Source organism: Arsenophonus nasoniae (genome assembly GCF_004768525.1).
In the GTDB taxonomy this organism is placed as follows: Bacteria; Pseudomonadota; Gammaproteobacteria; order Enterobacterales; family Enterobacteriaceae; genus Arsenophonus; species Arsenophonus nasoniae.
Genome location: NZ_CP038613.1, coordinates 922,743 through 1,038,085, shown reverse-complemented (window position 1 = coordinate 1,038,085; position 115,343 = coordinate 922,743). Strand labels below are relative to the sequence as shown.

Below are 115,343 nucleotides of genomic sequence, written 5' to 3'. Positions count from 1 at the left end.
TGCTAGGCAAAAATGTGCTGCAACCTATTGGCTGGGATGCTTTTGGTTTACCAGCAGAAGGGGCGGCGGTAAAAAATAATACTGCGCCAGCACCTTGGACTTATGCCAATATTGAGTACATGAAAAATCAATTAAAAATGCTCGGATTTGGTTATGACTGGAGCCGAGAAGTCACAACTTGTACCCCAGAGTATTATCGTTGGGAGCAATGGTTTTTTACTAAGCTTTATGAGAAAGGTTTAGTTTATAAGAAAACCTCCGCTGTTAACTGGTGCCCAAATGATTTAACCGTTTTAGCTAACGAGCAAGTTATTGATGGTTGCTGCTGGCGTTGCGATACCCCTGTCGAGCGCAAAGAAATTCCCCAATGGTTCATAAAAATTACCGCATATGCTGAAGAGCTTCTCAATGATTTAGATAAACTCGATGGTTGGCCAGAACAAGTTAAAACCATGCAGCGTAACTGGATAGGCCGCTCAGAAGGGGTTGAAATTACCTTTGCTCTGGCAGACAAGGATGAAAAACTAACTGTTTATACTACTCGGCCTGATACTTTTATGGGAGTGACTTATCTCGCTATTGCAGCTACTCATCCGCTAGCAAAAAGCGCGGCAGAAAAAAATGCTAAGCTTGGCACTTTTATTGATGAATGTCGCAATACCAAAGTTGCCGAAGCAGAAATGGCAACCATGGAGAAAAAAGGTATCGCCACCGATTTGTTCGCAATTCACCCACTAACTAATGAAAAAATTCCGATCTGGATAGCCAATTTTGTATTAATGGAATATGGTACAGGGGCAGTAATGGCGGTTCCAGGACATGATCAGCGTGACTGGGAATTTGCAAGCAAATATCATTTACCGATTAAAGCAGTTATTGCTGATCATGAAGGCCAGATCCCCGAGCTTAAAACGGGTCCGCTGACTGAAAAAAATGCACTAATCAATTCAGGTGAATTTAGTGGTATGGACAACCAAACAGGTGGCAATGCAATTGCCGATAAACTGGTTGCACAAGGTGCTGCTAAACGCAAAGTTAATTATCGTCTGCGTGACTGGGGCGTTTCTCGCCAACGTTACTGGGGAGCCCCAATCCCAATGGTATCCATGGAAGACGGTTCTGTTATGCCAGTACCAGAAGAACAGCTCCCCGTCATCTTACCTGAAGATGTCGTGATGAACGGGATCACGAGTCCTATTAAAGCCGATCCACAATGGTCCAAGACCAATATCAATGGTCATCCGGCATTACGTGAAACGGATACCTTTGATACCTTTATGGAGTCATCCTGGTATTATGCTCGTTATACCTGTCCTAATTATGACCAAGGAATGCTAGATCCGGCCGCGGCCAATTATTGGTTGCCCGTTGATCAATATATCGGTGGTATTGAACATGCCATTATGCATCTATTGTACTTTCGTTTTTTCCATAAATTAATGCGCGATGCTGGCTTAGTAAATTCAGATGAGCCGGCTAAACGCCTGTTATGTCAAGGAATGGTATTAGCCGATGCTTTTTATTACTTAGGTGAAAATGGACAACGAGTTTGGGTGTCACCCGTTGATGCAACGGTTGAACGCGATGAAAAAGGTAAGATTGTCAAAACAACCGACCAGCATGGCCATCAACTCTTCTATACCGGAATGAGTAAAATGTCCAAATCGAAAAATAACGGCATCGATCCACAATTAATGGTAGAAAAATATGGGGCTGATACGGTCCGCCTATTTATGATGTTTGCCGCTCCGCCAGAGTTGACTTTGGAATGGCAAGAATCCAGTGTAGAAGGAGCTAATCGTTTTGTTCGTCGTCTCTGGCGCACCGTTTTTGAACATACGCAAAAGGGTCAAACAGCGCCATTAAATAGCGCCAGCCTCACGCCAGAGCAGAAAAACCTACGGCGTGAGCTTCATAAAACCATCGCGAAAGTGACTGATGATATCGGCCGCCGTTATGCATTTAATACTGCGATTGCCGCTATTATGGAATTCATGAATAAACTGACGCGTGCCTCTCATGACAGTGAGCAGGATCGTGCGTTACTACAAGAATCTTTAGAGGCTATCGTGCGGATGCTGTCGCCTATTATTCCTCATGCCTGCTTTATTATGTGGAAAGCACTTGGCCACCAGGAAGATATCGATAATGCGCCTTGGCCGGTTGCTGACGAACAAGCAAAAATAGACGATACTAAATTAATCATTATTCAAGTTAATGGTAAAGTTCGTGGACGTATTACTGTCGATATCAATGCATCACAAGATTCTGTTTTAGCTTTGGCAATGCAAGAATATGGTGTAGCAAAATATCTTGAAGGTATGAACATCCGTAAGGTAATTTATGTGCCAGGCAAGCTGTTAAACCTTGTTGTTGGCTAATTTAATAAGGAGAAGATGTGCGTTATTTAATTACCTTATTTCTAAGCTTAGCCGTGTTGATCACGGCTGGTTGTGGATTTCGCTTACAAGGTACGACGCAAGTACCTGAAGAACTAAAAACATTAAGATTAAGTAGCGGCGATCCATACGGCCCGTTGGCACGCGCAATTAGACAGCAATTACGCCTAAATAATGTCAACTTAATTGATAAAAATTTGCAGAATGTGCCGATTTTAAAAATTGTTGGTTCATCTGAAAACACCAAAACTGTTTCAATCTACCAAGATGGTAAAAGTGCAGAAAAACAGTTAAATTTTTGGGTTAGCGCGCAAATTATCCTACCCAATGGCGCTGTTTACCCAATCAAAACCCGTGTCGAGCGCACTTTCTTTGATAATCCGTTAGAAACACTGGCAAAAGATGCCGAAAACGAACTTGTTAAACAAGAAATGCGTGAACAAGCTGCTCGTCAGTTAATTCGTAAATTACTGATCGTTCATAGCTCTATTCAAAATGAGCCTGCACAATCAGTTGCTGTTGAAAAAGCGCGAGCGGAAAACTCAGAATGATCCGTCTTTATCCGGAACAACTCACTTCGCAGCTTGCGGATAAGCTGCAAGCTTGTTACCTGATTTTTGGCAATGATCCTTTTTTAGCACAAGAAAGCGTGGACAAAATTTGTCAAGTTGCCAAGCAGCAAGGTTTTACTGAACGCTATAGCTATTCGTTAGATACAAGCACCGACTGGGATACTATTTATCGTCTGAGTCAATCGCTTAGCCTGTTTGCCAGCCGACAAATCCTTATCTTAATATTACCCGAAAGTGGTCCCACCGCCGTCATAGCAGAAAAACTGCTTAAGTTGGCTGAAATATTACATTCTGATTTATTACTCCTATTACGTGGCGGCAAATTAACTAAAGCACAAGAGAATAGTGCCTGGTGCAAAAAAATAGCCCAAGATGGAGTCTATATTAATTGTCTGACACCAGAACAATCCAGACTGACTCAATGGGTAACGCAACGAGCAAAAGCGATGTCTGTTACCTTAGATAAACAAGCTAATCAGCTTCTTTGCTACAGCTATGAAGGCAACTTACTGGCCCTTAATCAAGCGCTTGAACGTTTATCACTATTATATCCTGACGGTAATCTCACCTTACCTCGTGTCAAAGAAGCAGTAAATAATGCCGTCCATTTTACACCTTATCATTGGGTTGATGCGCTACTTGCCGGCAAAATTAAACGTAGTTGGCATATCTTGCAACAATTACAACGCGAAGATTACGAAGCAGTGATTCTATTACGTATAATTCAACGTGAGCTCATATTGCTTTTGACATTAAAACAACAGAGTAACGCTAAAGATTTAAGAAAATTATTTGATCAACATAGAATTTGGCAAGCCCGCCGCCCTCTCATTAACGCAGCGCTACAACGCTTACCACTTCGCGAACTACAGCATGCAATACAGTTAATTACCCAAGCTGAATTACATTTAAAACAAGATTATGGTCACTCAATTTGGCCAAAATTAGAAACTTTATCTATGCTATTGTGCGGTAAATCACTGCCCGAGAGTTTTATTAATGACTCAACAAACTAAACAAACAGCTAATTTTCCATCTATTCAAGCACTATTTGGTGGTACTTTTGATCCGATACACTATGGTCATTTACTTCCTGTTGAAGCACTAGCTAAACAAGTTGGTTTACAACAGGTTGTTTTACTTCCTAATCATGTGCCACCTCATCGCCCACAACCTGAAGCAACCGTGCGACAAAGACTGGCAATGATAAAATTAGCGATCAAAAATAATCCACTATTTAGTATTGATACCCGTGAGCTTAAACGTACAACTCCCTCCTATACCGTTGAAACACTACTCTCTTTCCGGCAAGAAATCGGTTGGCAAAAACCTTTAGCTTTTATTATCGGACAAGATTCACTACTGTCGATCAATACCTGGTTTGATTGGCAAAAAATTTTAGATCTTTGTCATTTATTAGTTTGCGCCCGTCCAGGCTATACCACTTATTTTCCAACTTCACCAATGCAACAATGGCTAATACACCATCAAGTGCCTGATCCGGAAATACTCAGTCATAAACCCTGTGGTGCCATATATCTGGCTGATACTCCCTTATTAAATATTTCCGCAACTCAAATTCGTGAACGAAAACGAGATAGAAAAAGTTGCAAAGATATATTGCCACCCGCAGTTTTGCGCTATATTGATAAACATCATCTTTATCAAAATTGCGTATAATTAATCAATAAATATAAAAAATTGACAAAAATTACCTTAAACTATTGTGAGTATATAAGGTGATTGGTACTATCTTGGCGCTTTTTACACTACTGTTGAAAATTAGGCATAATTTCCGATAATCTATTCTAAAACTAATTATAAATATTCAACTGGTTTTACCAAAAATTAGATTAAAATATAGATTATCTTATGCTTGTTTCTTTCAACAAAATTTTATAACTGAATAAAATAAAACATTGATATTTTTTATTTAACTTGAAATTAAAGGTGAACCTTTGCAAGGAACTGAACTCCAACAATTTATTATCGACCAACTAGTCGATACAAAAGCGCAAGATATTGTCACTATTGATGTAAGTGGAAAATCTAGCATTACTGATTGCATGATAATCTGTACTGGAACATCTAATCGCCATCTGGCATCAGTTTCGGACAAATTAATTGAAGCATGTCGTAAGACTGGAATAATTCCTCTTGGTGTTGAAGGACAAGGTGTTTCCGATTGGATCGTTGTAGACTTAGGCGATGCAATTGTTCATATCATGCAAGAAGATAGTCGCCGTATGTATGAACTTGAAAAACTCTGGAGTTGAATTTGAAATTACAACTGATTGCGGTTGGTAGCAAAATGGTTGATTGGATCCAAACAGGTTTTCAAGATTATCTTCATCGTTTTCCAAAAGATATGCCTTTTGAACTCATTGAGATCCCTGCGGGAAAACGCGGGAAAAATGCCGATATTAAACGTATCATCGAGAGAGAAGGAGAACAAATGCTGGCTGCTGTAAGCAAAGGTAACCGCATAATTACCCTCGATATACTGGGCACACGCTGGACAACTCAACAACTTGCCGCACAACTAAATCAATGGAAACAAGATGGACGTAATATTAGCTTTCTAATTGGTGGCCCAGAAGGTCTTGCTTCTGCCTGCAAAGCTGCAGCAGAACAAAGTTGGTCACTGTCAACCTTAACTATGCCTCATCCTTTAGTTCGAATATTTGTTGTTGAAAGCCTTTACCGGGCATGGAGCATTACAACAAATCATCCTTACCATCGGGAATAACATATTTATGTAGGTTATGAGTGTGAATGCGAAGAAAGAAACAAAAAAAAAGAAACGCACCCCTTTTCGCGATTACACCGCTGAGTCTACTCTATTCATTCGTCGAGCGTTAATAGCTTTTATTATCATTGTAATATTAGTCAGTATCTTAATTGCTAATCTTTATCATCTACAAGTAGTTCGCCATGAAGATTACCAAACTCGTTCAAATGATAATCGGATAAAACTGGTTCCAGTTCCACCAAGTAGAGGTATTATTTATGATAGAAATGGTATTCCTCTCGCGTTAAATAGAACATTTTATCAATTAGAGGTCATTCCCGAAAAAGTAACTAATTTAACAGAGATGTTAGCACAATTGCGTGATGTAGTTGATCTCACGGATGACGACATTGCAAACTTCAAAAAAGAGCGTAAACGCTCACGTCGCTTTACTTCTATACCATTGAAAACCTCACTAGATGAAGTACAAGTTGCACGTTTTGCTGTTAATCAATACCGGTTCCCTGGGATTGAAGTTAAAGGTTACCAACGCCGTTATTATCCTTATGGCTCTGCTCTGACGCATGTTATCGGTTATGTAGCCAAAATTAATGATAAGGATATAGAACGTCTAGAAAATGACGGTCTACTAAAAAATTACACCGCCACCCATGATATTGGTAAATTAGGTATAGAACGGTATTACGAAAATATTTTACATGGCAAAACCGGCTACGAAGAAGTTGAAGTAAATAGTCGGGGAAAAGTTATACGTCAACTTCATGAACAACCACCTCAAGCTGGCAAAGATATTTATCTCACTATCGATCTTAATTTACAAATTGAGATCGAAAAGTTGCTAACCACCAGCCGAGCTGCCGTAGTTGTTACTGATCCCCGTAACGGAGAAGTATTAGCTCTGGTATCCACTCCTAGCTATGACCCTAATCTATTTGTTAATGGTATTTCTAATAAGGATTACCAAGCTTTATTAAATAATCCCAATCGCCCACTTATTAATAGAACGACTCAGGGGTTATATCCACCAGCCTCTACTGTTAAACCGTTTATTGCCGTTGCCGCATTAAGTGAAAATGTTGTTACCCCTAATTCCACTATTTTTGCTCCAGGTTGGTGGCAGTTACCAAATTCCGAAAAACGTTATCGCGATTGGAAACGATGGGGACACGGTAGATTAAGTGTTGTTAGAGCCATTATTGAATCAGCTGACACCTTTTTCTACCAGGTTGCTTATGATATGGGTATCGATCGTATCTCCGATTGGATGCAGAAATTTGGCTATGGTCACTATACCGGCATTGATCTTGCGGAAGAACGTTCTGGCATTATGCCAACGCGTGAATGGAAACAAAAACGTTACAAAAAACCTTGGTATCAAGGAGACACGATTCCAGTAGGCATTGGCCAAGGTTATTGGACCACAACCCCAATCCAAATGGCAAAAGTATTAATGACACTAATTAATGACGGTGTAGTTAAAATTCCCCATCTGCTTTATGGCACTAAATTAGGTAACGCTATGCTACCCTATGAACAGAAAGATTATATCCAAATCGGCAATATTCATTCAGGTTTTTGGGAATTAGCTAAAGAAGGTATGTATGGTGTTGCTAATGCACCAAACGGTACAGCCCGTAGAAGTTTTGCCAACACACCCTATAAAGCTGCTGTCAAATCAGGTACCGCACAGGTATTCAGTTATGAAACCTACAATGCGAGTAAATTAGCTGAGCACTTGCGTGACCATAAATTAATGATCGGATTCGCCCCTTACCAAAATCCAACCGTTTCCGTTGCTATTATTCTGGAAAATGGTGGTGCCGGGCCGGCTGTTGGCGATCTTGTTCGTAATATTTTTGATTATGTATTGCTTGGTAAAAAAACGACATCACAAACACCCGATACGAATGTATCTCCAGAAAATGTATCTCCAGAAGAAGATCAGTAATATATGACCGATAATTCACATAAATTACCTATTTGGACCCGCTTACATATTGATATTCCAATGTTACTGATTATTCTTGCCTTAACAATATACAGTGTCATGATCATGTGGAGCGCAAGTGGGCAAGACATTGATATGATGCAGCGTAAACTAATACAAATCGCGATTGGATTTGTGGTCATGATTGTTATGGCGCAAATTTCACCCCGTATCTATGAAAATTGGGCGCCTTATCTCTATATTTTCTGCCTAATTTTATTAGTTTTTGTTGATGCATTTGGTCAAATTAGTAAAGGTGCACAAAGATGGTTAGATCTTGGCTTCGTTCGTTTTCAACCCTCTGAAATTGCTAAAATTGCGGTTCCATTAATGGTTGCGCGTTTTGTCAATCGGGATCTTTGTCCTCCTACATTAAAAAATACGCTACTGGCATTAATACTTATATTTCTGCCCACACTACTCGTTGCCGCTCAACCTGATTTGGGCACATCAATTCTCGTTGCGGCCTCCGGTCTGTTTATTCTTTTCTTAGCGGGTATGAATTGGAAATTGATTGCCATTGCAGCCACGGGTATCGCTTGTTTTATCCCTATTCTTTGGTTCTTTCTGATGCATGATTATCAACGAGATCGCGTTATGATGTTACTCGATCCAGAAACTGATCCACTAGGAGCAGGTTATCATATTATCCAATCTAAAATTGCCATTGGTTCAGGCGGATTATTTGGTAAAGGTTGGTTACATGGCACACAATCGCAATTAGAGTTTCTACCAGAACGCCATACTGATTTTATTTTTGCCGTATTAGCTGAAGAGCTCGGACTCATTGGTGTCGTTATTTTACTCGCATTATACCTATTGCTAATTATGCGTGGACTAATCATTGCAGCTAATGCACAAAATACCTTTGGTAGAGTGATGGTTGGTGGCCTAATGTTAATTTTGTTTGTCTACATATTCGTCAATATTGGCATGGTTAGCGGTATCTTACCAGTAGTGGGTGTTCCTTTACCATTGGTAAGTTATGGCGGCTCTGCATTAATTGTTTTAATGGCTGGATTCGGTATTATTATGTCAATCCATACCCACCGAAAATTTCTGTCAAAAAGTTTATAACTACGAGGTCAGTAATGCACTATCATGGGCTTATACTTAGCATTACAATAGCAATTTTAGCTGGCTGTGCTTCTCAAACTCAACAAAATACCGGTATGCCTATGATGCCGGTAAAAGATATATTAGGAGCAGAGCCCCGTTACGAACCTTATTATTCTGGCGCTAATGATGACTACCAACTTAATGGTCAAACTTATCAAATAGTAAAAGATCCTGCTCATTTTAGTGAAACAGGTTTTGCCAGCATTTTTGGCTCTGAAGTTATCGGTAAAATAACTGCGACAGGGGAAAAAGCAAGCCCTTATGCATTCACGGCTTCACATCCTACTTTACCTATTCCAAGTTATGCCCGCATTACTAATTTAATTAATGGCAGAATGATAATTGTACGTATTAATGATCGAGGCCCCTATATATCAGGTAAAAATATTGCTCTCTCACAAGCTGCTGGCGATAGGTTAAATTTAATGCTAACTGCGCGTATTAAAATTGATCCGATTTTAGTTTCCCCTGCCGGCAATTTAACTGGACCTGGTACAATTGGTGTCAATATTGCTAAGCAGAGTTATGCCTTGCCTAAACCACCGAAATTAGAGACCCATTCCGCAAACTTCTCTTCAAACAACAATCAATCAACGACAGAGGATCATGATAGCCCACCCGCTTTATCTCAATCAATCCAACCAATCACAAGCGGTAATACGGTAGCAGCGAATAATAGGGTTGTTGATAATAACTATCCTAATCCGTCGTCAATGAAATCGATCAGTAGTGCGACAAAACGTTACTTTGTACAAATAGGTGCATTAAGTGATCAAGCAAGAGCAGAAGCATGGCAACAATCGGTTTCGAAACAACTGAACACAGCTGGCCGTATTCAACCATTTAACAATATCTATCGCGTACAACTCGGCCCATTTCGAGATCCTGAAACAGCAGAACTGATAAAAAATAAAATATTAACAGAATTAAAACAATCGAGCATTATCATAAATACCGAATAATTTATTGATTAATCAATAAAATCTAATTAGAGTAAAATAAAAATCAACTAACCTGGCATCTCTATTTCAGAATAAAATACTACTTTTTTATGCTGAGAATACAATGCCCACTCTATTAACATATTGTCCTCGGATCCCGTATATTATTATGAAATATGCAATTTTCTCCCGTTCTATCGGTAGCCTAATACTTATTACTAGTCTTATATTTTCCAGCACTCTGTTTGCAAATAGCAATAATGCTATGCAAATCAATGTGATCCCCTCGGCACCAAATATTGACGCTGAAGCTTATATTCTTATTGATTATTATTCAGGCAAAGTTTTGGCTGAAAGAAATGCTGATCAACGTCGCGACCCAGCCAGTCTGACTAAAATGATGACGAGCTATATCATTGGTCAAACAATTAAAGCCGGTAAAATTAGCATGAATGATATTGTGACTATCGACGAAAATGCTTGGGCTACCGGTAACCCGGTTTTTAAAGGCTCTTCGCTGATGTTTTTAAAGCCCGGTGATCGCGTATCAGTATCTCAACTGATACGTGGTATCAATTTGCAGTCTGGTAATGATGCATGTGTTGCAATGGCCGAGTATGTCGCGGGTGACGAAGCAAGTTTTGTCAAATTAATGAACGACAATGTTCAACGCCTGGGATTAAAAAACACCCACTTTCTTACTGTACATGGCTTAGATGCCGATGGGCAGTATAGTTCCGCACGAGATATGGCGTTAATCGGTCAAGCTCTAATCCGCGATGTCCCTGAGGAATATGCTATTTATAAAGAAAAAGAGTTCACCTTTAATAAGATCCGTCAATTAAATAGGAATGGTTTGTTATGGGATAAGAGCCTGAATGTAGATGGTATTAAAACAGGACATACTAGCGCTGCCGGTTATAACCTTGTTGCCTCTGCTACCGAAGGTAATATGCGGCTGATATCTGTTATATTAGGTGGTCATAGCAGTAAAGGACGTGATGCAGAAAGTAAAAAATTACTCACTTGGGGCTTTCGCTTTTTTGAAACCGTTAAACCATTACAAGGTGGGATGGAGTTTGCTTCTCAACCCGTTTGGTTTGCTAATACTGATCAAGTAAAACTGGGTATTGAAAAGGATCTCTATCTGATCATTCCCCGTGGGCGTATGAAAGATTTAAAAGCCAGTTATACATTAAACAATACTGAATTACAGGCACCTTTAGCAAAAAACCAAATTGTTGGCACGATTAACCTACAATTAGATGGTAAGATCATTGAACAACGTCCGCTGGTAGTATTGAAAGAAGTCGATGAGGGTGGATTTTTTAGTAACCTATTAGATTATATTAAATTGTTTTTTCAGCGCTGGTTTGGCTAAATATTGAAAAATGACATTGCTACCTCCATTATGGTAAAGATGTTCAATTTATAACTTAATTTTTAATTAAGAAATATGAATAAGTATACAATTTAAATCATTTAATATTGAAATAAGGTTAGTGGCCGTATTTTAGGAGAATCTATGAAAACCAGACTACATGAGCTACTCGAGTTTCCCTGCTCATTTACCTACAAAGTGATGGGGGTCGCTAAACCTGAGTTAACTGATCAAATCATTGAAGTAGTTCAACGACATGTTCCTGGTGATTATGTGCCATCAGTTAAGCCTAGTAGTAAAGGTAACTTTCACTCAGTATCAATTACCATCACAGCAACTAATATTGAACAGATAGAAAAACTGTATGAAGAATTAGCCAAACTAGAATTAGTTCGTATGGTGTTGTAAACACAATTTATTGTTGTACTTGAAATTATAAAACCCGAAAATCCAATATTTTCGGGTTTTATAATTTCAAGTGCAGCGCTTACTATGCTAGCAAGATTAATTTGCGCAGGTTATACTGCATAATTAGTGCATATATCTATCAGTGGCAGAAAAAGATTGTTAAAAAAAACCATTATATTACGTCAACTTGGGCTTCATACTTACCAACCCATTTCCGATGCAATGCATCAGTTTACTAAAAAACGCACGATTGATACGCCAGATGAACTTTGGTTAGTGGAGCATTACCCTGTTTTTACCCAAGGCCAAGCGGGTAAAAAAGAGCATATACTCGCAGCCGGAAATATTCCTGTTATCCAATCTGATCGTGGCGGACAAATCACCTATCATGGCCCTGGTCAGCAAATAATGTACATTTTATTAGATTTAAAGCGTAATCAAATAAGTGTAAGAGAACTGGTTACTACACTGGAAAATACGGTAATTAATACTTTATCCGAATTTGGTATTAACGCTTATGCACAGCGCGAAGCCCCAGGTGTTTATGTTGAACAAAAAAAAATATGCTCTCTTGGATTACGTATTCATAAAGGTTGTTCGTTCCATGGCCTAGCATTAAATATTAATATGAATCTTGCCCCCTTTCAGCGTATTAATCCGTGTGGCTATGCCGGTATGCAAATGACTCAACTCAATGATTTCGTTCCTGGCTGCCAGGTTAAAGATGTCGAACCTTTACTAGTAGAACATTTCTGCAACCTATTAGGATTTAAACTTGCAGAATAAGTTGTTATAATTTTTTATAATTATTAAAAAAAAATTGAAAATGACATAAATAATGATCACATGTGATAGCATAAAATATATCTATTATTGATCCGCAGCAGGAACCTAATGGAACTGGCATAATTATGAGTAGACCAATTCAAATGGAGCGTGGCGTTAAATATCGTGACGCTGATAAAATGGCACTGATCCCTGTCAAAACAGTAAGAACGGATCATACAGAAATTTTACCTAAACCTAAATGGATGAAAATAAAACTTCCCGCTGATTCTAGCCGAATAAAAGAAATAAAAAACGCAATGCGTAAGAATGGCTTACATTCAGTCTGTGAAGAAGCCTCTTGTCCTAACCTCGCTGAATGTTTTAATCATGGTACCGCCACTTTTATGATTTTAGGCGCTATCTGCACTCGTCGCTGTCCATTTTGCGATGTTGCCCATGGACGACCTAATGCTCCTGATCCCAACGAACCAGCAAAATTAGCAGAAACGATAAAAGATATGGGATTAAAGTACGTTGTCATTACGTCAGTTGATCGTGATGATCTGCGTGATGGCGGAGCTCAACATTTTGCGGATTGCATTACTGCTATTCGAAAGAAAAATCCAAACATCAAAATAGAAACGCTAGTGCCGGATTTCCGGGGTCGTATGGATCGCGCCTTAACAATTTTGGCCACTGCGCCACCCGACGTTTTTAATCATAACCTTGAGAATGTTCCTCGTATCTATCGCCAAGTACGTCCTGGCGCTAATTACGATTGGTCATTGCAACTACTTGCAAAATTCAAGCAAATGCATCCTGAAATACCAACAAAATCAGGATTAATGGTTGGATTAGGTGAAACTAATGAAGAAATTATTGATGTTATGCGTGATTTACGCCGCCACGGCGTTACCATGTTAACCTTGGGCCAATATCTTCAACCCAGCCGCCATCATTTATCAGTAAAACGTTATGTAAGCCCGAAAGAATTTGAAGAAATGAAAAATGAGGCAATCGCAATGGGTTTCACACATGCAGCCTGTGGCCCATTAGTTCGCTCATCTTATCATGCAGATTTACAAGCGAAAGGCATAGAAATTAAATGAAAAATCATTTAATTTCATACCCACATAAGAACCCGTCTCATTAATTGAGACGGATTATTATAAATTCTTATAGTAAATCAAATGGCAACAACGTTGATAGCAGATGGCCCTTTCTCCCCCTCAGTTATATCAAACTCAACTTTCTGACCTTCGGCTAAAGTCTTAAAACCTTCGGATTTAATAGCGGTGAAGTGAACAAATACATCTTTACTGCCATCTTCTGGAGTGATAAAACCAAAACCTTTTGCTTCGTTGAACCACTTAACATTACCTTTAACTTTTGACATCAAAATTACCTTTACTTAATAAAAACACACAGTTTGTGCCGTATATAGTACAGCAAAAATTATGCTTGATTGTCTACTACCAAGATCACGAAATTAATCAAAAACCTAAATTATCATTGTAATATAGGATATCAACCTAAAAAAACAATAAAAAAAACTAATAATCGTGTTTATAAATATTTATTATAACATTTTTAGCCAATTTTTCGATTATTTACATTCTTTTCATAATCTAACAACCAGCTTTTTATATCTAACCCGCCGCTGTAACCTACCAATTTACCATCATGGCCAATAACACGATGGCAAGGTATAATCAGCGCAATAGGATTACGCGCATTCGCCATACCAACTGCCCTACAAAAACTAGCAGAACCTAGCGCAATTGCCAGTTTTTTATAACTCCAACATTCGCCATATGGAATTTCACTAAGTTGCTGCCAAACTCTTTTTTGAAAATGGCTACCGCTAGGATTCAATATGACAGAAAAATCGTTTCTTTCCCCATTAAAATACTCGTGTAATTCTTTTATAAATTGTTCGATATGAGCATTTTTACTTTCTCTTTCAATCACTTGTTTAACAAAATTAACACCAATTATCCCATGATTATCAGCGGCAACGTGAATGAAAGGTCTTGGAAAACCTTTGGGAGTAGAAAAATAATGGTGGTACATAACAACTTCCTTAAAATAGAGAACTATTTTAACAATTCATTTATCCCCCAAGCAAAATTACCTCTGTTTGCAAAAAATATTTCTGCCTATTTGGAATATTGTTAAAAAAATATAATAAAAATACAAATATTTTATTTCTTGTTGAAATAATAAGTTATATAAAATTCCTGCCACAAATCAGATAACACTATATATAGTATGGTTGAATAAAAATAAATCAAGATATAGTATTTATAATAATTGATCGATTGTAAACTTAGTCATTACGAATTAAGGAGCTAACAATGATTATTACCGTCTACAGTAAACCCGATTGTGTACAGTGCAATGCAACTTGTCTAGCACTAAAACGTAAAAACATACCTTATGATGTCGTGGATTTAACCCAGGATCATGAAGCACTACGTTTTATTACCAAATTGGGCTATCAGCAAGTACCCGTTGTTATTGCAGGTAAGCAACATTGGTCAGGCTTTCGTCCAGATATGATTAGTCAATTAGCCAGTAACTAAAATATTATGATCAAAACACACTCACTTATTTACTATTCCAGTAAATCGGAAAATTGTCATCGTTTTGTGCAAAGGTTGGGCATCCCGGCTACACGCATTCCCATTGATGCGAAAGAAATGCTAACAAATGCGACGCAACCTTATGTGTTACTGCTACCTACCTATGGTGGAGGTGGCACAACAGGAGCTGTACCTAAACCTGTTATTTACTTTTTAAATCAACGACAAAATCGAAAATTTTTACGGGGCGTCATTGCCTCAGGAAATAGTAATTTTGGTGAAACTTATGCTATAGCAGGCAATATTATTTCCGCTAAATGCCAAGTACCATTGCTCTATCGTTTTGAATTACTCGGTACTGAACGGGATCTTCAACAAGTACGCCAAGGATTACAACAATTTTGGCAACAACAAATGCAGTAAAGTAATACGGAGCTTCCTCTATGACAGTACAGCCTCAAGAACAACTCGATTATCATGCGCTTAATGCCATGCTAAATCTATATGATAACGATAATAAAATTCAACTCGATAAAGATAAGCAAGCGGCTTATCATTACTTCCGCCACCATGTCAATCAAAACACAGTTTTTTTTCATAATTTACAAGAGAAACTGGATTTTTTAGTAGCAGAAAATTATTACGAATCAGCAATACTGGCACAATATGAATTTACTTTTATAAAAAAACTTTTCCAGCAAGCCTATAACCACAAGTTTCGCTTTCAAACATTTCTTGGCGCTTTTAAATATTATACTAGCTATACCTTAAAAACTTTTGATGGTAGACGTTACTTAGAACGTTATGAAGATAGAGTATGCATGGTTGCTCTGACACTTGCACAAGGAAATCAAGAGTTAGCTAGCCAACTGGTAAATGAAATCATTAGTGGCCGCTTCCAACCAGCAACGCCCACTTTTTTAAATTGCGGTAAAAAACAGCGCGGTGAACTGGTATCTTGTTTCTTACTACGAATTGAAGATAACATGGAATCGATAGGCCGTTCGGTTAATTCGGCCTTACAATTGTCAAAACGTGGCGGCGGCGTGGCTTTTTTACTGACCAATTTACGTGAGGCTGGCGCACCGATAAAGCTAATTGAGAATCAATCTTCTGGTGTCATACCTGTAATGAAAATGCTAGAAGATGCATTTTCTTATGCCAATCAACTTGGTGCAAGACAAGGCGCTGGAGCCGTTTATCTCCACGCCCATCACCCTGATATTTTAAGCTTTTTAGATACTAAACGTGAAAACGCTGATGAAAAAATCCGCATTAAAACCTTGTCACTGGGAGTGGTGATCCCTGATATTACCTTTCATCTGGCTAAAAATAATCAAGATATGTATCTTTTCTCACCTTACGATATTGAGCGCTGTTATGGTGTCCCTATGTCTGAAATTGCCATCACTGAAAAATATTCAGAGATGGTAAATAATAAAAACATTCGCAAACAGAAGATCAACGCCCGTGAGTTTTTTCTCACTTTAGCAGAAATTCAATTTGAATCAGGTTATCCCTATATTTTATTTGAAGATAATGCCAATCGTCTAAATCCTATTTATGGCCGAATTAATATGAGCAATCTGTGCTCAGAAATCTTACAAGTTAATGATGCCAGTATTTACGACGAAAATTTAGATTATCGTCATGTCGGTAAAGATATTAGCTGTAATTTAGGCTCAATGAATATCGCTAAAACGATGGATTCCCCTAACTTTGCACATTCAATTGAAATTGCCATTCGAGCATTAACGGCTGTTTCCGATATGAGCCAGATCCAATCAGTGCCCTCGATTCAAGAAGGTAATAAAAAATCACATGCTATTGGTTTAGGCCAAATGAATTTACATGGCTACTTAGCACGTGAACATATTTATTATGGTTCAGAAGAAGGGATTGATTTCACCAATATCTATTTTTATACCGTAACTTACTACGCATTACAGGCGTCGAATAAGCTAGCTATTGAGCGTCAACACGCTTTTAGCGGTTTTGCACACTCTAAATACGCCTCTGGCGAATATTTTGAAAAATATATCAATCAGCAGTGGCAACCTAAAACTGAAAAAATAAAACAGTTATTTCAACGCTCAGCCATTCATATTCCCACTTGTGAGGATTGGCAACAACTCAAGCAATCTATTATGGAGCATGGGATCTACAATCAGAATTTACAAGCCATTCCGCCAACTGGCTCTATTTCTTATATTAATCATTCAACTTCAAGTATTCATCCTATTGTTGCACGTATTGAAATTCGTAAAGAAGGTAAAATTGGCCGCGTCTATTATCCTGCGCCCTACCTGACGAACGAAAATTTAGAATATTATCAAGATGCTTATCAAATAGGCGCTGAAAAAATCATTGATACTTATGCGGCGGCTACTCAACATGTCGATCAGGGACTATCATTAACCCTTTTCTTTACTGATGACGCAACCACTCGAGATATTAATCGTGCTCAGATTTATGCCTGGAAAAAAGGTATAAAAACCCTTTATTACATTCGTATCCGCCAATCAACTTTAGAAGGAACAGAAGTCAAAGGCTGCGTTTCATGTGCACTATAATTTATAGGTTTAACAAATGGCGATAACAAATTCGATAGTACGAGCAATCAACTGGAACCGTATTGAGGATGATAAGGATCTAGAAGTATGGAATAAATTAACCACCAATTTTTGGTTACCAGAAAAAATTCCGCTTTCAAATGATATTCCAACTTGGAATACATTAACAAAAGAGGAAAAAAAATTAACAATACGTGTTTTTACTGGCTTAACCCTCCTGGATACTATACAAAACAATGTAGGCGCGCCTGCATTAATGACAGATGCCTTAACACCTCATGAAGAAGCCGTCATGTCAAATATCAGCTTTATGGAAGCAGTCCATGCTCGTTCATATAGCTCTATCTTTTCAACCCTCTGTTTAACTACCGATGTTGATGATGCTTATCAATGGAGTGAAGAAAATAGCGCTTTACAAAAAAAAGCCCATTTAATATTGGAGCACTATTGTAATACTCACCCACTTAAGAAAAAAATTGCCAGTGTTTTTCTCGAATCCTTTCTCTTCTATTCCGGATTTTACCTGCCAATGTACTGGTCAAGCCGAGGCAAATTAACCAATACTGCCGATCTTATTCGGTTAATAATCCGCGACGAAGCGATCCATGGCTACTATATCGGCTATAAATTTCAAAAATCTTTAATCAAATATAGTGATAAAGAAAAAGACGAAATAAAAGATTTTGCTTACTTATTATTATTAAACTTATACGAGAATGAAATTAAATATAGTGAATCTTTATATGATGAAGTTGGTTGGACAGAAGATGTAAAAAAATTTCTTCACTATAATGCCAATAAAGCATTAATGAATTTGGGTTATGAGTCGCTTTTCCCTGAAACGATGACTGATGTGAGTCCGGCAATTTTGTCGGCACTATCACCCAATGCCAATGAAAATCATGATTTCTTTTCCGGTTCAGGTTCTTCTTACATTATTGGCAAAACCATTACGACCGAAGATGAGGACTGGAATTTCTAATTTATTAATATTTTACTAAATAATAATATAGCAGCTAAATAAATGCAGTTTAGTATATTAAATATGCATACTTTATTTAGCTGCTTTTTTATTATCAATAACCGCTGTCAAATCAATTTCTCTCTTATCTTGATAACAAGAAAATAAGCCTATTTTCGCAATAATGACACATATAATTTGACTATAAAAAATAAAATTAATTAAATTTATAAATTAATTTAATTGGTAAATAAAAATTTGGACTAAAGATCACGAAATAATATTAAAAATAACACCCTCAAGGAAAAATGAGTATATATACAACAATATCAGTAACTTATAAAGAAAATACTTATAATTTCAAAAATAATTTGCGACAAAATAAAGGATCAATCCACATTTTCAAAAAAACAACATCCTCCTTTTTGATTAATTTTATTAAATATAGGGTTGTCAGCATATTTCATTATGTTAGGTTATATAAAGCATAAATTTAAATAAGGATACGAAGAATTAATACACCATTAATTAACTAGTCAAAGGATATTATTATTGCATGTCATTCAAAATTGAAGTGAAAAATTTATACAAAATATTCGGAGATCATCCTAAGCAGGCTTTTAAACTTATCGATAAAGGCTTAAGTAAAGAACAAATCTTTAATAAAACCGGTTTAACGGTTGGTGTTAAAAATGCCAATCTGGCCATTGAAGAAGGCGAAATCTTTGTCATTATGGGTCTATCGGGATCAGGAAAATCTACCCTAGTGCGCCTCCTCAATCGCCTAATCGAACCGACCAAAGGACAAGTCTTAATTGACGGCGAAGATATTGCTAGCATTTCACAGGAAAAATTACGAAAAGTACGCCGTAAAAAAATTAGTATGGTATTTCAATCATTTGCGTTAATGCCCCATCTCAATGTATTAGATAATGTCGCATTTGGTATGGAATTAGCCGGGGTTGCCAAACCAGAACGAATAGAAAAAGCATTAGCCGCTTTACGACAAGTTAATCTTGAACAATGGGCTCAATCTTTTCCAAACGAATTATCAGGTGGGATGCGTCAACGTATCGGTCTTGCGCGGGCATTGGCTAATGATCCTGACATTCTACTGATGGATGAGGCTTTCTCTGCACTAGATCCGTTAATTAGAACAGAAATGCAAGATGAATTACTGTCATTGCAAGGTGATAAACAACACACAATTATCTTTATCTCTCATGATTTGGATGAAGCGATGCGGATCGGTGATCGAATCGCTATTATGCAAGATGGCATTATTATCCAAGTCGGTACTCCTGATGAGATCTTAAATAATCCCGTTAACAATTATGTTAAAACTTTTTTTCGTGGCGTCGATATTAGCCAAGTCTTCTCTGCCAAGGATATTGCCCGCCGTCGACCTGACGCCCTGTTACATGTTGCGCCTGGTTTTGGTCCACGTTCAGCACTAAAAATACTAAATGATGAAGATCGTGATTATGGCTATCTAATTGAAAGAGGACAGAAATTTGTCGGTATCGTTTCAATTAGCTCATTGGAGCAAGCATTACACGATAAAAAAAATATTGAGCAGGCAATTCTAACCTCACCTGGTGCTATTGATGCCAACACGCCACTGAATGAACTTATTTCAACCATTGCTCAATCTCCCTGTGCAGTTCCTGTCATTGGTGATAATCAACGTTATATTGGTGTTATTTCCAAAGGAATTTTACTGCAAGCATTAGATAAGGAGACAATAAATGGCTAATCAAGCTCACATAAATCAAGAAATAATTGATGACCCTTGGAACACAGTAACGACAGAAAGCGCTACAGATTGGTTAGATACCCCCGCAGATGTTGCAGCGCAACATTTTGATATCATGCATCCCTTCCAGCAGCCACTTATACCGCTGGACTCATGGGTTTCACACGCTATCGATTGGATAGTTTTACACTTCCACCCGTTATTTCAAGGGATCCGTCTGCCGATTGATTTTATGTTAAGTCGTTTTGAACAAATCCTAACCACATTACCTGCTACTTTAATCATTATTTCTTTCGCACTGTTAGCCTGGCAGTTAGCCAATAAAAAAGTGGCCGTCGCTACTTTCATCTCATTGGTTTTCATTGGAGCTATTGGCGCTTGGTCAGAAGCAATGATCACTTTATCTCTGGTATTAACTTCTTTATTTTTCTGTCTGTTAATTGGCTTACCTTTGGGAATATGGTTAGCAAATAGCAAACCAGCAAGCCAAATAATTCGGCCGCTATTAGATGCAATGCAAACTACACCCGCATTTGTTTATTTAGTCCCAATTGTCATGTTATTTGGTATTGGCAACGTCCCTGGTATTGTCGTCACAATTATTTTTGCTCTACCACCAATCATTCGATTAACTATTTTAGGAATAAGGCAAGTCCCCGATGATCTTATTGAAGCAGCAGAATCGTTTGGTGCCAGTCGAAATCAACTTTTATTTAAAGTTCAGTTACCTCTTGCGGCACCAACTATTATGGCGGGAGTTAATCAGACATTGATGTTATCACTTTCAATGGTTGTTATTGCTTCTATGATTGCTGTTGGCGGTTTAGGACAAATGGTACTAAGGGGAATTGGCCGATTAGATATGGGATTAGCGGCCGTAGGCGGTACTGGTATTGTTATATTAGCGATTATTCTGGATCGACTAACACAATCATTAGGTGAAAAAGCCAGTATTAAAAAAAATATTGCTTGGTATCACACGGGACCTATCGGCTTGATTATCTGTTTATTGCAAAAAGCTAAAAGTCGCTTCGGGCAATAAACATGACATTATTTTCATCATATAAAACACTTTAGCTCGCTCATCTGTCTATAATCTTTAAAGAGGAAATAACAATGCGCAAAATTGTTTTCCTGGCTGCCGCTTTAACAATATTAATTAGCATTAAGCTTTCTGCCACGGAACTACCTGGCAAAGGTATAAAAATACAACCTATTCAAAGCACCATAGCGGAAGAGACTTTCCAAACTTTGATCGTGAATAAAGCATTGGAAAAATTAGGTTACCAAATATTACCGACACAAGAGGTCGATTATACCGTTGCTTACGCATCAATTGCTGCTGGTGATGCAACTTTTATGGCAGTCAATTGGCAACCATTACACAATGCTCAATATGAAGCAGTTGGTGGCGATAATCGCCTATACCGCAAAGGCATTTATATCAGTAATGCAGTTCAAGGTTACCTGATAGATAAAAAGACGGCTGATAAATACCACATCACCAACTTAGCACAATTTAAAGAGGCAAATATTGCTAAATTATTTGATACTAATGGTAACGGTAAAGCTGACCTCACTGGCTGTAATCCAGGTTGGGGTTGTGAAGCCGCAATAAATAATCATTTAAATGCTTATCACTTAAATACCACCGTTGAGCATAATCAGGGTAATTATGCTGCGATGATAGCGGATATCATCACTCGTTATAAAGAAGGTAAACCGATCTTCTACTATACCTGGGCACCTTATTGGGTTAATGCCGTGCTTAAACCAGGTAAAGACGTTATTTGGTTGCAAGTTCCTTTTTCTTCGCTACCAAATAATGATAAAAGTGATACCACTTTAGCAAATGGAAAAAATTATGGTTTTCCACCTAGTTCGATGCATATCGTCGCCAATAAAATTTGGGCGGAAAAGAATCCTGCGGCGGCAAAACTATTTGCCATTATGAAAATTCCAATTACTGATATCAATGCCCAGAATTTTCGTATGCATAATGGTGAAGCTTCACAAGCTGACATTGAACGTCATGCGCGTGGCTGGATAAAAGCTCATCAACAACTTTTTAATACCTGGATAAAGATGGCATTAGAAAGCTAGCTTGTAAAAATTTTATCGTTACACATTTTATGTGATTTAATATAAATAGGTTGAATGCTCTCTTTTTAACCTATTTTTATATTGCATTGCAGCTTAATGGCAATAAAGACATGCGCTATATTTAGATGAATAAGAAAATTAATTTTTACTTATCATCTTACAATCAAATAGATAGCTAATTTAGATTAACCATTGTTTATTTTAATTTATATATATTTAATTTAATATTATTGTTATAACAAAACAATAAATTAATATTAAATGCATATAATTTATTACAAATGATGTTTATTTTTTATTAATTAGATAATGAAATTATTTTGCAAATAAGAGGTTATGAACTATTTAAATCTATTTTAAAATTCATTTTTCTTATATTAACATTCAAAATATTTATGAATTAAATACCAATAACAAAATAAATTTCGCGATAATAAATAACTATAATTGATAATTTTAGCTTTTGATATACCATTTAGATTGATTATGACAGTTGCTATCTTACCAACTGAAACTAATAAGGTATATAAATAATGGAAAGCACACAAACACAAAAAGAAACTTCATTTTCGCCCATAGAGCAATTACTTAATGAACGCAAACAGCAACAACAAAAAACAACTATTCCGTTACCCTATCAGCAAATTTTGCTAACGCGCTTATGTATGCATGTTCAAGGGAAATTGTTAGAAAATAGAAATAATATGCTTAAAAAACAAGGAATTAATGAAACATTATTTATGGCATTAATAATTCTCGACACCCAAAAAACCCATAGCATACAACCATCTGAACTTAGCGATGCTTTAGGTTCTTCGCGAACAAATGCAACGCGCATTGCCGATGAACTAGAAAATCGTAAATGGATTGAACGTAAGGAAAGTCACAATGATCGTCGATGCTTACATCTGCATTTAACCGAAGAGGGATCAAACTTTTTAAAAAAAATACTTCCTCGTCAAAACGAAAATCTAGAAAAAATTTGGTCTGTTTTTAGCGCTGAAGAAAAAAATACCATCGAAAAATTGATGAGAAAGTTATTAATTAAACTTGATGATCTTGACAATCAAACAGTATGTAGATGATTACTACAAAACCATCCTCAATCATAAAAAATTATTAACAATAACCATCCCGTTTCCAGTGGTATAATAATAAGCTACTGGAAACTTTTGCTTATTAAGCGTAGATTAAACATTAGTAAAATGAATAATAATATGGAGTTTGATGCAACATGGGCGTTAATGAACCACAAATAACAGCTACTAAAACACAAAAACGCCGAACTATAATTGTACTAGTCAGCATTTTTTTTATTATTACTGCATTAATATATGGGATTTATTGGTTTTTAGTGCTTCGACACCATCAAAGTACCGATAATGCCTACATTTCAGGCAATCAAATCCAGATAATGTCTCAAGTGCCTGGCAGCGTTATTACCGTTAACGTTGAAAATACTGATTTTGTAAAAAGTGGCACAGTACTGGTTAAGCTTGATGCCAAAGATGCCATTTTGGCATTGGAAAAAGCAAAAACCAACTTAGCTAACAGCGTCCGGCAAACTCATCAACATATGATTAATAGTCGACAATATCAAGCTAATATCTCTCTTCGTCGCTCTGAACTAAATAAATTACAGCAAGATCTTCAACGTCGTGAAATACTTGGCCAATCAAAAGTTATTGGTAAAGAAGAATTACAACACGCTCGTGAAGCAGTGACCAGCGCTAAAGCCGCGCTCGATATTGCTGTTGAGCAATTTAATGCTAACCAAGCTATCGTGTTAGATACTCCGCTAGATAAACAACCTGCGGTTTTACAAGCGGCCATTGAGCTTCGCAACGCTTGGTTAACTTTCGAACGAACTCAAATTGTTACTCCAGTGGATGGCTATGTTTCACGTCGAAGTGTTCAAGTCGGTGCTCGTATTACCCCAGCAACACCGCTTATGGCGGTAGTGCCCACTGACAATATGTGGATTGACGCAAATTTTAAAGAAACCCAACTTGCCGATATTCGTATCGGTCAACCAGCAAAAATCACTACCGATTTTTATGGTAAAAATATTGTTTACCAAGGACGCGTTGAAGGCTTAGATATGGGAACGGGTAGCGCTTTTTCATTATTACCTGCCCAAAACGCAAGTGGTAACTGGATCAAAATTGTTCAACGCTTACCCGTTCGTATAACCATTGATGCAGAACAGTTAAAAAAATACCCGTTAAGGATTGGACTTTCAAGTGAAGTTACCGTCGATACCAGTAACAAAAATGGCCCAACACTTTCACAAAAAATCCGCGCTAATCCCGCTTACCATACTAATGTGTTTAAAATTGATATGGTTCCCGTCGATCAACTCGTTACCGATATTATTAATAACAATTCAGGAACCAAATAAAAGGAGCTAATCGTGGCTAAAGAGCCATTACAAGGCGCAAAACTGGCATGGATGACATTTGCACTATCATTAGCGACCTTTATGCAGGTTTTGGATTCTACCATCGCTAATGTAGCTATCCCGACAATCGCTGGTAATTTAGGTGCTTCTAATTCACAAGGTACCTGGGTAATCACCTCCTTTGGGGTAGCTAATGCCATTTCAATCCCCATCACAGGTTGGTTGGCTAAACGCGTTGGAGAAGTTAAACTTTTTCTTTGGTCAACCGGGCTATTCACCTTAACATCATGGTTATGTGGTGTTGCTGGCAGTTTGGAAACATTAATCATCTTTCGCATCTTACAAGGGATGGTGGCAGGCCCCCTTATTCCTTTGTCACAAAGCTTGCTACTTAATAACTATCCTCCGCTTAAACGTAATATGGCGCTTGCACTTTGGTCTATAACCATCGTCATTGCCCCGATTTGTGGTCCAATTTTGGGGGGGTATATTAGTGATAATTATCACTGGGGTTGGATTTTCTTTATTAATGTCCCTTTTGGTATCGCTATTATTTTCATTATTATGCAAATATTGCGTGATCGTGAAACAACAACAGAGATAAAACCGATTGATACTATTGGATTAACACTATTGATCATTGGCATCGGTGCATTACAAATTATGCTTGATCGAGGTAAAGAGCTAGATTGGTTTAATTCAACAGAAATTGTTGTGCTAGCAATAACCGCAGTAATTGCATTGAGCTTCCTCGTTATTTGGGAACTCACAGATAATAATCCGGTTATTGATCTTTCACTGTTTAAAGAGCGTAACTTTAGTATTGGCTGTTTATCGCTCAGTCTGGCTTATATGCTCTACTTTGGTACGATTGTATTACTACCGCAGTTATTACAAGAAGTGTTTGGTTATACGGCAACTTGGGCAGGTTTAGCCTCAGCGCCGGTCGGAATTTTACCCCTACTGATAACACCATTAATTGGGCGATATAGCCATAAAATTGATATGCGTGTTATCGTTACCTTCAGCTTTATTGTCTATGCCGTATGCTATTATTGGCGCGCATGGACATTTGAGCCGGCGATGGATTTTGCCGCGGCAGCTTGGCCGCAATTCGTACAAGGATTAGCTATTGCTTGCTTTTTTATGCCACTTACTACCATTACTTTATCTGGTTTGCCAGCTGAAAAGATTGCCTCAGCATCCAGTTTATCCAATTTTGCCCGCACACTTGCCGGAGCGATAGGAACGTCTGTAACAACCACTTTATGGACACAAAGGGAAGCAATGCATCATGCCCACTTTACGGAAATGATTACCCCCTATAATCCAGAATCGCAACAATTCTACGCAAAATTGTCCGCACTAGGATTAAATGAGCAACAATCATCAGCTTATCTAGCCAAAATTATTACTAATCAAGGATTAATTATCTCAGCTAATGAAATTTTTTGGTTATCAGCAGGCGTTTTTATTGCTCTTTTAGTTTTACTCTGGTGGGCAAAACCTCCTTTCACTGCAGGCGATAGCCAAAACAGCGGAGGCGCACATTAATAGAAAGTGTGATAAAAAATAAGCGAAGCAATAATTATTATGATAGCTATTGAGATAGTTTAGTTTTATTCGCTATCTCAATAAAATATGACTAAATTTTATTCTGTTGCCACCATTTAGCCAATATAATACCGGCTGCGACCGAAACGTTTAGACTTTTAACCTGACCAGTGCCTCCAATGGACAAACTCATATCGCCCTTCTGACAAAGGCTTGCCGTCAATCCATCACTCTCCTGTTCCAATAGCAGTACTATTTTTTCCGGTAAAACAGCTTTTGCAATATCAATATTATCTTTGTGATTAGACGTGGTAACAATGATATAGCCTGCATGACGGAATTTATTCAATGTGGTAGCAAAATTATCTGATTGAATGCCTTTAATATACTCCGCGCCACCGGCTGCTGTTCTAACTGCAGAGCCTGATTCCATTGCTGCAGTATCATGCAGAATAATACCTTGTACGCCAAAATGAGCGCAACTACGCATAATCGCCCCTAAATTATGTGGATTACCAATATCTTCAACGGCTAATACACAATCAATTTTATTCGATTGGGCTAAATACGCTTCAGCATCTAATCCAGTTCGCTTTTTAATCAAAAAACAAACTCCACCGTGATGCTCTGTACCAGAAGCTTTTATCAGCTCTTCTTCGTTAACCACATGATAGGCTTTGCGATTTGCTGCCATCCACTTAAGTGCATCGCGAAAATGGGGAGTGATAGACTGAACAAACCAGGCGCGAACAATTGCCTCCGGACGATGTTTGAACATCGCTTGACAGGCATGCTCACCATAGATACGTGTCTCTTCTAAACGCTGGCGACGAATTTGTTCTGGATCAAGTAGACTTTTACCACTAATACCACTATGGCTATTAACAGGATCTCTCCGTTGAGAAATCGCTTTCCAAGGATCATCCGTTAAACGTTCATTATTACGATCACTACGGCGTGATGACGATTTCTTATTTTTAGCGGAAAGATGTTTATTCTTTCGTCGATCATTGGTGGTGTTGCTGTCGTTATTACGAACATACATCACTTTTACTTTACCGTTTTTACCGCTATATGAATCATTCATGAGTGCCTCCAGCCACGTTATGCCAGGCAGATTACATGATGTTAGGATCTAACGCTACTGACTTTTTATACTTTATTATTAACGTTACACATAGAAAGCTGGCACATTAGTAGAGAAAGATTAAATTTTGCTGCTATAGAAAAATTTTCAGCCAACTAAAGGATAAAAAAACATTTACCTAATGTTGTAGTACCTATTGATAAGTAGCTTTTGTGCAGCTTGGTATATGCCGTATCTTTTATTCTTACCAAAGCGTTTTTAATTAAACGTCGGCCTTAGTCAATAATATTATTTTTATAATAGTGTTGTTTTTTTAAATCAGGCTTATTTAATTATTTGCTCTCTTTTTGGTTTAGCTTATTTTTAGCTACCAATAGGTATTTTAACAAAATATAAAATATTTCAGGTCTATACCTGATCATGATTGAATTTTATTCATTTAATAATTAGACCATCTAATTTGTATTATTCGAAAGGAATAAACATATGAGAGATGAATTTGCGGCTCAATTAACGTTACTGTATGAAAATATTGGACTGCAATTGCCAATAAATTTCAATCAAATTGATTTTTCCATCAGAGTAGATGGAAAATTTTCCGTCAGATTAATTGAGTACCCAGTGGGTAGATTGGTTTTGTGTACCGTATTACAAAATATCAGTCAAGAAAAAATTCTTGAGTTAATGAAATTTAATTTAATAAATCATCAACTGCATCAACCAGTATTAGCAATAAGTGATGATAAACAGCTAGTTATTTGGCAAGGATTTACTGATATGGTTTTTTCTGAAAAAAATTTAATCGGCAGGTTCGATGAGTTTGTTCAATTTTCGGAATTAATGCTAGAAATTATAGCATAAGAAATTTGCCACAACGAACTTATTTGCTACCAACAATAGCAAGCTATTGCCATTGTTTAAGCATGGTGAATAATTTTTTAACAAAAAATTTAAATACTTATAACTAATTTTAGGATCAACGTTTAAATACTTAACTAGGGGGAAAAATGAAGATGTTTAATGATTTTGTTGTTGGTGTTAATCAAGCACTATTTCCAAACCAAGTCGCTCCTGAGCAATTAAGCCAAACTCGGCAGCTGCTTTCGGAGCAGACTCAGAATTGCCATCAACCATTTGGTCAAGCAATATATAATATAAACGGTAGTATGGGAACTTACGGGGTAGATATACCCAGCTGGAAGGCTAGACAGTATGCTCAGGATAGCACTGATGTTGAAAATGGTTTTAGATCTAATACCTCTGCCTTCGCCAGATCATCGGTAGGTTGGGCCAAAATTGGTAATCCTGTTGGTACAATAATGAATTTAGGCGGTGCACTGTTAGCCGGAGCCATAGATGGCACTAATTACAGTACAGGACATATTTTACGTATGGAAAAGTTAGCTTAAGTTAAATAAAGTGATGTTCATATGTCACAGTGAGTTCTCTGAGTATTGATTGGAATGATTAGCAACAGTTTGGCATGTATGTTATTAATATCATGCTAAGGTTTAGCTTTACAATATACCATTGATAGTAAACCATCCAAATCATATGTTGATGTCTAAATGGCAATATAAAAAAGCGCTGTTAGCCTACGTCAGAGAACTCGCTATTATTATTTACCAGCAAACAATTAATTAATTTACAACCATTTAAACAGTAAAGCTAAAAAATCATCTCGGTAGAATTTTAGATTAACATTTAATACCAATCAGGTGGCAATACTGTTGCTAATTCATTAGAAAATTGTTTCCTTGCATGATCTATCATTGCACTGGACAATACCGCAGTACAAGAAAAACTTTTTCCTAAGCCAAGCAATCTATTTTTCCACTCTGTCACTTGTTGTTCAGAATCAAAAATGGTCGGACAAAGTTCATAGGCTTTATTTAACATCGCACAGGAAAAATATCTTAAAGCATTAGGTGATTCAGTCTCAGTACCCAAAATAGCACTAGAAGTATATTTGACAAATACCGCTGATAAGCTAAATATTTTTTCTGCTTTTTCCTTATCAGTTACCTCTTTCAATTTATAGATATTGAGAATATCCTGATAAAATTTTTCTGTTAATTGATAATCATTTGGCGCGATAAACTGATATGCTTTATTAGTTAATAGCTTTTCTAGTTGAATTTGTTCTTCAGGATTAACTAATTTTTCTGTTGAAATAGATTTTTTTGTTGCTGCAATCAATATGTCATATAACTTTTCATCTAAATCTAATAAATCAAGCAAACGGTTAAAAGTATTTATTCTAAGCAGAGATTGATATCCGCTATAAAATATTGGAAATTTATTTTTAAAAATATCCTCTAATTGATAATCAGTTTGATTTAAATTATTTTGTTGCTGATAGAGAAAAAATTGGTTTAATACCTGATCCTTTCCTGTCAAATTTGGCATCAGCATACCGGCTAAAACATTTTGCGACAGCATCATGGCATAACTCTGCTCGTTAGAAGAAAATAGAATATAGTTTGCCGCATTTTTGTCTGACCAATCGACTTTATTATTACTATAACTGCCAAAATCATCCATCTGAACATAAGGTTGGATTTGGCTACTTTTCAAGTAATGATCATAAATAGTGGTTGCTTTTTGTTTTAATTCCGCTGAATCAATTTCATATATAGCTTGGGAAATAGTCTGTATAAAGGCTGAATTACAGCTAAAAAGTAAATCAGGATAAAGTTGAAAAGTATCAATCATTAAATTAATAACCGATTCTTTTTGTAATGGCATCGGCCAATCATTAAATTTTTCAATAAAGTTAGCACAAACACCTTTTAGCCAATTTGAAATTTCAGCATCCGCATAATAGGGTGGTTCAGCTAAAATATCGATCAATGATGCTGAGACAGAGGAAATGTCAACGCGCTGATTGCTTAATGATGCGATAATTTGTTTTATCATATCTATTTTTGCCGCATCGTACATTTTATCAATGCTAGCTAGCTATCTGGGTTAATACACTATTTGTCTCTCGGTTATTTATATGGTTTAAATATAGATCAAGGCTATTTTGTTCCCACTTTAACTCAATCGATAAATTAATTGCTTTATGCAAAATAATCGATTGGAGGTCTAAGTTAATAACCGATTGCAAAGATATTGTCGCACCACTTAAATCACTGTTAGTAAGGTTAACATTGGTTAGATTAGCATGTTTTAAATTTGCATCCGTGAGATTCGCATTAGTCAAGTCTGCACCAAACAAATGGGAATTAAGTAAAATTGCATTAGTAAGGTCAACATTTTGCATATTAGCGTTACGAAAATAAGCCCGCGTTAAATTTACACCTATCATTTTCGCGTTAGTCAATATTGCACTTTCACCGCTAGCGTGTTCTAAGTTAGCGTCAGTTAAATCAATATTGTACATTTCAGCATTTGACATATTCGCTGCAGTTAAATCAGCTCGCTGCATAACACTACATAATAAAATTGCTTGCGATAGATTTGCTCCCATCAACTTCGCTCTCATTAAATCAGCGTCTTGTAGATGAGCTCCGCTCAAATTAGCCATTGCCAAATTGCAATATTTTAAATTAGCGCTCCTGAAATTTGCGTTTTGCAAATCTGCATTAGCGATATTCGCATCTGTCAGAACCGCCTGGATCAAAGTGGCATTATTTAATTTGGCATCACTTAAATCTATTTTGCTCAAATCCGCGCTAGACAAATTACTATCTTGTAAATTAGCATTCATCATCTTAACCGCCACTAATTTACTGTGCATTAAATTAACGTTACAAAGTTCAATCGCTGCGGGTAATTCCATGCCCGTCAAGTCAATTTCATTTATTTCAACGCAATCACCTGCTTCTCTTGTTTGTAATTTCTCCATTAAAATAGCTAGTTTTTTATTTTGCAAATCTTGCCTATCAGCTAAACCACTATCTAAAGTTAATTTTTCGGTTAAAATTGCCATGTCCTTTTTGACTTTGGCCTGTTCTTCGCTAATAGGGTCGGGCTCTATGGGTGAAAATAAAATATTTTCGTTTTTAAAGATATTAAACATATTAACCTCTATGATGTTGAATTCTCCATTATTGCCAATATCATATCGCTCAAAATACTTTTTTATTAATTTCTGTTCAGAATAATAATCCTCGCCAGTAATATGTTAAAATGATTTTTTATTTCATATAAAACAAAATAATATTCTATATCATTTCAAATAGTAAACTTTTATCTTTTTTTTACTTTTAAATTCCGCTCTCAATAGCAAACTAATTTTTCTAACACCACTTAATCTTTATCGTGTAAATATGTGTGATGTTAAAATAACAACATTCAAGCATGAAAAAATATTCATAAAAAACTAATAATTATAAAATTATCACTTCATAATTTATTTTTTATAAATAGTATCTAACCAACAAACTTTGTTCTCTGGCGGCAAAAATCACAGAAAAATGCGAAAATATCAGCTACATTGATAGACAATACCCATGACAAGGTAAATATCTATGAGCCAGCGTGGACTCGACGCATTATTGCGACCTAAATCCATTGCAGTTATTGGTGCCTCAGAAAAACCAGAACGAGCGGGATCCGTGATTATAAAGAATCTACTTTCTAGTGGCTTTACAGGGCCGATTCTGCCGGTTACACCAAATAAAAATGCGGTAATGGGGATACTCTCCTATCCTACAATTGATAAATTACCTTTCTCACCAGATTTAGCGGTTATCTGCACAAATTCAGAGAGAAATTTAACTTGCCTAAAACAACTGGGAAAAATGGGTTGTAAAGCAGCCATTATCCTTTCTTCGCCTCCTTCTCAGTTTGTAAAACTTAAAGCATTAACACAGCGATACAATATAAGATTATTGGGGCCAAATAGTTTGGGGATCCTAGCACCCTGGCAACAACTAAATGCCAGCTTTTCACCAATTCCAATCTTAAAAGGAAAGCTCGCTTTTATTTCTCAATCTGCTGCAGTTTCTAATATTATTCTGGACTGGGCACAACAGCGTAAAATTGGCTTTTCTTACTTTATTGCGTTGGGAAATAGTTTGGATATTGACATCGATGATCTACTTGATTTTCTGGCTAGAGATAATAAAACCAGCGCCATATTACTCTATATTGAACATATTCAACAGGCGCGCAGATTTCTTTCAGCTGCTCGCAGTGCATCACGTAATAAACCTATTCTAGTTGTTAAAAGCGGACGTACTCAACAAGCACAATATCTACTAGGTGAAGTACAGAGCTTTGATGCTGCTTATGACGCAGCTATCCAACGAGCAGGATTACTTCGAGTGCAAGATACCCATGAAATGTTTTCCGCAGTTGAAACATTAAGTCACATGTCCCCTATAAAAGGGGACAGACTCTCTATTATTAGTAATGGCAACGGGCCTGCCGCAATGGCCCTCGATGAGCTTTTTCGCCGCAAAGGAAAACTGGCAAAACTTAATACTAATACGCAACAAAAAATTCAAGCCATTTTCCCCCATCTTCACGCCAAGCAAAATCCAATCAATATCGGTGATGAGGCAACCATAGAATGTTACATCAAAATCCTTAATATTATGTTAGATAGCCAGGATCATGATGCTATATTACTTATTCATTCGCCTAGTACTATTGCCCCCAGTTTATTTACTGCTGAGAGGATCACTCAAACCATTCAATCACATCCTCGGGGTAAATGGTTAACTATATTAACTAACTGGTGTGGCGAATATTCATCCCAGGATGCCCGTAAACGTTTTAGTGAAACGAGTATTCCAACTTATCGAACACCGGAAGGCGCCATTACTGCCTATATGCATATGGTAGAATATCGCCGTAATCAAAAACAATTGACTGAAACACCGGCATTACCTATTGGATTAACCACTAATACAACAAAAGCCCATGCATTAATTGAAAAAGCATTAAAAAAAGGGATAACCCAGCTTGATACTCACGAGGTGGAACCTATTTTACGCGCCTATGGCTTAAAAATATTACCCACATGGATAGCTCATAATAGTGGCCAGGCAATCGCTATCGCTGAAAAAATTGGCTATCCGGTTGCTTTAAAATTACGCTCGGCAGATATTCCTCACAAATCTGATATTCAAGGTGTAATGCTTTATTTACGCAATGCCAAAGAAGTGGCAGATGCTAGCCAAGGAATTTTTGATCGTGCCGCTCAACACTTCCCTAACGCCATAATTCAAGGCCTATTAGTACAAAGTATGGCAAATAAAGCGGGTGCTCTCGAGTTAAAAATAGCAATTGAACAAGATCCCATTTTTGGTCCTCTGATCTTATTAGGTGATGGTGATATTGAATGGCAGCCAGAAACCCATGCTGCGGTAGCGCTACCCCCTCTTAATATGACATTAGCCAGATATTTAGTTATTCAAGCAATCAAAAATCAAAAGATAAAATCAACAAATTCATCCCATCAACTAAATATTGATGGTCTTTGCCAATTACTGGTTCGCGTTTCAAATTTACTAATCGATTGTCCGCAAATTGTACGACTAAATATTCACCCACTTTTAGCATTTGAGGAGGAATTCACTTTACTGGATGTTGCAATGGAACTCTGCCCTATTGTTGGTGATCCTAAAGCTAGATTAGCCATTAGGCCTTATCCTAATGAATTAGAAGAAATTATTTCTCTTAAAAATGGTATAAAGTGTCTACTTAGACCTATCCTACCCGAAGACGAACATTTACTTAAAGATTTTATTACTCAGGTAACAAAAGAAGATCTTTATTATCGTTATTTTAGTGAAATCAGCGAATTTACCCATGATGACTTAGCAAATATGACACAAATCGATTATGACCGAGAAATGGCTTTTATTGCTATTAAAAAAAATTCCGAGATCATTGGGGTAGTTCGCGTGGTAGAGGATCCTGATAATCAGCAAGCAGAATTTGCCGTTTTAGTACGTTCGGATATGAAAGGTAATACACTTGGATATCAGTTAATGGATAAAATTATTAGATATAGCCGTAGCCGTGGTACTCAGCGACTTACCGCAATTACCATGCCTGAAAATAAAAAAATGCTGCAACTGGCACAAAAATTAGGTTTTAATCTCGATCTTCAATTTGAAGATAGCATTGTCAACCTAGATTTAGCACTATGAGGGAAATAATCTTATAACTAAATAGATCTAATAATGTAATAAATAATGACTGAACAACCGGTCAACATAGCTGGGATTAATAGATACAAAAAATTAAACTAATGGTATTATGAATTACTAATTTTCAATAAACCTAAATCAGAGTATATAATCTACTCCCTTAATAAAAAAGAGAAAATTTACACTGTGATGTTGTCCAAATTAAAAAAAGCAAAGCATCAGCAATATCTTGAGCAATTAGCAAAATTACCTCAGTCCGCAACTGGCGTTGTTACCCTTTACCAAACAGAAAGTTTTCGTAAAGCATTGTTAGACAAAATTGCCAGCGCTCAACGGTATATTTATATAACTGCACTTTATTTCGAACATGATGATGCAGGACGAAACATACTCAATGCGCTTTATCAAGCAAAAATGGTACGACCAGAATTAGATATCAAAATAATGGTTGACTGGCATCGCGCCCAACGTGGTCGCATTGGTGCAGATGCCAATGCAACTAATGCCGATTGGTATTATCAAATGACGATGGCTCATCCAGGAGTGGATATTGCTATTTTTGGTATCCCTGTCAATACACGTGAAGCACTAGGTGTTTTACATCTAAAAGGCTTCATCTTCGATGATACCGTTATTTATAGCGGTGCCAGTATTAATGATGTTTATCTTCAACAACACCAACGCTATCGCTACGATCGTTATCATATATTAGATAATGCTCAATTAGCGGCGACGATGAAAAGCTTTATCGACCAAAGCTTGCTATCTTCACCTGCCATTCAGCGTTTAGATCAAGCCCATCGCCCCCGCAATACTCAAATTAAAAGTTTAATTAAACAATTTCGTCATAACTTAAAAAGTTGTGACTACCAGTTGCATAATAATGCTACAAATGAAGAGTTAGCAGTAACTCCATTAATCGGTTTAGGCAAAAAAAATGAATTAAATAAAGTTATTATTCATTTAATGAATAGTACAGAAAAGAAAATGATTATCTGTACTCCCTATTTTAATTTACCCACTATTTTAACGCGTATCATTAGTAAATTATTGCGTGACGGCAAACACATTGAAATTATTATTGGCGATAAAACCGCTAATGACTTTTATATTCCGCCAGAAAAACCTTTCAAAATTATCAGTGCATTACCTTATTTATATGAAATTAACCTACGTCGATTTATCTGTCGATTACAACACTTTGTCGATAGTCAACAATTAACCATCAGATTATGGAAAGACGGTGACAATAGTTATCATTTAAAAGGAATTTGGATCGATAATAATTGGCAATTACTTACTGGCAATAATCTTAATCCTCGTGCATGGGGGCTGGATTTGGAAAATGCAATTTTAATTCATGATCCCCAAAAAGTTCTGCTACAGCAAAAAAACAAAGAATTAAAATGTATAACCACAAATACTCATATTGTTAAGCATTATCAAGAGCTTGAAAACATCCAACGCTATCCAGTAAAAATTAAAAAACTTATTCGCCGTTTACGCAGAATCCGCGTGGATAGGTTAATACGTCGCATTCTCTAATAGGCTAGCTCAATTTTCTCTTTTTAAATAATTAGATTTTTGTTTCAAAAAATCAAAAATTTAACAGTAGATAAAACGTCAAAAAGCCACCCTTAGGTGGCTTTCTTAACATAATTAAAGTCTGGCAGCTCCCTACTCTCACATGGGGAGACCCCACACTACCATCGGCGCTACGGCATTTCACTTCTGAGTTCGGCATGGGGTCAGGTGGGACCACCGCGCTATTGCCGCCAGACAAATTCTTTTTTACCTATCCCGTTTCAGTACGCTGCCATCTCGGCTAGCCTTTCGGCTCACTCGCCTACCTCAGTAGGTGCTCACCATCAACAGCGCCAGTTCACGCTCCTTCGCGTAATATCTCGTCAGGATAGACTCTTGAACAAGCTAAAATTCTTCTCTCTTCTCAAAACACCTTCGGTGTTGTCAGGTTAAGCCTCTCGGGTCATTAGTACTGGTTAGCTCAACGTATCGCTACGCTTACACACCCAGCCTATCTACGTCCTCGTCTCGAACACCCCTTATAGGACATTACTGTCAGGGAAGACTCATCTTGAGGCAAGTTTCCCGCTTAGATGCTTTCAGCGGTTATCTCTTCCGCACTTAGCTACCAGGCGATGCCATTGGCATGACAACCTGTACACCAGTGGTGCGTCCACTCCGGTCCTCTCGTACTAGGAGCAGCCCCCCTCAATCTTCCTTCGCCCACGACAGATAGGGACCGAACTGTCTCACGACGTTCTAAACCCAGCTCGCGTACCACTTTAAATGGCGAACAGCCATACCCTTGGGACCTACTTCAGCCCCAGGATGTGATGAGCCGACATCGAGGTGCCAAACACCGCCGTCGATATGAACTCTTGGGCGGTATCAGCCTGTTATCCCCGGAGTACCTTTTATCCGTTGAGCGATGGCCCTTCCATTCAGAACCACCGGATCACTAAGACCTACTTTCGTACCTGCTCGCGCCGTCACGCTCGCAGTCAAGCTGGCTTATGCCTTTGCACTAACCTCACGATGTCCGACCGTGATTAGCCAACCTTCGTGCTCCTCCGTTACACTTTGGGAGGAGACCGCCCCAGTCAAACTACCCACCAGACACTGTCCTCAGCCCGGATAACGGACCTAAGTTAGAACATCAAACATTAAAGGGTGGTATTTCAACGTTGGCTCCATGCGAACTGGCGTCCACACTTCTTAGCCTCCCACCTATCCTACACATCAAGGCTCAATGTTCAGTGTCAAGCTATAGTAAAGGTTCACGGGGTCTTTCCGTCTTGCCGCGGGTACACTGCATCTTCACAGCGAGTTCAATTTCACTGAGTCTCGGGTGGAGACAGCCTAGCCATCATTACGCCATTCGTGCAGGTCGGAACTTACCCGACAAGGAATTTCGCTACCTTAGGACCGTTATAGTTACGGCCGCCGTTTACTGGGGCTTCGATCAAGAGCTTCGCCTTACGGCTTACCCCATCAATTAACCTTCCAGCACCGGGCAGGCGTCACACCGTATACGTCCACTTTCGTGTTTGCACAGTGCTGTGTTTTTAATAAACAGTTGCAGCCAGCTGGTATCTGCGACTGGCTTCAGCTCCATGGGTTAACCATTTCACCTAACGCCAGCGTGCCTTCTCCCGAAGTTACGGCACCATTTTGCCTAGTTCCTTCACCCGAGTTCTCTCAAGCGCCTGAGTATTCTCTACCTAACCACCTGTGTCGGTTTGGGGTACGATTAAGGATTACCTATCGCTTAGCGGCTTTTCCTGGAAGCTGGGCATCAACTACTTCACCACCTTGGTGGCTCGTCATCACGCCTCAGTGTTATAGTCGTACGGATTTGCCTGCACGACCCACCTACACGCTTAAACCGGGACAACCGTCGCCCGGATAGCCTAGCCTTCTCCGTCCCCACTTCGCAGTAACCCTTAGTACGGGAATATTAACCCGTTTCCCATCGACTACGCTTTTCAGCCTCGCCTTAGGGGTCGACTTACCCTGCCCCGATTAACGTTGGACAGGAACCCTTGGTCTTTCGGCGAGCGGGTTTTTCACCCGCTTTATCGTTACTTATGTCAGCATTCGCACTTCTGATACCTCCAGCAGACCTCTCAGTCCACCTTCAACGGCTTACAGAACGCTCCCCTACCCAACAACATTGCTGTTGCTGCCGCAGCTTCGGTGCATGGTTTAGCCCCGTTACATCTTCCGCGCAGGCCGACTCGACCAGTGAGCTATTACGCTTTCTTTAAATGATGGCTGCTTCTAAGCCAACATCCTGGCTGTCTAAGCCTTCCCACTTCGTTTCCCACTTAACCATGACTTGGGGACCTTAGCTGGCGGTCTGGGTTGTTTCCCTCTTCACGACGGACGTTAGCACCCGCCGTGTGTCTCCCGTGATGACATTCTTCGGTATTCGGAGTTTGCATCGGGTTGGTAAGTCGGGATGACCCCCTAGCCGAAACAGTGCTCTACCCCCGAAGATGAATTCACGAGGCGCTACCTAAATAGCTTTCGGGGAGAACCAGCTATCTCCCGGTTTGATTGGCCTTTCACCCCCAGCCACAAGTCATCCGCTAATTTTTCAACATTAGTCGGTTCGGTCCTCCAGTTAGTGTTACCCAACCTTCAACCTGCCCATGGCTAGATCACCGGGTTTCGGGTCTATACCCTGCAACTTGACGCCCAGTTAAGACTCGGTTTCCCTACGGCTCCCCTATACGGTTAACCTTGCTACAGAATATAAGTCGCTGACCCATTATACAAAAGGTACGCAGTCACCCCATCCTCAAATGTCCCGCTTGTCTTTGCGGCCAATCTTGCCCGCTTTTTTAACTTCCGCTGCTCGTGTACTTCTAGCTACACTGCGCTGCGGCTTGAAAAAACCGAACAACCTTGTTGGCAAAGCCTGCGCTGTTATTGTGATGGTATACCATCACCCAACTGCCGAGGCACTTGAGTGATGGGGCTCCCACTGCTTGTACGTACACGGTTTCAGGTTCTCTTTCACTCCCCCTCGCCGGGGTTCTTTTCGCCTTTCCCTCACGGTACTGGTTCACTATCGGTCAGTCAGGAGTATTTAGCCTTGGAGGATGGTCCCCCCCCTTATTCAGACAGGATAACACGTGTCCCGCCCTACTCTTCGAGCTCACGATACTAACACCTTCGGATACGGGGCTATCACCCTTTATGGCTGGCCTTTCCAGACCCTTCTCCTGATGCTAATATCGATGCTGACTCTGGGCTACTCCCCGTTCGCTCGCCGCTACTAGGGGAATCTCGGTTGATTTCTTTTCCTCGGGGTACTGAGATGTTTCAGTTCCCCCGGTTCGCCTCGTTTGACTATGAATTCATCAAACGATAGTGCATTAATGCACTGGGTTTTCCCATTCGGACATCGCCGGCTATAACGCTTCATATCAGCTTACCGACGCTTTTCGCAGATTAGCACGTCCTTCATCGCCTCTGACTGCCTAGGCATCCACCGTGTACGCTTCATTCGCTTAACCTCACAACCCGAAGGTGTCTTTATTTCACTGTCGTTCTGATAGGTTATGGCTGCGCGTGCAGCAATTCTTTGTTGGGCAGTGCTCACCATGCTCACGTACTTTTTGTACGCTGCGCTGACTGCGCGCTGGCCGCCTCGAATTCCTGACTGCTCACTCATAACGCCTGCCTTCCTGACAGCGAATACACTTCGCGTTGGAGTTTTGAGAGTTCTCCACATTATTTTTCTTAATAATGTGTGTTTCAATTTTTAGCTTGTTCCAGATTGTTAAAGAGCATAATTGTTAAATCAACTCGTTGAATTGACTTAATCATTATTGAGTAAAGTGCACAGCCCGCTAGCCTGAGCTTCAAACACCACACCAAAATATTGATGCGCCGCCTTTCTCATCACTGAAGTGGCGTCCCCTAGGGGATTCGAACCCCTGTTACCGCCGTGAAAGGGCGATGTCCTAGGCCTCTAGACGAAGGGGACTTCAAGGTCTTCAGTCAATCTTAAATTGGCTTTACGCTCGATTTCATCAGACAATCTGTGTGAACACTCACATTCCATCTATCTCGGTAAGGAGGTGATCCAACCGCAGGTTCCCCTACGGTTACCTTGTTACGACTTCACCCCAGTCATGAATCACAAAGTGGTAAGCGCCATCCCGAAGGTTAAGCTACCTACTTCTTTTGCAACCCACTCCCATGGTGTGACGGGCGGTGTGTACAAGGCCCGGGAACGTATTCACCGCGACATGCTGATCCGCGATTACTAGCGATTCCGACTTCATGGAGTCGAGTTGCAGACTCCAATCCGGACTTCGACGTACTTTCTGAGTTCCGCTTCCCCTCGCAGGCTCGCCTCTCTCTGTATACGCCATTGTAGCACGTGTGTAGCCCTACTCGTAAGGGCCATGATGACTTGACGTCATCCCCACCTTCCTCCGGTTTATCACCGGCAGTCTCCTTTGAGTTCCCGACCGTATCGCTGGCAACAAAGGATAAGGGTTGCGCTCGTTGCGGGACTTAACCCAACATTTCACAACACGAGCTGACGACAGCCATGCAGCACCTGTCTCAAAGTTCCCGAAGGCACGCCTCTATCTCTAAAAGCTTCTCTGGATGTCAAGAGTAGGTAAGGTTCTTCGCGTTGCATCGAATTAAACCACATGCTCCACCGCTTGTGCGGGCCCCCGTCAATTCATTTGAGTTTTAACCTTGCGGCCGTACTCCCCAGGCGGTCGATTTAACGCGTTAGCTCCGGAGGCCACAGTTCTTGACCACAACCTCCAAATCGACATCGTTTACAGCGTGGACTACCAGGGTATCTAATCCTGTTTGCTCCCCACGCTTTCGCACATGAGCGTCAGTCTTTGTCCAGGGGGCCGCCTTCGCCACCGGTATTCCTCCACATCTCTACGCATTTCACCGCTACACATGGAATTCTACCCCCCTCTACAAGACTCTAGCTAACCAGTCTTGAATGCCATTCCCAGGTTAAGCCCGGGGATTTCACATCCAACTTAATTAACCGCCTGCGTGCCCTTTACGCCCAGTAATTCCGATTAACGCTCGCACCCTCCGTATTACCGCGGCTGCTGGCACGGAGTTAGCCGGTGCTTCTTCTGTCGCTAACGTCAATTGCTAAGCTTATTAACCTTAACACCTTCCTCACGACTGAAAGTACTTTACAACCCGAAGGCCTTCTTCATACACGCGGCATGGCTGCATCAGGCTTGCGCCCATTGTGCAATATTCCCCACTGCTGCCTCCCGTAGGAGTCTGGGCCGTGTCTCAGTCCCAGTGTGGCTGATCATCCTCTCAGACCAGCTAGAGATCGTCGCCTAGGTGAGCCTTTACCCCACCTACTAGCTAATCTCATATGGGTTCATCCGAAGGTGTGAGGCCAGAAGGTCCCCCACTTTGCTCCTTAGAGATTATGCGGTATTAGCCACCGTTTCCAGTGGTTATCCCCCGCCTTCGGCCAGATCCCCATACCTTACTCACCCGTCCGCCGCTCGCCGGCAAGAAAGCAAGCTTTCTCCCGCTGCCGCTCGACTTGCATGTGTTAGGCCTGCCGCCAGCGTTCAATCTGAGCCATGATCAAACTCTTCAATTAAAAGTTTGATGCTCAAAGAATGTTTTACTGGCCGTAACGCTTTTTTTGCCACTTTGTCGGCCTTTTATCGCCTTCTCCGTCGGCTAAAATAACGTTACTGCTTATTAGTTCATATATGAATTAACTGTTTGTCACTCTTTAAGACTTAATCTTCAAATAGTTTTTGATGATGTCTTGCGAGTGCCCACACAGATTGTCTGATTAATTGTTAAAGAGCGTGCGACTGGAGTCGCGAGGTGGCGTATACTACGCTTTTCACCTTAAATTCGCGTTATACTTTTATTCACTTGTTGATGAATAAGACGCGATAACAGGAAGGGCATTATAGGGGGTTTTCTGAAACTAACAACTATTATTTGCATTTTTTCTGTTTAAGTGCTCATTTATTGTGCTAACGTTGCATTGAGTTGAGTTGATAGTATCGGTACGAGTTGCAAACAGCTTAAGCTAATTACGAGCTTTAATTAAGATTATTGAATTCGTATAATATTATTGAAGAGGTAAATATTACCTCTTCAAATAGGATTAACAATTCGATTTTATTTATTGCTTAGCAACAATAACACCTTTTTTGATATCTAAAGTTACTTGTTTGCCAGGCACTAACTTACCTGATAGCATCTGTTCAGCCAATGGATTTTCTATCTCTTGTTGGATCGCACGTTTCAAAGGACGTGCACCAAATACCGGATCAAATCCCGCTTCACTCAATTTTTCTAATGCCGCTGGCTTGATTTTTACTTTATAACCTTGCTCTTCCATACGCTTATATAAACGTGATAGTTGGATCTGCGCAATGTCTGTAATTTGCTCTTTATTAAGTGGATGGAATACCACAACTTCATCAATACGGTTAATAAATTCAGGTCGGAAACTACGGCTAACAACTTCCATGACAATCTCTTTCATTTCGTTGTAACCCAAACTACCAAAACGTTCTTGGATCAAATCAGAGCCTAAGTTTGATGTCATAATAACAACTGTATTACGAAAATCGACAGTTCTTCCTTGCCCATCAGTCAATCGTCCATCGTCCAGAACTTGTAATAAAATATTGAAAACATCGGGATGCGCTTTTTCAATTTCATCAAGCAAAATAACAGAATAAGGACGGCGTCGGATTGCCTCGGTTAAATAACCACCTTCTTCATAGCCTACATAACCTGGAGGTGCACCAACTAGTCTGGAAACTGTATGTTTTTCCATAAATTCGGACATATCAATGCGCACCATCGCATCATCACTATCAAATAAAAAATTTGCCAGTGCCTTACATAGCTCAGTTTTACCAACACCAGTAGGACCTAAAAATAAGAATGAACCAATAGGTCGATTTGGATCTGATAAACCAGCACGACTACGCCGAATAGCATTAGATACTGCGTCAACAGCTTCATTCTGGCCAATGACACGCTTATGCAGATCCTGTTCCATGTGAAGTAACTTTTCACGTTCACTTTCTAACATTCTGGAAACGGGAATGCCTGTCCAGCGTGCTAATATTTCAGCAATCTCAGCATCAGTCACTTTATTACGCAACAACTTCATGGTTTTACTTTCCGCTTTGGTAGCAGCTTCAAGTTGTTTTTCTAATTCAGGAATTTTACCATATTGCAATTCTGACATTTTAGCTAAATCACCACTGCGCCGGGCCTGTTCCAAACTTATACGTGCATTTTCTAATTCTGCTTTTATATGCTGTGTACCAGTAAGCTCTGCTTTTTCTGCTTTCCATTCTTCTTCTAGCTCTGAATATTCCCGTTCTTTTTCCGTCAGCTCTTCTTCTAACATTTTAAGCCGTTTTTTACTGGCTTCATCAGATTCTTTTTTTAGTGCTTGTTGTTCAAGTTTTAATTGAATAACCCGACGTTCTAAGCGATCAAGGGCTTCCGGTTTAGAGTCCATTTGCATCCGTAAGCTAGCACCTGCTTCATCAATTAAATCTATGGCTTTATCAGGTAGCATACGATCCGAAATATAACGATTTGATAAACTGGCAGCAGCAACAATGGCAGGATCAGTTATCTGTACATGATGATGCAGTTCATAACGTTCTTTTAGTCCCCTTAATATTGCTATGGTGTCCTCGACAGTAGGTTCAGCGACATAAACTTTTTGGAAACGACGCTCTAATGCCGCATCCTTTTCAATATACTGACGATATTCATCAAGTGTAGTTGCGCCGACGCAATGTAATTCTCCTCGTGCTAGTGCCGGTTTTAACATATTACCGGCGTCCATCGCACCTTCAGTTTTACCTGCACCAACCATAGTATGCAATTCATCGATAAACAGAATCACATTTCCTTCTTGCTTGGCCAGATCATTCAAAACAGCCTTTAAGCGCTCTTCAAATTCGCCGCGATATTTTGCGCCAGCCAGCAAAGCCCCCATATCTAAGGAGAGAACACGTTTATTTTTCAACCCTTCGGGGACTTCACCATTAACAATGCGTTGAGCGAGACCTTCGACAATCGCGGTTTTACCAACTCCTGGTTCACCAATTAAAACCGGATTGTTTTTTGTTCGGCGCTGGAGAACCTGTATTGTGCGGCGGATCTCTTCATCACGTCCAATAACAGGATCGAGTTTGCTTTGTTCGGCTCTTTCTGTTAAATCAATTGTGTATTTTTTAAGTGCTTGACGCTGCTCTTCAGCACTTTGATCATTAACATTTTCACCACCACGCATTTGTTCTATCGCCTTTTCTATATTTGCTTTATTGGCTCCCATCGTTTTAAGCGTATCTGCTAGGGAGGTTTTGGCATCAAAAATTGCCAGAAGAAATAACTCTGAGGAAATAAACGTATCACCGCGCTGTTGTGCCAACTTATCACACAAATTTAAGTGCCGAATAAGATCATTTGAGGGTTGGATATCACCCGCCGTGCCATGCACTTGCGGTAAGGTATTGAGAATATCGTTTAATTTATTACTTAGTTGACTGACATTGACCCCGATCGATGTCAATAAAGGACGTAAAGTACCGCCTTCTTGATCTAACAAGGCAACGAGTAAATGTACTGGTTCAATAAATTGATTATCTTGTCCAATTGCTAAAGATTGAGCATCAGCTAGTGCTTGTTGGAATTTGTTGGTAAGACGATCCAAACGCATAATACCTCCAAAATACAATTACAAACATTTATGCAGATTAAATGAGGTTTTATTTCACATTATTCAAGTTAGTTACGATAAAAATCAACTATTGATATAAAAATAATAACTAATATTGTTAAAGATTTATTTTAACCAAATCAGTGATGCCATTCGTCCTGTTACGCCATCACGACGATAGGAAAAAAAACGCTTTGGCTCACTCATCGTACAATAGCTTCCACCATAAACATGTTTGACACCAATTGCATTCAATTTCAAACGTGCTAATAAGTAGAGATCGGCTAGATACTTACCATTATCAGAAGCTTTAAAGCCTTGCGCTAATTCTGCATGATTTTCAATAAAAGCACTCCTCACTTCACGACCTACTTCAAATTTTTCCGCGCTAATTGCCGGTCCTAGCCAGGCCATAAGAGCGCGCGGCGGTGATCTAAATTGCTTTATTGCCTTTTCTAGGATCCCATCACACAAACCTCGCCAGCCAGCATGTACGGCAGCAATTTCTGTGCCTTGTTCGTTACAGAGTAAAACAGGCAAACAGTCTGCTGTCATCACGACACACACCTGTCCTAGTTCACAACTGTAGGCGGCATCCGCTTGCAGATTACCCTTTTTTTCCTTAGCCAAATCGATAATACGCGTGCCATGTACCTGATTAAGCCAGCTAGGCTGGGTGGGTAGTTGTGCAATTTTCATTAAGCTATTGCGATTTTGTATCACTAATCGCGGTTGATCACCAACATGTAGCCCTAGATTAAAACTGTCATAAGGTGACAAACTGTCGCCACCAATACGCGTTGTGCTACAAGCCATGACTGTTTCAGGTTGCGGCCAGTTCGGATATATTAAGTTATCCATTTACCAATCCATCTCATCTCTGTGCATCATTGCATCAGTTTTGAGTATATTAATTAGTATAACCATATCTGCAGGAATATCTGCGTGCCACTCCATTTCAATACCCGTTAGAGGGTGATATAAACGTAACATCGTGGCATGGAGCGCCTGACGATTAAAATTGCTCATAATTTGACGAAACTCTTCTGAGACACCTTTTAAGGGCCGTGGACGACCACCATATACCGGATCGCCAACTAAAGGATGATTAATATGTGCCATGTGAACGCGGATTTGATGCGTTCTACCTGATTCTAGCCGCAATCTAAGCCTGGTATGGGCGCGAAAATGCTCCATTACCCGATAATGGGTAATAGCGGGTTTGCCCATCGGATGGATAGCCATATGTGTTCGCTTAGTTGGGTGACGAGCAATCGGCTCATCTACCGTTCCCCCAGCTGTCATACGACCATTTACTACCGCTTCATATTCACGAGTAATTTCTCTTCGCTGCAAAGCTTCTACTAAATGAGTTTGAGCAGGTATCGTTTTTGCAATCACCATTAACCCAGTAGTATCTTTATCAAGCCGATGAACAATTCCAGCTCGTGGAACATTAATAATCTCAGGATAACGATATAAAAGTGCATTTAGTACCGTTCCATCTGGATTGCCAGCACCAGGATGAACCACTAAATCACGAGGTTTATTTATAACAAGAATTTCGTCATCTTCATAAACAATATTTAGTGGAATATTTTGTGGCTGCCAACGCATATCTTCTTCAATCAGTACATCAATAGCAATTTGTTCACTGCCAAATACTTTTTCTTTCGGCCTATTTATAATTTTGCCATTTACCAGCACTCTATTATCTAAAATCCACTCTTTTATTCGTGAGCGAGAATAATCAGGAAATAATTCAGCTAATGCTTGGTCTAAACGTTGGCCAAGTTGCGATTCTAGAATTTGTGCCTGAAGTTGTAATTGTTGAGCCATAAAATTATCTACAGTAAAGTTTACATTTTGACGGCAGTGCCGTTTTAATTAAAATATGTGCTATTGTAACTCATATTTCGTTAGGGGGCTTTATGGAGATCGCCCAAAAACATTCAGAGGAAACAACCACGTGATTATACGTATAAAATATCTGCTGGCAGCAGCCACATTGAGCTTACTTGTTACCGGATGCTCCAGCAATAAGGATGCTGTACCAGAAAGCTCTCCCACTGATATCTATACCAGCAGTCAAGAGAAACTACAAAGCGGTAATTATAAAGGGGCTATAAAGTTATTAGAAACCCTCGATAATCGTTATCCATTTGGCCCTTATGCCCAACAAGCTCAATTGGATATGATTTATGCCTATTATAAATCAGCTGAGCTACCATTAGCGATAGCAACTATTGACCGATTTATTCGCCTTAATCCAACACATCCTAATATTGACTATGTTTTGTATATGCGTGGTCTTACAGCACAAGCGTTAGACGATAGTGCACTACAAGATTTTTTTGGTATTGATCGTTCAGATCGCGATCCTCAACATGCGCTTGTAGCCTTTAGAGACTTTAGCCAGCTCGTTCGTTTTTATCCAAATAGTATTTATGCAACAGATGCTAGCAAACGTTTAGCTTTTCTAAAAGAACGTTTAGCAAAATATGAGCTTGCTATTGTTAAATATTATAATAAACGTGGTGCATATGTTGCTGTTATTAATCGCACTGAACAAATGCTAAAAAATTATCCCGATACCCAGTCAACACGCAATGCATTAAAATATATGGAGATAGCCTATAATCAGTTAGGCTTAAGCCAGGAAAAAAATAAAGTTGCAGCATTAATCGCAGCTAATCCCGCCTAACGGCAAAATAATCGCTAACATTTATTGATTAAAAACAGCAAAGCTATTTTGCTGTTTTTTTATATTAATCTGTAAAAAATAATTTTAGCTAGATACTAATTTTTTAAACTGATAAAAATAGATCAATCCATCAATAATGCAAAAAACGAGTATCTTATGCAAGTAACAAGCATTTTTTTGATAATACATCCACACTCCCATCATTACTTTAGCAAGAGAGCAAATAAAACCGATCAAGATCACGTTTTTTCTATTAATTATCGCTATCCTGAAAATATTTATAACTCAATGACAAGTGAGGTAGCGATATGATAGTAAGTATAACAAGTAAGTGCATAGAAATTACACCTGCTATACGTCACCATATTGAAGAACGTTTGAATAAACTTAGCAAATGGCGAGTTTCTTTAATTAATCCTCACATTGTGCTGTCAAAAGAGCCTCAAGAGTTTATTGTCGATGCCAATATTCATACACCGAATGGAAAATTATTTGCTAGTGCAAAACATAGTAATTTTTATATTGCAACCAATGAATTAATAAATAAACTAGAAAAACAACTTAATAAGCGTCAACATAAAAATGAGGCCAGACGTGCTTACCCAACGGCAAAAGAGATAGATCTAGCCGTACAGCCATAACCATTGTGCCATTTTATTTTTCTCTAAGCGCACTTTTATAAGTGCGCTTTTTATTATTCTATTTGTTTTGCTTAACATAAAAATAAGCTTGATAATTCATGTTGATTAAAACATTATTAATAATCTAGCTTAATCCTTACACTTACTGAGTTTTTTGTTAGTTTCTTGATAATTATGATCAAGGCGTTTTTATTCTCATTCATCAGACAATAATAAAAATAAAACAGCAGAGAAAATAATTATGGACAGTATATCTAATCTATTAAACATGCAGAAAAAAATAGATCAACTTGATAGCTTATTATTAAATTTACTGGCTGAACGACATTATTTAGCAACTCATATCGCTCAAGCTAAATTAAAACTGCAGCAGCCTATTGATGATATAAACCATGAACAGCAATTACTAAATAGATTAATAGCTGAAGGGAAGAAACAAGGCTTAGATAGTTTTTATATTACTCGCCTTTTTCAAATCATCAACCAAGACGGTGTGTTAACTCAGCAAGCTGTTTTTCAGCAACATTTAAATCCGATAGAAAATGATTCTGTCCGAATTGCTTTTTTAGGACCCAATGGATCCTACTCTCATCTTGCAGCACGCCAATATTCAGCGCGCCATTTTAGCCATGCTATCGAATGTAGCTGTGATAAATTCCAAGATATCTTTGCTTTAGTTGAAACAAAACAAGCTGATTATGGTATTTTACCTTTAGAAAATTCCAGCTCAGGGGCAATTAATGACGTTTACGATTTGCTACAAAACACCCAACTTTCGATCGTCGGCGAAATGCGATTACCCATCAATCACTGCCTACTAGCGATAACTCAGGTGCCGTTAGAAAACATTGAAACGGTATATAGCCATCCACAACCATTTCAACAGTGCAATCAATTTCTACAACAATATCCTAATTGGAAAATTGAATATTGTGACAGTAGTTCCAGTGCCATGCAAAAAGTGGTTGAAATTGATTCAGCTAACGTAGCCGCATTGGGTAGCGAAATAGGCGGCGCATTATATGGCTTGACCATTCTTGAACATAATATCGCTAATCAACCCAATAATATGACACGTTTTATTGTTATCGCGCGTAAAGCTGTACAAGTTTCAGCACAAATTCCGACTAAAACAACATTATTGATCGCAACCAGTCAACATGCGGGTGCTTTAGTCGATGCATTATTAGTACTGAAAGAGCATAATATTGTTATGAGTAAATTAGAATCCCGTCCAATTAACAATAAACCATGGGAAGAGATGTTTTACATTGATGTGCAGGCAAACTTACGCTCATTAGATATGCAACATGCATTAGAAAAATTAACTGCAATGACGCGCTCAATAAAAATTTTAGGCTGCTACCCAGCTGATAATTTAGTACCTAGCGGTGTTGCTAACTAAAAAACCGGTTGTATAACCGGTTTTTTAAAAGTATTAATAACAGTAAATTAACGACTAATATCATTAGCTTGTTGTAATAATGCATTACTTTCTTGCATTAACTGTTTAGCATCCTGACCAAACCAGTGACTAATTCTCTCGAATTGAGAAATAAACTTTTTCTTATCTCGATCTTTAAGCAATGACACCGAATGACCAAAACTTTGATAATATTTAATAATCAAATCAATGTTTTCATCGGATGTCATAATAATATCTGCATAAAGTTGTGGATCTTGAGCAAACAGACGTCCAACCATTGCTAACTCTAATCGATATATAGGCGATGAAAGAGTTAATAATTGTTGAAGATCGACTTTTTGTTCAGATAAATATTGTCCATAAGCAAAAGTAGTAAAATGGCGAAGCGCCTGAATAAATGCCATACATTTATCATGTTCCGTGGCATTAATTTTATGTAATCTGGCACCCCAAACCGTCAATTGTTCTAATAGCCATTGGTATGCTTGTGGATTTCTTCCTTCACAATAAATAATTACCTGTTTAGCAATGCTATTGATATCTGAGCCGAACATGGGATGTAAGCCGACAACAGGCCCATTATGCACTGATAACATAGCTTCAAGCGGTTGCTGCTTAATAGAAGAAATATCCATCAATAATGTATCTTCAGACAACTTCAGCAATCTATGGATAACTTCTATCGTTGAGTGGATGGGGACACTAATCATGACTACGGCAGCATTAGCCAATAATTTATCTGCTATATCCCAATCTTGTTCGCGCAGACTATAAACCTCATAGCCAGAGAGAGTAAATAATTGACTAAATAATTTTCTCATCCGACCTTCGCCACCCACAATAATAATAGGCCCTAGATCAGCATTTAGTTTTTTAAAGCCTTGATTATTTTCATGCTGGTATGATTCACGCATAATACGGCGTAAAATATCTTCAATCAGATCAGGGGCAATACCTATTTTTTCCGCTTCTTTGCGACGCGCTTCTAACATTGAAGCCTCGCGCTCTGGCACATAAATAGGTAACCCTTGTCGGCTTTTTACTTCACCCACTGCCGACACTAATTTCATTCTTTTTGCTAGTAATGCGAGTAATGATTTATCGATTTCGTCAATCTGTTGACGTAATTGTAGTAATTCTGCTGACATCAATTTACCTTGTATTAGCTTGCTTTTTCTAAGGTCTTAATACGCTCTTTAAGTACCGAGTGAATTTTAGTATGTAATTTTCTTAATATTGCGTCTGTTGTTTCCCAACTAATACAAGCATCAGTGACAGAAACGCCATATTTCATTTTAGAACGTAATTGTTCTGAAGATTGACTTCCTTCATTAATATGACTTTCAAGCATCATACCTGTAATTGACCGATTACCATGTGTTATTTGCTCTATAATCGATTCCACCACTAACGGTTGACGACGAAAATCTTTTCTCGAATTACCATGGCTACAATCAATCATTAAAGAGGGTAATAAATTAGCATTGCGCATCTGTATTTCACAATTTGCAATATCTTGCGCATTATAATTTGGCTTTTCCCCTCCCCTTAAAATAATATGACCGTCAGGGTTACCTTGCGTTTGTAATAAACAAACTTGACCTGATTGATTAATACCCATGAAGCAATGTGGCATCGCTGCTGCTCTCATTGCATTAATTGCCGTAACTAAATTACCATCAGTACCATTTTTAAAACCCACGGGCATAGAGAGTCCAGAAGCCATTTCACGATGTGTTTGTGATTCAGTTGTTCTAGCACCTATAGCGGACCAACTAAATAAATCGCCTAAATATTGTGGAGTATTTGGATCAAGTGCTTCTGTTGCTAATGGCAATCCCATATCCACAAGCGATAACAGTAAGTTACGTGCAATATGCAGCCCTTTTTCCATATCAAAAGAACCATCCATCATCGGATCACTGATCAGACCTTTCCAGCCGGTAGTGGTGCGAGGTTTTTCAAAATAAACCCGCATAACAATATATAAACTATCACCAAGTTCTGTTGCTAACTGTTTTAAACGATGGGCATATTCCAGCGCTGCATCCACGTCATGGATAGAACAAGGACCACAAATAACTAACAGCCGTGGGTCACGATGCTGAATAATATCAGCAATAATTCGGCGAGAATGAGTAATTATTTGCTGATTCTTGTGAGCCAATGGATAATATTTTTTCAGCTCTTTCGGTGTAATTAAAATCTGTTCATCAGAAATATTAACATTATTAAGCTCATCTTTTTGCATGATCATTATCTTTACCTGTTTAACTTTTTATCCTGCATTGCATTACACCGATTTGAGGTTCAGCTATACGATAACATGAACTGTAAATATTACAATCCATTGGTGACAACATATAGTAACATTTACTTTACCAATAAAATAAAAATGGAACAAAAATATATAATTAAATGAAAAATAAATAAAAAAATTTCAATTCTATTATTAAGAAAAATATTTTTATGTTTATAAAAAATTACACAAAAGATTTAATAAAATAATGACTGATAATGCAATAAGCTGAAAAAAGATAATAAAAAAAGCTCGCAGTTTTGCGAGCTTTAAAGATTTTTAGGATGTAGCGAAAAGCGAATTATTTAGTATTCAAGCGCTCTTTAATACGAGCTGCTTTACCAGAACGCTCTCGCAGGTAATACAATTTAGCTCTGCGAACAGCACCACAACGTTTAACTGTGATACTATCTATAACTGGTGAATGTGTCTGGAATACCCGCTCAACACCTTCACCATTAGAAATTTTACGAACAGTAAATGCTGAATGCAAACCGCGGTTACGAATCGCGATAACCACGCCCTCGAATGCCTGCAAACGTCTTTTAGAACCTTCAACCACCCATACCTTAACTTCTACGGTATCACCTGGACGAAATGAAGGAATATTTTGCTTCATTTGCTCTTGTTCAAGCTGTTTAATAATATTGCTCATAATTACTCTCTTACCCTAGGTAAACTGATATATACAAGACAGTGTGATACAATGTCTCAATTAATACGTTGCTGTTCTTCATATTCCTGTTGGAATTCTGCCAACAACATTCTCTGCTCGTCAGTCAGAGCTAGGCTTGTTAGAAGTTCAGGCCTTCTAAGCCAAGTTCGGCCTAGTGACTGTTTTCTTCTCCAACGCTCTATTTCAGCATGGTTGCCCGACAATAAGACTCTCGGAACTTCCATACCTTCTAACACCTCAGGACGGGTATAGTGAGGACAATCAAGTAACCCAGTCATGAAAGAGTCCTCTTCCGCTGATGCATGATGACCTAATACACCAGGAATAAACCGGGAAATTGAATCGATCATGACCATTGCTGGTAATTCTCCTCCACTAAGAACATAATCACCAATTGACCATTCTTCATCAATTTCGGTTTCAATGATCCGTTCATCAATACCTTCATATCGACCACAAACTAAAATAAGCTTTTTATTTGCCGTCAATTGGCAAACACCTTGCTGATTAAGTTTGCGCCCCTGTGGTGAAAGATAAATTACTTTAACATCTTCACCGATCTCAGATTTTGCTGCATGAATGGCATCTCTAAGAGGCTGTACCATCATCAACATACCTGGACCGCCGCCATAAGGGCGATCATCTACAGTGCGGTGCCTGTCGTGAGTATAATCTCGCGGATCCCAACACTGTATATTCAATAGGCCATTTTTAACTGCGCGACCTATCACCCCATACTCGGTTATTGCGCGAAACATTTCTGGAAACAGGCTAATAATCCCAATCCACATCTTGCGTTCCACTCATTCAACCTACAACTGGCGTTTAAAAACCAGGATCCCAATCTACTTCAATTATCTTAGTAGTAAGATCAACGTTTTTGACCACCTGCTCATCAAGAAACGGTATCAACCGTTCTTTAATACCGAATGCATCTTTCAGATTTGCTTTAATTACCAGCACATCATTTGAGCCTGTTTCCATTAAATCCTGAACAAAACCCAAACTATAACCTTTAGTAGTTATGACTTGGCAACCAATCAGATCTTTCCAATAATACTCATTACCTTCAAGTACAGGTAGTTGTGCTGAATCAACGATAATTTCGCAATTAGTCATTGAGTTAGCAGCACTTCTATCATCAATATGCTTTATTTTGATGATAATATCTTGGTTATGATGCTTCCAACCTTCTAATTCCAGTTGTTGCCACTGACCAGAACGTTGAATAAACCAAGGCTGATACTCAAATATATCTTCGGTATATTCGGTGGATGAAAAAACTCTGAGCCAACCACGAATGCCATGCGCAGAGCCTAATTTTCCTAATACAATAGGATTAACAGGGATCTTAAGGCAAACCTCTTTGCTCATCACCACCACCGTAGTAAATTAAGCAGCTTTTTTTGCTTGTTTGATCAGTGTCGAAACACGATCAGAAACTGTTGCACCTAAACCAACCCAATGCTCTACACGATCTAAATCTAAACGCAATTCTTCCGCGTTACCTGATGCGATAGGGTTAAAAAAACCGATACGCTCAATAAAGCGACCATCACGTGCATTACGGCTATCAGTGACAACGATTTGATAAAATGGACGCTTCTTTGCGCCACCACGAGCTAAACGAATTGTTACCATAACATCCTCATTAGTTAACAAAACAACCAGACTCTATCGAGGAATAGAGTCTGGTTGTCATATAAAAAGCCCCAAGATTCTACTCTTTTTAAGATAAAAAGCAATCAAAAGTACGAATTGTTTATTTAATGCTTAGTTGTTAACCGCCAGGGAAACCCGGTGGCATCATACCTTTCATCCCGCGCATCATCTTAGCTAATCCGCCTTTTTTCATTTTCTTCATCATGCGTTGCATATCATCAAACTGCTTTAGTAGCCGGTTAATATCCTGTACCTGTGTGCCAGAACCAGCTGCAATGCGTCTCTTGCGTGATCCTTTAATAATTTCTGGTTTTTGTCGTTCTTTCGTGGTCATCGAACTAATAATCGCTTCCATTCTGACCAACATATTATCATCCATTTGTGATTTAACCGCATCAGGAACTTGGGATATACCTGGCATTTTACTTAGCATACTCGCCATACCACCCATATTGCGCATCTGTTTAAGCTGCTCAAGAAAATCATTTAGATCAAAACTATTCCCTTTTTTAAGTTTATTAGCAAGCTTCTCCGCCTTTTCACGGTCAACTTTGCTTTCTATCTCTTCAATCAGCGATAAGACATCGCCCATACCAAGGATACGAGAAGCAATCCTGTCAGGGTAAAAAGGCTCTAAGCCCTCGATTTTCTCCCCTATTCCCAAAAATTTAATGGGTTTACCGGTAATATGACGGATTGATAATGCGGCACCACCACGAGCATCACCATCAATTTTCGTTAATATGACACCGGTTAACGGCAATGTTTCATTAAAGGACTTAGCGGTATTAGCCGCATCTTGCCCGGTCATTGCATCAACAATAAATAGGGTTTCAATTGGATTAATGGCGCGATGGATCGCCTGAATTTCTTCCATCATGGCTTCATCAACATGTAGACGCCCAGCAGTATCGATGATTAGCACATCATAAAATTTTAATTTTGCATGTTGTAGCGCATTAGTCGCAATCTCAACAGGTTTCTCACTTGAGGTGGATGGAAAAAAATCAATTCCGACCGTTTGAGTGAGTGTTTCTAATTGCTTAATAGCAGCAGGACGATAAATATCAGCAGAAACGACTAAAACTTTTTTCTTCTGTTTTTCTTTTAATAATTTTCCTAATTTAGCCACAGTGGTAGTTTTACCCGCACCTTGCAAGCCAGCCATAAGAATAACGGCGGGCGGTTGTATGGCTAAATTTAAAGCGCTGTTCTCCTCACCCATCGCTTTAGTGAGCTCATTTTGCACAATTTTAACGAATTCTTGGCCTGGTGTTAGACTTTTATTGACATCTTGACCTACTGCACTTTCTTTTACCGATTGAATGAATTCGCGTACGACTGGCAAAGCAACATCAGCTTCTAATAGCGCCATGCGAACTTCACGTAATGTTTCTTTAATATTGTCTTCAGTCAATCTTCCACGGCCACTAATATTGCGCAATGTACGCGAAAGTCTGTCAGTTAAATTATCAAACATGTGCTTAACTCAATTCTGTTAAAGGGATCTGCTGTCAGTTAATTTTTTATTATAACACGATGATAATTCAATCTCTGCATCGAGTTTCATAAGAATAGTGATCAACAGTTGGAGGCAATGCTGGCAAACGCTATACTAACTTACTTACATTTAATAAATTAGCTAATTAATAACATTATGTCAGTATTCGCTATTATCGCCATTAGTTCCTATTTTTTGAGTGTGCTACTCATTATGCCAGGTTTAGCTGGTAAACAACAAATTTACGCCAGGCTGACACTCGTATTAGCGGTTATTGCTCTGGTAAGCCATGGTATCGCATTAAAAACATTGATCTTTGTTAGAGAAGGCCAGAACTTAACCTTGTTAAATTTAGGCTCTACCGTCAGTTTGTTAATCAGTATTATTATGACCATTGTTGCCTTTAATGGCCGCGCCTGGTTCCTATTACCGATCGTTTATAGTTTGTCTATTATCAACTTATTATTAGCAACCATTATGCCTGGTGAGTTTATCACCCACCTAGAAGCAAGTGTGACAACTTTTATTCATATCGGGCTAGCATTATTAGGCTATGCAACCCTGATTATTGCCGCTTTATATGCACTACAATTAGGTTTATTAGATTATCAATTAAAAAATAAAAAATTAATATTTACACCGGATATACCACCATTAATGGTTATTGAGCGTAAAATGTTTCACATTATCCAAGTTGGGGTCATTTTACTAACCCTTACCCTCGGGACAGGAATGATTTTTATGGATAATGTTTTTAATAAAGAAAACATCCATAAAGCTATTTTATCCATTTGTGCTTGGGTAATTTACCTTATTTTGTTATGGGGTCACTTTCATCACGGATGGCGCGGTAGAAGGGTAATCGTTTTTAATCTGATTGGCGCATTCATTTTAACATTGGCTTTTTTTGGTAATCGATTGCTACTTCATGTAGTAACCATTTAATTTTTAGATTAATTTACAATTAACTGATGAACAACATAGGAATTTTACCTTGGAGCAAGTCTCAACCAGTACTTTAATCATCATACTTATTGTCATGATTATTTTATCAGCCTATTTTTCTGCCTCTGAAACAGGAATGATGACACTTAATCGATATCGATTGCGTCATTTAGCCAAACATGGCCATCAAGCTGCTCGCCGCGTTCAATCATTATTGAAACAGCCAGATCGCTTAATCAGTCTTATTTTGATTGGTAATAATCTGATTAATATTTTAGCCTCATCGCTAGCAACCATTGTCGGAATGAGACTTTACGGCGATGTTGGGGTTGCTATTGCTACTGGTATCTTAACTTTTGTGATCCTGGTTTTTGCTGAAGTGTTACCCAAAACCATGGCGGCACTCTATCCAGAAAAAGTGGCTTTCCCTAGTAGTATTCTCCTTAAACCACTACAGAAATTGATGTTACCCGTAGTTTGGTTATTTAACACTATTACCCTAATGTTCATGCATTTCTTTGGTATTAAATCACCCATTATCAGTAGCGATGCGATTAGCAAGGATGAATTGCGTACGATTGTTAATGAATCCAAAAGTAAACTTTCTCGCCGTAATCAGGATATGTTGATCTCAATCTTAGATTTAGAAAAAGTTACCGTCGGCGACATTATGGTTCCTCGCAATGAAATCGTTGGGATTGACGTTAATACCGAATGGAAATCGATTATCCGCCAATTAACACACTCGCCACACGGCCGAATTGTCCTTTACCGAGATACCCTTGATGATATTATCGGTATGTTGCGCGTGCGTGAAGCTTATCGACTGATGGTCGAAAAGAAAGAATTTAACAAGCAAAACTTAATCAGAGCGGCTGATAAGATTTATTTTATTCCAGAGAGTACGCCATTAAATATACAACTAATAAAATTTCAACGTAATAATGAAAAAGTAGGGATTATTGTTGATGAATATGGTGATATTCAAGGACTGGTAACGGTAGAAGATATTCTTGAAGAGATAGTTGGTGATTTTACTACCTCAATGTCGCCCAGTTTAGCCGAGGAAGTTTTACCACAAACCGATGGGTCTGTATTAATTGATGGTACTGCTAATATACGAGAAATCAATAAAGCTTTTGATTGGCACTTACCTGTTGACGGCGCTAGGACTATTAATGGTTTGTTATTAGAAGAGCTGGGTGACATTCCCATGCTAAATACTGAAATCCTGATAGGTAAGTACCGTTTTGAAGTATTAGCTATAAATGGTAACGTGATCAAACAAGTTAGAGCAATGCCGATTGACTTACCCTTTACGACAGGACGAAAATCATCATAGCTATCGTTTTAGCCCCTTTTACTTTTTATACTAGGCTATTTTAGATGATAACTGAGTTAATTTTTCTTTCGATAACATCAGTTCGCTATTTTTATTAACAACAATGCCACTTTCAATCACATTGCGAGCAATTTGCTGCGCTTCAGCTAAAGAGTGCATTTCATAAGTACCACACTGATATTTATTTAACTCAGGTATTTGATTTTGAGACGTAATCTTAAGTACATCTTGCATGGCAATTTTCCAAGCATCAGCAACACATTGCTCATTAGGTTGGCCTAGTAAACTCATATAAAATCCTGTACGACATCCCATCGGTGAGATATCAATAATCTCTATATCGCTACTATTAAGGTGATCACGCATAAAGCCAGCAAATAAATGTTCTAATGTATGGATGCCTTTCTCCGTTAATAATTGTTTGTTTGGTACACAAAAACGTAGATCAAATACTGTGATCGTATCACCATGAGGAGTCTTCATAGTTTTAGCAATACGCACAGCAGGTGCTTTCATCTGGGTATGATCAACCATTACACTATCAAGTAGTGGCATTAATGTCGCCTCCAAAAAATTATTTTTTTTACAAAATAAATGGAACTTCACATCATATTGCAAGTCTTACTTAGGCAAGACGCGAAAATTGTTATCATCCTATTCTCTAAGAGATTTTATTTTGGCCACTTTAAAGTGGCCATTTTCTTTTATTCTCACCCTGCATGTTTCTGCAAGTAGCGCTCAAAACTTATTTTATCTGCTTGTTCAAGTGCTAATTGTTTGCGAACTGAGGCGTGACGAACATCAGTAAATTCATTAGCCGTTATCACTTCATAAGGTTCATTGCTTAATTGCTGATAATATCTTTTGGCTAACTGTAAGCCATATTGACTAATACTTTGTTCAATCATTGGGGATAATATTTGGCCAGAATAAGTAAGCTCTGGATTTTCAAACATTGCTATCAATTGAGAACAAATTTCACGATATCGGGTATTACCGCTAACATCTAACACATCAGCAACTCTAATTAAATCATCAAATAATATCTGCCCTACCTCTTTTAAGGGCCTCATTGATTCACCGCAACCAACACCGATTATTTGTCCAGGTTTACGACCTTCAAGGATTACTCTATTCCAATTCGTTCGACAACAATTCAACTCTTTTTCATCCATCATGGGTGCATCTGCTAACACACACCAGATTAAAAAGAGATCAAGAAAATGGATCTGAGCTTCATCAATACCAATGGCAGTAAATGGGTTAATATCCAAAGCTCTAACTTCAATATATTCGATTCCTCTTTTTAACAGTGCATCGGATGGCGACTCATCACCAATAAGTACTCGTTTGGGGCGAATCGGCGCATATAATTCATTTTCAATTTGTAAAATATTGGTATTCAGCTGCAAATGTTTGCCATCTTTATTGCATATCCCTAATTTTGTAAATTCGGGCGATGGCTGTTTTATCACTTGTTTAAGGCCAGTAATATAAGTCGATAGATCATTAAAGGTAATTTTCAGATCACTTTGGGATTTGTTGGTATATCCCAAATCACTCATTCGTAGCGATGTGGCATAAGGTAGATAGTAGGTTCCTTGAGCTGTCTTCTCAAAGGGAAGATTCCTGGCATTTCCGCGCAAAAAAGAACCACAAATTGCTGGCGACGCACCAAATAAATAGGGGATAACCCAACCAAAACGATAATAATTACGAATGAGTCTAAAATAACCAGCAGAAATTTTATCCTTACCACTTTCGGCATCGTTAATTCCAACCAACGCTTGCCAAAATTCAATCGGTAAAGAAAAATTATAATGAATTCCTGCAATTGTTTGCATTAACGCACCGTAACGATTCTTTAATCCTTCCCGATATAAAGTTTTAAAACGGCCAATATTAGAAACACCATATTGAGCAAGTTTAATGTTATCTTGGCGCTCTATAAAACAAGGCATACTTAAGGGCCACATCAATTCATGATCAAGATGACGGGCTGTATAACGATGTAAATCTCTTAAAAATGCCAGAACGTGTCCAATATTATTATCAACTGGGGTAATCAATTCCAACAAAGCTTCAGCGAAGTCAGTCGTGATCCATGGATGGGTTAACGCTTTCCCTAAACTATCAGGGTGCGGTGATTTAGCTAATTCGCCTGCTGGTGTAATTCTCAATGTTTCACGTTCAATACCTCGACGAAGACCCTGTAAAATATTAGGCCGTGCCTCTAACCATGATAGCGCTTTTGATACATTCGGGATCAAATCGACCTCCCGTTATCCGTTCGTTATTTTTACTTTTAGAAAAGTTACTTTAGCGTAAATAACTAGAATTGTCGCCGTCTAGTTCATCTAGAGCAAATGACTAAAGTAATAGGTTATTTTATTAATAAACATATTTTAATTATAAAACAAAAAACCCTGTCGTTGATTGACAGGGTTTTATTATATGGCGCATCCAGAAGGATTCGAACCTCCGACCGCTCGGTTCGTAGCCGAGTACTCTATCCAGCTGAGCTATGGATGCACTATCAAAATGGCGGTGAGGGAGGGATTCGAACCCTCGATGCAGCTATTAACCGCATACTCCCTTAGCAGGGGAGCGCCTTCAGCCTCTCGGCCACCTCACCATCGAATAGCAACGAGACAATATTGAACCATCTCTCTGTTGCGTGGCGCTCATATTACTTTCCCAGACTTAGAAGTCAAACAATTTTTCCAATCTTTTTACGTTCTTTCGTTCGTTTGCACATTTCACAATCAAGATGAGTAGTTTAACAACGAAATAAAACAATATGGCATTTTATATTCACCAATAAAAAACGTCGAAGTTGGAAGATTAGCAGAAAAAAACAGATCAAAAGTAAGTTCTTATCCTTCAATAAAAGAAACTATTCTAGAGTAGAATAGTTAACCTAAGTATTTCCTTTTTATAAACTTATGATAGCTAATAACTTAATGATTTATTTATAAGCATTTTAAAATGTGTTGGCATCTAACAATTAAAATCCAGTGTTTTATTAATAAATGTAAAAAAATACTAAAAAAAAGACATTTTTTACAATTTATGTAATTGATTTTATAGGATACTAAGCTTGAAAAAATACAGTCATAAAATAGACGGCAATAAGAAACAGCGCTCATTCCATAAATATAATTAACATATACCTAAGAATGAACGCTTTACTAAAAATTACTGATTATTGGGCTGGCTTTTTTCAGCTTGGATCCGTTGATAAATTTCTTCACGGTGAACAGAAACCTCTTTGGGTGCATTAACCCCTATACGTACCTGGTTGCCTTTTACACCCAGCACCGTTACTGTTACCTCATCGCCTATCATGAGCGTTTCACCAACTCGACGAGTCAGAATAAGCATTCTTTGCTCCTTGAAAATTAAAAAGAGTCGGGTCTCTAGGTTTCCCCGCTATTATCCATCACACACCGTGAAAACGTAAAGCAATGATATTCACCTAAAGTATTTAACCTAAAGCAATCATCATACTAATATTGTAGCTAAAAATATAATTTTGTACTTAGGTCATTTAAAAACAATCCGTTAAAGGTTGCATAATTAAGTTATGCAACCTTCATGGTTAACTCAAGTCAAGTGTGAATTAACCCACTCTTCAACTGATGCTAATGCAGCAGGAAGTGCTGTTATATTAGAGCCGCCGGCCTGAGCCATGTCAGGGCGACCACCCCCTTTTCCGCCTACTTGCTGCGCAACAAATGAAATTAAATCACCAGCCTTTATTTTAGCAGTCAAATCATTGGTTACACCAACAATTAGACTGACTTTATCATTACTTATAGTAGAAAGCACAATAATTGCTGATTTTAATTGATTTTTTAAGTCATCAACAATGATACGTAGCTGTTTAGGTTCAGTGTTATTTAATTGAGTAACTAATAAATTTACACCGTTAATTTTTTTAACTTTTTGACTTAAAGAAACGCTTTCTTGCGCTGCTTGTTGCCCTTTTAGTTGATTTAACGACCTTTCTAATAGCTTAACTTTATCTAATGTCGCTTTAATTTTTTCCATTAGACTATCAGCATCACCTTTCATTAATTGGCCAATCTCTGCCAATAACTGAGATTGCAGGTGAAGGTCATCTATAGCAGCTTGACCGGTTATTGCTTCAATCCGACGAATTCCTGCTGCCGTACCCGATTCGCTTTTAATGCGAAATAATCCTATATCGCCTGTCCGATTGGCATGAGTACCACCGCACAACTCAATAGAAAAATCCCCGATACTAAGAACACGTACCTTGGCATCATATTTTTCACCAAAAAGTGCCATCGCGCCTTTTTCTTTTGCCGCATCTAAATCCATTAATGTCGTTATAATAGGGTCATTTTTACGAATTTGACAATTTACGATATCTTCAATTTGGCGTATTTGCTTAGGCGTCATTGCGGCAAAATGAGAAAAATCAAACCGTAAATATTTCTCATTCACTAAAGATCCTTTTTGGCTAACATGCTCTCCCAATACATCACGCAAAGCTGCATGCAACAAATGGGTAGCAGAGTGATTGAGACGAATAGCATTACGACGTTCAATGTCAATTTTTGCTTCAACTGAATTATTTACCGTTATTGAGCCAGTTATCACCTTACCAAGATGTCCAATTGCTTGGGCGTATTTTTGTGTGTCAGACACAGCAAATTGGCCATGGCTATTGCTAAGTATGCCACTATCACCAACCTGACCACCTGACTCAGCATAAAAAGAGGTTTTATCCAGAATAATGATTCCTTCTTCGCCTTGATTTAATACATTGACAGACTTACCATGATGAAAAATAGCTATTACTGTAGCTTGTTGATTGTTATTTTCATAGCCTGAAAAATCACTATGACTATCTACTTTAATGACATCATTATAATCGGTCGCAAAGCCACTCGATTCCCGAGCTCGATATCTTTGCTGCTCCATCGCCGCATTAAAACCTGCCTCGTCGACCTTAATATTACGTTCACGGCAAACATCAGCAGTTAAATCAAATGGGAAACCATAAGTATCATAGAGGCGAAATGCGATTTCACCCGCTAAAGTATCCCCTTGTAATTGCGCTAATTCATCATCTAATAGTTGCAGTCCACGCGCTAAAGTACGAGCAAACTGTTCCTCTTCATTCTTCAATGTTTTTTCAATTGTTGCTTGGTGAGATTTTAGTTCATCAGCTGTGTCACCCATTACCTGAATCAATGGTGCAACTAATTTATAGAAAAAGGTCTCTTTCGCTCCTAACATATATCCATGACGAACCGCTCGACGAATAATCCGACGCAATACATAACCACGTCCTTCATTAGCAGGAAATACACCATCACCAATAAGAAAAGCACTTGATCGAATATGATCAGCGATGACGCGTAATGATTTATTATTCAGATCCGATAAAGCGACCGCTTTAGCAATAGAAGCAATTAATTGACGAAATAAATCAATTTCATAATTTGAGTTAACATGTTGTAATACAGCAGCAATACGTTCAAGCCCCATACCGGTATCAACAGAAGGCGTTGGAAGTGCCTTTAAACTGCCATCAGACTGGCGGTTAAATTGCATGAAAACAATATTCCAGATTTCAATATAGCGATCACCATCCTCTTCAGGTGAACCTGGCGGTCCGCCTAAAATATGTTCACCATGATCATAAAAGATTTCTGTGCAAGGACCGCAAGGACCGGTATCGCCCATTTGCCAGAAGTTGTCAGAAGCATAAGGAGCACCTTTATTATCACCTATCCGAATAATACGTTCGATAGGAATACCAATTTCTTGCTGCCAAATCTTATAAGCTGCCTCATCAGTGTGATAAACGGTAACCCAAAGCCGCTCTTTTGGTAAATTAAACCACTGCTCACTTGTCAGTAGTTCCCAGGCATATTTTATTGCATCCTGTTTAAAATAGTCACCAAAGCTAAAATTACCTAACATTTCAAAAAAAGTATGATGGCGGGCAGTATAACCAACATTCTCTAAATCATTATGTTTGCCTCCTGCACGCACACAACGTTGCGCAGTTGTTGCTCGAGAATACGCTCTTTTATCCAATCCCAAAAATACATCTTTAAATTGGTTCATGCCTGCATTAGTAAACAATAATGTCGGGTCATTATTTGGTACTAATGAACTACTAGGTACAATTTCGTGCCCTTTAGTATGAAAAAAGTCGAGAAACGCTTGACGGATCTCAGCGGTGCTTTTACTACTCATAATTATCCTGAAATCAAGCTGGAAAAACAGATTTATGACTTGATGTGATAAACGCTTTTTTATCATCAACCAAGTTACCGGCGGCGTTTTTACCTAGCAAACCTGAGAAATCCTTAAATTGTTTTATGACTAAATCGGTGACAAGGATCTACTAACTGATGTGTATTAATACATCGCTCAAATGTCCAGGTTTTATAGGTACACCTTTCCCTAAATATATCGTTTTCTAACTAACACAACAACGACTAGTCTGGTTAGTTTAACACAAAAAGATTTAATTATTATGCAGTGAAACTAACACTACATTAACATTATTTCATTATATTTATTTTCCTATTATAGGAACAAAGCTGTTAAATTTTGTCTCCATCTACCTTTAGTAAAACAACTATCAATAGATAACCCCAGTGGCTAATTTCACTTAGTTTAAATTACTTATAAGCTATGAGTTATTAACTAAATAGAAGATTGAGAAAAACGATAGCGTAAGTCTAACACAAGTTAATCAAAAACTGCGCCTATATATATTAAGCCAATAATAACAATTTACTATATATAACAAAACAAAGCACTTTTTGTAAAAAATGAACTAATCATATTCATTAATTGCTAATAATATTGTAAATCCTGTGGCTATTTTATTAAAGTGTATTTCAAATCATAATTTAATCTAACTTATATTAATAACTAATTTATAATAAGCAAAAGGCTATATCCAAATCGAATATAGCCCATAGATTTAATCAATTTTATTTATTAAGTTAAAATTCTTCTGGTAATGAAGTTTCCTCTACCGCTTCTGTTACAAAATCAGAAGCAGCACTACTAAATTCACCAGCATGATTAAGCAGCATAGCACGTAATTTTTTATCTAATTCAGTGTAAATTTGCGGGCGTTCTTTCAAATAGACTGTCGCATTTGCTTTGCCTTGACCTATCTTCTCACCATTATAGCTGTACCAAGCGCCCGCTTTTTCAATCAATTTATATTTCACACCTAGATCGATAAGTTCACTATAGATGTTAATACCCTCTCCGTACAGGATTTGAAATTCTGCTTGTTTAAAAGGAGCCGCAACCTTATTTTTTACTACTTTAACGCGCGTTTCGCTACCAATAACTTCTTCACCATTTTTGACGGAACCAATACGTCGGATATCAAGGCGCACTGAAGCATAAAATTTTAACGCATTTCCACCGGTTGTTGTTTCAGGATTGCCAAACATAACGCCAATTTTCATTCGGATTTGATTAATAAAAATTAATAGCGTATTAGAATTTTTTAAATTTCCAGCTAACTTACGCATCGCTTGACTCATCATACGAGCAGCTAATCCCATATGTGAATCACCAATTTCACCTTCAATTTCAGCTTTTGGTGTTAAAGCCGCTACAGAATCAACAATAATAACATCTACCGCCCCAGACCGTGTTAAAGCATCACAAATCTCCAATGCTTGTTCACCTGTATCTGGCTGTGAGCAAAGTAAATTATCAATATCAACACCAAGTTTTTTGGCATAAATAGGATCTAAAGCGTGTTCTGCGTCAATAAAAGCACAAGTTTTACCTTCACGTTGAGCTGCAGCAATAACCTGTAATGTTAACGTCGTCTTACCGGAAGATTCTGGGCCATAAATTTCAACAATACGACCTAATGGCAAGCCTCCCGCACCTAAGGCAACATCAAGAGATAATGAACCGGTAGAGATAGTTTCTACATCCATAGAACGATCTTCACCTAAGCGCATAATTGATCCTTTACCAAATTGCTTTTCAATTTGACCCAATGCGGCAGCAAGTGCTTTCTGTTTGTTTTCATCAATAGCCATTGTTTAACTCCCCCGAGCAATGAAGTGAAGAATAATACTTCACTGCAGATAAGACGATTAGATATCGGTTGTTGATAATTATACTGTATAACCATCCAGTATCAAGTTAATTTTTAATTATTTCTTTCATTAATGTGGTCAGAGAAAATATCACAGCTTGGCGTCGGATCTGAATACGATCGCCTTTAAACAAGCAACAACGGGTTACCACCCTAGCGATAGAAAACGTCTTGCTAGCAAAACCAAACCAAACCGTACCAACCGGTTTCACCTCAGTACCGCCATCAGGGCCGGCAATACCGCTAACTGAAACCGCAAAATCAGCATTCGCTCGAACTAACGCTCTTTCTGCCATCTCTATGACAACTTGTTCACTAACAGCACCATATTTATGCAAGGTGTGTTGACTCACACCTAGCATATCATGCTTAGCTTCATTGCTATAAGTAACAAAACCTCGCTGAAAATAGGCAGAACTACCTGAAATATCAGTAATGACCTTAGCAATCCATCCGCCTGTACATGACTCTGCACAGGTTATTGTTTTACCCTGTTTCTTTAAGCTATTAGCCAGATTATTACTTAATTCGTAGAGCAACTGCTCACTATTCATTTTAGCCATTTTCCTTTTTCATACATCTTGCGATAAAGATACCAAATCCACAGGCTTCCGATTGCTATCGCAAAGGTTGTACCAAACACTATTCCTACAGTAATAATAGAAATACCTGCTTTGAGCGCTAATGAATAAAACCCTAAGATAAATAGCATGGTACTATTTTCACTTAAATTCTGGATAGCGACAGCATTACCCGCACCAATCGTCTGTTTACCTTTTTCTTGTAGCAGAGCATTAAGCGGAACAATAAATAAACCACCTAGGAGACCTAATATAATGAGGATTAAATAAGTAGATAAAAGATGTTGCTGCATTGACAAAATAATAATTATCACACCAATAAAGATCCCTACCGGCATACACCGACTAACTTTATTGAGGGTAATGACGTGTGCAGCCAATCCGGCACCAATGATGATACCAATTGCTACTACGCCATTAAGCAATGTGGGTGTAGTGTGATCGGTAATATTAAGTGCTATTGGCACCCAGAGCACTAATAAAAAACGTAGTGTTACACCGGCACCCCAAAAAAGACTGGTACCAATTAAAGAAAATCGTCCTTCATTATCACGCCAAAGAGTTTTAAATAGACAGATAAAATTGAAAATTAACTGGCGAAAAACCCACTTCTGTTTACTTTTAGCCGGCATTAATCGAGGAATATATAAATTAATTACCACAGCTGTTGCATAAAACAGTACACACATTGCTAAAGCAAATAACAGATTAATATCGGAAAAAAACCCGCCCGCGATAGAACCAAATAAAATAGCCGCTATCGTCGAAGCTTCAATCAAACCATTCGCCTTAACTAAATTATTGCTCGTCGTGATCTCACCTAAAATACCATATTTTGCTGGTGAGTAAGCTGCGGCTCCAATGCCAACTAAACCATAGCAGAGAAAAGGATCTAATCCTAACAGAATGCTGATCGCCCCAATCAACTTACTAATATTAGCCAATAACATGACTCGACCTTTAGCAAAACAATCGGCTATTTGCCCCACAAAAGGTGCTAATATGATATAAGTAAAAACAAACACCACTTGTAAGATAGGTTGAGTCCAATCGGGATAAAGCGCAGCTTTGAGTTGCGCTAAAATAACAAATAATAGGGCATTATCAACAAAAGCAGAAAAAAATTGAGATAAAAGCAGCGCTTTCATCCCTCTTGTTAATAGCGGCGACGATATTACCGAATCATTCATCAAGATTCCTCTTGCGCGATTTTTTTTAACGCCACAAAATCAGGTTTTCCACTGCCAAGTACAGGAAATATTTTTAGGTAGCGAATATCTCTGGGTACCGCTAACTCAGGTAATCCTTTTTCTTTTGCCGCCGCCAATAATTGACGACGATCTAATGTGTTATCGGTGGTATATAAGATCAGGCTTTCGCCTTTATTATTGGTGGTTTTGATCACGACGCCATGCTGAGCATGAGGTGATATACTGCCAACCAGATGCTCGACGGTTTCTAGTGAAACCATTTCGCCCGCTAGTTTTGCAAAACGTTTTGCCCTACCGCGAATGACTCAATAATCGTCATTATCAAATTCAACAATATTACCGGTATCATACCATCCCTTCTCATTCTCTCCTTGGCTATTTTCTGCATGAGGCAACTCTAAACGATTGGGATCTTCAACGCGTAAATAGCCTTTCATGACATTTGGGCCACGTAACTGTAAACGGCCGGCTTGCTTAATACCTGGTACCGGCAGTAGTCTGGTTTCTATACCAGGTAAAATTTGACCAACAGTATCAACTTTAGCTGCCATCGGAACATTAATGGATACAATAGGGGCACATTCGGTTACACCATAACCTTCAAGTATTCGGATACCGAATTTGTCGAACCAAATTTTTTTTGTGCTTTCAATAAGTTTTTCAGCTCCAGCAACAACATAACGCACGCGCGCAAAATCGTAAGGATGGGCAAAACGGGCATAATGTGCCAGGAAAGTAGGAGTAGCGAAAAGTACCGTGCAATTTTTTTCATAGACCAACTCTGGGATCACCCGATAATGCAGTGGACTAGGATAAAGCAATACACGACTACCAGAAAAAATAGGAATAAATAAACCTACCGTCAGTCCAAAAGCATGGAAAAGAGGTAAAGCAGACATAAATCGATCTTTAGGCGTAAAATCAGCCACTGTTTTCACTTGCTCTACATTAGCTAATAAACTGGTATGGCTATGTACTACCCCTTTAGGCGTTCCTTCCGAGCCTGAGATAAAAAGGATCAATGCCGCATCATCCGGTTTTGCTGGTATAAGCGCTTTTTTGGGCAAGAGTAAGTAATAGAGGATCCATTTTTTATCTTGCCAGGTCAGGGAGTCTTGCAGATCTTCTAAATAAATCCAATTAACTTCAGTAACCTGTTCAGGCAAATGTGACAACTTACCTTTTTCAATAAACTGACGAGAACTAAAAATAGTCTTAATTGATGCCGCTTTGATAGCATTTTTTACTCCATTGCTCCCAGCAGTATAATTCATCATGGCAGGGATCCGGCCACGCAATATTGATCCAAAAATTGTCGCCGCCGTCATTGTTGCATTTGGTAAAAGTAAGCCGATATGTTCATGCTGTTTGGTATAACGTTCAATAATACGCCCAACCGCTAAGATTTTCTTGAGAAAACTTTGATAACTGTCTTCTTTAAAACTAATATCTTCGATACAAGCAGTAAAACGGCCAAAACGTTTCATCGCATCCAAATAAGCTTCGATCAATGTTTGCTGGGGACGATTATGTAACCGAGCTTCCTTCATAATCTTATAAAGTTGTGCTCCCGCCAGCCGACGACGCTCTGCTACTCGTTTCGCCTCAGGCATGGTGATTTTTGTTGCTGGTAAAATCGTTAGTGTCATTTTAGGGAAATATTTGAGCTTAAAAATCCCTTTTAACCGACTGAAATAACTCAATTCAGGTCCATCAATTCTAATAGGAACAATTTTAGCTTCAGTTTTTGCCGCCACAAACGCAGCGCCATCATAAATTTTCATCAACGAACCATGAACGCTAATTCTTCCTTCAGGAAAAATGACGATTGGGCGCCCTTTTTCTATTTCTCTAACTAAAGTTCGAATGGCCATCGGATTAGCAGGATCAAGCGGAACAACATCGGCATAGGGTTTTAATAATTTAATAAAGCGTGGTGTGCCGATAGATGAATAAACAGCAAAAAGAGGGCGAATAGGTAAGAAGAGAGCGAGCAGGATCCCATCTAGAAAAGAGACATGATTAGGTGTTATTAAACATCGCTCATATTTTTTAAGTTTTATTTCACCAACCACTGTCACACGGAAAAAAAACTGGAATATTGCGCGCAATAGTTTTATCAGCATATCTCTTTCCTTACTCCTTAATGTTATTGATCATTTTAGAGTACATCTATCACCAAAGATGCCTTACATAGCAAAATTGAGATCATACAAAGTATTTTTTATCGTTTTGCAAAAAGCAGTCTATTTGGTGAACAATTTTTGTCGTAGGCAAAGCGGCATCAATAATGTAATCAGCGGTATCTAAATAGTAGCTTTCTCTTTCTTGCATGACTTCAACTATTTCTTCTGCTAAAGGTTTACCTGTTAATGTTGGTCGTTGCGAAGTTTCAGGATCAGCAGACAAACGGTTAATTAATACTTCTGATGGCACTTGTAAATAAATAATACAGCCATTTTTTTTCATAAAATCACGATTTTCTTTCAGTAAAATAATCCCGCCACCCGTTGATATCACTGAATTTGGCTGTTGTATTGATCGCAATATCCGGGATTCCAAATCACGAAAGCGAGGCCAACCATCTCGTTCAACTATCTCGGCAATACTTATTTTAGCATTCTGTTTAACTAACGAATCGGTATCAAAAAAATGACACATTCTAGATTCAGCTAACGTTTTTCCTACTGTTGTCTTCCCTGCACCTCTTGGTCCAATAAGATAAAGCATGTCAAGTTGTCCTAATCGATAATTTATTTAATTAGTCAGAATATATATGTCAGCTTACAAGCACGATTTAAAATTTACAAAAGTAAAAATCCTAAATTAACACGATTAAAATAAAGCCACACAACAACAGTGTGGCTTAAAAAATCGTGAAGTAATAACTCAAGAACGCATTAAATTATCGCCATAACCAATCCATTTATAGGTTGTTAATGCATCTAATCCCATTGGGCCTCGTGCATGGAGTTTTTGCGTACTTACCGCAACCTCCGCACCTAAACCAAATTGTCCACCATCAGTAAATCTTGTACTGGCATTAACATAAACCGCCGCAGAATCGACACACTGAACAAAATAATCAGCTTGTTGAATTGATTGGGTCAAAATAGCATCAGAATGGGCCGTTCCATAATCCCGGATATGGTTAATCGCGGCATCAATATCATTGACGATTTCAACGTTAACATCAAGCGATAACCATTCATCACGGTAATTCTCTTCCATCACTTCAACAACACTTGCCGGGCTCGATTTTAAATAGGACATTGCATGCCGACTGGCATGAAGTGTCACATTTTGCTCAGCCATTTTCTCAGCCAGAAGCGGTAGAAATGTAGCCGCAATATTTTTATGAACTAATAAAGTTTCTAATGAATTACAGGCACTTGGACGCTGCACCTTAGCATTCACAATGATGGGAAGTGCTTTGTCAAAATCAATATATTGATCGACGTAAATATGACAGACACCAATGCCGCCAGTAATCACTGGAATAGTTGATTGTTCACGGCATAGCTTATGTAATCCTGCACCACCACGCGGGATCAACATATCTACATAACGATCCATTTTCAGTAATTGTGTCACTAATTTTCTATCTGGATCGTCAATAGACTGAACCGCTGCCTGCGGAATAGCATTTTGTTGCAACGCTTGCTGAATAACTTTAACAATTGCTTGATTAGTCTGTGAGGTTTCTTTCCCACCACGTAAAATGACCGCATTACCTGTTTTCAAACATAACGAGGCAACATCGATCGTTACATTCGGCCGCGCTTCATAAATGACGCCAATCACGCCCAATGGGACACATCGCCGTTGTATATTTAAACCATTTTCTAATAAACTGCCATCGAGTATACGTCCAACTGGATCAGCTAATTGACATACCTTTCTTACATCATTTGCAATGGCATCTAATCGCTCGACAGTTAGCAATAGTCTGTCTTGCATAGCAGCATTCATATGGTTAACTTTTGCTGACACCATATCCTGAGCATTAGCGGCTAAAATTACATCGCTTTGTTGTTGCAGGCAATCTGCGATACCCATTAAGACATGATTTTTCTGTTTTGTGTTTAACCCTGCCAGGTACCATGAAGCTTTTTTAGCTGCTTTGCCTATTTCTTCCAACATCATTTACTCACTATCATATCGTCACGGTGAACGGCAACAGCACCATATTCATAACCCAAAATTTGATTAATTTCTTGCGAATGATGCCCTGCGATTAAGCGTAAAGCATCGCTATTATAATGAGTCACACCATGAGCTAAGTCGTTACCTAATAAATTAAGAATACGCACAACATCGCCGCGCGAAAAATTACCACTAATTTTCTTTATTCCTTTTGGTAATAATGAGCCGCCTTTTTGTTGGATAGCTAAAGCAGCTCCCTCATCAACAACAATTTCACCCGCCAAAGGTGCCCCAAAAATCCACCGTTTTCGATTTTCCATTGGCGTTTTTAAACAATGAAATTTTGTTCCTACCTGTTGACCTTCGAGCACATTTGCAATCACATTAGGCTTATCGCCGGCGGCAATAATGACTTCTATTCCCGCTCGACCAGCTATTCCTGCGGCTTGTAACTTTGTTGTCATTCCACCAGTGCCTAAACCGCTCACACTATCACCTGCAATGCATCTTAGTTCGTCATTAATATCATGAACTTCAGTGATCAATTGTGCATTTGGATTATGCCGAGGGTCTGCTGTATATAGTCCGTCAATATCCGTTAATAATAGTAACTTATCCGCATCAGCTAAAATTGCAACCAATGCCGATAAATTATCATTATCACCGACTTTAATTTCGGCCGTCGCAACGGCATCATTTTCATTGATAACCGGAATAATGCGGTTATCCAGTAACGCTTGTAATGTATCCCGTGCATTTAAAAAACGTTCTCGATCTTCAATGTCCGCCCGGGTTAATAACATCTGACCAATATGAATATCATAAATTGAAAACAATCGTTCCCAAAGCTGGATCAAATGACTTTGCCCAACCGCCGCGAGCAATTGTTTTGAGGCAATTGTCTCAGGTAATGTTGGATAACCTAAATGGGCTCGACCTGCAGTAATGGCGCCCGAGGTGACAATGACAATCTGGTGACCTTTTTCATATTGCAGTGCACATTGGCGCACTAATTCAACAATACGTGCCTGATTTAGACAAAGCGATCCACCTGTTAATACACTTGTACCTAGTTTTATCACCAAAGTTTGGCTGTTGTTTATCATGCTTCTGCTATTAACTCTCTATAACAATAAAAATTTAGTCATCAGTTTTATCAAGTAAGAAACGTTATGCCAACCGACATAACGCAATTTTAATGAAAAGTTGATTTTACAATAGCCGCAAACAATACAAACTATAAATTAATTGCAACCATTTTCGGGCAAGGGGTTAAAGTTAATTCCAATGTATTAAGTGAATCACTTAAACGTTTATGGAATTCTTGTAATGTATCTTCAAGCGACTTGATAATATTTGATTTATTAATTTCGATATGCTGCCAATTACCGGCTTTATCAAACATACCTAATTTATAATGATATACAAATCCGTTAAGTTCTCCTCTTAATTCCAACCACCACCCCCAAAATTCACGCTTTTCTGGAGCTGTTTTTGCATTAACACAAATAGCAAGACAGTCGAAAAAAAAGAGATCATCCTGACATAGAGATTCACGGAGATAAGGTCCTAACCTGGTAAAATGCTTCAATAATTTACTTTTAGAATAATTTGAAGTTAAAGCCATAATAAGGATCTCCTTGTTGTTAAGCTACCTTTTTAGCAAATAAGGAAAAATAATCAAGTAATCACAATAATTAATCAATTTTGCTTTTCAGCCAACTTACTACTGCAGAAAGTGACTGATGAAAATTTTGATATAACGGCTTGGCTGGTAAGGTTAATAACTTACCGTCAATCGAGGAGCGCACGATAAGCAATGCGTCTTCCTTAGGGCTGAAAACATCATTTTGCCAATTAACAACCATAAATGGTACAGGACAACGACGCCCCAATAATCCCTGCTTTTTTAATGAGTAACAACTAAGTTCTGAACGTAAAACTGCTTCATCTACCTGATAGAAACCTAGTCGACTGGCAAAGATATCAATATTCATTACCGGTATTTGATCCTGATATCTTTGCTCATTAAATAAGCTATGAACAATTGGCCCCAAAACTGCAACACCTTTTAAGCATTTGGGCTCTAAATAAGCTAAACGAAGGGCAATATTGGCGCCAAAACGCAAACCAATTACCCCTATTCGAGTATGATCGATCCAGGGAATATTAGCCAATTGATTAAGTACCTGCTGATGCAGCGCACTAGTATCCTGAGAAAGTTTATATTTAATAGAATAGCCAATTGATGGCATATCCAGGGTTAACATAGCAAAACCTTGCGGCGCTAAATATTGGCTGAAAAGGCGGTAATAATCTAGCTGCAAACTATCTAATGTGCCGCAAACTAAAATCGTAGGATACGGGCCTTGGTTGGTATCCGGCAAATGTAAAAAACCAATTAGCTCTTTTTTACCATCCTCTATTTTGAAAGAAATTTTTTTCAGTCGAAAATCGGTCAATTGCGCAGCATTTTCATAAGCTTTATTCGCTAATAATACCGCTTGTTCAGCAAGATGATCTCCTTTAAGATGAGGATAAGCGGCAATACTATATAAATTAGCGGCCCGTAACCAAGCCTGGCTAGCTGCTATTTTTGTAGGTAACTCAAGCGCTTTTTTCTGCCAGGCCATTGCCTGCTGTGACCATTCATAAGCCCAATTTCCTGGCTGATAACCAATTACGGTATCAAGTAAATCTTCACAGCTACGGACACGATTATTTGCCGCTATTCGACTTAATACCGCTTCAATTTCTAATCCATCGTTGCCACGCCAAATCCAGATTAACCGGTTAATCATACGATACCAGCTAACATAACTCGTCCCTTCGAATGTTGAACTATACTTCAATAAGTGGGTTTTAGGCACACTATAAGTCACCAGAACAGAGGTCTCAGTTTGTTTCAGTTTTGATTTAGGCTTAAACAGCTTTTCTGACAAATTTTTTTCACTCATATCGACCTTATTCGGTTAAAAAATTCAGCAATAAAAAAGGAATGCGATTAGCATCCCCTATATCATATACTTTATTTAGTGATTAAAGCGAAATAAATAAAACAATTATTATTGTTCACAAAGTGGCTTAATAAAAATCTCTTTTTCCATGTCCCAAGGCTGTTCTATCCAGGTATTTTGCGGTATATCAATAACATAATTATCAACCAATGGACGCCCGGCAGGTTTAGCAAAAATAGTCACAAAATAGCCTTTGGGATACATATCCCTGATAGCTTGTGCTGTTCCGCCTGTATCGACCAAATCGTCAACAACAATATAACCCTCACCATCACCTTCTACTCGCTTAATAACTTTGAGTTCTCTTTGGTTATTATGGTCGTAACTTGAAATACAGACAGTATCAACATGGCGTAAACCTAATTCACGAGCAAGAATAGCACTTGGAACAAGCCCACCGCGGCTAACAGCAATAATGCCTCTCCATTGCTTGGCAGGTAATAAGCGTTGTGCCAAAGTACGGGCATGCTTTTGCAACATATCCCATGTTACGATGTATTTTTCACTCATAAAATTTTGATCCCAATAACTAGAGACTATTTTAGCAAAGTACATTAGTGGAAAAAATATTGCGCGAGATTATAGTGATTTGTCATAACAAAAACCAGAAATTAATTAATATTATCACAATTAACTAAAGGAATAGACGCCAGAAGATGATATTCTGAATTAATAAAATAAATAATATTTTCCATGACTGTAGAATTAATTAGCAATCTTAATAATAGGGTAGTAAAAGGAGAGATAACGTGTCTGAGCTTTCACAACTTTCACCACAGCCACTTTGGGATATTTTTGCACAAATTTGTGCAATTCCTCATCCATCTGGACATGAAGAAGCACTCGCTGCTTATATTATGCAATGGGCAGAGAGAAAAAAACTTAACGTGGAACGCGATAAAGTCGGTAATATTCTTATTCGCAAACCGGCAACCGCGGGCATGGAAAATCTCCTACCTGTTGTTCTTCAAGCCCATTTGGATATGGTGCCACAAAAAAACGGTGATACTCAGCACGATTTTATTCAGGATCCTATCCGTCCTTACGTTGATAATGAGTGGGTAAAAGCGCAAGGCACCACCTTAGGTGCAGATAATGGTATCGGTATGGCTTCCGCTTTGGCTGTACTGGATGATGAAAATATTAAACATGGACCATTAGAAGTTTTACTTACCATGACAGAAGAAACCGGTATGGTTGGTGCTTTTGGCCTACAGCCAAATTGGTTACAAGCGGATATTCTGATCAATACCGATTCGGAACAAGAAGGCGAGATCTACATGGGTTGCGCAGGCGGCGTTGATTTTACCACCACCTTTACATTGGCAAGAGAAGCAATTCCAGCTAATCATAAAGTGTACAAAATAACACTTAAAGGATTAACCGGTGGCCATTCGGGGGGGGATATTCATTTAGGATTAGCCAATGCGAATAAACTATTAGCACGTTTTCTAACAGGGCATGGGAGTGAATTACAATTAAGGCTTATTCACATTCAAGGTGGCAGTTTACGTAATGCAATACCACGTGAGAGTGAAGCAATTGTTGTAGTCCCTATCTCAATAGCCGCTAATTTAGAGACCAGCAAAAATCACTATCTAACACTCCTAAAAACTGAGTTTGCCGCGATCGAAAAAAATTTAGTCATTACCCTTGATGAGACAAGTACAGAATTATTAACGCTAACTGCGGATTGCCAATCACGTCTCTTAAATTTTCTCAATGCTGCGCCAAACGGTGTTATTAGGATGAGCGACGAAATAAAAGATGTTGTTGAAACTTCACTTAATACCGGTGTTATTAATATGGATGAAAAAAAGGCCGAAATTACTTTTTTAATTCGTTCATTAATTGAAACAGGCAAAGATTATGTCGTTAACATGTTGACATCAATATCGATGCTAGCCGGTGCAGAATTTGAATATAAAGGCAGCTATCCTGGCTGGAAACCTGATCTGAAATCCCCCGTCATGGCAATTGTTAGCAACACCTATCAGCAACTATTTGGCAAAGCTCCAAAAATCATGGTCATCCATGCTGGTTTAGAATGTGGGCTATTTAAAAAACCTTATCCGCAGATGGATATGGTCTCCATTGGACCAACAATATATGGCGCTCATTCACCCGATGAACGCGCCAATATAAAAAGTGTGGCGAAATATTGGCAGTTGTTAACATCAGTACTCAAATCAATACCTGAAAAAAGTTAACAATCCTAGCAGGCTAATCTAGCCTGCTTTTTCACCAATTCAGTATTAACTGCTTTTCTAATTGGGGATTTTGTAAAGTGACATGCAATCCAACTAATCTAACACCACGATCCGCTCGTCTTTGTTGCCAAATTTGTTGCGCTATTTGGATAAGATCCCCTTTACTTAAAATGGGATAACTATGCTCTTGAGTCGTTAATTGAAAATCGGCAAATTTCATCTTCACCCCTTGACTGGCAATGCTAAGTTCTGGTTTAATTTTTGCTAATCGGCTCTCAAGCTCTGGATAGAGTCGTTCAATGATTTTCATACAGTCATCCCATTGATAAATATCCTTAGCAACAGTACGCTCTACCCCAACTGATTTGCGTAAACGCTCACTATTGATCCTACGCGGATCTACGCCATGACTAAGATCCCATAAAATTTGACCAAACTTACCTAATTCTTTCACGAGTGTAATCAAATCAAATTGTTGTATATCACCGCAGGTTTCTAACCCCATTTTTTGCAACCGTTGGGCCGTAACTTTACCCACTCCAGGAATTTTTCTTAAGGACAATGGATAAATAAAATTGGTCACTTGCTCAGGCGTAATAACATATTGCCCATTGGGTTTATTTATATCTGAAGCAATCTTAGCAAGAAATTTGACCGGTGCGATACCCGCTGATGCCGTAAGCGATAATTGATTAAAAATCCGCTGTCTAATTGCATTAGCTATCAAGGTGGCCGAACCGTAATAATGAGAACTATTTGTCACATCAAGATAAGCTTCATCTAAAGAAACAGGCTCAACTAATTGGGTAAATTCGAGCAAAATTTGCCGTATCTGCCAAGATATTTCTTTATATAAGGACATGCGACCAGGAATGATTTTCAATTGAGGACAACGTTTAAGTGCCAAAGCGGTAGACATTGCACTATGCACGCCATAACGTCGAGCCAAATAGTTGGCTGTACTAACTACCCCACGCCGATCAGCTCTACCTCCGATCGCTAGAGGAATAGTGCGTAAAGAAGGATTGTCACGCATCTCTATGGCTGCATAAAAGCAATCCATATCAATATGGATAATTTTGCGCACACCCTCTCCTAATGACACTGTTTAAATAAACAGTGTAATGCTGATTTTATCAATGGTAAACAAAAAATTTAATTAAAATAACAACTCAATAATAGGATTATGGCCATAAAATACTTAATTAGAATAGCGTATTATCTTTTATTAGATTTAATAAATTTTCTTATCAGAAAGAAAGATAACCGGTTTGAGATAATTGATAAGGATTGCCTGCTGCATATTTTAATATAGCATTTTTAGTATTAATACTAATTGTTAATAGCGTTTGCCAACGCTCTGTATCCGGTTGAGAACTGTCAGGTAGAAAACAAATTGGTGATTGCTCACCCTCGGGCCCACACATTGCAGCCGCGCGCGCCATGATGCTTTTATTTTTCATATGACTAGATACGCTTTTTAGATGTTCATAACGTTTATAAGTCGTATCATCGGTAGTACCTTCCCCCGAAACCAATTCCGACGCTAGAAAATGATTAGTATGAAGTAACCAATTATTTTGTTGTGGGTAAACAATCGCTGATCGAAATGGACTTAACTCAATACTTACTGCTCGGCATCGTGCTGCGTGATGGCAAAATACACTTAATACTGATGATGCACTTACTTGCGCAGAAAATGCTAAAGCGATAGCCTCTTCTATGGTTGTTGCTTCTTCTAATATTCGGCGAGCTACTGCATGTACAGGCACACCACCAGAATCATTGTCACTTGTATGATATAGGATATTAAAATGTAAACCCAAACCAGCACTGTTAACACCAATTTTACCTAACATACCAAATTCAGTAAAAAACTTAAATTGCATCCCTTTTCTATTCTGTAATTGCATCATCAACCCATTAGGCGCTAAAACATCATGCCAATCCCAGGTTTGCATGGTTTGTGGCATATTAATATCAGGAGCTACATAAATTGCGGTAGAGCATTCACTCGCATAGGATGTTGACTTTGTTGATAAAATTTCAGTTCGTGCATTTAAACTTGCTAGAGACCAAATCGGAACATTAGCTCCCATAGCTGTTGCTTCAATTTCACTTGCCAAATCCGGACACCAATATTCCAGAGCAGCCAAACTATTTTCTCCAATTCTCTTCGCCTGATCGCCAGTTATACCAATACGAGAAAAAAAATCTAAATAAAGCATCACCGTCTGTTTTATTTGCGGCGCCCAATATTCACCAATCTGTTTTCCTCGACAAAAAGGATCTTTTACTGTGTTATTAAACGTATAAACTTTCATGATTAATAGCCTTTTTAATTAAAAAAATAATTTAAATAATAGCGGTTACTATTATTCCTTAATTTAAAAAATTAATAATACTATTTTACTGTTATCTATAAACCAATAAGTCCATTTAAAACATTATAATTCTAATATTCTATTTTATATTAAGCCATAGCTATTTTCATTATTAATAAAATTAAATAAATTTAAATTAAAATTAGTAGAATATAAAAAGAAAAGTTTTTTGCAATTCATTAATAATAACTTTATTAAAGAATAAATTATAATTATAATCTTTAATTGTTTTTATAAACAAGAAGAAAAAAATATTACAATAAATATGATATATAACATATAAAAATTAAGCTAGTCTCATATAATCTAACGATAAAATAATTTTATTCATTTCATTTTTTCTATTTTATGATAATATTATAAATAATTTCATTTAATCTATAAATTCTATTGCAACAACTTATGATTAAAAAAGATAAAATACTCTAAAATAATATATATTATTCTACCTAACTCTAGAAAAAAACATTTACACAGGAAATAATTTTCGCTTTTATAATTAATGAATAATTTTATAAATAACATAATGCCAAGTTATATTTTTATATTTACGATAAAAAATAATAAAAATTTGCTATATTAATTTATATTTAATCTACTGCTTTATATAATAAAATTAATTCATAATATTTTCATACACACAACTTATGGAGAAGATAATGCATAAAAGTATCACCGCAGTACTGCTTTTGCTTTGTTCAGTGACTGCCTTAGCAAATTCACCAAAAATCGTTGCCCATCGTGGAGGAACTGCCGATGCACCAGAAAACACCATTTATGCCATCGACCAGGCACTAAAAAATGGCGCAGATAAAATATGGATCACCGTTGTAATGGTCAACAAATTCTGTAGAAGATCTAAGCGGCATTTTTTAGTTCATGATATTTTTGATGTGGCGTTAAATAACCAATCGTTGAATAGCGTCGATAATAATTGTAAAACTGAATATAATTTTCAACTTCACAGACAACAGATTGATGATTCATAAACGATAAACGGTTAAGTCTTTCTGTCTTTAAACTCCTAAAAAATCTTTCCATCACGGCATTATCGAGGCAATTACCTCGCCGACTCATGCTTTGAGTTATTTTCCGTTCAAAGAGGTGCGCCCTAAACTCCTCCGATGAATATTGGCAACCTTGATCTGAATGGAACATCAAACTTGTCGTATCCGGTAATTGCCGTTCAATTGCGTTATCTAAGGCTTCTTTCACTAATTTCGAATCCGGTTTTGTTGATAAGGCATAACCAATAATTTCTTTGGTGGCTAAATCCAACACACAGGCTAAATAGCTCCACCCATAGTGATGTCTAATATACGTGATATCCCCGACATAATAGTGATTATGCTGTTCAGGGGAAAATTGTCGTTTAAGCAAATTAGGGGCATATCGATGTTCGTTACCCGATGAGTGATAGTAGTGCTTTTTCGTTGGTCTAATTGCAACTAATTGATTTAATTTCATGATGTTCGATATTTTATAAGTGCCAATTTGGTGCCCTAAACCCTTTAACTCGGCTTGAATACGTCTTTTGCCATAAATTTGACCCGATGTATAAAAAATACGTTTGATTTCGCCACACAGTCTTTCATTTTCAACTGTCGGTATTTTCGTTTCATAATAAAAACTACTGCTGCTTACTTCAAAAAGATGGCATAACTCAGTGACCGTAAAATTGGGGTACATGATTTTCAGTTGCTTCACGATTTTGAGTTTTGATTGTCGAGGATGAAGTAAGCCGCGGCTTTTTTTAATATGTCATTATCCCTCTGAGCACGCTTAAGTTGAACTTCTAATTCTTGTATGCGCTGTTGCTCGGGTGTTAACGCTTTTGATTTTACAGGCGTATTCCCATTTAACTCGGCAAGATATTGTTGCTTCCATCGTGATACGGCAGATTTACCCGCACCGGATATTTTTTCAACTTGGATATTGCTATATCCACCTTCAACCATGAGTTTTGCATATTCCAGTTTTTGCTTTCCGCTAAAGGTTACTTTTACTTTTCGGGTCATATTTATACCTATAAGATTTTGCTTAATTATAAGCTATAAATCTCTACAGTTTTATTAGACCACTACACCGTACAACTTTCCAGTGATAAAGTTCCTATATTATATCGCCCATCTGATTTAAATACCCTAACCAATAGAAGTGGCCCGGTGTCCTCTTACCGTGCACAACAACTTATGAAGGCTGATGCTGGTTACCGTTTCGGTTCCCGTCATAACCATCTCTATTGTAATAAAGGTATAGTCATTCCTACATTGAAGCAAGTACTGCAACAGTTTCGGGCAACCGATTTCTATATTGATCTGAAATCTCCCGATGCCGATCCTTACGAACAAGCACAAGCGATTGAAAAAGTTTTAAAAGAAGAAAAAGCTTTCCGACGTACTCGCTTTTATTCCACCAACGAAGCTTTCTTAAATGCTTTATCTGAGTATGTACAGCGTTTTGAAAGTCGTGATGAAACCCGTGATATTCTGGCTAATATTACCATGAATCACCATTGTCTGATTGATAAAAGAATTAATACTCAGCGCTGGTATGGACTGGAACTGCGACGTAAAGTCGAAGTTGTAGAAAAATATACTCTCGGTGAAGCTCGTTCATCGTCAGATTTAGTTTGGGATCATGAAGCAATGAAATGTTTTCGTGCCAGTGGTGGAGCACACATCGTTTTATTTGGCATAAAAGATGAAGCTGATTATCAACTGGCTAAAGAGCTAGGTGCAGACGAAGTTATGGTCGATTCACCTAAATATTTTAAAAATATAAAATAATAAAAAACAAAATATTAATAATCTCGTTATTACTATTAATAACGAGATTTTTTATCAAATAATACGGTCGTTCATCTGTTGTTGTTTTTTACGGTTTTCCATAGCCATACGCTTCTTACGAAGATCACATGGCTGCGGGCAATCGCAAACTTTTTCAATGCCTATATTACTTAACCCACCACAACTTCCTTGAATTTCCTTGCGTTTAATAATATAGCCAAGAGACATAGCAATAAAAGCAAGTAGAAAAAAAAACAAAGTAGCGATAAATATTGTTAACATATAACCTCCGCTACATTTTTTTTACTAAATAAGGTTTAAATGCCGAACTATAACGTTCTTCGAAACCTTTATTAGTCGTAACGACCATGAAAACCGGTAAATTTAAACGTTCCGCTAATTCCATTCCTTTTTCAGCCCCCAACACATTTATGCCAGTAGATAAACCATCTGCCATCATGCATGTTGGAGCGATAACAGTAATAGATATTAAATTATGAATAATCGGTCTACCAGTCTTTGGATCAATAGTATGTGAATAAAAAATACCATCTTGTTCAAAATAGTTACGATAGTCACCAGAGGTAGCAACTGACATATTCCCAGGCTCAATAATTTCTTGTACCGACTGTTCTAGTCCTTTATCCGAAGGTTTTTCAATTGCAATACGCCACGCTACCCCTTTGCCATTATGGCCTTTCGTCCGCACTTCCCCACCAATATCGACCATATAATTATGAATATTTTGTGACTCTAAATATTCTGCTATAACATCAACGCCATACCCTTTAGCGATAGCTGAGAGATCTACATAAAGTTGAGGTATTTTTTTTATCAGGCTATTACCATCAATTGCAAGTTTATCAATACCAATCAACTGCCGACGCAACGCCAGAGTCTCTTCCGGCGGTGATTTGGTTATTCTGCCTTCTGGGCCAAATCCCCATAAATTAACTAATGGCCCGATAGTAATATCGAGCGCACCATTGGTTAATTTATTAATATGAATCGCTTCTTTAATCACTGTCATCATGGCTAGCGACACAGGAAATGGTGTATTTACATGTTGAAATTGATTAAATTGGCTTAATTCAGATTTAGGGCGGTAAGTTGACATTTGATTGTTAACTTCTTCTAAACGACTATTAATGTCATCACGCAATGTTTCCCAAAAAGGATGAGATGATTCATTGACATACTTAATGACATAGTAAGTCCCCATCGTTTGCCCTTGAATACTCTTTTGCTCTGTTTCAAAACAACCACAAAGCATGAAAATAGTAGATAAGGTAATAATCCAATTGAATAATTTATTTTTTAGCATAAAATTTTTTAAGAGTATTAAGTCCATATTAACTCAACGATTATACAATGAGTTAAAATACAGGAAAGTATCAACCACCAAAATCATCTAATAAAATATTTTCATCTTCAACACCTAAATCTTTAAGCATTTTAATAACTGCGGCATTCATCACAGGAGGACCACACATATAAAACTCACAATCCTCCGGCGCTGGATGATCTTTCAAATAGTTTTCATATAAAACGTTATGAATAAAGCCTGTATAGCCTTGCCAGTTATCTTCTGGCATGGCATCTGATAACGCAACATGCCAGGTAAAGTTTTCATTTTCCGCAGCCAGTTGATCAAAGTCTTCAACATAAAACATTTCACGTTTTGAACGAGCACCATACCAAAAACTGATTTTTCGTTTAGAATTTAAGCGCTTTAATTGATCAAAAATATGAGAGCGCATTGGCGCCATACCAGCCCCACCACCAATAAAAATCATTTCCGCCTTGCTGTCTTTAGCGAAAAATTCACCAAATGGCCCAGAAATAGTGACTTTATCACCGGGTTTTAATGACCAAATGTAAGAGGACATAATTCCGGGAGGTAAATCTGCGGCTTTTGGCGGTGGTGTTGCTATCCTGACGTTTAACATGATAATTCCATGTTCTTCTGGATAATTTGCCATTGAATAAGCTCTTACTGTCTGCTGTTTTACTTCAGAGACATAACGAAATAAATTGAATTTATCCCAATCTTCACGATACTCATCAGGCACAGCAAAATCAGCATAAGAAACTTTATGTGGCGGACATTCGATCTGAATATAGCCACCTGCCCGAAATGGGACAACTTCTCCGGCTGGAATTTTTAATTTCAATTCTTTAATGAAAGTTGCTTTATTCTCATTCGAGATAACTTCACACTCCCATTTTTTTACCCCAAAAATTTCTTCAGGTAATTCGATTTTCAAATCCTGTTTTACATTAACCTGACAAGCCAAACGACATCCTGCTCTAGCTTCTCGTTTATTAATATGGGTGAGTTCAGTAGGCAGGATATCACCACCACCCTGCTTGATTGTCACCCGACATTGCCCACAAGAACCACCACCTCCACAAGCAGAGGAAACAAAAATGCCCTGATTGGACAACATATTTAATAGCTTATCACCTGCTGGAGCAGCAAAACTCTTTTTAGGGTCACCATTAACTTCAATTTTTACATCCCCCGTGTTTACTAACCTAGATTTGGCAAATAAAATCATTGCCGTTAGAATCAACACAATTAGGGTAAACATGACGACACCAAGAATAATAATATCCATGAATTATTTTCACCCTTATAACTGTACACCGGAAAAAGACATAAAGCCCAATGCCATCAAACCAGTAGTGACAAAGGTGATGCCTAAACCTTTCAAACCCGATGGAATATCAGCATATTTCATTTTCTCACGAATAGATGCCAATAAAACAATAGCTAGCATCCATCCCAATCCTGAACCAAATCCATAAACAATAGATTCACTAAAATTATATTCGCGCTGGGCCATAAACGAGACACCACCAAAAATCGCACAATTAACGGTTATTAATGGTAGAAAAATACCTAATGCATTATAAAGGGCGGGAAAATAACGATCCAAAATCATTTCTAAAATTTGTACCAATGCGGCAATGACACCGATAAAAGTTATGAAGTTTAAAAAACTTAAATCAACCCCTTCTATTAGGGCACCATCACGTAAAATGAAATTATAAACTAAATTATTCGCTGGTACGGAAATACCCAGAACAACAGTAACTGCAATTCCTAAGCCGAAGGCGGTTTTGACATTTTTAGAAACGGCCAAAAATGTACACATACCTAGAAAAAAGGCAAGAGCCATGTTTTCAATAAACACAGCTCGAACAAACAAGCTGATATAATGTTCCATTGCGTCTGTTACTCCTTTTCAACCTGTGAAGGTTTTAATGTGCGCAGTCCCCAAATCAACATACCAATGATGAAAAACGCGCTTGGTGCAAGCAGGAACAAGCTATTTGGCTGATACCAACCACCATTCTGAACCGATTGCAGAATAGTAATACCGAACAGTTTACCTGAACCAAATAGTTCTCTTAGGAAACCAACTAAAATTAAAATAGCGCCATATCCCAAACCATTACCAATACCATCCATAAAACTTTCAATTGGTGGCGATTTCATTGCATAAGCTTCAGCACGTCCCATGACGATACAATTAGTAATAATTAAACCGACAAATACTGAAAGTTGCTTAGAGACTTCATAAGCGTAAGCACGCAAGATTTGATCAACCACGATAACCAAAGAAGCAATGATGGTCATTTGAGCAATAATTCGCACACTACTAGGAATATAATGACGAATCAGTGAGATAAAAAAGCTAGAAAAACCGGTCACTAAAGTCACAGCAATGGCCATCACAAGGGCAGTTTCTAATTTAGTAGTTACCGCCAAAGCCGAACAAACACCTAGAACTTGCAATACAATAGGATTATTATCCAATAAAGGTCCAATTAGCACGCGTTTAATCTCTTTACTATCAGCCATGATTTAACTCTCCTTTGCGTACTTTATCCAGAAATGGACCGAAACCATTATTACCCAACCAGAAATCAAACATTTTCTGGATACCATTTGATGTCAGTGTTGCTCCTGATAGACCATCGATGCTAGAGGGATCATCTATTGCTCTACCACGTACAATTTTTATCGCTGGTTTCCCTTGTTGATTGTAAAGCTTTTTACCAATCCATTGGGCGCGCCATTGTGGATTATCCACCTCTCCACCTAGACCTGGCGTTTCACCATGCGAATAATAAGTTATACCACGTGATGTGATTCCATCTATATCAACAGCAATAAAAGCATACATTACCGACCATAAACCAGAACCATAAACTGGCAAAACAAGTGCCGTGGTTTTACCATGATCATCATTGACTAAATAAATTTCTGCCGAGTTGGCTCTATAACGAATTTTAGCAACGTCCTGTTCTGGTGATAACACCATTCGTGTTTCATCATTACGTAGTTGATTATTAAGATCGAAGTTGCCATTACTATTTGATATTTCAGTTGTTTTGAAATTCAAAATTTTAGCGCTAATACGAGTATTATAAAGAGATTGTATCTCTTCAGCTGACATTTTGGGCTTGAGTAAACCGGCAACATCAAGAATATTACGTTGTTTATCTAATAACTTTTGTGCTTGCTGTTTAGATTTCAAACCTACCGCTGCACCAGATACAACTACTGAACACACTAAACACAGAATAAATACCACAAGAAATGTTCTGCCGATGCTATCTTTTGAATTTTTTATTTTATCGTTAGCCACGGGCTTTTCTCCGTTTAATATTTGCATGAACGACTAGATAATCAAACAGAGGCGCAAATAAGTTGGCAAACAAAATCGCCAACATCATCCCTTCTGGATAAGCAGGATTAATGACTCTGATGAGAACACACATTACACCAATCAACATGCCATAAGCCCATTTACCTTCATTAGTAAAAGAGGCGGAAACAGGATCAGTTGCCATAAACATCATGCCAAAAGCAAAACCGCCTAGCACTAAATGCCAGTACCAAGGCATCACAAATAATGGATTAGTCGATGATCCAATCGCATTAAATAGATAAGACATTGCCATCATACCTATCATTACACCAGCAACGATACGCCATGAAGCTATTCGGCAAAATAAAATCAACGCCCCACCGATTAAGATCATTAATGTTGAAACTTCTCCAATCGAGCCTGGAATATTGCCCCAAAAAGCATCCATCCAAGTAACAGGCTGATGTGTCACATTATTTATTAATGCATGATCTCCACCTCTAGCCCATTGCGATAATGGCGTAGCACCAGAAAAACCATCTGTCGCTGTCCAAACTAAATCACCTGAAATTTGCGCTGGATAAGCAAAAAATAGAAATGCACGACCCGCTAAAGCTGGATTCAAAAAATTACGCCCAGTACCACCAAAAATTTCTTTCGCCACAACAATACCAAACGTAATACCTAATGCCGCCTGCCAAAGCGGTATAGTAGGCGGTACAATAAGGGCAAACAGAATCGAAGAAACAAAGAAACCCTCATTGATTTCATGACCACGGATCAACGAAAATAATACTTCCCAAAACCCACCAACTAAAAAAACAACCATATAGATAGGTAAAAAATATACCGCACCAAGCAACATTTTACTTGCCCAGCCTGCCTCTGGTGTTAATGAAGCGCCCAAAAACTGAGCGACGCTATAATGCCAATCAGAACCCAGGATCTTCTGCAAATCAGCTTCACTATGTAATTGATAAAGAGCTGGAATTGCTTGTGCGCCAACATTATACATTCCCCAAAACATGGCTGGAAAAACGGACAACCAGACTAGAATCATCATTCGCTTTAGGTCAATACTGTCACGAACATGCGAACGCCCGCGTGTGATTGTGCCCGGAGTATAAAAAATAGTCGCCACTGCTTCATAGAGCACATAGTATTTTTCTAGTTTTCCACCGGGTTCAAAATGACGTTCATACTTTTCAAATAAATTCTTTAAGCCCATGTAGTTAACCTTCTTGCTCAATTCTGGCCAATACCTCACGAAGTACAGGACCATACTCATATTTGGCTGGGCAGACATAGGTGCACAGCTCCAAATCTTCCTCATCCAGTTCCAAACAACCAAGTTGCTGAGAGCTGGCTAAATCACCAACTAGCAGATCGCGTAATAAATGGGTAATCATAATATCAAGCGGCATAATACGTTCATAATTACCAATCGGAACCATAGAACGTTCACTACCATTGGTCGTCGTGGTGAAATTAAACTGTTTATTTTTCAGGAAATGGCCAAGTGTCGTGCGGGTAATAGTAAACTTATCTATTCCGGGTACAATCCAGCCAAATAACTCTTTTTCACGTCCTTCACTCAATACCGAAACTTGATTATGGAACCTGCCCAAATAACCTCGTGTATCATCACATTTATTACCCCATAAAATTGACCCTGAGATAATTCTATTTTCTCCTATTTTTAGTTCACCATCGGTTAATTCATAGAGATCTGCGCCTAAACAAGTCCGAACTAAACGTGGCTTTTTAACTTGAGGTCCAGCAAGTGAGATAATGCGATCCGTATAAAGATGTCCCGTAGTAAAAAGTTTACCAATCGCAATCACATCTTGATAATTTAAATGCCAGACAGTTTTCTCTGTACTAACCGGCTCTAGAAAATGGATATGGGTACCCACTAACCCCGCAGGATGTGGACCAATAAATTGCTTATAAATAATTTGTTTATTGTCAGTTAACTTGACTAAGTTACCGTCTCCATGGCAAACATAAATTTTTCCTTCGGTTAATTTAGTTAATATTTTCAAACCATCATTAAAAGCCGTTTCCTCCACTGCAATAATCAACGAGGGATCAGCCGCCAGTGGACGCGTGTCCATTGCCGTAACAAAAATTGCTTTTGGGCTAGTACCTGGAACTGGAGTACGGCTAAAAGGGCGTGTCCGCATCGCTGTCCACAAACCTGACTGAAGTAAATTAGCTTCTACTTGTTGAGGCGTTAATGTATCAAGTTGATTATTATCATAATGGTTAAATACAATTTGTTCATCGCCATTAATTTCAATAACAATAGATTGAAGTACTCGGCGTTCACCCCGATTGATTTTTATGATAGTGCCACAAGCCGGGCTGGTGAAAAATACGCCTGGATTTTTCTTATCTTCGAAAAGAATTTGCCCCTTTTTAACTTGCTCACCTTCCTTCACCAACATTGAAGGACGCATCCCTATATACTCTTCACCCAACACTGCAACATGATGAATGACAGGGCTATTCGCTACCACTTGAGCGGGCACTCCTGCAATCGGGAGGTTGAGTCCTTTTTTAATTTTAATCATAAGAATTGCACAAGTTTACCAGTTAAACCCTAAGCTAACGATTTCAAATGAAATCAGATAGCAACCAATAATCAAAAGGCTGTTGAATAATTGAAACAAGCCAGCTAATGAATCTCCACTAATTATTACAATTTACCTATTATTTTAACGAAGATGATTTTATCAGTTCCCTGGCTTGCTGTCTGATACAACAAGTGATTTAGTTCAAGCAAATAAGAATAAATTTTTTATTATTTTGAGAACAATTCGCAAATAACGATCATTTGAATCATCTTTTTCGATGGATATTAGAATTTTTAGCAAAATAAGCCAAAAATGGCAGGAGACAAAATTATTAATTTTTAATATAAAAAACTACAATACAAATGTATGATTAATATTTGTGTACTTTTTTTGTACAATAACTCACTTTTGTATGGAAGCTTATGAAACGCACTTTTTTTATTAGCATAGGGATCTTTTCCCTCTCATTTTTTATCAGTAATAGCTACTCAGCGTCAAGGCCATTTTATCCATTAGATATCAGTAATAACGGCAAAAAATTCTTAAATAATTCACTATTTATTCAAATTTTTAAAGAAGAAAGAGTACTTGAACTCTATACTAAAAATGAAAAAGGTTTATTTTCATTGGTGAAAAGCTATCCAATCTGTAATTTTTCTGGCGGGTTGGGACCTAAGACAAGACAAGGTGATTTAAAAAGTCCAGAAGGATTTTATCGCATCACACGCTCACAATTAAAACCTGATAGTAAATATTACCGCGCTTTTAATTTAGGTTTCCCTAATGAATATGACCAAGCCCATGGCTATACTGGTTCTTATTTGATGGTACATGGTGGTTGTAGGTCAATTGGCTGCTATGCAATGACTGATCGCTATATAAATGAAATCTATCGTTATGTGGAAAATGCATTACACAATGGCCAATATGAAATACAGGTCAATATTTATCCATTTAAAATGACATCTGCCAACATGAATCGCCACCGCAATTCACGTTACTATACGTTTTGGCAGCAACTGCAACCTGCATATGAATATTTTACTAAAACAAATCAATTGCCGGTAATTAATATTCAACAAGGACAATACTTAGTAAACAAATTTCCTAACCATCAATTATCACCAGCTATAGCAGGTGAAAGATTACAGTATGCGCTTACCCAAATGGAATAAAACAAAACTACCCGGCTGTATTCTGTGCCAATTCTCATTGCCAGTTAAAGGCTGGGTTGCAATCACTGATACGATATCAGTGGTTTGAGTATGTTGCTGAAAATCAATTTCAATATCATTATCAAGCAACCTTGCCTTACCAAAAGGTGCTTTGCGTGTAAGCCAATGCAAATTAGTCGAGCAATACGCCATCATGTATCGTCCATCTGAAATCAACATATTAAATACCCCCATCAGGTTTAATTGATCAGCAAGCTTGGCAATAAACCGATATACAGTTAACCAGTTAGTCGGTTTTTTAGCATATTTTTCTGACAATTGATTTAAAATCCAACAAAACACCCACTCACTATCTGTTGCTCCAATAGGTCGATAATGCCCTACAGGTAATTTTTTATAACCTTTAAGTTGGCCGTTATGTGCATAAGTCCAATTTCTTCCCCACAGTTCTCTGGTAAAAGGATGGGTGTTTTCTAATAAGACCTCGCCCCGATTTGCCTGGCGAATATGTGCAATAACTGCCTCTGATTTAATCGGATATTCTTGCACAAAGCGCACAATAGGCGACTGATAGCAAGGTTTGGGATCTTTAAATGTTCGGCACCCTCGACCTTCATAAAAAGTAATCCCCCAACCATCCTTATGTGGCCCAGTCTGGCCTCCTCGAGGGATAAGACCACTTAAACTAAAATTAATATCTGTCGGGACATTAGCACTCATACCAAGTAATTCACACATAATGTCTCCTTTATGCCAGAATGAAATTTCTAAATTTAAACATATTCAGGCAAAATAATCCCATCGCCTATCCGGCAATATTGCATAGCAATGCTATTTTTCCATCTCTTTTTCTATTAACTGAATTAAGATATGGATCACTTTAATATGAATTTCTTGGATGCGATCGGCATAGCCAAAATGAGGTACACGGATCTCAATATCAGCGGTTCCTGCCATTTTCCCACCCTCTTTACCTGTCAATATGATCACTGACATCCCTTTAGCACGCGCCGCCGCGATTGCCTTAATGATATTGCCAGAATTACCTGACGTTGAAAGCGCAAAGAGTACATCACCTTCTTTACCCACTGCCTCTACATAACGAGAAAAAACATAGTCATAGCCAAAATCATTACCAACGCAGGAGAGATGACTCACATCAGAAATCGCAATGGCTGGATAACCCGGCCGATTTTCACGATAACGTCCGGTTAATTCTTCTGCAAAATGCATAGCATCACAGTGTGAGCCACCATTGCCACAAGATATTACTTTTCCTCCCATTTTAAAGGCATTTGCCAACATGATCGCGGCCTGCTCAATCGCTTCAATATTTTCTCTATTTTGAAGAAAATTCTTCAATATCACCGCCGCTTCTTCTAATTCAGCACAAATAAGCTCCTGGTACATCATTTTTACTCCTAATAAAAATATTATTTTTTTCAACAATCCCAGTGTAACGGATTAAACTTTATGAAAGAAGTATCAAAGATACTTATCATAACTCAGTTAAGCTCAATAAATAATTTGTGAACTACATTGTAATTAACATGTAAAAATATTGATAAATAAAATTACATAGATTAAAGATAAGAAAAAACACAGATATGACCTCCGATGACTTAGTTTAATCATAATCAGGAGTACCATGATGGCTCTACTCACTATTTTTCTATTTATTGGTTTAATCGGAATTCTTTGTTATCACAAAGCAAATCTACTATTCAGTAGCCTACTTATACTTGCTTATTGTTTAATTATGGCTAGTACTGGTTTATGGTATTATTGGACGTTATTGCTCGCGGCAGCGATACTATTTCCGCTTGTCTACCTGCCAATACGCCGCTCATTCATTTCAAGCAAAGCCTTACAAATTTTTCAGAAAATCATTCCCTCGATGTCAAAAACCGAGAAAGAAGCCATCGAGGCGGGCACAACCTGGTGGGAAGGCGACTTATTTCAAGGTAAGCCAAACTGGGATAAATTACATAATTATCCAAAACCACAATTAACAACTGAAGAACAAGCTTTTCTAAATGGCCCAGTTGAAGAAGCATGCCGTATGGCTAATGACTTTCAAATTAGCCATGAACTAGCCGATCTACCCACTGAATTATGGCAACATTTAAAACAACACCGTTTTTTCGCTATGATCATCAAAAAAGAGTATGGTGGTCTCGAATTTTCTGCTTATGCTCAAGCACTGGTATTACAAAAATTAGCTGGGGTTTCCGGCATATTAGCCATTACTGTTGGTGTACCTAACTCATTAGGCCCAGGCGAGCTTTTACAACATTATGGCACCGATGAACAAAAACAACACTACCTGCCTAGACTAGCTCGTGGTGAAGAGATCCCTTGTTTTGCATTAACAAGTCCTGAAGCTGGTTCTGATGCTGGAGCCATCCCTGACACCGGTGTTGTCTGCATGGACGAATGGGAAAACCAACAAATATTAGGCATGCGTTTAAATTGGAATAAACGTTATATTACCTTAGCCCCGGTAGCTACTGTATTAGGGCTAGCATTTAAACTTTATGATCCTGATCATTTATTGGGCGATATAACCGATCTTGGCATTACCTGCGCTTTGATCCCTACCAATATTGATGGGATAGAAATTGGCCATCGCCATTTTCCTTTGAATATTCCTTTCCAAAACGGTCCTACACGCGGTAAAGATATTTTTGTGCCAATTGATTGTATTATCGGTGGTGCCAAAATGGCCGGCCAAGGCTGGCGTATGTTAATGGAGTGTCTTTCTATTGGTCGTGGCATTACTCTTCCCTCTAACGCAACGGGTGGCTTAAAAAGTGTCGCCATGGCGATCGGTGCATATGCTTATATTCGTCGTCAATTCAAAGTACCCATTGGAAAAATGGAGGGTATTGAGGAGCCTTTAGCGCGTATCGCTGGTAATGCTTATTTAATGGATGCCGCTTCAACGTTAATTACTACAGCAATTATATCTGGCGAAAAACCAGCCGTCCTCTCTGCTATTGTGAAATATCACTGTACACATCGAGGCCAAAGAGCAATTATTGATGCAATGGATATTGCCGGCGGTAAAGGTATTTGTATGGGCCCTACAAATTTCCTCGCTCGGTTTTATCAAGGGGCTCCTATTGCGATCACTGTTGAGGGCGCCAATATTTTAACACGAAGTATGATGATTTTTGGCCAAGGAGCTATTCGCTGTCATCCTTACATTTTGCCGGAAATAGCCGCAACACAAAATAACGATATTGCCGCTTTTGATAAATTACTATTTAGCCATTTGAGCCATACAATAAGTAACCTATTCCGTAGTTTCTACTTAGGTATAACTAACGGCAGAACAAGTAAAGCACCAACAAAAGATAACACTCGCCGCTTCTATCAACAATTAAATCGACAAAGTGCCAACCTCGCCTTACTGGCTGATATTTCTATGGCTGTATTAGGTGGTGGGTTAAAACGCCGTGAACGTATTTCTGCCCGTTTAGGCGATATTTTAAGTCACCTCTATTTAGCATCAGCAACACTAAAACGTTTTGAAGATGATGGCCGCCCAACAATGGATTTACCAATTGTTGAATGGGTAATAAAAGATTGTTTGTTTCAATCAGAGAAAGCCATGCAAGCACTGCTACGTAACTTTCCGAATCGCCTAGTAGCTACGTTAACCCGTATTATCATTTTCCCTTTAGGTTATCGTTATGCACCACCTAGCGATCAACTTGATCATAAACTAGCAAAAATTATGATGACACCATCAGAAATACGTGATCGCATTGGTCGCGGTCAATATATGATACCCAGTGAGCACAACCCTCATGGCATAATTAATACTGCATTATTAGATATTATTGCCGCCGAGCCAATATTCGAACGCTTGGTTAGCGAAAATGCACATAAACCGCACTTTACCAATTTAGATAAACTTGCCGAGCAAGCACTTGCTGACGGTAAAATTACCCAGCAAGAAGCTGACATTTTACGTAAAGCAGAAGCCAGCCGTTTGAGATCAATCAATGTTGATGAATTTGAATATGATGCCCTGGCTGTGGCTAGTAAGAAATCTGATAAACAGAAAAATAGTTCGCCATTAAATAAAGAGCAAGCAGCTTAATTCTGGATCTTGCAGGGAGCTATTAAGCTCCCTAATCACTAGTTATCAAACATGTTTCTAATGCCAATAACTCTGCCAATGTTTGACGCCGACGAATTAATTTTGGCTCACCATTTAAATACATTACTTCAGCAATTAGTGGGCGACTATTATAATTAGAAGACATAGAAGCACCATAAGCACCAGTATCATGAAAGACTAAATAATCTCCCACATAAATTTCAGGTAATAAACGAGGGACAACAGCGCCGTTATTTGCCTGTGTAAAGACATCACCAGATTCACATAAAGGACCAGCAACTAATGTTTCACGTAAATTTTCATTGGTAAGATCTCGATTATCCGCTGCTAACACAGAAATATGATGATAACAGCCATACATAGTAGGACGCATAAGATCATTAAAACCACTATCAACTAATATATAATGATTTTTACCCATTCTTTTTACTGCCCTAACTTCAGCTAAAAGCACACCTGATTCTGCAACCAAATAACGACCAGGCTCAATTTCTAGTGTTATAGGGTGCCCCAAATACGCTGAAATACGTTCACGAGCACCATGCCACAAGGCAAAATAATGGTTAATATCAATTCGCTCTTCAGCTAAATGATAAGGGATCGACAATCCGCCACCAGCAGAAATAGCTTGTATATCACAACCACTTAAAATGACCTGCTCTACCATTGCGTCACAGACTTTAGCCAGGTGACAATAATCAACCCCAGAACCAATATGCATATGCATCCCCACCAGCATTAACTGATATTGATTAATTTTTTCAATTGCTAATGGCAGATCACTAAACCAGATACCATGCTTACTATTTTCTCCACCGGTATTGGTTTTTTGGCTGTGTCCATGGCCAAACCCAGGATTGATACGTAACCAAATAGGATGATGTCGTTTGGCTTTTCCTAATTGAACGAGCATATCAATTGATCCGACATTAACCGGAATATCTAACTCTATTACCCGCTCAATAGTTTGCTTTTCAATGACATCTGCCGTAAATACAATTTCAGCTTTTTCGCTTCCAGGACGAAAGCCTGCCACTAAGGCCCTTTCAATTTCACCTAATGATACAGCATCAACTTTCACACCTTGTTCACGCATCAAACGCAAAATATGAATATTGGAGCATGCTTTTTGCGCAAAACGGATCACATCAAATGCGCTCAACTGCTTAATAGCCTGTGTAATAACTTCGCTATCATAGATCCAGATAGGGGTTCCGAATTGAGTGGGTAGTTTAATTAATTGTTCTGCTGTCAAATATCGACTTGTAGTGGTTGCAAATGTTGTCATTAATAACCTTAATTTATTTTTTCATTTTTTATTATTATTAATAGAAAAAATAGGGATTAAAAATATCTATTTAGCTATAGTTTATTCATATTGGATATAGTTAATCGCAGCGAGTTATGTAAATGAAAACTTTTTCCTGGCGCCATATAGAAATTTTTCGCGCGGTCATGACCACCAAAAACTTAACCGATGCAGCCCAATTACTTAGAACATCTCAGCCTACTGTCAGCCGTGAAATTAGTCGTCTAGAAAAACTGTTACGATTTAGGTTATTCGATAGGATCAAAGGACGGCTATTACCAACCGCTCAAGGATTAAGGCTATTTGCAGAAGTCGAACGTTCTTATTATGGATTAGAAAGGATCTCTAATATGGCAGAAATTATTAGGCAATTTAGAGATACTCAGCTCTCAATTGCCTGCTTACCGGTATTTAGTCAGTCGCTATTACCTAGAGTCTGTAAGCAGTTTCTGCTTGATTACCCAGAAGTTAACTTCACTATTACCTCTCAAGAGTCACCTATATTAGAGGAATGGCTTTCGGGGCAACATTATGATCTCGGTTTGACAGAGAATCGACAGATACCCACCGGTACCTATGGCGATATTTTAACTAGCCTCAATGAAGTCGTTGTTTTACCTCGTATGCACCCATTAAGTAAAAAAAAATATTTAACTGCTAAAGACTTTAATAATGTTGCTTTTATTAGTCTCTCAATTACCGATAATTATCGACAAGCAATTGATACATTTTTTGCTGAACAACATATTAGCCGGCGAATGATAATGGAAGTGCATAATGCTGCCTCTGTTTGTGCGATGGTAAGGGAAGGATTAGGGATTTCAATCGTCAATCCATTTACCGTTATTGATTTTTTACAACATGATCCTGATAGCCTTTGTACCAGACCTTTTATTAAATCCATTCCTTTCACTGTCAATTTAATTAAACCAATGCATCGGCCATCTTCTGAACTTAGCGAACGATTTATTCAATGCCTAAAAATGACTATTAAAGAATTTGAAATGCAGTTGCTCAATGCTTTTCATTATTGATTATTTTTAATCTGATCCATCAACCAAATTAATTTTAAAAATTAAATAATAATTCTTAATCTTACTGACTTATTTTTGTAATTAACATATTGATAAATAAAATAATTAGATTATTTTTTTAATTAATTTATAAGATGTTATGCTAATTCAATTTGATCATCTCGTCAGTTAACTGTTTTATTGCTTAATTGTCGATCAACAGTAATACTATTTTGTAAATAGGGAAAATTTGCCAAGTTAGCAACTAAAATACGCTTTGCAAGTGAAATTGTGTTGTTATCCTGTTTGGATACGCATTTTATGCAACAACTTACTGTTAATTGTGTTATTTTTTCCAATTTTTTACCATTTGCTATGAGTGATTAAACATTCATTCAGTATTAAGGAAAACATTATGAAAGTTGGTTCCATCATCACTATGGCTGTTCTTTTTACTTTCAGCACATTAGTTCAAGCCACAAATTTAAAAATGTCAGTCTATAACCCTGGTGAAAAAAGTATTTTTCCGGTTTCTTCTGAAATTATTAGTGGCGAGCATGAAATAATTCTTATTGATGCACAGTTTCAAAAAAATGATGCGGAAGAATTAGTTAATCGTATAAAAAAACTAAATAAAAAACTAAAAACAATTTATATTAGTCATTCTGATCCCGATTATTATTTTGGGCTAGAGGTTATTACTAAAGCTTTTCCTAATGCAAAAGTATTAGCAACAGCCGAGACTGTTAAAGCGATAAAGGCGACCAAAGAGGGTAAACAGGCCTATTGGGGGCCTATATTGAAACAACAAGCACCAACTAAAATTATTGTTCCTGATGTGTTACAAGGTAATACATTAGTGGTTGATGGTGAAAAAATTAAAATTCAAGGATTAAAAAGCGCTGCGCCTGATCGTACTTTTGTTTGGATTCCCAAACTTAGAGCTGTTGTTGGTGGCGTTCTTGTCTCTGACAATATTCATGTCTGGACAGCTGATACTCAAAACAAAGCATCTCGCCAACACTGGCTACAATCCCTTGAAAGTATTAAACAACTTAAGCCAAAAGTCGTTATTCCCGGACATTATCTTGAACCCTCGGCAAAAGATATTGCCACCGTTACTTTTACAGAAAACTATTTGAAAAAACTAGAAAAAGTTTTAGCAAAGAGTAAAAATTCAACTGAAGTCATTGACATTATGCGACAAGCTTATCCAAATTTAAAAGAACCTGCTAGTCTCGAATTGAGCGCCAAAGTATTGAAGGGCGAAATGAAATGGCCGCAATAATTTCGCGAGGAAAACATGTCATCAATAACCTTACACTATATTTTTGATCCTTTCTGTGGTTGGTGTTATGGCGCATCTCCATTGATAGAAATTGCCGCTAGTCAGCCAAATATTAAACTACAACTACATGGTGGTGGTATGCTGACAGGTTACAACCAAGTAAAGATAGACGATCAATGGCGTCAATTTTTGTTAGATACTGATAAGCAGATCGCCAGTATTACTGGACAAACATTTGGTGATAATTATCACCAATTGTTACAACAAAATGATGTAATACTAGATTCATTACCACCGATAACAGCAATTATTACTGCTGATGAATTAGCAAATAAAGGTTTAACAATGTTAAAGGCCATCCAAACAGCGCATTATATTGATGGTTGTCGAGTTAGTGACGAAGACACTTTGCTGCAATTAGCACAACAGATTGGTCTAGATAAACAACTATTTCAACAAACTTTTTCTATGAATAAAGATGAGCCAACCAACAAACATATCCAATCAAGTCGTACCTTATTACATCAAGTTGCTCGTTCCGGTTTTCCGACCTTAATTGCTCAACATAATGAAAACCTAATGGTAATAAATTTAGATAAATATTTTTCTCAACCACAGTTATGGCAAAAATATCTGCAAAATTTATCGACAGCTTATTTATCATAAAATTTATTTATATCTTTCCATGGATGGAAATGGACTAAAAATTATTTAGTGAACGTAAGAATAAATTTAAACTTATTAAAATGGCATCTTTAATAATTTAACGCAGCTTGTTTAAAGTTAAGCTGCGTTTAATGATTACTTACAATTATCGGTTAATTTAACCATTGCTGCTTTAGTAATATCACGATTAATAGAAGCAAATACAATCATACCTTTTGCATTTTCGTTATTTTTTAGCACCTTATTATGTAAGTTCTCATCAATGGTATCAACTTTGAATTCTCTTGAACCTAAAAAAGCTTTGAAACAATATTTAGACAGATCAAGCTCTTTTTCCGACAAATTAGCAACCATTACATCAAATTTTTTTGTATAATAAGATTTCTTCGGTGTAGAAATACTACCAGCTTCTTTTTGAGAGGCAAATACCGTAACACCATTTGGCACTGATGCCATAATTGAAAATGAACAACAGAAAAGAAAAGATAATAGCAAACTTGCTTTTTTCATTTGAACTTTCCTCATATTTTATTTAGTGAGTTAAAAGTACATAAAAATTAATAATGTCTTTTTTCATTAAAAATATCAGTTTAAGTTTAACAGATATTACCCGATAGCCCCAAATAGCAGCATGCTAACTTGTTAAAGAATAATTTTTATGATCCAATCCTCTTTAAAATATTTAATCAACATTAGACTAATACCTGCGCTGGCTAATGCGGGTCCAAAAGCAATTTTATCTGGTTTATATCGTATTTTGATCCATAAAAAAACATAATTAAGTAAGCCCAGGCAAGCAGATAATAACATTAAATAAGGTAAAATATATATGCCTAACCAAGCGCCATAAGCTGCAACAAGTTTAATATCTCCTTGCGCTAATCCTCGACGCTTGATAGCTAATTTAAAAAAACCATAAATAAACCAAAATATTAAATAACCAATTAAGGCACCATAAATAGCTAATAACAACTGCTCATTAGATTGCATAGCATGAAAAAGCAATGCTAATACAATTAATGGGTAAACTAATAAATCTGGCAAATAGCCTGTGTGATGATCAATAAAAGCAAGTAATACACTAAACCAGACGAAAAAAAGTAAAATCACCCTATGGTTAAAGTCTGAGATCAGCAAAAAAATGATACTCAAAGGAATAAAAAGAGTGATAAAAAGGAGATATCCACTCAGTGAGCCCTTTAATCTATAATTAAATAGATAAAGGGGTAAATAATTAATTAATAAATGGCTTAATGGTAATAAAATAATCGTTATAATAAACGCTTGTATCAGCGGCCAATACGAAAAAGTAGTGAGCCATGTTGCCATCTTCAAATTCCTTTTTGAAAAATCCTCATTAGTCACTCAGCATTCTTTCCCAATATCTATAAATAAAAAAGCAATGCCTTATAACAGTTCTACAATAAATATTAACAATAATCTGGTTGTGAGCGAATTTTTGCGAATTAGTACGCAAAATAAAAACGGAAAATCAATAGCTAACGAGACAACTTGCTAGTTTATTTTCCCATCTCTATTATAGGCACAATATTTTGCTAGCATTGAGTTTATAAGGAAGCATGACTATGCGCGTTCCTCGGATCTATCATCCTAACCCATTAGAATCAGGGGCAATAATACAATTAAGCGATAATGCTACTAACCACGTTAGTCGAGTTCTACGTATGAGTGTAGGACAAAATATTGAGTTATTTGATGGTAGTAATTCTATTTTCATCGGGCAAATACTTGAGGCTAATAAAAAGTCAGTTAAAATCCAGCTCGGCTTGGCGACAATAGCTAACAGAGAATCCCCTTTAGATCTTCATCTTGGACAAGTCATTTCTCGCGGGGAAAAAATGGAATTCACTATTCAAAAATCAGTAGAACTTGGTGTTAATATCATTACTCCACTTCTTTCTGAACGCTGTAATGTTAAATTGGATCCTAGGCGACTTAGTAAAAAGCAACAACAATGGCAGAGTATTGCTATTTCTGCTTGCGAACAATGTGGACGTAACAAAATCCCCTTAATTCGTCCAGTAATGCCTATTGAAGCTTGGTGTATGGAAAAAGATGATGCATTAAAAATTAATCTCCATCCTAAAGCTCAATCAAGTATTAATACACTACTTGCATCTGTTAATAAAATCCGTTTACTCATTGGTCCAGAAGGTGGACTTTCACCGGATGAAATCATAATGACAACTAATTACCAATTTACTAATATCCTACTTGGACCTCGGATATTAAGAACAGAAACCACTGCGTTAACTGCAATCACGGCATTACAAGTTCGTTTCGGCGATCTTGGTTAAGGAGACAAAATGATCAAATTAGGTATTGTGATGGATCCCATTTCAACCATAAAAATTAAAAAAGATAGTAGTTACGCTATGCTATTGGAAGCACAACGCCGTGGATATGAAATTCACTATATGGAAATGGGCGATCTCTATTTATTACAAGGCGAAGCATACGGGCATACTAAGCAACTGATCAACATCCAACAAGATACTACGCCATGGTATGAATTTGGTGCAGAGCAAGATATTGCGCTAAAAAATCTTGATGTGATTTTAATGCGCAAGGATCCTCCCTTTGATACTGAATATATTTACGCCACTTATATTCTTGAAAGGGCAGAACAAGCGGGTAGTTTAATTGTTAATAAACCTCAAAGCCTGCGGGACTGTAACGAAAAACTATTTACTGCCTGGTTTGCTAAGTTAACGCCTGATACGTTAGTCACCCGGAATAATAAAAAACTGCGTGAATTTCATCAAAAACATGGTGATGTCATCTTTAAACCCCTGGATGGAATGGGTGGCGCGTCTATTTTCCGGCTAACAAAAGATGATCCCAATGTCAGCGTCATTATTGAAACATTAACCCAACATGGACAACGTTTCTGTATGGCTCAAGATTACTTACCTGCTATCAAGGAAGGTGATAAACGGGTGTTGGTTGTTGATGGTGAACCTGTTCCTTATTGCTTAGCTCGGATTCCGGCTCAAGGCGAAACGCGGGGAAATCTAGCTGCAGGAGGATATGGTGAAGCGAGACCATTGACAGGAAGTGATTGGAAAATTGCTAGAACGGTCGCACCTATATTAAAAGAAAAAGGATTAATTTTTGTTGGCTTAGATATTATCGGTGATCGCTTAACCGAAATTAATGTCACCAGCCCTACCTGTATACGTGAAATTGAAGCCGCATTTTCAGATATATCAATTACTGGTATGTTATTTGATGCAATAGAAAAACGCCTAACTGCAAAAATAGAAAATTAACAAATAGCTAACATTATGGTTAACTGAATAATAAAATAGAATACTATAAATGTTTTCTACTGTTATAAAATACGAATATCGTGCAGTTAACCTACGATAGAATTTATACAACCTAATATTTTTGATTAATTATTTTTTATCGCTTAATTCAGCTATATTTTATTGATAATTCAGGAAAATAAGTTTAATAATATGAATTTACAAAACCACTTTCTCATCGCCATGCCAACGTTATTAGATCCGTTTTTTCAAAAGTCGGTGGTTTATATCTGTGAACATAATGAAAAAGGTGCTATGGGTTTAGTTATCAATAGACCAATTGAACAAATTTCAATCAATAGTATATTGAAAAATTTAAACATCAAAACCACAGAATACGATCATATAACTGAATTAAGCCAACCGGTTTTTTCTGGTGGCCCGATCGCAGAGGCGCATGGTTTTATTCTACATTCGCCACAAAATGGTTTTCATTCTACCTTAAAGCTTTCTGATGAAATTATGATCACAACGTCAAAAGATATTCTCGAAACTTTAGGCACAACCAAACAACCAGAAAAAACACTTATCGCCTTAGGATATTCAAGCTGGGAACAAGGGCAACTGGAAAAAGAGATGATGGAAAATAATTGGCTAACCGCCAAAGCAGATAGTAATATCATTTTTCACACACCTATTACCGAACGCTGGCGTGAAGCTGCTGCTTTAATTGGGATTGATATTTACAATATTTCAAATCAAGCGGGTCATGCATAATGGCAAATAGAACAATTATCGCCTTTGATTTCGGTACTCTGAGTATTGGCATCGCCATCGGGCAGGAAATTACAGCAACTGCCCGTCCTTTAACAGCATTAAAAGCCAAAGATGGTAAGCCAAACTGGTTAGAAATTGAAAAAATATTACAAGAATGGCAACCTGAACTGGCTATTGTTGGACTACCTCTCAATATGGACGGAACAGAGCAACCGATAAGCAATCAAGCTCGTAAATTTGCTAATCGCCTGCATGGGCGCTTTGGTATCAAAGTTACATTACACGATGAACGACTAACAACGATAGAAGCGCGAGCACAACTATTTAATCAGGGTGGTTATCGGGCTTTAAATAAAAGCAAAATTGATTCCATTTCTGCTGTCATTATTTTAGAAAGTTGGTTTGAACAACATGCTTAGTCATGCATAATTATAATAAACTGTTACTCATGGCCGCGACAATGAAATTATGCTTTTATCTTTTTTACTTTTTTATTTAACATCTGAATTTTTATGAACACAATTCAACAAAATCTGGTTAATGTCAAAAATCGCATTATACAAGCGGCCAATAAATATCATCGATTGCCAGAAGATATTACACTGCTTGCCGTCAGTAAAACTAAATCATGTGATGCAATTCAAGAAGCTATCGATGCGGGGCAATATCAGTTTGGCGAAAATTATCTGCAAGAAGGGATAGAAAAAATTGCCTATTTTAGGCATAAACAGGATTTAATATGGCACTTTATTGGCGCACTACAATCCAATAAAAGCCGTTTGGTAGCTGAGCATTTCGATTGGTGTCATACTATTGATCGATTAAAAATAGCACAACGATTAAACAATCAGCGTCCGATAAATAAAACACCATTAAACGTACTAATCCAAATTAATATCAGTGATGAAATAAGTAAATCAGGTATTGCGCCAGAAGAATTAGATAAATTAGCGGCTGAAATTGTCTTGCTGCCAAACTTAAAATTACGTGGTTTAATGGCAATTCCAGCACCAAATAATGAATTGAGCCAACAGATATCAATTTTTCGCAGTATGGAAAATTTATTTAACCAGTTAAAAAAACAATATCCAAATATTGATACACTTTCCATGGGTATGACCGCTGATCTTGATATAGCAATTGCTTGGGGTTCAACATTAGTCAGAATTGGCACAGCTATTTTTGGTTCCCGATAATGAATTAATTTGCCAATCAAGGCGATCAGTAAAAGGAGCAATATAATGCAACAGCGAAAAATTACCTTTATCGGCGCTGGGAATATGGCTCATGCGATTATTACAGGATTAATTTCAGCTGGTTATCCGGCAAATTACATTACAGCATGTTCTCCCACGGCTACAAATCGTGATCTTCTGGTAAAAAAATATGGTATAAACGGAAAAAGTGATAACAGTGATGCAAGCAAGCATGCAGATGTTATTATTCTTGCTGTTAAGCCTCAGATTATGGAAACTGTCTGTCAACCACTAAAAGAACAGGTTAATTTTGCCAATAAACTGGTTTTGACAATTGCCGCAGGAATTCCGGTGAAACGTTACCAACAATATCTCGCACCTAACATAAATTTGGTGCGTGTTATGCCAAACACACCATCATTGGTTGGCCAAGGTGTTAGTGGATTGTATGCGATGGATTGTGTATCAGAGGATGATAAAACCTTTGCTACAGAACTAATGGCAAGTGTTGGTAAAGTTTTCTGGCTGACTAACGAAGCGACAATTAATGATATTATTGCCGTTACTGGTAGTGCACCCGCTTACTTTTTCCTATTTATGGAATCAATGCAACAGGAGGCTGAACGACTTGGTTTTGATAGTAAAACAGCAAGAGAGCTGGTTTTATATACCGCCCAAGGTTCTGCTGCCCTGGCGGCTAGCAAATCAGATCTTTCTTTTGCGACACTAAGAGAACAAGTAACCTCTAAGGGCGGGACTACAGCTAAAGCCTTAGAGCAGTTTTATCAAGCTAATTTACCTCAAATTGTTACCAACGCCATGCGTGCCGCAATCCGTCGCGCTGAAGAAATGGAAAAACAATTTTGATCTTTCAGGATAATTAAATGCAATTTTTAACTTTTATCGTACCAACTATTATTCAACTATACATTATTATTTTATTACTCCGCGTGTGGATGCAATGGGTCAGAGCAGATTTCTACAATCCATTCTCTCAATTTGTGGTCAAAGTTACTCAACCGATAGTAGGCCCCTTGCGTCGCTTGATTCCTGCCGTCGGTGCGATTGATACAGCAACTTTATTAGTCGCCTATATCCTCACCGTAGCCAATATTCTTTTTTTCATGTGGGCAACTAATACGCTTGCTTTAATCAGCATAACGCTACTACCTATTAGCTTTATCCAATTATTAACCTATGTTGGCAAGTTAATTTTTTGGCTGATTTTGATTCGAGCTATTCTTAGCTGGATAAGCCAAGGCCGCAATCCTATTGATTATATGCTTATGCAATTAACCGAACCTTTGATGTCACCTATTCGTCGAATCATTCCTGCTATGGGTGGATTAGATTTTTCAGCCATGATAGTAATGCTGATCTTGATCGCATTAAATTATCTACGTTTGGATATCCTGCTATTTATTGATCCGACTATTACCAGCATACTTTTTCAGTTGGCTATTTGATGTAAGGGTGAACAAACTTGATGCAAAAAGTGGTATTAGCAACGGGTAATGCCGGCAAGGTATGTGAATTTTCTGAACTATTAAAAGAGTGTAACTTAAATATTATTGCTCAAACTGAGTTAGCGATTAGGGCGATTGAGGAAACTGGGTTAACTTTTATTGAAAATGCGATATTAAAAGCACGTAACGCAGCAAAAGTCTCTGGTTTAGCAGCCATTGCCGATGATTCAGGCCTTTCGGTTAATGCGCTAAATGGGGCGCCTGGTATCTATTCAGCTCGCTTTGCGGGTGAAAATGCCTCGGACGAAGAAAATTTGCATAAACTATTATCCGTCATGAAAGATATTCCGGATAACCAACGTCAAGCTCAATTCAATTGTGTACTGGTTTATCTCCGCCATTTTGCCGATCCAACACCGATTATATGTCACGGTATATGGCAAGGTGTGCTAACCCATGAACCCAAAGGTAGCAACGGTTTTGGTTATGATCCGATTTTTTATGACACCAAATTAAAACTTACCGCAGCGCAATTAACCAAAGCACAAAAAAATGCACTCTCTCATCGTGGGCAAGCATTAAGAATGTTATTAGGATCTTTAACTAATGCTTAAATTACCTCCATTGAGTCTGTATGTTCATATCCCTTGGTGTGTGCAAAAATGTCCTTATTGTGATTTTAATTCACATGCACTAAAAGGTGAGCTACCCCAACAAGAATATGTCACACATCTTCTAACTGATCTGCAAGCTGACCTTGCACAAATAAAGGGCCGTCAAGTTAATAGTATTTTTATTGGTGGAGGTACCCCCAGTCTACTCGACGCTAAGGCGATGCAATCTTTGCTTGATGGTATACGTCAAAGATTATTATTAGCATCTGATGCCGAAATTACCATGGAGGCAAATCCTGGCACCGTTGAGGCTGATCGTTTTAGCCAATATCAACAAGCGGGCATTAATCGGATTTCTATTGGAGTACAAAGTTTTGCGGCCGATAAACTCACCAAACTAGGCAGAATACATGGCCCCGAAGAAGCTATCCAAGCCGCTTCTCTGGCATCAGCATTAAATTTACGTAGTTTTAATCTTGATCTGATGCATGGCTTACCTGATCAGACACTTGAACAAGCCCTTTCTGATCTACAACAAGCAATTGACTTATCTCCGCCCCATATTTCTTGGTATCAATTAACGATTGAACCGAATACCCATTTTGGCTCCTGCCCACCGATACTCCCTAATGATGATGCACTATGGGATATTTTCTCTCAAGGGCATCAGCTACTTAATAAAGCCGGATATCAACAATATGAAATATCTGGTTATGCCAAGCCGGGCTATCAGTGTCAGCACAATTTAAATTATTGGCGCTTTGGCGATTATTTAGGTATTGGCTGTGGGGCACATGGAAAAATTTCTTTTGCCGATGGCCGTATTTTGCGAACAATGAAAACAAAACATCCCCGTGGCTATATGACAGGTCAATATCTCTATCAACAACAAGGGGTAAACCAATCAGATAGGCCTTTTGAATTTTTTATGAATCGCTTTCGCCTACTTGAAGGAGTAGCAAGACAGGAATTTATTGATTACACCGGATTAGCGGAGAATGTCATTCGCCATCAACTTGATAAAGCCTTGGAGCAAGGTTATATCACAGAGACAAAATCGCACTGGCAAATCACCGAGCAAGGCAAATTATTTCTTAATTCCTTGTTAACCTTATTTCTATAAAGTCATTTACATCCCATATAACGTGGGATGTAAATAACAGTACATTATTCCACAGCACTGATAAATTATACTTTCTTTTCTAATATAATATTTCTATGCCTGTTATCTGTATCATTGATATTAGGTTGAGGAATACCCAATAGTATACCCAATGTTAGCCCAGTGTCGGAAATCGTCTGCTTATGTAGCGCTTGCGCAATTTGCGGATCCTGTAAGTTGTAATCAGCTTGGGTCAGCGACTGAATGAGATCCATTGCAATCACATGTGCAATATTACGTAACATAGGATCCTGTTCAGTGCGGTATACGGATGAAAAAAGCTCGTACAAATTATTATAATCTTTATTTTGCAATGCCTGTTTTAAACCTTCCCCTCTCAATTCACCTAACGTTACAGTTCTATTGGAAAAAACTAAATCACCAGTCTTAAAATGTGCAACAAATTCTCTCGATATAGAATCTGGTTCAGGATTAGGGATATCTTCAATTGCAAGTAAATTTTTACAGCTATAATTAGTATCCTCTAAACTGTTCGCGAGTTGCTGTTGTTTTTCTTTACCATCAACTGCACATTCAATAACAGTACCAATACAATGTTCGAGGGTAAAAATATCTGGAGAAGAAGCTAATATAAACCGATTAAATGCTAGATTTGCACTAGCGACACAAAATTGGCTATAAGAAGTTTCTGGCTTGTCAATCACAGCGTCGGATTGATAAATATTGTGTTGTCCAATCTTGAATTGATAGCTCCATTGTTGATCTTCATTTGGGGGATTAATGTTAACCGTAAAATCAAATCGTTGTTTAGGTTTAGCAAACTGAATTAACTGTTCAAATTTCTGTAATCGTTCATTTAGTGCAATATCATCCGATGATGGATGATGGATGATGGATGATGGATGATGGATGATGGATGATAAATTTGAAATAATTTTTCTAATGCCTGCGACTTCATTTCATCTTGAAAAAAATCGTTAACCTGTTCCAATAACTCGGCATTTTGTCTTATAAATTGACGATGTTCCATCTCTGTTTTAACTGAGCAAAAACTATCATAGGAGGTTTCTGCCTGATCAGGGATCATATTGGATTGATATATATTGTATTGGCCAATCTTGAATTGAAAACTCCATTCTCTAGCTTGATTAGGGGGATTAACCTCAACAGTAAACTTTGTTTGTTGTTCTGATTTGGCTAAATCAATCAATCGTTCAAATTTCTCTAGTTGTTTATTCGGTGATGCATCATGGCGTGCTGGTTGATTAATTTGATCAAACAATGCCTCTATTGCTTGCCGCTTCACACCACCTTGAAAAAAATCTTTAATCCGATCCCATAATCCCATATATTGTGCTTCAGCCAAAGTTTCTGCATTCATAACACGATTAAGGCGACTTTCATTAAAGTTATAATTGTGATTATGACCTAGGTTTAATATGGTAGACATGAATTGTGCTCCTATCAAAGCCAAACTTTTTTAGTCATTTATTTCCTATAACAGGCTTATCAATTAAGTTTCATACTTAGTGATGTCTTTTTTATTGACATTAAGCACTAACAAAAACAGTCTATTTAACGATAAGTGTTACTATCTTTAATAAATTATTTCATTTAATAGAATAGAGATATCAGGGTATAGCCTGATTTTTATCAGATAGTTAATGTTTCATGGTGTAATGAACAAGCTAGTAAATTTACTCTTTTCTCATTAAAGAACTTGATTGAAATCTAGCAAGAAAAATTTGCGGCAAATTTAACCTGACTAAAACCTGCAACAATAACAGGTAAAAACCAGATTAAATTCTATTTGATTAGCATAAATCGCGATTAAATTACGCCCTCAATTTAATCATGACGGGGTTAAATTGTATGGTTGAAATAGATGAGAGCTTAAAAAACTATTTCAAATTATTTAATAGATCAATACGAAGCTGCTCAATATGGGCAATCTTTCGACAAACCTGTTGACCAAACTGGCGAAAATTATCTTCCTGTTTTTTCCATTCTAATTCTAAATCCTGCTGTAAACCGCTTAACCCACCCAGCAAATTTTGTAGCGACTGATTTGCATCATTACCTGTTAATAATTGTCTACGTCCCATTTCATTAATACTATCTTGCAATATTCCACCTAAACTTTCATTGAGTAAAACACGGCTATCAGCTTCAATCGTTTTTAACCTCTGATGATGAAAGATTAGACTATCAGCGCGTTGTTCGATAACCTTATCTATCTGCTTATTCAAATTCTGTTTTAGCACATTTAAGCGATTTCTCACTTGACTGTCTTGTCCCATCACCCGAACAACCAGCTTATCGAGTATTTGCTTAGCTTCAGCTAATTTTTGCGCTGTATGCTGTCTTATCCACGGCAACTCCTTACGCACCTCTGTTTGATAATCAATAGCTTGTAGTCTCTGCTTCGCGGTTAATGGTATTACTTTATCATTCAATCTAACGCCACCATCAGGTGTGATCTGTAAATTACCACTGGCACCTTTCACCTGGATATGCTGTTTGGTAATAATAATGTCATCCTTAAGCTTTGTAGAACATTGATGCCCTTCAGCCACAGCAAAAGTTGCCATCAGTAATGTACAAATAATTAGTAAAATACGTAACATATCTTCTCCTGTAACCCGCTGCTTTATATTGCCATATACTAAAAAACAGAGCGGCCTATCCGTTGGGATAATAACTCTAAGGCAGCGCAACCAGCCAAAGAGTTCCCTGATTTATTCAATTCAGGTGACCATACCGCTACGGTAAAAGCATTAGGCACAACACAAATGATGCCACCACCAACACCTGATTTACCCGGCATACCGATACGAAAAGCAAATTCACCAGAACCATCATACATACCACAAGTCATCATAAGGGCATTAATTTGTCGGGCTTGGATTGGTGTGATGATCTGATCATTATTCAATAATCTTCCATTATTAGCTAAATAATTAAAACATTGGGCCAATTCCACACAATTCATGCTTAGCGAACAATAATGAAAATAAGTTTCTAATACTGCTAAAACATCACTCTTAAAATTACCAAAAGATTTCATTAAATAGGCAATCGCTGCATTACGATTCGCATGCTCCATTTCCGAGCGCGCCACTTGGTTATCGTAACCAATATCCGATTGACCGGTAAGTGAACGGACAAATTCCAGCATTCGTTGCTTGGGCGTGCTAAATCGAAACTGCAACATATCTGTGATAATAATCGCCCCGGCATTAATAAAAGGATTCCTCGGTATGCCCTTTTCCATTTCTAACTGTACCAATGAATTAAACGGTAATCCTGATGGTTCCTTGCCAACCCGACACCAAATTTCATCTTCCCTGTAACGGGTCATGGCTAGGGTAAGGCCAAGTACTTTTGAAATTGACTGAATAGAAAAACGCTCATATGCATCACCGGCCGAAAATATTTCTCCTTCAATAGTACAAACAGCCATAGCCAAATGGTGATTCGCTACTTCTGCTAACGCTGGGATATAATTTGCTACTTTTCCTTGTCCAATTAGAGCACGAACTTGCTGTAAAATATCTATGAGTAATGTATTAGAAAGCGTTGTGTTTAAAGTTTTCATGTCTTAATACTATCCGATATTATTTTTATTTCCTATAAATTACCATGATAAAAATATAATCTATTTATTAGGTTAATTTTTATCTATTTTCTCTTTATGCTTAAAATTCAACCAATTGATGATTAAAAAATTTAATTAATTTCAAAACTCATAATTATCAAGTGTTTATTATACTGTAAAATATCACTTAGTTAAGTTAATGACAAAAAAAACATTTAACATTAACTATAATATAAAAACATAATAAAATTTTAACTTATAATATAACATATAAGCACCCAACATTAAGCATCATTAAAATTAATTAATCAATTTAATGAACATAAGCACGCCTTTGGCGTGAGCATCGCGGCAAAGGCGCTCTATTTCTAGGCAATTCCCTTCTCGTCTTTTATACTCTGCTCTATGTACATCCCCAGACCTGCAAAACTGCTATTTCAATACGATGACGGATGGAACCTTTTCATCGAAAATAATCACGTAGATGAATGGCAACTACTCTCTGTCGAAAAGATGCTCGCCTGCAGCACCTGCGCTATGGGCGTTCGCCGTTATTGCTGTTCTTCACCTGAATGCTCTCATTCACGCTTCTTTTGTCAAACCTGTAAATCCAAAGCCTGCAGTGCGTGTGGCCTCAAAGGCACCGAACAGTGGATTGCCCAGCAGCGCCATATTTTGCCGGATTGCGAATGGCAACATATTACCCTCACTATGCCTCACCTGCTTTGGCCTTTTTTTAACAATAACTGGTGCTTGCTCAACCAACTCTTTCGCTGTGCAACCCGCGCCATGCTCAAACACGCCAAGCGCCAAGGCCTCGAAATTGGCATTTTTTGTGCGCTGCATACTTACGGTCGCCAACTCAATCAACATCCGCATATTCATTTATCCGTCACGCGTGGGGGACTCACTCAATATGACACCTGGAAACCGATTTTCTTTAAAAAGAAAGACGTTGAAAAGGTCTGGCGCAGTGCGGTCATTCGACTCCTTAGGGATAACTATTTTCAGTTACAACCCAATAAATTGCCTGGCTTCGGGCACATTCGCAATTATCAGACCTGGTGCCGTTACCTCAATGCCCAGTTTCAACGTTATTGGAAAGTACATTTTGCCAAAAAGACACGCGGGGCCTGGCATAATGTGAAATATCTGGGCCGTTATCTTAAACGTCCCCCTATCTCCGCTTCTCAATTGAAACACTACAGCGGCGGCACCGTGGTTCATCATTACTATGACCACCACAGCCAACAATACAGACGACAGACCTTATCCCAAGAAGAAATGATACGGCGTTATGTCAGTCATATCCCTGCGCGACATTTTAAGATGATCCGTTATTACGGTTTTTTAGCCAATCGCAAACGCGGGTGCTTATTACCGAAGGTGTATGAGGCGTTAGACATGATATCTCCTAATGTGCCTGAAAAACCTGGGTTTGGGGCCCTTATCAAAGGTTTTTTAAATACTGATGTCACCGATCATGCAAAACTGATCCACTAACGATCATCTAAAACTGATCCACTTGGTATTATTCGCACATTTTTGTACGGATAATTTATGTTAACCAAGGAGATATTTGTGGATATTCATGTTCGCTTTGCACAAGGACAAAGCCTTCGAAAAATTGCCAGTGAGTTGGGTATATCCCGTAACACCGTAAAACATCATTTACAACAACAGACAATGCCAACTTATGCTAAAAGAAGTCAACAACCGACTAAATTATCCCCCTTTAAACCTTATTTGCTTCAGCGAATTGAACTGGCTAAACCTGATTGGATCCCTGCAACAGTCTTATTTGATGAGGTAGTTGAAAACGGCTATCAAGGTGGTATTGCTCAATTACGCCGATTTGTTTGTCAATTTAAACCAAGCATTGTTCCCGAAGTAGTCGTCCGTTTTGAAACACAGCCAGGTCAACAAATGCAAATCGACTTCACCAGCATCCGGCGAGGTAAAAAATCGCTGAAAGCGTTTGTTGCAACGCTAGGCTATTCGCGTGCGAGTTATGTAAAGTTCTTTGATAATGAACGAGCAGAATCGTGGCAGCAAGGTTTAAGAGAAGCTTTCGACTACTTTGGTGGTGTACCACAGGAAGTATTGTGTGATAACGCAAAATCCCTCATCATCGAACGGGATGCTTATGCAGAAGGTGATCATAAATTACATGTCGAAATGCTTCAAATGTCGAAAGATTACGGGTTTAAATTGAAGGCTTGCAAGCCCTACAGGGCAAAAAACGAAAGGGAAAGTAGAGCGCTTTAACCACTATTTAAAAAAAACAGCTTTATCGTGCCATTAAACACCGACCTTCGTGCTCATAATCTTGAACTGGATATTGAAATAGCTAATGCAAAAGTGGGTCCATGGTTACAACGCGTTGCCCATCAGCGAATTCATGGAACAACGTTAGAGAAGCCAGCAGATAGATTAGCTAAGGAAGTTAAGTCTCTTCTACCCTTACCAGCAAGGGTTTGCCAATCTATCCCACAGACTAATACGCTTAATATCCCTATCGTACCGCCCCTTGAATCTGTCAGTTTGCAACACTCAATCAGCGTATACGAAGCATTACTGGGAGGTGAACATGTTATTGCATGAACAAATTGAACACCTGTGTGAGTCATTGAAATTAAATTCTATTCCGACTCATTGGTCATCACTTGCCGAAAAATGCATTGCCCAAGACAAAAGCTACGGAGAGTTTTTACTGTCCCTGTTAAAATGTGAGCAACAACAACGAGATGAACGAACTCGTAATCTTTTGAGTCGGATGGCAGGATTCCCAGCACATAAAGAACTTAATACGTTCGATTTTAAGTTTGCAACGGGGATCCCCAAACAACACATACAGGAATTAAGCGCATTAACGTTTATTGAACGTAATGAAAATGTCGTGTTGCTTGGCCCAAGCGGTGTAGGCAAAACGCATTTAGCTATTGGGTTAGGATTAAAAGCAGTACAGGCCAAGAAGAAAACCCGCTTTACCACGGCAGCTGAACTGATGTTGCAACTCTCAACTGCCAAACGACAAAATAAGCTCAAACAATATCTATCACGTTCGGTGATGGCCCCGAAGTTGTTGATTATCGATGAGATTGGATACCTACCGTTTGGGCGAGAAGAAGCAAACCTGTTTTTCAATGTGATTGCCAAGCGTTATGAGCATGGCAGTGTCATATTGACGAGTAACCTATCATTTGGGCAATGGCCAAGTGCTTTTGCTGATGACGCAACATTAACTGCCGCTATGCTTGATCGTTTACTTCATCATTCGCATGTACTGCAATTAAGCGGTGAAAGCTACCGATTGAAAGATAAGCGGCGCTCAGGAGCAATAACTGAGTAAAACAGTGGATCAATTTTGATTGATCGGATTTAGATAAAAAGTGGATCAGTTTTCGGTGATCGTTGACACTGACCCGTACCAATGTATTTTATGTGGAAACCGATTGCGGTTTATGAGTGCGGAAAAAGGAATACACGCCGTCACTTTACTGTCAGAAAGGCGGGATAAAATGGTCAAAAAACGATGGTTACAAACCGCAGCCTAGGAGCAGTGTGCCTATTATTAGGCTTTTAGATGATAATTTAACCGAATTACTGTTCTCATGGTTAATCAACGAGAAAACTGTCAGAATTTAATAGAAATATTGAGTTCAAAACACCTCTATTAATGCCTTACTGTATTGATTGAGATTCCTAACCATGAACACTACATAAAATAGATAATCAATTGAATACTAAGTTAATATTTATTTTAACTAATATTATAAGCTGGCTATAGTTAACTATTTGAAAAAATATTAATATTTTTATACATGTATAGTGGATAGAATGGCATATAACATTTTGATTGATTTAAAATTATTAAAAATATATTATTGTAATAAAACAATATTTATTACTTAATAATAGAAATATTAAAATAGTTTTTTATTCAATGAGTTAATATAAATTTAACTTTATCATTATTTATTATGAGAAATTAAAAAACAAGATAGCGTAATATTTACCAATTTTCTAATTAATTATTTGTAATTTAAAGATATAAAAAATAATTTTAATTTGTTAAAT

The 115,343-nt window shown here is 37.9% G+C and carries 97 protein-coding genes, 3 tRNA genes, 3 rRNA genes and 4 pseudogenes (1 of these 107 only partly in view); 52 read left to right on the top strand and 55 right to left on the bottom strand.

Annotation, left to right across the window (positions count from 1 at the left end; all coding sequences use genetic code 11):
- From leuS to lipA, 13 genes are all read left to right on the top strand, one after another.
- On the top strand, positions 1–2,381 hold the 3' portion of the coding sequence (gene leuS / locus ArsFIN_RS04885) for a leucine--tRNA ligase (protein WP_026822439.1). 202 nt of this gene lie to the left of the window's left edge; the window shows 2,381 of its 2,583 coding nt (coding positions 203–2,583); its start codon lies off the left edge, out of view; its stop codon occupies positions 2,379–2,381.
- 17 nt (positions 2,382–2,398) lie between these two features.
- The gene (gene lptE, locus ArsFIN_RS04880) at positions 2,399–2,950 is read left to right on the top strand and encodes an LPS assembly lipoprotein LptE (protein WP_026822440.1); all 552 of its coding nucleotides are present in this window, start codon (positions 2,399–2,401) and stop codon (positions 2,948–2,950) included.
- Positions 2,947–3,987: a DNA polymerase III subunit delta gene (holA, locus tag ArsFIN_RS04875; RefSeq protein WP_026822441.1), complete on the top strand. Its 1,041-nt coding sequence runs from the start codon at positions 2,947–2,949 to the stop codon at positions 3,985–3,987. Before lptE ends, holA begins: the two co-directional genes overlap by 4 nt.
- Positions 3,971–4,651: a nicotinate-nucleotide adenylyltransferase gene (gene nadD, locus ArsFIN_RS04870; RefSeq protein ID WP_051296980.1), complete on the top strand. Its 681-nt coding sequence runs from the start codon at positions 3,971–3,973 to the stop codon at positions 4,649–4,651. The genes holA and nadD overlap by 17 nt, the downstream gene beginning before the upstream one ends.
- Positions 4,652–4,929: 278 nt before the next feature.
- A complete protein-coding gene (rsfS, locus tag ArsFIN_RS04865) occupies positions 4,930–5,247 on the top strand; it encodes a ribosome silencing factor (protein ID WP_026822443.1) in 318 nt (105 codons plus the stop codon).
- 2 nt (positions 5,248–5,249) lie between these two features.
- Complete coding sequence (rlmH, locus tag ArsFIN_RS04860; RefSeq protein WP_026822444.1) at positions 5,250–5,720, top strand: 23S rRNA (pseudouridine(1915)-N(3))-methyltransferase RlmH; 471 nt, start codon at positions 5,250–5,252, stop codon at positions 5,718–5,720.
- 22 nt (positions 5,721–5,742) lie between these two features.
- Entirely contained in the window at positions 5,743–7,671 is a 1,929-nt protein-coding gene (gene mrdA / locus ArsFIN_RS04855) for a peptidoglycan DD-transpeptidase MrdA (RefSeq protein WP_246067339.1), read from the top strand.
- A 3-nt stretch (positions 7,672–7,674) separates the two neighbouring features.
- Complete coding sequence (gene mrdB, locus ArsFIN_RS04850; protein ID WP_026822445.1) at positions 7,675–8,787, top strand: peptidoglycan glycosyltransferase MrdB; 1,113 nt, start codon at positions 7,675–7,677, stop codon at positions 8,785–8,787.
- Positions 8,788–8,801: 14 nt separating this feature from the next.
- Positions 8,802–9,791, top strand: coding sequence for an endolytic peptidoglycan transglycosylase RlpA (gene rlpA / locus ArsFIN_RS04845; protein WP_026822446.1), 990 nt, complete (start codon positions 8,802–8,804; stop codon positions 9,789–9,791).
- Between the two features lie 148 nt (positions 9,792–9,939).
- Entirely contained in the window at positions 9,940–11,151 is a 1,212-nt protein-coding gene (gene dacA, locus ArsFIN_RS04840) for a D-alanyl-D-alanine carboxypeptidase DacA (protein WP_034249445.1), read from the top strand.
- A 144-nt stretch (positions 11,152–11,295) separates the two neighbouring features.
- The gene (ybeD, locus tag ArsFIN_RS04835) at positions 11,296–11,559 is read left to right on the top strand and encodes a DUF493 family protein YbeD (RefSeq protein ID WP_026822448.1); all 264 of its coding nucleotides are present in this window, start codon (positions 11,296–11,298) and stop codon (positions 11,557–11,559) included.
- Between the two features lie 156 nt (positions 11,560–11,715).
- Positions 11,716–12,345, top strand: coding sequence for a lipoyl(octanoyl) transferase LipB (lipB, locus tag ArsFIN_RS04830; protein WP_026822449.1), 630 nt, complete (start codon positions 11,716–11,718; stop codon positions 12,343–12,345).
- A gap of 125 nt (positions 12,346–12,470) precedes the next feature.
- On the top strand, positions 12,471–13,436 hold the full coding sequence (lipA, locus tag ArsFIN_RS04825; RefSeq protein ID WP_026822450.1) for a lipoyl synthase: 966 nt from the start codon (positions 12,471–12,473) through the stop codon (positions 13,434–13,436).
- A 77-nt stretch (positions 13,437–13,513) separates the two neighbouring features.
- Here the strand turns inward: lipA and cspE are convergent, their stop codons facing one another.
- Both cspE and ArsFIN_RS04815 read right to left on the bottom strand, forming a co-directional pair.
- Positions 13,514–13,723 (bottom strand): transcription antiterminator/RNA stability regulator CspE, encoded by a 210-nt coding sequence (cspE, locus tag ArsFIN_RS04820; RefSeq protein ID WP_026822451.1) that lies wholly within the window; start codon positions 13,721–13,723, stop codon positions 13,514–13,516.
- Positions 13,724–13,917: 194 nt separating this feature from the next.
- A complete protein-coding gene (locus ArsFIN_RS04815; protein WP_026822452.1) occupies positions 13,918–14,400 on the bottom strand; it encodes a methylated-DNA--[protein]-cysteine S-methyltransferase in 483 nt (160 codons plus the stop codon).
- A 284-nt stretch (positions 14,401–14,684) separates the two neighbouring features.
- On the opposite strand from ArsFIN_RS04815, the gene ArsFIN_RS04810 reads away from it, so the two are divergent.
- The 10 genes from ArsFIN_RS04810 (at position 14,685) to emrB (ending at position 26,260) form a co-directional block, all read left to right on the top strand.
- Positions 14,685–14,912 (top strand): glutaredoxin family protein, encoded by a 228-nt coding sequence (locus ArsFIN_RS04810; RefSeq protein WP_026822453.1) that lies wholly within the window; start codon positions 14,685–14,687, stop codon positions 14,910–14,912.
- 6 nt (positions 14,913–14,918) lie between these two features.
- Entirely contained in the window at positions 14,919–15,335 is a 417-nt protein-coding gene (nrdI, locus tag ArsFIN_RS04805; RefSeq protein ID WP_210409097.1) for a class Ib ribonucleoside-diphosphate reductase assembly flavoprotein NrdI, read from the top strand.
- Positions 15,336–15,355: 20 nt separating this feature from the next.
- Positions 15,356–17,485: a class 1b ribonucleoside-diphosphate reductase subunit alpha gene (gene nrdE, locus ArsFIN_RS04800; protein ID WP_026822455.1), complete on the top strand. Its 2,130-nt coding sequence runs from the start codon at positions 15,356–15,358 to the stop codon at positions 17,483–17,485.
- Positions 17,486–17,501: 16 nt separating this feature from the next.
- Positions 17,502–18,467: a class 1b ribonucleoside-diphosphate reductase subunit beta gene (gene nrdF, locus ArsFIN_RS04795; RefSeq protein WP_026822456.1), complete on the top strand. Its 966-nt coding sequence runs from the start codon at positions 17,502–17,504 to the stop codon at positions 18,465–18,467.
- Between the two features lie 535 nt (positions 18,468–19,002).
- On the top strand, positions 19,003–20,202 hold the full coding sequence (gene proV, locus ArsFIN_RS04790; RefSeq protein WP_026822457.1) for a glycine betaine/L-proline ABC transporter ATP-binding protein ProV: 1,200 nt from the start codon (positions 19,003–19,005) through the stop codon (positions 20,200–20,202).
- On the top strand, positions 20,195–21,244 hold the full coding sequence (proW, locus tag ArsFIN_RS04785; protein WP_026822458.1) for a glycine betaine/L-proline ABC transporter permease ProW: 1,050 nt from the start codon (positions 20,195–20,197) through the stop codon (positions 21,242–21,244). Before proV ends, proW begins: the two co-directional genes overlap by 8 nt.
- 74 nt (positions 21,245–21,318) lie before the next feature.
- On the top strand, positions 21,319–22,305 hold the full coding sequence (gene proX / locus ArsFIN_RS04780) for a glycine betaine/L-proline ABC transporter substrate-binding protein ProX (RefSeq protein WP_026822459.1): 987 nt from the start codon (positions 21,319–21,321) through the stop codon (positions 22,303–22,305).
- A 533-nt stretch (positions 22,306–22,838) separates the two neighbouring features.
- Entirely contained in the window at positions 22,839–23,390 is a 552-nt protein-coding gene (gene mprA / locus ArsFIN_RS04775) for a transcriptional repressor MprA (protein WP_034249448.1), read from the top strand.
- A gap of 149 nt (positions 23,391–23,539) precedes the next feature.
- Entirely contained in the window at positions 23,540–24,706 is a 1,167-nt protein-coding gene (gene emrA, locus ArsFIN_RS04770; RefSeq protein WP_026822461.1) for a multidrug efflux MFS transporter periplasmic adaptor subunit EmrA, read from the top strand.
- Between the two features lie 12 nt (positions 24,707–24,718).
- A complete protein-coding gene (emrB, locus tag ArsFIN_RS04765) occupies positions 24,719–26,260 on the top strand; it encodes a multidrug efflux MFS transporter permease subunit EmrB (RefSeq protein WP_026822462.1) in 1,542 nt (513 codons plus the stop codon).
- A gap of 91 nt (positions 26,261–26,351) precedes the next feature.
- On the opposite strand, the gene ArsFIN_RS04760 is transcribed toward emrB, so the two are convergent.
- On the bottom strand, positions 26,352–27,347 hold the full coding sequence (locus ArsFIN_RS04760) for a tRNA/rRNA methyltransferase (protein ID WP_026822463.1): 996 nt from the start codon (positions 27,345–27,347) through the stop codon (positions 26,352–26,354).
- Between the two features lie 486 nt (positions 27,348–27,833).
- Here ArsFIN_RS04760 and ArsFIN_RS04755 point away from each other — a divergent pair, with 486 nt between their 5' ends.
- Positions 27,834–28,208, top strand: a complete 375-nt coding sequence (locus ArsFIN_RS04755; RefSeq protein ID WP_026822464.1) for a type III secretion system chaperone family protein — start codon at positions 27,834–27,836, stop codon at positions 28,206–28,208.
- Between the two features lie 146 nt (positions 28,209–28,354).
- Positions 28,355–28,756, top strand: a complete 402-nt coding sequence (locus ArsFIN_RS04750) for a hypothetical protein (protein ID WP_026822465.1) — start codon at positions 28,355–28,357, stop codon at positions 28,754–28,756.
- A 295-nt stretch (positions 28,757–29,051) separates the two neighbouring features.
- Here the strand turns inward: ArsFIN_RS04750 and ArsFIN_RS04745 are convergent, their stop codons facing one another.
- Positions 29,052–30,290: a hypothetical protein gene (locus ArsFIN_RS04745; RefSeq protein WP_026822466.1), complete on the bottom strand. Its 1,239-nt coding sequence runs from the start codon at positions 30,288–30,290 to the stop codon at positions 29,052–29,054.
- Between the two features lie 10 nt (positions 30,291–30,300).
- Positions 30,301–31,374, bottom strand: a complete 1,074-nt coding sequence (locus ArsFIN_RS04740) for a pentapeptide repeat-containing protein (RefSeq protein ID WP_051296981.1) — start codon at positions 31,372–31,374, stop codon at positions 30,301–30,303.
- A 451-nt stretch (positions 31,375–31,825) separates the two neighbouring features.
- Here ArsFIN_RS04740 and ArsFIN_RS04735 point away from each other — a divergent pair, with 451 nt between their 5' ends.
- Together ArsFIN_RS04735 and pssA are read left to right on the top strand one after the other, a co-directional pair.
- Entirely contained in the window at positions 31,826–34,459 is a 2,634-nt protein-coding gene (locus ArsFIN_RS04735; RefSeq protein WP_026822467.1) for a bifunctional acetate--CoA ligase family protein/GNAT family N-acetyltransferase, read from the top strand.
- Between the two features lie 189 nt (positions 34,460–34,648).
- The gene (gene pssA / locus ArsFIN_RS04730; protein WP_026822468.1) at positions 34,649–36,004 is read left to right on the top strand and encodes a CDP-diacylglycerol--serine O-phosphatidyltransferase; all 1,356 of its coding nucleotides are present in this window, start codon (positions 34,649–34,651) and stop codon (positions 36,002–36,004) included.
- 119 nt (positions 36,005–36,123) lie between these two features.
- Here pssA and rrf read toward each other — a convergent pair.
- The 7 genes from rrf to rluD all read right to left on the bottom strand — a co-directional run bounded on the left by rrf (position 36,124) and on the right by rluD (position 46,565).
- Positions 36,124–36,239, bottom strand: a 5S ribosomal RNA gene (gene rrf / locus ArsFIN_RS04725).
- A 189-nt stretch (positions 36,240–36,428) separates the two neighbouring features.
- Positions 36,429–39,507, bottom strand: a 23S ribosomal RNA gene (locus tag ArsFIN_RS04720).
- A 397-nt stretch (positions 39,508–39,904) separates the two neighbouring features.
- A tRNA-Glu gene (locus ArsFIN_RS04715) sits at positions 39,905–39,980 on the bottom strand.
- Positions 39,981–40,067: 87 nt separating this feature from the next.
- Positions 40,068–41,609, bottom strand: a 16S ribosomal RNA gene (locus ArsFIN_RS04710).
- The 16S, 23S and 5S rRNA genes sit together here with 1 tRNA gene alongside, the layout of an rRNA operon.
- A gap of 543 nt (positions 41,610–42,152) precedes the next feature.
- The gene (clpB, locus tag ArsFIN_RS04705) at positions 42,153–44,726 is read right to left on the bottom strand and encodes an ATP-dependent chaperone ClpB (RefSeq protein ID WP_026822666.1); all 2,574 of its coding nucleotides are present in this window, start codon (positions 44,724–44,726) and stop codon (positions 42,153–42,155) included.
- 126 nt (positions 44,727–44,852) lie between these two features.
- Positions 44,853–45,587: a purine nucleoside phosphorylase YfiH gene (gene yfiH / locus ArsFIN_RS04700; RefSeq protein ID WP_026822667.1), complete on the bottom strand. Its 735-nt coding sequence runs from the start codon at positions 45,585–45,587 to the stop codon at positions 44,853–44,855.
- A complete protein-coding gene (gene rluD, locus ArsFIN_RS04695; protein ID WP_026822668.1) occupies positions 45,588–46,565 on the bottom strand; it encodes a 23S rRNA pseudouridine(1911/1915/1917) synthase RluD in 978 nt (325 codons plus the stop codon).
- A gap of 133 nt (positions 46,566–46,698) precedes the next feature.
- Between rluD and bamD the strand changes: the two genes are divergently transcribed.
- The 3 genes from bamD to pheA all read left to right on the top strand — a co-directional run bounded on the left by bamD (position 46,699) and on the right by pheA (position 49,476).
- Positions 46,699–47,430, top strand: coding sequence for an outer membrane protein assembly factor BamD (bamD, locus tag ArsFIN_RS04690; RefSeq protein ID WP_026822669.1), 732 nt, complete (start codon positions 46,699–46,701; stop codon positions 47,428–47,430).
- A gap of 308 nt (positions 47,431–47,738) precedes the next feature.
- Complete coding sequence (gene hpf / locus ArsFIN_RS04685) at positions 47,739–48,071, top strand: ribosome hibernation-promoting factor, HPF/YfiA family (RefSeq protein WP_026822670.1); 333 nt, start codon at positions 47,739–47,741, stop codon at positions 48,069–48,071.
- 241 nt (positions 48,072–48,312) lie between these two features.
- Entirely contained in the window at positions 48,313–49,476 is a 1,164-nt protein-coding gene (pheA, locus tag ArsFIN_RS04680; protein WP_026822671.1) for a bifunctional chorismate mutase/prephenate dehydratase, read from the top strand.
- Between the two features lie 47 nt (positions 49,477–49,523).
- Here the strand turns inward: pheA and tyrA are convergent, their stop codons facing one another.
- The 7 genes from tyrA to ffh all read right to left on the bottom strand — a co-directional run bounded on the left by tyrA (position 49,524) and on the right by ffh (position 55,614).
- Entirely contained in the window at positions 49,524–50,645 is a 1,122-nt protein-coding gene (tyrA, locus tag ArsFIN_RS04675; RefSeq protein WP_026822672.1) for a bifunctional chorismate mutase/prephenate dehydrogenase, read from the bottom strand.
- Positions 50,646–50,659: 14 nt separating this feature from the next.
- Positions 50,660–51,754 carry a 3-deoxy-7-phosphoheptulonate synthase gene (locus ArsFIN_RS04670; RefSeq protein WP_026822673.1) on the bottom strand — a complete coding sequence of 365 codons (1,095 nt, stop codon included), beginning with the start codon at positions 51,752–51,754 and terminating at the stop codon, positions 50,660–50,662.
- Positions 51,755–52,097: 343 nt separating this feature from the next.
- Positions 52,098–52,451: a 50S ribosomal protein L19 gene (rplS, locus tag ArsFIN_RS04665; RefSeq protein ID WP_026822674.1), complete on the bottom strand. Its 354-nt coding sequence runs from the start codon at positions 52,449–52,451 to the stop codon at positions 52,098–52,100.
- A gap of 56 nt (positions 52,452–52,507) precedes the next feature.
- Complete coding sequence (gene trmD, locus ArsFIN_RS04660) at positions 52,508–53,263, bottom strand: tRNA (guanosine(37)-N1)-methyltransferase TrmD (RefSeq protein ID WP_026822675.1); 756 nt, start codon at positions 53,261–53,263, stop codon at positions 52,508–52,510.
- 34 nt (positions 53,264–53,297) lie between these two features.
- Entirely contained in the window at positions 53,298–53,846 is a 549-nt protein-coding gene (gene rimM, locus ArsFIN_RS04655) for a ribosome maturation factor RimM (RefSeq protein WP_026822676.1), read from the bottom strand.
- 18 nt (positions 53,847–53,864) lie between these two features.
- A complete protein-coding gene (gene rpsP / locus ArsFIN_RS04650) occupies positions 53,865–54,113 on the bottom strand; it encodes a 30S ribosomal protein S16 (RefSeq protein WP_026822677.1) in 249 nt (82 codons plus the stop codon).
- Positions 54,114–54,252: 139 nt separating this feature from the next.
- Positions 54,253–55,614 carry a signal recognition particle protein gene (gene ffh, locus ArsFIN_RS04645; RefSeq protein WP_026822678.1) on the bottom strand — a complete coding sequence of 454 codons (1,362 nt, stop codon included), beginning with the start codon at positions 55,612–55,614 and terminating at the stop codon, positions 54,253–54,255.
- Between the two features lie 177 nt (positions 55,615–55,791).
- Here ffh and ArsFIN_RS04640 point away from each other — a divergent pair, with 177 nt between their 5' ends.
- Positions 55,792–56,580 (top strand): cytochrome C assembly family protein, encoded by a 789-nt coding sequence (locus tag ArsFIN_RS04640; protein ID WP_026822679.1) that lies wholly within the window; start codon positions 55,792–55,794, stop codon positions 56,578–56,580.
- Between the two features lie 49 nt (positions 56,581–56,629).
- Positions 56,630–57,922 (top strand): HlyC/CorC family transporter, encoded by a 1,293-nt coding sequence (locus tag ArsFIN_RS04635; protein WP_026822680.1) that lies wholly within the window; start codon positions 56,630–56,632, stop codon positions 57,920–57,922.
- Positions 57,923–57,952: 30 nt separating this feature from the next.
- Here the strand turns inward: ArsFIN_RS04635 and luxS are convergent, their stop codons facing one another.
- From luxS to gpt, 16 genes and pseudogenes are all read right to left on the bottom strand, one after another.
- A complete protein-coding gene (luxS, locus tag ArsFIN_RS04630) occupies positions 57,953–58,477 on the bottom strand; it encodes an S-ribosylhomocysteine lyase (protein ID WP_026822681.1) in 525 nt (174 codons plus the stop codon).
- A gap of 155 nt (positions 58,478–58,632) precedes the next feature.
- Positions 58,633–60,192 carry a glutamate--cysteine ligase gene (gene gshA / locus ArsFIN_RS04625; RefSeq protein ID WP_026822682.1) on the bottom strand — a complete coding sequence of 520 codons (1,560 nt, stop codon included), beginning with the start codon at positions 60,190–60,192 and terminating at the stop codon, positions 58,633–58,635.
- A gap of 185 nt (positions 60,193–60,377) precedes the next feature.
- A tRNA-Arg gene (locus tag ArsFIN_RS04620) sits at positions 60,378–60,454 on the bottom strand.
- A gap of 10 nt (positions 60,455–60,464) precedes the next feature.
- A tRNA-Ser gene (locus ArsFIN_RS04615) sits at positions 60,465–60,557 on the bottom strand.
- A 563-nt stretch (positions 60,558–61,120) separates the two neighbouring features.
- Complete coding sequence (gene csrA / locus ArsFIN_RS04610; RefSeq protein ID WP_026822683.1) at positions 61,121–61,306, bottom strand: carbon storage regulator CsrA; 186 nt, start codon at positions 61,304–61,306, stop codon at positions 61,121–61,123.
- Between the two features lie 222 nt (positions 61,307–61,528).
- The gene (alaS, locus tag ArsFIN_RS04605; RefSeq protein WP_034249548.1) at positions 61,529–64,162 is read right to left on the bottom strand and encodes an alanine--tRNA ligase; all 2,634 of its coding nucleotides are present in this window, start codon (positions 64,160–64,162) and stop codon (positions 61,529–61,531) included.
- A gap of 761 nt (positions 64,163–64,923) precedes the next feature.
- A complete protein-coding gene (recA, locus tag ArsFIN_RS04600; RefSeq protein ID WP_026822685.1) occupies positions 64,924–65,994 on the bottom strand; it encodes a recombinase RecA in 1,071 nt (356 codons plus the stop codon).
- 106 nt (positions 65,995–66,100) lie between these two features.
- The gene (gene pncC, locus ArsFIN_RS04595) at positions 66,101–66,607 is read right to left on the bottom strand and encodes a nicotinamide-nucleotide amidase (RefSeq protein ID WP_026822686.1); all 507 of its coding nucleotides are present in this window, start codon (positions 66,605–66,607) and stop codon (positions 66,101–66,103) included.
- Positions 66,604–67,824 (bottom strand): lysophospholipid transporter LplT, encoded by a 1,221-nt coding sequence (lplT, locus tag ArsFIN_RS04590; protein WP_026822687.1) that lies wholly within the window; start codon positions 67,822–67,824, stop codon positions 66,604–66,606. The genes pncC and lplT overlap by 4 nt, the downstream gene beginning before the upstream one ends.
- Positions 67,824–69,971, bottom strand: a pseudogene (gene aas / locus ArsFIN_RS04585) (bifunctional acyl-ACP--phospholipid O-acyltransferase/long-chain-fatty-acid--ACP ligase). The gene lplT and the pseudogene aas overlap by 1 nt, the downstream one beginning before the upstream one ends.
- Before the next feature lie 82 nt (positions 69,972–70,053).
- On the bottom strand, positions 70,054–70,575 hold the full coding sequence (aroL, locus tag ArsFIN_RS04580) for a shikimate kinase AroL (protein ID WP_026822688.1): 522 nt from the start codon (positions 70,573–70,575) through the stop codon (positions 70,054–70,056).
- 159 nt (positions 70,576–70,734) lie between these two features.
- The gene (proA, locus tag ArsFIN_RS04575; RefSeq protein ID WP_026822689.1) at positions 70,735–71,988 is read right to left on the bottom strand and encodes a glutamate-5-semialdehyde dehydrogenase; all 1,254 of its coding nucleotides are present in this window, start codon (positions 71,986–71,988) and stop codon (positions 70,735–70,737) included.
- A complete protein-coding gene (gene proB / locus ArsFIN_RS04570) occupies positions 71,988–73,094 on the bottom strand; it encodes a glutamate 5-kinase (RefSeq protein WP_034249551.1) in 1,107 nt (368 codons plus the stop codon). The genes proA and proB overlap by 1 nt, the downstream gene beginning before the upstream one ends.
- Before the next feature lie 134 nt (positions 73,095–73,228).
- Positions 73,229–73,618 (bottom strand): sigma factor-binding protein Crl, encoded by a 390-nt coding sequence (gene crl / locus ArsFIN_RS04565; RefSeq protein WP_026822691.1) that lies wholly within the window; start codon positions 73,616–73,618, stop codon positions 73,229–73,231.
- Between the two features lie 70 nt (positions 73,619–73,688).
- Positions 73,689–74,948: an esterase FrsA gene (frsA, locus tag ArsFIN_RS04560; RefSeq protein WP_026822692.1), complete on the bottom strand. Its 1,260-nt coding sequence runs from the start codon at positions 74,946–74,948 to the stop codon at positions 73,689–73,691.
- 108 nt (positions 74,949–75,056) lie between these two features.
- Complete coding sequence (gene gpt / locus ArsFIN_RS04555) at positions 75,057–75,518, bottom strand: xanthine phosphoribosyltransferase (RefSeq protein WP_026822693.1); 462 nt, start codon at positions 75,516–75,518, stop codon at positions 75,057–75,059.
- 239 nt (positions 75,519–75,757) lie between these two features.
- On the opposite strand from gpt, the gene ArsFIN_RS04550 reads away from it, so the two are divergent.
- Complete coding sequence (locus ArsFIN_RS04550) at positions 75,758–77,218, top strand: aminoacyl-histidine dipeptidase (protein WP_026822694.1); 1,461 nt, start codon at positions 75,758–75,760, stop codon at positions 77,216–77,218.
- Positions 77,219–77,249: 31 nt separating this feature from the next.
- Here the strand turns inward: ArsFIN_RS04550 and dinB are convergent, their stop codons facing one another.
- The 3 genes from dinB to ArsFIN_RS04530 form a co-directional block, all read right to left on the bottom strand.
- Positions 77,250–78,305 (bottom strand): DNA polymerase IV, encoded by a 1,056-nt coding sequence (dinB, locus tag ArsFIN_RS04545; RefSeq protein ID WP_026822695.1) that lies wholly within the window; start codon positions 78,303–78,305, stop codon positions 77,250–77,252.
- Between the two features lie 163 nt (positions 78,306–78,468).
- Positions 78,469–79,542 (bottom strand): C45 family autoproteolytic acyltransferase/hydolase, encoded by a 1,074-nt coding sequence (locus tag ArsFIN_RS04540; RefSeq protein WP_026822696.1) that lies wholly within the window; start codon positions 79,540–79,542, stop codon positions 78,469–78,471.
- Between the two features lie 918 nt (positions 79,543–80,460).
- A protein-coding gene (locus tag ArsFIN_RS04530) for an IS3 family transposase (RefSeq protein ID WP_135677490.1) occupies positions 80,461–81,620 on the bottom strand; the annotation gives its coding sequence in 2 pieces (ribosomal slippage) (positions 80,461–81,341 and positions 81,341–81,620; 1,161 coding nt in all).
- A 39-nt stretch (positions 81,621–81,659) separates the two neighbouring features.
- Here ArsFIN_RS04530 and ArsFIN_RS04525 point away from each other — a divergent pair.
- Entirely contained in the window at positions 81,660–82,391 is a 732-nt protein-coding gene (locus ArsFIN_RS04525; protein ID WP_081700657.1) for a glycerophosphodiester phosphodiesterase family protein, read from the top strand.
- 54 nt (positions 82,392–82,445) lie between these two features.
- Here ArsFIN_RS04525 and nqrM read toward each other — a convergent pair whose 3' ends face one another.
- The 8 genes from nqrM to ArsFIN_RS04485 form a co-directional block, all read right to left on the bottom strand.
- Positions 82,446–82,673, bottom strand: coding sequence for a (Na+)-NQR maturation NqrM (gene nqrM, locus ArsFIN_RS04520; protein WP_026823017.1), 228 nt, complete (start codon positions 82,671–82,673; stop codon positions 82,446–82,448).
- Between the two features lie 10 nt (positions 82,674–82,683).
- Entirely contained in the window at positions 82,684–83,715 is a 1,032-nt protein-coding gene (locus ArsFIN_RS04515; RefSeq protein ID WP_026823018.1) for an FAD:protein FMN transferase, read from the bottom strand.
- 70 nt (positions 83,716–83,785) lie between these two features.
- Positions 83,786–85,012: an NADH:ubiquinone reductase (Na(+)-transporting) subunit F gene (gene nqrF, locus ArsFIN_RS04510; protein WP_026823019.1), complete on the bottom strand. Its 1,227-nt coding sequence runs from the start codon at positions 85,010–85,012 to the stop codon at positions 83,786–83,788.
- Positions 85,013–85,027: 15 nt separating this feature from the next.
- Positions 85,028–85,624 carry an NADH:ubiquinone reductase (Na(+)-transporting) subunit E gene (gene nqrE / locus ArsFIN_RS04505; protein WP_026823020.1) on the bottom strand — a complete coding sequence of 199 codons (597 nt, stop codon included), beginning with the start codon at positions 85,622–85,624 and terminating at the stop codon, positions 85,028–85,030.
- An 8-nt stretch (positions 85,625–85,632) separates the two neighbouring features.
- Positions 85,633–86,262, bottom strand: coding sequence for an NADH:ubiquinone reductase (Na(+)-transporting) subunit D (locus ArsFIN_RS04500; RefSeq protein WP_026823021.1), 630 nt, complete (start codon positions 86,260–86,262; stop codon positions 85,633–85,635).
- Entirely contained in the window at positions 86,255–87,079 is an 825-nt protein-coding gene (locus tag ArsFIN_RS04495) for a Na(+)-translocating NADH-quinone reductase subunit C (protein WP_407062017.1), read from the bottom strand. The genes ArsFIN_RS04500 and ArsFIN_RS04495 overlap by 8 nt, the downstream gene beginning before the upstream one ends.
- Entirely contained in the window at positions 87,045–88,283 is a 1,239-nt protein-coding gene (locus ArsFIN_RS04490) for an NADH:ubiquinone reductase (Na(+)-transporting) subunit B (protein ID WP_026823023.1), read from the bottom strand. Before ArsFIN_RS04490 ends, ArsFIN_RS04495 begins: the two co-directional genes overlap by 35 nt.
- Before the next feature lie 4 nt (positions 88,284–88,287).
- Positions 88,288–89,631, bottom strand: coding sequence for a Na(+)-translocating NADH-quinone reductase subunit A (locus tag ArsFIN_RS04485; protein WP_026823024.1), 1,344 nt, complete (start codon positions 89,629–89,631; stop codon positions 88,288–88,290).
- A gap of 425 nt (positions 89,632–90,056) precedes the next feature.
- On the opposite strand from ArsFIN_RS04485, the gene ArsFIN_RS04480 reads away from it, so the two are divergent.
- Positions 90,057–90,809, top strand: coding sequence for a L,D-transpeptidase family protein (locus ArsFIN_RS04480; protein ID WP_034249737.1), 753 nt, complete (start codon positions 90,057–90,059; stop codon positions 90,807–90,809).
- Here ArsFIN_RS04480 and ArsFIN_RS04475 read toward each other — a convergent pair.
- Together ArsFIN_RS04475 and lpcA are read right to left on the bottom strand one after the other, a co-directional pair.
- Positions 90,780–91,547, bottom strand: coding sequence for a class II glutamine amidotransferase (locus tag ArsFIN_RS04475; protein ID WP_026823026.1), 768 nt, complete (start codon positions 91,545–91,547; stop codon positions 90,780–90,782). The genes ArsFIN_RS04480 and ArsFIN_RS04475 overlap by 30 nt on opposite strands.
- Positions 91,548–91,640: 93 nt before the next feature.
- Positions 91,641–92,219, bottom strand: a complete 579-nt coding sequence (gene lpcA, locus ArsFIN_RS04470) for a D-sedoheptulose 7-phosphate isomerase (RefSeq protein WP_026823027.1) — start codon at positions 92,217–92,219, stop codon at positions 91,641–91,643.
- A gap of 241 nt (positions 92,220–92,460) precedes the next feature.
- Between lpcA and fadE the strand changes: the two genes are divergently transcribed.
- Positions 92,461–94,920 carry an acyl-CoA dehydrogenase FadE gene (gene fadE / locus ArsFIN_RS04465; protein ID WP_026823028.1) on the top strand — a complete coding sequence of 820 codons (2,460 nt, stop codon included), beginning with the start codon at positions 92,461–92,463 and terminating at the stop codon, positions 94,918–94,920.
- Positions 94,921–94,951: 31 nt separating this feature from the next.
- Here fadE and lysA read toward each other — a convergent pair whose 3' ends face one another.
- Positions 94,952–96,229 carry a diaminopimelate decarboxylase gene (lysA, locus tag ArsFIN_RS04460; RefSeq protein ID WP_026823029.1) on the bottom strand — a complete coding sequence of 426 codons (1,278 nt, stop codon included), beginning with the start codon at positions 96,227–96,229 and terminating at the stop codon, positions 94,952–94,954.
- 122 nt (positions 96,230–96,351) lie between these two features.
- Here lysA and ArsFIN_RS04455 point away from each other — a divergent pair, with 122 nt between their 5' ends.
- From ArsFIN_RS04455 to ArsFIN_RS04445, 3 genes are all read left to right on the top strand, one after another.
- Positions 96,352–97,284, top strand: a complete 933-nt coding sequence (locus ArsFIN_RS04455; RefSeq protein WP_026823030.1) for a LysR family transcriptional regulator — start codon at positions 96,352–96,354, stop codon at positions 97,282–97,284.
- A 394-nt stretch (positions 97,285–97,678) separates the two neighbouring features.
- Positions 97,679–98,551 (top strand): MBL fold metallo-hydrolase, encoded by an 873-nt coding sequence (locus ArsFIN_RS04450; protein WP_026823031.1) that lies wholly within the window; start codon positions 97,679–97,681, stop codon positions 98,549–98,551.
- Positions 98,552–98,566: 15 nt separating this feature from the next.
- Complete coding sequence (locus tag ArsFIN_RS04445; RefSeq protein ID WP_026823032.1) at positions 98,567–99,217, top strand: DsbA family protein; 651 nt, start codon at positions 98,567–98,569, stop codon at positions 99,215–99,217.
- A gap of 135 nt (positions 99,218–99,352) precedes the next feature.
- Here the strand turns inward: ArsFIN_RS04445 and ArsFIN_RS04440 are convergent, their stop codons facing one another.
- Positions 99,353–99,727: a DUF4354 family protein gene (locus ArsFIN_RS04440; RefSeq protein WP_026823033.1), complete on the bottom strand. Its 375-nt coding sequence runs from the start codon at positions 99,725–99,727 to the stop codon at positions 99,353–99,355.
- 132 nt (positions 99,728–99,859) lie between these two features.
- Complete coding sequence (locus tag ArsFIN_RS04435; RefSeq protein WP_051297040.1) at positions 99,860–100,546, bottom strand: prepilin peptidase; 687 nt, start codon at positions 100,544–100,546, stop codon at positions 99,860–99,862.
- Between the two features lie 257 nt (positions 100,547–100,803).
- On the opposite strand from ArsFIN_RS04435, the gene rsmE reads away from it, so the two are divergent.
- The 9 genes from rsmE to hemW all read left to right on the top strand — a co-directional run bounded on the left by rsmE (position 100,804) and on the right by hemW (position 107,665).
- A complete protein-coding gene (gene rsmE / locus ArsFIN_RS04430; RefSeq protein WP_026823034.1) occupies positions 100,804–101,535 on the top strand; it encodes a 16S rRNA (uracil(1498)-N(3))-methyltransferase in 732 nt (243 codons plus the stop codon).
- A gap of 9 nt (positions 101,536–101,544) precedes the next feature.
- The gene (gene gshB, locus ArsFIN_RS04425; RefSeq protein WP_026823035.1) at positions 101,545–102,510 is read left to right on the top strand and encodes a glutathione synthase; all 966 of its coding nucleotides are present in this window, start codon (positions 101,545–101,547) and stop codon (positions 102,508–102,510) included.
- A gap of 192 nt (positions 102,511–102,702) precedes the next feature.
- Complete coding sequence (locus ArsFIN_RS04420) at positions 102,703–103,266, top strand: YqgE/AlgH family protein (protein ID WP_026823036.1); 564 nt, start codon at positions 102,703–102,705, stop codon at positions 103,264–103,266.
- Positions 103,266–103,685, top strand: a complete 420-nt coding sequence (gene ruvX, locus ArsFIN_RS04415; protein WP_026823037.1) for a Holliday junction resolvase RuvX — start codon at positions 103,266–103,268, stop codon at positions 103,683–103,685. Before ArsFIN_RS04420 ends, ruvX begins: the two co-directional genes overlap by 1 nt.
- A gap of 93 nt (positions 103,686–103,778) precedes the next feature.
- Positions 103,779–104,462, top strand: coding sequence for a YggS family pyridoxal phosphate-dependent enzyme (locus ArsFIN_RS04410; RefSeq protein ID WP_026823038.1), 684 nt, complete (start codon positions 103,779–103,781; stop codon positions 104,460–104,462).
- Between the two features lie 45 nt (positions 104,463–104,507).
- Positions 104,508–105,329: a pyrroline-5-carboxylate reductase gene (gene proC / locus ArsFIN_RS04405; RefSeq protein ID WP_026823039.1), complete on the top strand. Its 822-nt coding sequence runs from the start codon at positions 104,508–104,510 to the stop codon at positions 105,327–105,329.
- Between the two features lie 17 nt (positions 105,330–105,346).
- Positions 105,347–105,928: a YggT family protein gene (locus ArsFIN_RS04400; protein WP_026823040.1), complete on the top strand. Its 582-nt coding sequence runs from the start codon at positions 105,347–105,349 to the stop codon at positions 105,926–105,928.
- Positions 105,929–105,948: 20 nt separating this feature from the next.
- Entirely contained in the window at positions 105,949–106,542 is a 594-nt protein-coding gene (gene rdgB, locus ArsFIN_RS04395; RefSeq protein WP_026823041.1) for an RdgB/HAM1 family non-canonical purine NTP pyrophosphatase, read from the top strand.
- A complete protein-coding gene (gene hemW, locus ArsFIN_RS04390) occupies positions 106,535–107,665 on the top strand; it encodes a radical SAM family heme chaperone HemW (RefSeq protein ID WP_026823042.1) in 1,131 nt (376 codons plus the stop codon). The genes rdgB and hemW overlap by 8 nt, the downstream gene beginning before the upstream one ends.
- A 65-nt stretch (positions 107,666–107,730) precedes the next feature.
- Here the strand turns inward: hemW and ArsFIN_RS04385 are convergent, their stop codons facing one another.
- The 4 genes from ArsFIN_RS04385 to glsB all read right to left on the bottom strand — a co-directional run bounded on the left by ArsFIN_RS04385 (position 107,731) and on the right by glsB (position 111,263).
- Complete coding sequence (locus ArsFIN_RS04385; RefSeq protein WP_026823043.1) at positions 107,731–108,369, bottom strand: hypothetical protein; 639 nt, start codon at positions 108,367–108,369, stop codon at positions 107,731–107,733.
- A gap of 152 nt (positions 108,370–108,521) precedes the next feature.
- A complete protein-coding gene (locus ArsFIN_RS04380) occupies positions 108,522–109,115 on the bottom strand; it encodes a hypothetical protein (protein ID WP_026823044.1) in 594 nt (197 codons plus the stop codon).
- 451 nt (positions 109,116–109,566) lie between these two features.
- The gene (locus tag ArsFIN_RS04375; RefSeq protein WP_026823045.1) at positions 109,567–110,292 is read right to left on the bottom strand and encodes a DUF2884 family protein; all 726 of its coding nucleotides are present in this window, start codon (positions 110,290–110,292) and stop codon (positions 109,567–109,569) included.
- Positions 110,293–110,330: 38 nt separating this feature from the next.
- Positions 110,331–111,263 (bottom strand): glutaminase B, encoded by a 933-nt coding sequence (gene glsB, locus ArsFIN_RS04370; RefSeq protein ID WP_026823046.1) that lies wholly within the window; start codon positions 111,261–111,263, stop codon positions 110,331–110,333.
- Positions 111,264–111,668: 405 nt separating this feature from the next.
- On the opposite strand from glsB, the pseudogene ArsFIN_RS04365 reads away from it, so the two are divergent.
- The 4 genes and pseudogenes from ArsFIN_RS04365 to ArsFIN_RS26195 all read left to right on the top strand — a co-directional run.
- A pseudogene (locus ArsFIN_RS04365) lies at positions 111,669–112,736 on the top strand (IS91 family transposase); the annotation flags it as partial.
- A gap of 87 nt (positions 112,737–112,823) precedes the next feature.
- Positions 112,824–113,867: pseudogene (gene istA / locus ArsFIN_RS04360) on the top strand (IS21 family transposase).
- Positions 113,854–114,615 carry an IS21-like element helper ATPase IstB gene (istB, locus tag ArsFIN_RS04355; RefSeq protein ID WP_135677409.1) on the top strand — a complete coding sequence of 254 codons (762 nt, stop codon included), beginning with the start codon at positions 113,854–113,856 and terminating at the stop codon, positions 114,613–114,615. Before istA ends, istB begins: the two are co-directional and overlap by 14 nt.
- A 67-nt stretch (positions 114,616–114,682) precedes the next feature.
- Positions 114,683–114,820: pseudogene (locus ArsFIN_RS26195) on the top strand (IS91 family transposase); the annotation flags it as partial.
- Positions 114,821–115,343 lie beyond the last annotated feature (523 nt).

Bases quoted from the DNA above. Each gene is read 5' to 3' on its own strand.
- lipA (WP_026822450.1), top strand. From the start codon at position 12,471: ATGAGTAGACCAATTCAAATGGAGCGTGGCGTTAAATATCGTGACGCT.
- proW (WP_026822458.1), top strand. From the start codon at position 20,195: ATGGCTAATCAAGCTCACATAAATCAAGAAATAATTGATGACCCTTGG.
- mrdB (WP_026822445.1), top strand. From the start codon at position 7,675: ATGACCGATAATTCACATAAATTACCTATTTGGACCCGCTTACATATT.
- ArsFIN_RS04435 (WP_051297040.1), bottom strand. From the start codon at position 100,546: ATGGCAACATGGCTCACTACTTTTTCGTATTGGCCGCTGATACAAGCG.
- gpt (WP_026822693.1), bottom strand. From the start codon at position 75,518: ATGAGTGAAAAATACATCGTAACATGGGATATGTTGCAAAAGCATGCC.
- lysA (WP_026823029.1), bottom strand. From the start codon at position 96,229: ATGACAACATTTGCAACCACTACAAGTCGATATTTGACAGCAGAACAA.
- holA (WP_026822441.1), top strand. From the start codon at position 2,947: ATGATCCGTCTTTATCCGGAACAACTCACTTCGCAGCTTGCGGATAAG.
- recA (WP_026822685.1), bottom strand. From the start codon at position 65,994: ATGGCTATTGATGAAAACAAACAGAAAGCACTTGCTGCCGCATTGGGT.
- proX (WP_026822459.1), top strand. From the start codon at position 21,319: ATGCGCAAAATTGTTTTCCTGGCTGCCGCTTTAACAATATTAATTAGC.
- ArsFIN_RS04455 (WP_026823030.1), top strand. From the start codon at position 96,352: ATGAAAACTTTTTCCTGGCGCCATATAGAAATTTTTCGCGCGGTCATG.
- pncC (WP_026822686.1), bottom strand. From the start codon at position 66,607: ATGAATAGTGAGCAGTTGCTCTACGAATTAAGTAATAATCTGGCTAAT.
- ArsFIN_RS04400 (WP_026823040.1), top strand. From the start codon at position 105,347: ATGCAATTTTTAACTTTTATCGTACCAACTATTATTCAACTATACATT.
- csrA (WP_026822683.1), bottom strand. From the start codon at position 61,306: ATGCTTATTCTGACTCGTCGAGTTGGTGAAACGCTCATGATAGGCGAT.
- istB (WP_135677409.1), top strand. From the start codon at position 113,854: ATGTTATTGCATGAACAAATTGAACACCTGTGTGAGTCATTGAAATTA.
- ArsFIN_RS04495 (WP_407062017.1), bottom strand. From the start codon at position 87,079: ATGCAAATATTAAACGGAGAAAAGCCCGTGGCTAACGATAAAATAAAA.
- ArsFIN_RS04420 (WP_026823036.1), top strand. From the start codon at position 102,703: ATGAATTTACAAAACCACTTTCTCATCGCCATGCCAACGTTATTAGAT.
- crl (WP_026822691.1), bottom strand. From the start codon at position 73,618: ATGGCTTTAACTTCAAATTATTCTAAAAGTAAATTATTGAAGCATTTT.
- ArsFIN_RS04440 (WP_026823033.1), bottom strand. From the start codon at position 99,727: ATGAAAAAAGCAAGTTTGCTATTATCTTTTCTTTTCTGTTGTTCATTT.
- ArsFIN_RS04515 (WP_026823018.1), bottom strand. From the start codon at position 83,715: ATGCTAAAAAATAAATTATTCAATTGGATTATTACCTTATCTACTATT.
- ArsFIN_RS04490 (WP_026823023.1), bottom strand. From the start codon at position 88,283: ATGGGCTTAAAGAATTTATTTGAAAAGTATGAACGTCATTTTGAACCC.
- alaS (WP_034249548.1), bottom strand. From the start codon at position 64,162: ATGAGTAGTAAAAGCACCGCTGAGATCCGTCAAGCGTTTCTCGACTTT.
- ArsFIN_RS04735 (WP_026822467.1), top strand. From the start codon at position 31,826: ATGAGCCAGCGTGGACTCGACGCATTATTGCGACCTAAATCCATTGCA.
- ArsFIN_RS04755 (WP_026822464.1), top strand. From the start codon at position 27,834: ATGAGAGATGAATTTGCGGCTCAATTAACGTTACTGTATGAAAATATT.
- lplT (WP_026822687.1), bottom strand. From the start codon at position 67,824: ATGAATGATTCGGTAATATCGTCGCCGCTATTAACAAGAGGGATGAAA.
- nrdF (WP_026822456.1), top strand. From the start codon at position 17,502: ATGGCGATAACAAATTCGATAGTACGAGCAATCAACTGGAACCGTATT.
- rsmE (WP_026823034.1), top strand. From the start codon at position 100,804: ATGCGCGTTCCTCGGATCTATCATCCTAACCCATTAGAATCAGGGGCA.
- rdgB (WP_026823041.1), top strand. From the start codon at position 105,949: ATGCAAAAAGTGGTATTAGCAACGGGTAATGCCGGCAAGGTATGTGAA.
- lpcA (WP_026823027.1), bottom strand. From the start codon at position 92,219: ATGTACCAGGAGCTTATTTGTGCTGAATTAGAAGAAGCGGCGGTGATA.
- yfiH (WP_026822667.1), bottom strand. From the start codon at position 45,587: ATGGATAACTTAATATATCCGAACTGGCCGCAACCTGAAACAGTCATG.
- nqrM (WP_026823017.1), bottom strand. From the start codon at position 82,673: ATGTTAACAATATTTATCGCTACTTTGTTTTTTTTTCTACTTGCTTTT.
- ffh (WP_026822678.1), bottom strand. From the start codon at position 55,614: ATGTTTGATAATTTAACTGACAGACTTTCGCGTACATTGCGCAATATT.
- ArsFIN_RS04500 (WP_026823021.1), bottom strand. From the start codon at position 86,262: ATGGCTGATAGTAAAGAGATTAAACGCGTGCTAATTGGACCTTTATTG.
- proC (WP_026823039.1), top strand. From the start codon at position 104,508: ATGCAACAGCGAAAAATTACCTTTATCGGCGCTGGGAATATGGCTCAT.
- ArsFIN_RS04750 (WP_026822465.1), top strand. From the start codon at position 28,355: ATGAAGATGTTTAATGATTTTGTTGTTGGTGTTAATCAAGCACTATTT.
- proA (WP_026822689.1), bottom strand. From the start codon at position 71,988: ATGTTGGAAGAAATAGGCAAAGCAGCTAAAAAAGCTTCATGGTACCTG.
- ruvX (WP_026823037.1), top strand. From the start codon at position 103,266: ATGGCAAATAGAACAATTATCGCCTTTGATTTCGGTACTCTGAGTATT.
- glsB (WP_026823046.1), bottom strand. From the start codon at position 111,263: ATGAAAACTTTAAACACAACGCTTTCTAATACATTACTCATAGATATT.
- nadD (WP_051296980.1), top strand. From the start codon at position 3,971: ATGACTCAACAAACTAAACAAACAGCTAATTTTCCATCTATTCAAGCA.
- ybeD (WP_026822448.1), top strand. From the start codon at position 11,296: ATGAAAACCAGACTACATGAGCTACTCGAGTTTCCCTGCTCATTTACC.
- cspE (WP_026822451.1), bottom strand. From the start codon at position 13,723: ATGTCAAAAGTTAAAGGTAATGTTAAGTGGTTCAACGAAGCAAAAGGT.
- ArsFIN_RS04760 (WP_026822463.1), bottom strand. From the start codon at position 27,347: ATGAATGATTCATATAGCGGTAAAAACGGTAAAGTAAAAGTGATGTAT.
- mprA (WP_034249448.1), top strand. From the start codon at position 22,839: ATGGAAAGCACACAAACACAAAAAGAAACTTCATTTTCGCCCATAGAG.
- rlpA (WP_026822446.1), top strand. From the start codon at position 8,802: ATGCACTATCATGGGCTTATACTTAGCATTACAATAGCAATTTTAGCT.
- rimM (WP_026822676.1), bottom strand. From the start codon at position 53,846: ATGAGCAAAGAGGTTTGCCTTAAGATCCCTGTTAATCCTATTGTATTA.
- emrA (WP_026822461.1), top strand. From the start codon at position 23,540: ATGGGCGTTAATGAACCACAAATAACAGCTACTAAAACACAAAAACGC.
- ArsFIN_RS04485 (WP_026823024.1), bottom strand. From the start codon at position 89,631: ATGATTAAAATTAAAAAAGGACTCAACCTCCCGATTGCAGGAGTGCCC.
- ArsFIN_RS04815 (WP_026822452.1), bottom strand. From the start codon at position 14,400: ATGTACCACCATTATTTTTCTACTCCCAAAGGTTTTCCAAGACCTTTC.
- proV (WP_026822457.1), top strand. From the start codon at position 19,003: ATGTCATTCAAAATTGAAGTGAAAAATTTATACAAAATATTCGGAGAT.
- clpB (WP_026822666.1), bottom strand. From the start codon at position 44,726: ATGCGTTTGGATCGTCTTACCAACAAATTCCAACAAGCACTAGCTGAT.
- ArsFIN_RS04410 (WP_026823038.1), top strand. From the start codon at position 103,779: ATGAACACAATTCAACAAAATCTGGTTAATGTCAAAAATCGCATTATA.
- nrdI (WP_210409097.1), top strand. From the start codon at position 14,919: ATGATCAAAACACACTCACTTATTTACTATTCCAGTAAATCGGAAAAT.
- ArsFIN_RS04450 (WP_026823031.1), top strand. From the start codon at position 97,679: ATGAAAGTTGGTTCCATCATCACTATGGCTGTTCTTTTTACTTTCAGC.
- ArsFIN_RS04640 (WP_026822679.1), top strand. From the start codon at position 55,792: ATGTCAGTATTCGCTATTATCGCCATTAGTTCCTATTTTTTGAGTGTG.
- pssA (WP_026822468.1), top strand. From the start codon at position 34,649: ATGTTGTCCAAATTAAAAAAAGCAAAGCATCAGCAATATCTTGAGCAA.
- pheA (WP_026822671.1), top strand. From the start codon at position 48,313: ATGGACAGTATATCTAATCTATTAAACATGCAGAAAAAAATAGATCAA.
- hemW (WP_026823042.1), top strand. From the start codon at position 106,535: ATGCTTAAATTACCTCCATTGAGTCTGTATGTTCATATCCCTTGGTGT.
- ArsFIN_RS04480 (WP_034249737.1), top strand. From the start codon at position 90,057: ATGAAACGCACTTTTTTTATTAGCATAGGGATCTTTTCCCTCTCATTT.
- nqrF (WP_026823019.1), bottom strand. From the start codon at position 85,012: ATGGATATTATTATTCTTGGTGTCGTCATGTTTACCCTAATTGTGTTG.
- ArsFIN_RS04745 (WP_026822466.1), bottom strand. From the start codon at position 30,290: ATGTACGATGCGGCAAAAATAGATATGATAAAACAAATTATCGCATCA.
- hpf (WP_026822670.1), top strand. From the start codon at position 47,739: ATGATAGTAAGTATAACAAGTAAGTGCATAGAAATTACACCTGCTATA.
- ArsFIN_RS04445 (WP_026823032.1), top strand. From the start codon at position 98,567: ATGTCATCAATAACCTTACACTATATTTTTGATCCTTTCTGTGGTTGG.
- ArsFIN_RS04375 (WP_026823045.1), bottom strand. From the start codon at position 110,292: ATGTTACGTATTTTACTAATTATTTGTACATTACTGATGGCAACTTTT.
- ArsFIN_RS04540 (WP_026822696.1), bottom strand. From the start codon at position 79,542: ATGAAAGTTTATACGTTTAATAACACAGTAAAAGATCCTTTTTGTCGA.
- ArsFIN_RS04380 (WP_026823044.1), bottom strand. From the start codon at position 109,115: ATGTCTACCATATTAAACCTAGGTCATAATCACAATTATAACTTTAAT.
- nrdE (WP_026822455.1), top strand. From the start codon at position 15,356: ATGACAGTACAGCCTCAAGAACAACTCGATTATCATGCGCTTAATGCC.
- ArsFIN_RS04670 (WP_026822673.1), bottom strand. From the start codon at position 51,754: ATGATCATGCAAAAAGATGAGCTTAATAATGTTAATATTTCTGATGAA.
- ArsFIN_RS04810 (WP_026822453.1), top strand. From the start codon at position 14,685: ATGATTATTACCGTCTACAGTAAACCCGATTGTGTACAGTGCAATGCA.
- tyrA (WP_026822672.1), bottom strand. From the start codon at position 50,645: ATGTCAGCAGAATTACTACAATTACGTCAACAGATTGACGAAATCGAT.
- ArsFIN_RS04475 (WP_026823026.1), bottom strand. From the start codon at position 91,547: ATGTGTGAATTACTTGGTATGAGTGCTAATGTCCCGACAGATATTAAT.
- rluD (WP_026822668.1), bottom strand. From the start codon at position 46,565: ATGGCTCAACAATTACAACTTCAGGCACAAATTCTAGAATCGCAACTT.
- fadE (WP_026823028.1), top strand. From the start codon at position 92,461: ATGGCTCTACTCACTATTTTTCTATTTATTGGTTTAATCGGAATTCTT.
- frsA (WP_026822692.1), bottom strand. From the start codon at position 74,948: ATGAGTGAAAAAAATTTGTCAGAAAAGCTGTTTAAGCCTAAATCAAAA.
- dacA (WP_034249445.1), top strand. From the start codon at position 9,940: ATGAAATATGCAATTTTCTCCCGTTCTATCGGTAGCCTAATACTTATT.
- aroL (WP_026822688.1), bottom strand. From the start codon at position 70,575: ATGCTTTATCTTATTGGACCAAGAGGTGCAGGGAAGACAACAGTAGGA.
- ArsFIN_RS04740 (WP_051296981.1), bottom strand. From the start codon at position 31,374: ATGTTTAATATCTTTAAAAACGAAAATATTTTATTTTCACCCATAGAG.
- rplS (WP_026822674.1), bottom strand. From the start codon at position 52,451: ATGAGCAATATTATTAAACAGCTTGAACAAGAGCAAATGAAGCAAAAT.
- luxS (WP_026822681.1), bottom strand. From the start codon at position 58,477: ATGCCACTACTTGATAGTGTAATGGTTGATCATACCCAGATGAAAGCA.
- gshB (WP_026823035.1), top strand. From the start codon at position 101,545: ATGATCAAATTAGGTATTGTGATGGATCCCATTTCAACCATAAAAATT.
- trmD (WP_026822675.1), bottom strand. From the start codon at position 53,263: ATGTGGATTGGGATTATTAGCCTGTTTCCAGAAATGTTTCGCGCAATA.
- rpsP (WP_026822677.1), bottom strand. From the start codon at position 54,113: ATGGTAACAATTCGTTTAGCTCGTGGTGGCGCAAAGAAGCGTCCATTT.
- nqrE (WP_026823020.1), bottom strand. From the start codon at position 85,624: ATGGAACATTATATCAGCTTGTTTGTTCGAGCTGTGTTTATTGAAAAC.